The organism is Streptomyces sp. 11x1 (assembly GCF_032598905.1).
Classification (GTDB): domain Bacteria; phylum Actinomycetota; class Actinomycetes; order Streptomycetales; family Streptomycetaceae; genus Streptomyces.
This window is the reverse complement of the sequence record NZ_CP122458.1, coordinates 2,688,587-2,803,929: the sequence shown is the minus strand read 5'-3', so window position 1 is coordinate 2,803,929 and position 115,343 is coordinate 2,688,587. Positions and strand designations below refer to the sequence as shown.

At 71.1% G+C, this 115,343-nt stretch carries 89 protein-coding genes, 4 pseudogenes and 1 riboswitch (2 of these 94 running past the window's edge); of the genes and pseudogenes, 62 read left to right on the top strand and 31 right to left on the bottom strand.

The features are described from left to right. The 10 genes from P8T65_RS12200 to P8T65_RS12155 all read left to right on the top strand — a co-directional run. On the top strand, positions 1-2,497 hold the end of the coding sequence (locus tag P8T65_RS12200) for a HAMP domain-containing protein (RefSeq protein ID WP_316725417.1). Its footprint begins 2,900 nt before the window's first position; only the last 2,497 of its 5,397 coding nucleotides appear in the window; its start codon lies beyond the left edge, outside the window; the stop codon is at positions 2,495-2,497. A 297-nt stretch (positions 2,498-2,794) separates the two neighbouring features. Further along, positions 2,795-3,478 (top strand): two-component system response regulator, encoded by a 684-nt coding sequence (locus P8T65_RS12195; RefSeq protein ID WP_033525098.1) that lies wholly within the window; start codon positions 2,795-2,797, stop codon positions 3,476-3,478. 235 nt (positions 3,479-3,713) lie between these two features. Further along, positions 3,714-6,449, top strand: coding sequence for a DNA translocase FtsK (locus P8T65_RS12190; protein WP_316725416.1), 2,736 nt, complete (start codon positions 3,714-3,716; stop codon positions 6,447-6,449). A 324-nt stretch (positions 6,450-6,773) separates the two neighbouring features. Next, complete coding sequence (locus P8T65_RS12185; protein ID WP_316725415.1) at positions 6,774-7,640, top strand: RodZ domain-containing protein; 867 nt, start codon at positions 6,774-6,776, stop codon at positions 7,638-7,640. 122 nt (positions 7,641-7,762) lie between these two features. Then, a complete protein-coding gene (gene rimO / locus P8T65_RS12180; protein ID WP_316725414.1) occupies positions 7,763-9,244 on the top strand; it encodes a 30S ribosomal protein S12 methylthiotransferase RimO in 1,482 nt (493 codons plus the stop codon). Next, complete coding sequence (gene pgsA / locus P8T65_RS12175) at positions 9,241-9,987, top strand: CDP-diacylglycerol--glycerol-3-phosphate 3-phosphatidyltransferase (protein ID WP_316725413.1); 747 nt, start codon at positions 9,241-9,243, stop codon at positions 9,985-9,987. Before rimO ends, pgsA begins: the two co-directional genes overlap by 4 nt. Continuing rightward, positions 9,984-10,529, top strand: coding sequence for a CinA family protein (locus P8T65_RS12170; protein ID WP_316725412.1), 546 nt, complete (start codon positions 9,984-9,986; stop codon positions 10,527-10,529). The genes pgsA and P8T65_RS12170 overlap by 4 nt, the downstream gene beginning before the upstream one ends. A 109-nt stretch (positions 10,530-10,638) precedes the next feature. Further along, positions 10,639-11,016 (top strand): helix-turn-helix domain-containing protein, encoded by a 378-nt coding sequence (locus P8T65_RS12165; RefSeq protein ID WP_086752029.1) that lies wholly within the window; start codon positions 10,639-10,641, stop codon positions 11,014-11,016. Between the two features lie 200 nt (positions 11,017-11,216). Further along, a complete protein-coding gene (locus P8T65_RS12160) occupies positions 11,217-11,687 on the top strand; it encodes a DNA starvation/stationary phase protection protein (protein WP_316725411.1) in 471 nt (156 codons plus the stop codon). Between the two features lie 187 nt (positions 11,688-11,874). After that, positions 11,875-12,168, top strand: a complete 294-nt coding sequence (locus P8T65_RS12155; RefSeq protein WP_316725410.1) for a hypothetical protein — start codon at positions 11,875-11,877, stop codon at positions 12,166-12,168. Here the strand turns inward: P8T65_RS12155 and P8T65_RS12150 are convergent. The 3 genes from P8T65_RS12150 to P8T65_RS12140 form a co-directional block, all read right to left on the bottom strand. Then, the gene (locus P8T65_RS12150) at positions 12,116-12,880 is read right to left on the bottom strand and encodes an SDR family NAD(P)-dependent oxidoreductase (RefSeq protein ID WP_230212706.1); all 765 of its coding nucleotides are present in this window, start codon (positions 12,878-12,880) and stop codon (positions 12,116-12,118) included. The two genes, P8T65_RS12155 and P8T65_RS12150, sit on opposite strands and share 53 nt — an antisense overlap. Before the next feature lie 65 nt (positions 12,881-12,945). Then, positions 12,946-13,809 carry a DNA-formamidopyrimidine glycosylase family protein gene (locus P8T65_RS12145; protein ID WP_316725409.1) on the bottom strand — a complete coding sequence of 288 codons (864 nt, stop codon included), beginning with the start codon at positions 13,807-13,809 and terminating at the stop codon, positions 12,946-12,948. Positions 13,810-13,932: 123 nt separating this feature from the next. Further along, positions 13,933-18,852 (bottom strand): ATP-dependent helicase, encoded by a 4,920-nt coding sequence (locus P8T65_RS12140; protein ID WP_316725408.1) that lies wholly within the window; start codon positions 18,850-18,852, stop codon positions 13,933-13,935. A gap of 200 nt (positions 18,853-19,052) precedes the next feature. Between P8T65_RS12140 and P8T65_RS12135 the strand changes: the two genes are divergently transcribed. Genes P8T65_RS12135 through P8T65_RS12125 form a run of 3 tightly spaced genes read left to right on the top strand, consistent with a single transcriptional unit; the run spans position 19,053 to position 21,135 of the window. Continuing rightward, positions 19,053-19,961: an AraC family transcriptional regulator gene (locus P8T65_RS12135; RefSeq protein WP_316725407.1), complete on the top strand. Its 909-nt coding sequence runs from the start codon at positions 19,053-19,055 to the stop codon at positions 19,959-19,961. Between the two features lie 29 nt (positions 19,962-19,990). Next, positions 19,991-20,830: an AzlC family ABC transporter permease gene (locus tag P8T65_RS12130; RefSeq protein ID WP_316731560.1), complete on the top strand. Its 840-nt coding sequence runs from the start codon at positions 19,991-19,993 to the stop codon at positions 20,828-20,830. Further along, positions 20,827-21,135 carry an AzlD domain-containing protein gene (locus tag P8T65_RS12125; RefSeq protein ID WP_316725406.1) on the top strand — a complete coding sequence of 103 codons (309 nt, stop codon included), beginning with the start codon at positions 20,827-20,829 and terminating at the stop codon, positions 21,133-21,135. The genes P8T65_RS12130 and P8T65_RS12125 overlap by 4 nt, the downstream gene beginning before the upstream one ends. Positions 21,136-21,195: 60 nt before the next feature. Here the strand turns inward: P8T65_RS12125 and P8T65_RS12120 are convergent, their stop codons facing one another. Next, positions 21,196-22,140 carry a hypothetical protein gene (locus tag P8T65_RS12120; RefSeq protein ID WP_184900057.1) on the bottom strand — a complete coding sequence of 315 codons (945 nt, stop codon included), beginning with the start codon at positions 22,138-22,140 and terminating at the stop codon, positions 21,196-21,198. Positions 22,141-22,219: 79 nt separating this feature from the next. On the opposite strand from P8T65_RS12120, the gene P8T65_RS12115 reads away from it, so the two are divergent. The 4 genes from P8T65_RS12115 (at position 22,220) to recX (ending at position 26,155) form a co-directional block, all read left to right on the top strand. Then, on the top strand, positions 22,220-22,414 hold the full coding sequence (locus P8T65_RS12115) for a DUF3046 domain-containing protein (protein WP_184900059.1): 195 nt from the start codon (positions 22,220-22,222) through the stop codon (positions 22,412-22,414). 94 nt (positions 22,415-22,508) lie between these two features. After that, positions 22,509-23,861, top strand: coding sequence for an AI-2E family transporter (locus P8T65_RS12110; protein WP_316725405.1), 1,353 nt, complete (start codon positions 22,509-22,511; stop codon positions 23,859-23,861). Between the two features lie 281 nt (positions 23,862-24,142). After that, positions 24,143-25,273 (top strand): recombinase RecA, encoded by a 1,131-nt coding sequence (gene recA, locus P8T65_RS12105; RefSeq protein ID WP_316725404.1) that lies wholly within the window; start codon positions 24,143-24,145, stop codon positions 25,271-25,273. A 3-nt stretch (positions 25,274-25,276) separates the two neighbouring features. Next, entirely contained in the window at positions 25,277-26,155 is an 879-nt protein-coding gene (gene recX, locus P8T65_RS12100) for a recombination regulator RecX (protein ID WP_316725403.1), read from the top strand. 67 nt (positions 26,156-26,222) lie between these two features. Here recX and P8T65_RS12095 read toward each other — a convergent pair whose 3' ends face one another. The 7 genes from P8T65_RS12095 to P8T65_RS12065 form a co-directional block, all read right to left on the bottom strand. Continuing rightward, positions 26,223-26,762: a cysteine dioxygenase gene (locus P8T65_RS12095; protein ID WP_316725402.1), complete on the bottom strand. Its 540-nt coding sequence runs from the start codon at positions 26,760-26,762 to the stop codon at positions 26,223-26,225. An 80-nt stretch (positions 26,763-26,842) separates the two neighbouring features. After that, positions 26,843-26,929, bottom strand: a complete 87-nt coding sequence (locus P8T65_RS12090; protein ID WP_316731559.1) for a putative leader peptide — start codon at positions 26,927-26,929, stop codon at positions 26,843-26,845. Between the two features lie 103 nt (positions 26,930-27,032). Then, complete coding sequence (locus P8T65_RS12085) at positions 27,033-28,724, bottom strand: FAD-dependent monooxygenase (RefSeq protein WP_316725401.1); 1,692 nt, start codon at positions 28,722-28,724, stop codon at positions 27,033-27,035. 198 nt (positions 28,725-28,922) lie between these two features. Further along, the gene (locus P8T65_RS12080) at positions 28,923-29,846 is read right to left on the bottom strand and encodes an amino acid ABC transporter permease (protein WP_316725400.1); all 924 of its coding nucleotides are present in this window, start codon (positions 29,844-29,846) and stop codon (positions 28,923-28,925) included. After that, complete coding sequence (locus P8T65_RS12075; protein WP_184900073.1) at positions 29,843-30,520, bottom strand: amino acid ABC transporter permease; 678 nt, start codon at positions 30,518-30,520, stop codon at positions 29,843-29,845. The genes P8T65_RS12080 and P8T65_RS12075 overlap by 4 nt, the downstream gene beginning before the upstream one ends. Before the next feature lie 123 nt (positions 30,521-30,643). Further along, positions 30,644-31,495, bottom strand: a complete 852-nt coding sequence (locus P8T65_RS12070; RefSeq protein ID WP_316725399.1) for a glutamate ABC transporter substrate-binding protein — start codon at positions 31,493-31,495, stop codon at positions 30,644-30,646. Positions 31,496-31,577: 82 nt separating this feature from the next. Next, on the bottom strand, positions 31,578-32,354 hold the full coding sequence (locus P8T65_RS12065) for an amino acid ABC transporter ATP-binding protein (protein WP_316725398.1): 777 nt from the start codon (positions 32,352-32,354) through the stop codon (positions 31,578-31,580). A gap of 318 nt (positions 32,355-32,672) precedes the next feature. On the opposite strand from P8T65_RS12065, the gene P8T65_RS12060 reads away from it, so the two are divergent. Beyond that, complete coding sequence (locus P8T65_RS12060; RefSeq protein ID WP_184900077.1) at positions 32,673-33,359, top strand: response regulator transcription factor; 687 nt, start codon at positions 32,673-32,675, stop codon at positions 33,357-33,359. A 9-nt stretch (positions 33,360-33,368) separates the two neighbouring features. Next, the gene (locus P8T65_RS12055; RefSeq protein ID WP_316725397.1) at positions 33,369-34,781 is read left to right on the top strand and encodes a HAMP domain-containing sensor histidine kinase; all 1,413 of its coding nucleotides are present in this window, start codon (positions 33,369-33,371) and stop codon (positions 34,779-34,781) included. A gap of 45 nt (positions 34,782-34,826) precedes the next feature. Here P8T65_RS12055 and P8T65_RS12050 read toward each other — a convergent pair whose 3' ends face one another. Further along, complete coding sequence (locus P8T65_RS12050; RefSeq protein WP_316725396.1) at positions 34,827-35,825, bottom strand: TAXI family TRAP transporter solute-binding subunit; 999 nt, start codon at positions 35,823-35,825, stop codon at positions 34,827-34,829. Positions 35,826-35,989: 164 nt separating this feature from the next. Beyond that, positions 35,990-37,141: a peptidoglycan recognition family protein gene (locus P8T65_RS12045; protein ID WP_316725395.1), complete on the bottom strand. Its 1,152-nt coding sequence runs from the start codon at positions 37,139-37,141 to the stop codon at positions 35,990-35,992. Between the two features lie 193 nt (positions 37,142-37,334). Here P8T65_RS12045 and P8T65_RS12040 point away from each other — a divergent pair, with 193 nt between their 5' ends. Further along, on the top strand, positions 37,335-37,730 hold the full coding sequence (locus P8T65_RS12040) for a MazG nucleotide pyrophosphohydrolase domain-containing protein (RefSeq protein ID WP_230212736.1): 396 nt from the start codon (positions 37,335-37,337) through the stop codon (positions 37,728-37,730). A gap of 110 nt (positions 37,731-37,840) precedes the next feature. Here the strand turns inward: P8T65_RS12040 and P8T65_RS12035 are convergent. Then, positions 37,841-38,062 (bottom strand): annotated as a pseudogene (locus tag P8T65_RS12035) (hypothetical protein); the annotation flags it as partial. A 57-nt stretch (positions 38,063-38,119) separates the two neighbouring features. Between P8T65_RS12035 and P8T65_RS47240 the strand changes: the two are divergent. From P8T65_RS47240 to P8T65_RS12020, 4 genes and pseudogenes are all read left to right on the top strand, one after another. After that, a pseudogene (locus P8T65_RS47240) lies at positions 38,120-38,563 on the top strand (FtsK/SpoIIIE domain-containing protein); the annotation flags it as partial. A 94-nt stretch (positions 38,564-38,657) separates the two neighbouring features. Further along, a complete protein-coding gene (locus P8T65_RS12030) occupies positions 38,658-39,143 on the top strand; it encodes a hypothetical protein (RefSeq protein ID WP_316725394.1) in 486 nt (161 codons plus the stop codon). Positions 39,144-39,182: 39 nt separating this feature from the next. Further along, the gene (miaB, locus tag P8T65_RS12025; protein ID WP_316731558.1) at positions 39,183-40,679 is read left to right on the top strand and encodes a tRNA (N6-isopentenyl adenosine(37)-C2)-methylthiotransferase MiaB; all 1,497 of its coding nucleotides are present in this window, start codon (positions 39,183-39,185) and stop codon (positions 40,677-40,679) included. Between the two features lie 74 nt (positions 40,680-40,753). Further along, the gene (locus P8T65_RS12020) at positions 40,754-41,461 is read left to right on the top strand and encodes a class III extradiol dioxygenase subunit B-like domain-containing protein (protein ID WP_316725393.1); all 708 of its coding nucleotides are present in this window, start codon (positions 40,754-40,756) and stop codon (positions 41,459-41,461) included. A gap of 61 nt (positions 41,462-41,522) precedes the next feature. On the opposite strand, the gene P8T65_RS12015 is transcribed toward P8T65_RS12020, so the two are convergent. After that, positions 41,523-41,819 carry an antitoxin gene (locus P8T65_RS12015; protein WP_316725392.1) on the bottom strand — a complete coding sequence of 99 codons (297 nt, stop codon included), beginning with the start codon at positions 41,817-41,819 and terminating at the stop codon, positions 41,523-41,525. 23 nt (positions 41,820-41,842) lie between these two features. Further along, entirely contained in the window at positions 41,843-42,067 is a 225-nt protein-coding gene (locus tag P8T65_RS12010; RefSeq protein WP_316725391.1) for a hypothetical protein, read from the bottom strand. Between the two features lie 235 nt (positions 42,068-42,302). Here P8T65_RS12010 and miaA point away from each other — a divergent pair, with 235 nt between their 5' ends. The 6 genes from miaA (at position 42,303) to hflX (ending at position 50,636) form a co-directional block, all read left to right on the top strand. After that, on the top strand, positions 42,303-43,241 hold the full coding sequence (gene miaA, locus P8T65_RS12005) for a tRNA (adenosine(37)-N6)-dimethylallyltransferase MiaA (protein ID WP_316725390.1): 939 nt from the start codon (positions 42,303-42,305) through the stop codon (positions 43,239-43,241). Positions 43,242-43,349: 108 nt separating this feature from the next. Next, on the top strand, positions 43,350-43,874 hold the full coding sequence (locus tag P8T65_RS12000; RefSeq protein WP_316731557.1) for a hypothetical protein: 525 nt from the start codon (positions 43,350-43,352) through the stop codon (positions 43,872-43,874). Between the two features lie 122 nt (positions 43,875-43,996). Next, a complete protein-coding gene (gene dapF / locus P8T65_RS11995; protein WP_316725389.1) occupies positions 43,997-44,866 on the top strand; it encodes a diaminopimelate epimerase in 870 nt (289 codons plus the stop codon). 297 nt (positions 44,867-45,163) lie between these two features. Next, entirely contained in the window at positions 45,164-47,323 is a 2,160-nt protein-coding gene (locus tag P8T65_RS11990; RefSeq protein WP_316725388.1) for an HD domain-containing protein, read from the top strand. Between the two features lie 109 nt (positions 47,324-47,432). Then, positions 47,433-48,914 carry a M1 family metallopeptidase gene (locus P8T65_RS11985; RefSeq protein WP_316725387.1) on the top strand — a complete coding sequence of 494 codons (1,482 nt, stop codon included), beginning with the start codon at positions 47,433-47,435 and terminating at the stop codon, positions 48,912-48,914. 222 nt (positions 48,915-49,136) lie between these two features. Beyond that, entirely contained in the window at positions 49,137-50,636 is a 1,500-nt protein-coding gene (gene hflX / locus P8T65_RS11980; protein ID WP_184900107.1) for a GTPase HflX, read from the top strand. Between the two features lie 527 nt (positions 50,637-51,163). Here hflX and P8T65_RS11975 read toward each other — a convergent pair. Continuing rightward, a pseudogene (locus tag P8T65_RS11975) lies at positions 51,164-52,346 on the bottom strand (trypsin-like serine peptidase). Between the two features lie 232 nt (positions 52,347-52,578). Continuing rightward, complete coding sequence (locus P8T65_RS11970) at positions 52,579-53,811, bottom strand: hypothetical protein (RefSeq protein ID WP_316725386.1); 1,233 nt, start codon at positions 53,809-53,811, stop codon at positions 52,579-52,581. Between the two features lie 403 nt (positions 53,812-54,214). Here P8T65_RS11970 and P8T65_RS11965 point away from each other — a divergent pair. The 5 genes and pseudogenes from P8T65_RS11965 (at position 54,215) to P8T65_RS11945 (ending at position 62,427) form a co-directional block, all read left to right on the top strand. Next, positions 54,215-55,033: pseudogene (locus P8T65_RS11965) on the top strand (SAM-dependent methyltransferase). A gap of 246 nt (positions 55,034-55,279) precedes the next feature. After that, positions 55,280-56,782, top strand: coding sequence for a diaminobutyrate--2-oxoglutarate transaminase family protein (locus P8T65_RS11960; protein WP_399098770.1), 1,503 nt, complete (start codon positions 55,280-55,282; stop codon positions 56,780-56,782). Positions 56,783-57,328: 546 nt separating this feature from the next. Then, on the top strand, positions 57,329-59,287 hold the full coding sequence (locus P8T65_RS11955) for an IucA/IucC family protein (protein WP_399098768.1): 1,959 nt from the start codon (positions 57,329-57,331) through the stop codon (positions 59,285-59,287). Positions 59,288-59,395: 108 nt separating this feature from the next. Continuing rightward, positions 59,396-60,190, top strand: a complete 795-nt coding sequence (locus P8T65_RS11950; RefSeq protein ID WP_316725385.1) for a GNAT family N-acetyltransferase — start codon at positions 59,396-59,398, stop codon at positions 60,188-60,190. A gap of 227 nt (positions 60,191-60,417) precedes the next feature. Beyond that, positions 60,418-62,427 (top strand): ATP-dependent DNA helicase, encoded by a 2,010-nt coding sequence (locus P8T65_RS11945; RefSeq protein WP_316725384.1) that lies wholly within the window; start codon positions 60,418-60,420, stop codon positions 62,425-62,427. Positions 62,428-62,612: 185 nt separating this feature from the next. Here P8T65_RS11945 and lexA read toward each other — a convergent pair whose 3' ends face one another. Then, on the bottom strand, positions 62,613-63,389 hold the full coding sequence (gene lexA / locus P8T65_RS11940) for a transcriptional repressor LexA (protein WP_316725383.1): 777 nt from the start codon (positions 63,387-63,389) through the stop codon (positions 62,613-62,615). A 538-nt stretch (positions 63,390-63,927) separates the two neighbouring features. Here lexA and nrdR point away from each other — a divergent pair. Continuing rightward, positions 63,928-64,491, top strand: coding sequence for a transcriptional regulator NrdR (gene nrdR, locus P8T65_RS11935; RefSeq protein WP_230212771.1), 564 nt, complete (start codon positions 63,928-63,930; stop codon positions 64,489-64,491). 162 nt (positions 64,492-64,653) lie between these two features. Next, positions 64,654-67,548, top strand: a complete 2,895-nt coding sequence (locus P8T65_RS11930; RefSeq protein WP_316725382.1) for a vitamin B12-dependent ribonucleotide reductase — start codon at positions 64,654-64,656, stop codon at positions 67,546-67,548. A gap of 129 nt (positions 67,549-67,677) precedes the next feature. Here P8T65_RS11930 and P8T65_RS11925 read toward each other — a convergent pair whose 3' ends face one another. After that, on the bottom strand, positions 67,678-68,286 hold the full coding sequence (locus tag P8T65_RS11925) for a TerD family protein (RefSeq protein ID WP_316725381.1): 609 nt from the start codon (positions 68,284-68,286) through the stop codon (positions 67,678-67,680). A 77-nt stretch (positions 68,287-68,363) separates the two neighbouring features. Between P8T65_RS11925 and P8T65_RS11920 the strand changes: the two genes are divergently transcribed. The 4 genes from P8T65_RS11920 (at position 68,364) to P8T65_RS11905 (ending at position 72,635) form a co-directional block, all read left to right on the top strand. Further along, positions 68,364-68,969 carry a YdbC family protein gene (locus P8T65_RS11920; protein ID WP_184900127.1) on the top strand — a complete coding sequence of 202 codons (606 nt, stop codon included), beginning with the start codon at positions 68,364-68,366 and terminating at the stop codon, positions 68,967-68,969. 124 nt (positions 68,970-69,093) lie between these two features. Then, positions 69,094-69,753: a histidine phosphatase family protein gene (locus P8T65_RS11915; RefSeq protein ID WP_184900129.1), complete on the top strand. Its 660-nt coding sequence runs from the start codon at positions 69,094-69,096 to the stop codon at positions 69,751-69,753. Between the two features lie 12 nt (positions 69,754-69,765). Then, positions 69,766-70,668, top strand: a complete 903-nt coding sequence (locus tag P8T65_RS11910) for an ADP-ribosylglycohydrolase family protein (protein WP_316725380.1) — start codon at positions 69,766-69,768, stop codon at positions 70,666-70,668. A gap of 494 nt (positions 70,669-71,162) precedes the next feature. Then, a complete protein-coding gene (locus P8T65_RS11905; RefSeq protein WP_316731554.1) occupies positions 71,163-72,635 on the top strand; it encodes a DUF4173 domain-containing protein in 1,473 nt (490 codons plus the stop codon). A 183-nt stretch (positions 72,636-72,818) separates the two neighbouring features. On the opposite strand, the gene P8T65_RS11900 is transcribed toward P8T65_RS11905, so the two are convergent. Then, on the bottom strand, positions 72,819-74,369 hold the full coding sequence (locus P8T65_RS11900) for an MFS transporter (protein ID WP_316725379.1): 1,551 nt from the start codon (positions 74,367-74,369) through the stop codon (positions 72,819-72,821). 171 nt (positions 74,370-74,540) lie between these two features. Between P8T65_RS11900 and P8T65_RS11895 the strand changes: the two genes are divergently transcribed. The 3 genes from P8T65_RS11895 (at position 74,541) to P8T65_RS11885 (ending at position 76,622) form a co-directional block, all read left to right on the top strand. Then, the gene (locus tag P8T65_RS11895) at positions 74,541-75,155 is read left to right on the top strand and encodes a TetR/AcrR family transcriptional regulator (RefSeq protein ID WP_316725378.1); all 615 of its coding nucleotides are present in this window, start codon (positions 74,541-74,543) and stop codon (positions 75,153-75,155) included. Between the two features lie 91 nt (positions 75,156-75,246). Next, positions 75,247-75,948, top strand: a complete 702-nt coding sequence (locus P8T65_RS11890; RefSeq protein ID WP_184900137.1) for a ribonuclease HII — start codon at positions 75,247-75,249, stop codon at positions 75,946-75,948. A 68-nt stretch (positions 75,949-76,016) separates the two neighbouring features. Continuing rightward, positions 76,017-76,622 carry a hypothetical protein gene (locus P8T65_RS11885; protein WP_184900140.1) on the top strand — a complete coding sequence of 202 codons (606 nt, stop codon included), beginning with the start codon at positions 76,017-76,019 and terminating at the stop codon, positions 76,620-76,622. Positions 76,623-76,968: 346 nt separating this feature from the next. Here the strand turns inward: P8T65_RS11885 and P8T65_RS11880 are convergent, their stop codons facing one another. Further along, on the bottom strand, positions 76,969-77,595 hold the full coding sequence (locus P8T65_RS11880) for a hypothetical protein (RefSeq protein ID WP_316725377.1): 627 nt from the start codon (positions 77,593-77,595) through the stop codon (positions 76,969-76,971). 257 nt (positions 77,596-77,852) lie between these two features. Further along, complete coding sequence (locus P8T65_RS11875) at positions 77,853-80,033, bottom strand: RecQ family ATP-dependent DNA helicase (protein ID WP_316725376.1); 2,181 nt, start codon at positions 80,031-80,033, stop codon at positions 77,853-77,855. A gap of 133 nt (positions 80,034-80,166) precedes the next feature. On the opposite strand from P8T65_RS11875, the gene P8T65_RS11870 reads away from it, so the two are divergent. From P8T65_RS11870 to P8T65_RS11840, 7 genes are all read left to right on the top strand, one after another. Continuing rightward, positions 80,167-81,777, top strand: a complete 1,611-nt coding sequence (locus P8T65_RS11870) for a DUF4192 domain-containing protein (protein ID WP_316725375.1) — start codon at positions 80,167-80,169, stop codon at positions 81,775-81,777. A gap of 476 nt (positions 81,778-82,253) precedes the next feature. After that, positions 82,254-84,266, top strand: coding sequence for a glycogen debranching N-terminal domain-containing protein (locus tag P8T65_RS11865; protein WP_399103050.1), 2,013 nt, complete (start codon positions 82,254-82,256; stop codon positions 84,264-84,266). 152 nt (positions 84,267-84,418) lie between these two features. Beyond that, the gene (locus P8T65_RS11860; RefSeq protein ID WP_005481548.1) at positions 84,419-85,177 is read left to right on the top strand and encodes an NUDIX domain-containing protein; all 759 of its coding nucleotides are present in this window, start codon (positions 84,419-84,421) and stop codon (positions 85,175-85,177) included. Between the two features lie 105 nt (positions 85,178-85,282). After that, positions 85,283-87,409: an ABC transporter ATP-binding protein gene (locus P8T65_RS11855; protein WP_316725374.1), complete on the top strand. Its 2,127-nt coding sequence runs from the start codon at positions 85,283-85,285 to the stop codon at positions 87,407-87,409. Positions 87,410-87,591: 182 nt separating this feature from the next. Next, positions 87,592-88,479 (top strand): FCD domain-containing protein, encoded by an 888-nt coding sequence (locus P8T65_RS11850; RefSeq protein WP_316725372.1) that lies wholly within the window; start codon positions 87,592-87,594, stop codon positions 88,477-88,479. Positions 88,480-89,069: 590 nt separating this feature from the next. Next, on the top strand, positions 89,070-90,620 hold the full coding sequence (locus P8T65_RS11845) for an RNA polymerase sigma factor (protein WP_221523669.1): 1,551 nt from the start codon (positions 89,070-89,072) through the stop codon (positions 90,618-90,620). A gap of 140 nt (positions 90,621-90,760) precedes the next feature. After that, on the top strand, positions 90,761-91,576 hold the full coding sequence (locus P8T65_RS11840; protein ID WP_316725371.1) for a serine protease: 816 nt from the start codon (positions 90,761-90,763) through the stop codon (positions 91,574-91,576). A 138-nt stretch (positions 91,577-91,714) separates the two neighbouring features. Here the strand turns inward: P8T65_RS11840 and P8T65_RS11835 are convergent, their stop codons facing one another. Next, on the bottom strand, positions 91,715-91,945 hold the full coding sequence (locus P8T65_RS11835) for a hypothetical protein (protein ID WP_184900160.1): 231 nt from the start codon (positions 91,943-91,945) through the stop codon (positions 91,715-91,717). Positions 91,946-92,423: 478 nt separating this feature from the next. Between P8T65_RS11835 and P8T65_RS11830 the strand changes: the two genes are divergently transcribed. From P8T65_RS11830 to P8T65_RS11820, 3 genes are all read left to right on the top strand, one after another. Next, a complete protein-coding gene (locus P8T65_RS11830; protein WP_316725370.1) occupies positions 92,424-94,547 on the top strand; it encodes a DNA topoisomerase IV subunit B in 2,124 nt (707 codons plus the stop codon). A gap of 191 nt (positions 94,548-94,738) precedes the next feature. Continuing rightward, positions 94,739-95,278, top strand: a complete 540-nt coding sequence (locus P8T65_RS11825; protein ID WP_316725369.1) for a DUF485 domain-containing protein — start codon at positions 94,739-94,741, stop codon at positions 95,276-95,278. Next, positions 95,275-96,867 carry a cation acetate symporter gene (locus P8T65_RS11820; RefSeq protein WP_316725368.1) on the top strand — a complete coding sequence of 531 codons (1,593 nt, stop codon included), beginning with the start codon at positions 95,275-95,277 and terminating at the stop codon, positions 96,865-96,867. Before P8T65_RS11825 ends, P8T65_RS11820 begins: the two co-directional genes overlap by 4 nt. A gap of 48 nt (positions 96,868-96,915) precedes the next feature. Here P8T65_RS11820 and P8T65_RS11815 read toward each other — a convergent pair whose 3' ends face one another. The 5 genes from P8T65_RS11815 to P8T65_RS11795 form a co-directional block, all read right to left on the bottom strand. Beyond that, entirely contained in the window at positions 96,916-97,596 is a 681-nt protein-coding gene (locus tag P8T65_RS11815; protein ID WP_316725367.1) for a response regulator, read from the bottom strand. Beyond that, complete coding sequence (locus tag P8T65_RS11810) at positions 97,593-99,260, bottom strand: sensor histidine kinase (protein ID WP_316725366.1); 1,668 nt, start codon at positions 99,258-99,260, stop codon at positions 97,593-97,595. The genes P8T65_RS11815 and P8T65_RS11810 overlap by 4 nt, the downstream gene beginning before the upstream one ends. A 169-nt stretch (positions 99,261-99,429) precedes the next feature. Continuing rightward, the gene (locus P8T65_RS11805) at positions 99,430-100,368 is read right to left on the bottom strand and encodes a sucrase ferredoxin (protein ID WP_316725365.1); all 939 of its coding nucleotides are present in this window, start codon (positions 100,366-100,368) and stop codon (positions 99,430-99,432) included. Between the two features lie 138 nt (positions 100,369-100,506). Continuing rightward, positions 100,507-100,743 (bottom strand): hypothetical protein, encoded by a 237-nt coding sequence (locus tag P8T65_RS11800; protein WP_033525166.1) that lies wholly within the window; start codon positions 100,741-100,743, stop codon positions 100,507-100,509. A 152-nt stretch (positions 100,744-100,895) separates the two neighbouring features. Then, on the bottom strand, positions 100,896-101,444 hold the full coding sequence (locus tag P8T65_RS11795) for a DUF6082 family protein (RefSeq protein WP_316725364.1): 549 nt from the start codon (positions 101,442-101,444) through the stop codon (positions 100,896-100,898). Between the two features lie 362 nt (positions 101,445-101,806). Between P8T65_RS11795 and P8T65_RS11790 the strand changes: the two genes are divergently transcribed. Continuing rightward, positions 101,807-102,952, top strand: coding sequence for a GTP-binding protein (locus P8T65_RS11790; protein WP_316725363.1), 1,146 nt, complete (start codon positions 101,807-101,809; stop codon positions 102,950-102,952). A gap of 10 nt (positions 102,953-102,962) precedes the next feature. Here P8T65_RS11790 and P8T65_RS11785 read toward each other — a convergent pair whose 3' ends face one another. Continuing rightward, entirely contained in the window at positions 102,963-105,419 is a 2,457-nt protein-coding gene (locus P8T65_RS11785; RefSeq protein WP_316725362.1) for a DNA topoisomerase IV subunit A, read from the bottom strand. Positions 105,420-105,800: 381 nt separating this feature from the next. Between P8T65_RS11785 and P8T65_RS11780 the strand changes: the two genes are divergently transcribed. From P8T65_RS11780 to P8T65_RS11765, 4 genes are all read left to right on the top strand, one after another. Further along, positions 105,801-107,177 carry a pitrilysin family protein gene (locus P8T65_RS11780; protein WP_184900182.1) on the top strand — a complete coding sequence of 459 codons (1,377 nt, stop codon included), beginning with the start codon at positions 105,801-105,803 and terminating at the stop codon, positions 107,175-107,177. After that, positions 107,174-108,562 (top strand): pitrilysin family protein, encoded by a 1,389-nt coding sequence (locus P8T65_RS11775; RefSeq protein ID WP_316725361.1) that lies wholly within the window; start codon positions 107,174-107,176, stop codon positions 108,560-108,562. Before P8T65_RS11780 ends, P8T65_RS11775 begins: the two co-directional genes overlap by 4 nt. Positions 108,563-108,765: 203 nt before the next feature. Further along, a riboswitch (cyclic di-AMP (ydaO/yuaA leader) is annotated at positions 108,766-108,939 on the top strand. 13 nt (positions 108,940-108,952) lie between these two features. Further along, on the top strand, positions 108,953-109,741 hold the full coding sequence (locus P8T65_RS11770) for a M23 family metallopeptidase (RefSeq protein WP_316725360.1): 789 nt from the start codon (positions 108,953-108,955) through the stop codon (positions 109,739-109,741). A gap of 205 nt (positions 109,742-109,946) precedes the next feature. Then, positions 109,947-110,651 carry a GntR family transcriptional regulator gene (locus P8T65_RS11765; protein WP_316725359.1) on the top strand — a complete coding sequence of 235 codons (705 nt, stop codon included), beginning with the start codon at positions 109,947-109,949 and terminating at the stop codon, positions 110,649-110,651. A gap of 168 nt (positions 110,652-110,819) precedes the next feature. On the opposite strand, the gene P8T65_RS11760 is transcribed toward P8T65_RS11765, so the two are convergent. Beyond that, positions 110,820-111,101, bottom strand: coding sequence for an HPr family phosphocarrier protein (locus tag P8T65_RS11760; protein ID WP_037700813.1), 282 nt, complete (start codon positions 111,099-111,101; stop codon positions 110,820-110,822). A 201-nt stretch (positions 111,102-111,302) separates the two neighbouring features. Here P8T65_RS11760 and P8T65_RS11755 point away from each other — a divergent pair, with 201 nt between their 5' ends. From P8T65_RS11755 to P8T65_RS11745, 3 genes are all read left to right on the top strand, one after another. Beyond that, entirely contained in the window at positions 111,303-114,593 is a 3,291-nt protein-coding gene (locus P8T65_RS11755) for a GNAT family N-acetyltransferase (protein ID WP_316725358.1), read from the top strand. Positions 114,594-114,690: 97 nt separating this feature from the next. Continuing rightward, on the top strand, positions 114,691-115,278 hold the full coding sequence (locus tag P8T65_RS11750; RefSeq protein ID WP_184900191.1) for a DUF5998 family protein: 588 nt from the start codon (positions 114,691-114,693) through the stop codon (positions 115,276-115,278). Beyond that, a protein-coding gene (locus tag P8T65_RS11745; protein ID WP_316725357.1) for an alkaline phosphatase family protein crosses the window boundary here: on the top strand, positions 115,278-115,343 show its 5' end (the start). The gene runs 1,122 nt beyond the window's last position; only the first 66 of its 1,188 coding nucleotides appear in the window; the start codon lies at positions 115,278-115,280; its stop codon lies off the right edge, out of view. Before P8T65_RS11750 ends, P8T65_RS11745 begins: the two co-directional genes overlap by 1 nt.

The following is a 115,343-nucleotide window of genomic DNA, read 5'->3' as shown; positions in this document are numbered from 1 at the left end:
GACCACCATCAACACGATGGTCGACCAGCTGTCGTCGTTCGCGGAGGAGGTGACCCGGGTGGCCCGCGAGGTGGGCACCGAGGGGCAGCTGGGCGGTCTCGCGCGGGTGCGGGACGTCGACGGCACCTGGCGGGACCTCACCGAGTCGGTGAACGAGATGGCCGGGAACCTGACCCGGCAGGTCCGTGCCATCGCGCGCGTGGCCACCGCGGTGACCCGGGGTGACCTGAACCTCAAGATCGACGTCGATGCGTCCGGCGAGATCAAGGAGCTGCAGGACTACATCAACAAGATGATCGCCAACCTGCGCGACACCACGATCGCCAACCAGGAGCAGGACTGGCTCAAGGGCAACCTCGCCCGGATCTCCGCCCTGATGCAGGGCCGGCGGGACCTCGACGACGTGGCTTCGCTGATCATGAGCGAACTGACGCCGGTGGTGTCCGCGCAGCACGGTGCCTTCTTCCTCGCGCTGCCGTTCCTCGACGGCAAGGACCTGGCCCCGGACAACGACGACCAGTACGAGCTGCGCATGCTCGGCTCGTACGGCTATTCGATGGGCTCCATGCCGACGTCGTTCCGGCCCGGGGAGGCGCTGGTCGGGACGGCGGCCAAGGAGAAGCGCACGATCCTGGTGGAGAACGCGCCGAGCGGTTACCTGAAGATCTCCTCCGGGCTCGGCGAGGCGCCCCCGGCACAGGTCATCGTGTTGCCGGTGCTCTTCGAGGGAACCGTGCTCGGGGTGATCGAGCTGGCGTCGTTCACGCCGTTCACCCAGATCCAGAAGGACTTCCTGAGCCAGATCGCGGAGATGATCGCGACGAGCGTCAACACCATCTCCGTCAACACCAAGACCGAGGTGCTGCTGAAGCAGTCGCAGGAGCTGACCGAGCAACTGCGCGAGCGGTCGGACGAGTTGGAGAACCGGCAGAAGGCGCTCCAGGCGTCCAACGCCGAACTGGAGGAGAAGGCCGAGCTGCTGGCCCGACAGAACCGCGACATCGAGGTGAAGAACACCGAGATCGAGGAGGCGCGGCAGGTTCTGGAGGAGCGGGCCGAGCAGCTCGCGGTGTCCATGCGCTACAAGAGCGAGTTCCTCGCGAACATGTCGCACGAGCTGCGCACGCCGCTGAACTCGCTGCTGATCCTCGCCAAGCTGCTCGCCGACAACGCCGAGTCGAACCTGACTCCCAAGCAGGTCGAGTTCGCCGAGACGATCCACGGGGCGGGTTCCGACCTGCTGCAGCTCATCAACGACATCCTGGACCTGTCGAAGGTCGAGGCGGGCAAGATGGACGTCTCCCCGACCCGGATCGCCCTCGTCCAGCTCGTCGACTACGTGGAGGCCACCTTCCGGCCACTGACCGCGGAGAAGGGGCTCGACTTCTCCGTACGGGTCTCGCCGGAGCTGCCCGCCACCCTGCACACGGACGAACAGCGCCTGCTGCAGGTGCTGCGGAACCTGCTGTCGAACGCGGTGAAGTTCACCGACTCCGGGGCCGTGGAGCTGGTCATCCGGCCGGCGGGCGCGGACGTGCCGGTGGCCATCCGGGAGCAGCTGCTGGAGGCGGGTTCGCTGCGGGACGCGGACGCCGACATGATCGCCTTCTCGGTGACGGACACGGGCATCGGTATCGCGGCCAGCAAGATGCGGGTCATCTTCGAGGCGTTCAAGCAGGCGGACGGCACCACAAGCCGTAAGTACGGCGGTACGGGTCTGGGGTTGTCCATCTCGCGGGAGATCGCCCGGCTGCTGGGCGGCGAAATCCACGCGCAGAGCGAGCCCGGACGCGGTTCCACCTTCACCCTGTACCTGCCGCTGCACCCCAGCGAACTGCCCCCGCAGGGCTACGCGCACAACGCGCCTGCGGCGCTGGAGGCGGGCGAGCTGCTGGCCTCCGAGGAGGAGCTGGCCCAGCGCGCCGAGACGCCGGCCGAGGTGAAGTCGTACCGCGAGACCCAGAACGGGGCCGCCGCGCTCTTCAGGCGGCGCCGCAGGTCCGTGTCGGCCGGCTCCCCGTCCTCCGCGCACGCGCAGGGCAACGGGCAGGCTCAGGAGCACTGGGCGCAGCAGGCGGCTCAGGAGGCGGCGTCGCGGGCGCGCCGGACGGCGGCCCGGTTCTACGGCGAGAAGGTGCTCATCGTCGACGACGACATCCGTAATGTCTTCGCGCTCACCAGCGTCCTGGAGCAGCACGGCCTGTCCGTGCTGTACGCCGAGAACGGCCGCGAGGGCATCGAGGTCCTGGAGCAGCACGACGACGTGACGGTCGTGCTGATGGACATCATGATGCCCGAGATGGACGGGTACGCGACGACCACGGCGATCCGCCGGATGCCGCAGTTCGCCGGGTTGCCGATCATCGCGCTGACGGCGAAGGCGATGAAGGGCGACCGGGAGAAGGCGATCGACTCGGGTGCCTCCGACTATGTGACGAAGCCGGTCGATCCGGATCATCTGCTGGCGGTGATGGAGCAGTGGATGCGGAGTGAGTGACAGGCGGTACGGCCCGTGGTCACAACCCGTCGGGGGGCGCACGGAGTTGCTGACGGAGTGTGCCCGAGGCCGTGTAGAAACGCGGGATTCGGGGAACCTTCTGGTCTCCGCTTGCGTTTCTGCTACGAGCACAGTGACATCACGGTGACAGGGTGTGGCGACGGGCGGGGTGCGGCTACGATGACCGGCACAAGGACGGGTGGCGCGAGGGAGTCGTCCCCTGGGGTGACGCCGAGCGGTGTCACGTCGAGTCCTGCGGACAGGGGAGGCCCCAAGCCGGGGCGAGGAGGGCGGGCCATGGTGCAGAAGGCCAAGATCCTCCTGGTCGATGACCGGCCGGAGAATCTGTTGGCGCTGGAGGCCATCCTCTCCGCGCTCGATCAGACACTGGTGCGGGCATCGTCCGGGGAGGAAGCGCTCAAGGCGCTGCTGACGGACGACTTCGCGGTCATTCTGCTGGACGTCCAGATGCCGGGCATGGACGGTTTCGAGACGGCCGCGCACATCAAGCGGCGTGAACGGACCCGGGACATCCCGATCATTTTCCTCACCGCCATCAACCACGGACCGCACCACACGTTCCGTGGGTACGCGGCGGGTGCGGTCGACTACATCTCGAAGCCGTTCGACCCCTGGGTGCTGCGCGCCAAGGTCTCCGTCTTCGTCGAGCTGTACATGAAGAACTGCCAGCTCAGGGAGCAGGCGGCGCTGCTGCGGCTCCAGTTGGAGGGCGGTGGCAAGGGTGCGGCGGGCGGTTCCAAGGAGCCCTCCGGAGGCATTCTCGCCGAGCTCTCCGCGCGGCTCGCGGCCGTCGAGGAGCAGGCGGAGGCGCTCTCCAAACAGCTCGACGACGACTCCGCGGACGCCGCGGCGGTGGCCACCGCGGCCCATCTCGAACGCAAACTCACCGGTCTGCGCAGGGCGCTGGACGCGTTGGAGCCGGGCACGGGCGGACCCTCGCCCATGCCGTCACAGAACTGAGCGCACATCAGGGCGCGGGCCCGGTCACGCAAGTGGCCCGGGCCCGCGCCTCGTTGTGGCCGGGCGCCATCTGCCGGGCCCGGGGCCGGTAGGCCGGTGACGCCGATACTGGTGCGCCCTCGCGGTTGACGGCCGGTCAGGCCGCGTCAGCTTCGGGCCGACGCACGCGCGACACGAACGGGTGAAGCAGTAGGCACACGTGTCGGCTGTGGCCTCCACCGGTAACCTCACACCCATGGCCTCACGTCAGTCCGCAGCGAAGAAGCCGCCCGCGAAGAAGGCGGCCGCTCCGACGAAGGCTCCGGCGAAGAAGGCCCCCGCGAAGAAAGCCGCCGCCAAGAAGGCACCCGCCAAGAAGGCGACGGCGAAGAAGGCGGCCCCTCCGAAGCCGGCGCCCAATCCGACCGGAGGCGTGTACCGACTGGTACGCGCCATCTGGCTCGGTGCCGCGCACGCCGTCGGCGCCGTCTTCCGCGGCATAGGGCAGGGCGCGCGGAATCTCGACCCGGCGCACCGCAAGGACGGCGTCGCGCTGCTGCTGCTCGCGCTCGCCCTGATCGTCGCCGCCGGCACCTGGTCGAACCTGCGCGGCCCGGTCGGTGATCTCGTAGAGATGCTGGTCACCGGCGCCTTCGGCCGACTCGACCTGCTGGTGCCGATACTGCTCGCGGTCATCGCCGTGCGGTTCATCCGGCACCCCGAGAAGCCCGAGGCCAACGGCCGGATCGTCATCGGCCTGTCCGCGCTCGTCATCGGCATCCTCGGCCAGGTCCACATCGCCTGCGGCTCGCCCGCCCGCAGCGTCGGCATGCAGGCGATAAGGGACGCCGGAGGCCTCATCGGCTGGGGCACGGCCACCCCGCTGACGTACACCATGGGCGAGGCCCTCGCCGTGGCGATGCTCGTGCTGCTCACGGTCTTCGGCCTGCTCGTCGTCACCGCCACGCCGGTCAACGCGATCCCGCAGCGACTTCGGCTGCTCGGCCAGAAGCTGGGCATCATCGCCGACGACGAGGACGACGACGAGTACGGCGAGGACGACGCGCGCTACGAGGAACAGTGGCGCGACAGCCTGCCCGCGCGCTCCCGTCGGCGCGGCTCCGCCCCCGGGCCGTACGACCCCGACGGCGCCGAGCAGGAGGCCCTCACCCGGCGCCGCCCGAGGCGCTCCGCCGTGCGGCAGCCCGATCCGGACCGGCCGATGGACGCCGTGGACGTGGCCGCGGCGGCCGCCGCCGCGCTCGACGGGGCGGTGCTGCACGGCATGCCGCCCTCGCCGGTGGTCGCCGACCTCACCCAGGGCGTCACCGTGGGGGACCGGGAGGAGACCACGCCCGTTCCGGCCGCGCGCAGCAAGCCGCCCCAGCAGGAGCCCCCGGCCGCCAAGCCGCCCAAGGGTGCCCGGCAGGACGCCCTGGTGCCGGACCTGACCAAGAAGGCACCGGACGAGCCCCGCGAGCTGCCGGCGCGAGCCGAGCAGCTCCAGCTCTCCGGCGACATCACCTACGCGCTGCCCTCGCTCGACCTCCTGGAGCGGGGCGGCCCTGGCAAGGCGCGCAGCGCCGCGAACGACGCCATAGTGGCCTCCCTGTCGAACGTGTTCTCCGAGTTCAAGGTCGATGCCTCGGTCACCGGCTTCACCCGCGGGCCGACGGTCACGCGCTACGAGGTCGAGCTGGGGCCGGCGGTCAAGGTCGAGCGGATCACCGCGCTCACCAAGAACATCGCCTACGCCGTCGCCAGCCCGGACGTACGGATCATCAGCCCGATTCCCGGCAAGTCGGCCGTCGGCATCGAGATCCCCAACACCGACCGCGAGATGGTCAACCTCGGCGACGTCCTGCGCCTCGCGGACGCGGCCGAGGACGACCACCCGATGCTGGTCGCGCTCGGCAAGGACGTCGAGGGCGGCTATGTGATGGCCAATCTGGCGAAGATGCCGCATGTGCTCGTCGCGGGTGCGACCGGCTCCGGTAAATCGTCGTGCATCAACTGCCTGATCACGTCGATCATGGTCCGTGCGACGCCCGAGGACGTCCGCATGGTCCTCGTCGACCCCAAGCGCGTCGAGCTGACGGCCTACGAGGGCATCCCGCACCTCATCACGCCGATCATCACCAACCCCAAGCGGGCCGCCGAGGCGCTCCAGTGGGTCGTGCGCGAGATGGACCTGCGCTACGACGACCTGGCCGCGTTCGGCTACCGGCACATCGACGACTTCAACGAGGCCATCAGGAACGGCAAGGTGAAGCTGCCCGAGGGCAGTGAGCGAGAGCTCCAGCCGTACCCGTATCTGCTGGTCATCGTGGACGAGCTGGCCGACCTGATGATGGTGGCGCCGAGGGACGTCGAGGACGCGATCGTCCGTATCACCCAGCTGGCGCGCGCGGCCGGCATCCATCTGGTGCTCGCCACCCAGCGGCCGTCCGTGGACGTCGTCACCGGTCTCATCAAGGCGAACGTGCCCTCCCGGCTCGCCTTCGCCACATCCTCGCTCGCCGACTCCCGCGTCATCCTCGACCAGCCGGGGGCCGAGAAGCTGATCGGCAAGGGCGACGGGCTGTTCCTGCCGATGGGGGCGAACAAACCGACCCGTATGCAGGGCGCGTTCGTGACCGAGGACGAGGTCGCGGCCGTCGTCCAGCACTGCAAGGACCAGATGGCGCCCGTCTTCCGGGACGACGTCACCGTGGGCACCAAGCAGAAGAAGGAGATCGACGAGGAGATCGGCGACGACCTCGACCTGCTGTGCCAGGCGGCCGAGCTGGTCGTCTCCACGCAGTTCGGCTCGACCTCCATGCTCCAGCGCAAGCTGCGCGTCGGCTTCGCCAAGGCCGGGCGGCTGATGGACCTGATGGAATCCCGGGGCGTCGTCGGACCGAGCGAAGGCTCCAAGGCACGTGACGTTCTTGTGAAACCCGATGAGCTGGACGGCGTGCTCGCCGTGATCCGGGGGGAGACTGAGGCGTAAGGGCCGCAGCGGTATCGCGGAGGGGCGCGACAGGCGCGCACGGCAGGAGAAAACCGGTTGTCCGGCGGGCAGAACACGGATGGGACTACAGCATCCGGGTATTCGAACGTGACTCACCCGTAAGGAAATGGTGAGCAACCGTTTCCCTCCGTCGCACGTCAAGTTGGACGAGGGGACAGCCCCGTGCCCGCACCCTCACCACCAGCAGGATGTCCGGCCATTCTGATGGCGTACAAAGTCCCACCGCCCGGTTGCCCCACCCTTTCGTACCCCCCCTAGACTGAACCCCCAGCACAGGTGGCTACACGCTCGAAAGGCGCCCCCGTGTCCATCGGCAACTCCCCTGACGGCAACTTCCCCGAAGACGAGCGTCCGTTCGAAGACGACCGTGACGAACGCTCGGCGGAACGCCCCTCGATCGGCCGTGCCCTCCAGCAGGCACGCATCGCGGCCGGGCTGACCGTCGACGACGTCAGCAACGCCACCCGGGTCCGCATCGCCATCGTGCACGCGATCGAGCAGGACGACTTCGCCCCCTGCGGTGGCGACGTCTACGCGCGCGGTCACATCCGCACCCTCGCGCGCGCGGTGCGCATCGACCCCGCGCCACTCCTCGAACAGTTCGCGGAGGCGCACGGCGGGCGGCCCGCGCCGACCCCGGCGGCCCCGCTGTTCGAGGCGGAGCGGATCCGTCCCGAACGGCGCGGCCCCAACTGGACCGCCGCCATGGTCGCCGCGATCGTCGCGGTGATCGGCTTCGTCGGCTTCACCGCGTTCAACGGCGGAGACGACGACGGCTCCACCACCCAGGTCGCCGAGGGCTCCACCCCGACCACCGGAAAGTCCCCCTCGCCGACGCCCAAGGCCGACAAGCCCGACGCCGACCCGAAGCCCGACCCGACCGACAGCGCCATCGCGGCCGCGCCCCGCGACAAGGTGACCGTGCAGGTCAGCGCCTCCGACGGGCGCAGCTGGATCTCCGCCAAGGACCACAACGGGCGGTTCCTGTGGGACGGCCTGCTCAAGCAGGGGCAGTCCAAGACCTTCCAGGACAGCTCCCGGATCGACCTCGTCCTCGGTGACGCCGGGGCCGTCCAGCTCTACGTCAACGGCAAGAAGATCAAGGACGACTTCCAGCCCGGCCAGGTCGAACGTCTGACGTACACGAAGGGCGACCCGGAGGTCGGCTGAGCCCGCTGGGCGTCCGGAGCGGACGTACGGACGGCGCACAGGGAAACGCGGGTACGGGGTTGGCCAAGATCGGCCAACCCCGTCGACGTGGGCTGTCACTGGGACGAAGTAGTCTTGAGCCCATGCCTGAACGCCGTACCGTCGCACTCGTCACTCTTGGCTGCGCCCGTAACGAGGTGGACTCGGAGGAGCTCGCAGGCCGCTTGGAGGCGGACGGCTGGGAGCTCGTCGAGGACGCCGAGGAAGCGGACGTCGCGGTCGTCAACACCTGTGGCTTCGTCGAGGCCGCCAAGAAGGACTCCGTCGACGCCCTCCTGGAGGCCAACGACCTCAAGGGACACGGCAGAACCCAGGCCGTCGTGGCGGTCGGCTGCATGGCGGAGCGGTACGGCAAGGAACTGGCCGAGGCGCTGCCCGAGGCCGACGGCGTGCTCGGCTTCGACGACTACGCCGACATCTCCGACCGTCTCCAGACCATTCTGAACGGCGGCATCCACGCCTCGCACACCCCGCGCGACCGGCGCAAGCTGCTGCCGATCAGCCCGGCCCAGCGGCAGGAGTCCGCGGCCGAGGTCGCGCTTCCCGGGCACGCCCCCGTCGATCTTCCGGAAGGCCTCGCTCCGGCTTCGGGGCCCCGGTCCCCGCTGCGCCGCCGTCTGGACGGCTCGCCCGTCGCCTCCGTGAAGCTCGCCTCCGGCTGCGACCGCCGCTGCTCCTTCTGCGCCATCCCCTCCTTCCGCGGCTCCTTCATCTCGCGCCGCCCCTCGGACGTGCTGAACGAGACGCGCTGGCTCGCCGAGCAGGGCGTCAAGGAGGTCATGCTGGTCTCCGAGAACAACACTTCGTACGGCAAGGACCTCGGCGACATCCGGCTGCTGGAGTCCCTGCTGCCCGAGCTCGCCGAGGTCGACGGCATCGAGCGGGTGCGCGTCAGCTACCTTCAGCCCGCCGAGATGCGGCCCGGCCTCATCGACGTGCTCACCTCCACGCCCAAGGTCGCGCCCTACTTCGACCTCTCCTTCCAGCACTCCGCCCCCGCGGTGCTGCGCTCGATGCGCCGCTTCGGCGACACCGACCGGTTCCTGGAGCTGCTGGACACCATCCGTGGCAAGGCCCCCGAGGCCGGCGTCCGGTCCAACTTCATCGTGGGCTTCCCCGGTGAGACCGAGGCGGACCTCGCGGAGCTGGAGCGGTTCCTGAACGGCGCGAGACTGGACGCCATCGGTGTCTTCGGGTACTCCGACGAGGAGGGCACCGAAGCGGCGACGTACGACAACAAGCTGGCCGAGGACGTCGTCGCCGAGCGTCTCGCGCGGGTCTCGCGACTGGGCGAGGAACTGGTCTCGCAGCGTGCCGAGGAGCGTGTCGGACAGACCGTGCGTGTCTTGGTCGAGTCGGTCGACGGAGACGAGGGCGCCTACGGCCGCGGCGCGCACCAGGCGCCCGAGACGGACGGCCAGGTGCTGTTCACGAACGGCGAGGACCTGAGCGTCGGCCTTATGGTCGAGGCGAAGGTGGTCGGCACGGAAGGCGTCGACCTGGTGGCCGAGGTGCTTCCGGGCTCGCTCGCCTCTCCCGCGTGTACTGAGGAGGCGGCCAGATGACGGGAGTCCCGGCATCCGCGGCGGGCGGCACCTCCGGCGCCAAGAGCGCAGCGAGCGCCTCAGGCGTTCCCGGCGCCCCGAGCGCCGCCGCCCCCAGCGCTGCCGGGGAGGCGCGACCCGTCCGTGGCGGGAAGCTGGGAGCTGCCGCCGTCAACCAGGCCAGCCTCTGGAACATCGCGAACATCCTGACCATGGTCCGCCTGGTTCTCGTGCCGGGCTTCGTCGTCCTGATGCTCATGGACGGCGGATACGACCCGGTCTGGCGGGCCTGGGCGTGGGCCGCCTTCGCCGTCGCCATGATCACCGACGTCTTCGACGGCCATCTGGCCCGGACGTACGACCTCGTCACCGACTTCGGGAAGATCGCCGACCCCATCGCCGACAAGGCGATCATGGGCGCCGCCCTGATCTGTCTGTCCTATCTCGGTGATCTGCCGTGGTGGGTGACCGGCGTCATCCTCGGCCGGGAGCTGGGCATCACCCTCCTGCGGTTCGTCGTCATCCGGTACGGCGTCATTCCCGCGAGCCGGGGCGGCAAGCTGAAGACCCTGACCCAGGGCATCGCCGTCGGGATGTACGTGCTGGTGCTGGAGGGGCCCCTGGCGACCATGAGGTGGTGGGTGATGGCCGCGGCGGTCGTCCTGACCGTGGTCACCGGGCTCGACTATGTGAGACAGGCCATTGTGCTGCGCCGACGCGGAACAGCCGAGCGCGAGGCCGCGGCGGAGGGAGCGGAACGTTGACTTCCACGGCCGCCGAAGTGCTGCGACTACTGACAGTGAGGGGAGAGACGCTCGCCGTCGCGGAGTCGCTGACCGGTGGTCTGGTCGCGGCCGCCCTCACCGCGGTCCCCGGTTCCTCGAAGGCCTTCCGGGGCTCGGTCACCGCGTACTCCACCGAGCTGAAGCACCGGTTGCTGGATGTCGACACCACCCTCCTGGATCAGCGGGGAGCGGTGGATCCGCAGGTCGCGGTGGAGATGGCGCGGGGCGTCCGCACGGCGCTCGGTGCCGACTGGGGGATTTCGACCACCGGTGTGGCGGGCCCGGAACCCCAGGACGGCCGGCCCGTCGGCACGGTCTATGTGGCCGTCGCCGGACCGTCCACAGCCGAATCCGGCGTATCAGGTGGCGGGAAAGTGTCGTCGTTGCGGTTGAACGGCGGCCGGACGGAAATCCGTATGGAGAGTGTACGGAGCGTACTCGCACTGCTCCTTCAGGAGCTTGCGGGCGAACAGACCGGGAATGAGCGGGCACAGGATACGGAACAGAACGGGGGGACTTGATGTTTGCAGCCCTGAGTGAACACAACAGCGCTCCCCGCACGGCCGCAGCGCAAGGCGGTACGGTGGGGCGTGAAGGATGCGGCTACGCGGTCCGAGGAGGGAGCCACCGATGATTCTGCTCCGTCGCCTGCTGGGTGACGTGCTGCGTCGGCAGCGCCAGCGCCAGGGCCGTACTCTGCGCGAAGTCTCCTCGTCCGCCCGAGTCTCACTCGGCTATCTCTCCGAGGTGGAGCGGGGGCAGAAGGAGGCTTCCTCCGAGCTGCTCTCCGCCATTTGCGACGCGCTGGACGTACGGATGTCCGAGCTCATGCGGGAAGTGAGCGACGAGCTCGCCCTTGCCGAGCTGGCCCAGTCCGCAGCGGTCACCGAGCCGGTGCCAGCACCAGTGCGCCGACCCATGCTCAACTCCGTCTCGGTGGCCGGTGTGCCGCCGGAGCGGGTCACGATCAAGGCGCCCGCCGAAGCGGTGGACGTCGTCGCGGCGTGACCTGCCGCGACCTGGGTGCATGACACCGGCACGCGCCGGTGAAGCGGTAGAAGCGAAGCGGGAGCCCCGGTCGGGGGCCTCCAGGGAGACCTGGGGGGTGTCGGCCGGGGCTTTTGTGTTGCCTGGGGCTCCCGTTTGCCGGGGTGGGGGTGTGCCGTCATGGTGGTCGTACGGTCGTCTCAAGAATCCGGAGCGTGCTGATGAACGTGGTGAAGAGCCCGCTGTCCGAGGCCGATCTCAAGACCGTCTCCGAGGCGCTGCAAGGTGCCCTGGTCGATCTTGTCGAACTATCTCTGGTGGCCAAACAGATCCACTGGAACGTCGTCGGGCCGCGTTTCCGCTCCGTCCATCTCCAGCTCGACGAGGTCGTGGACACCGCACGGCTGCACTCCGACACGGTCGCCGAACGTGCCTCCACCCTCGGTGTCCCGCCGGACGGGCGGGCCGGGACGGTCGCCGGGAGCAGCGGTATCGGCAGGGTGCCGGACGGCTGGGTCAAGGACGCGGACGCGGTGGGGATCCTGGTGGACGCGCTCGGCGCGGTGATCACTCGGATGCGGACGCGGGTGGAGAGCACCGCGGAGCCGGATCCGGTGAGCCAGGACATCTTCATCCAGATCACGGCGGATCTCGAGAAGCACCACTGGATGTTCCAGGCGGAGAACGGGTAACGCGGCGCGGGTGGCCGGTGAGGGCGTGAGGACGGCGGTGAGTGGCTGCGGGGCGCACCGGGCGCACCGGGGGCGCGGTCCGTATGAGGGGGCCGTGCGTCCCTGTGCCGGTGGTGCGCCCTCTCCGGCCGTGACGAGGGCCGTCTAGCGTCGTTCTGGGGGCCCGAAGGCCTTGGAGGTGGCGGCCATGCGAATAGCTCGCTGGGGGGCGGCTCTGGGGCTCGGTGCGCTGTGGTGGTGGGGTGTGCTGCGACTCGCGCTGGTGCCGGACGCCGGCGCGGTGGAGGGGGCGGTCGCGGCCGGGGGGTGGGGGCTGAGTCTCCTGCCTGTCCACTGCGTGCCGAAGGGGCGGGCTCGCGAACGGTCGGGGGGCGCGTCAGGGGGCGCGGGGGGTGGTCCTGTTCTGGGGGGCGCGGTGGGGGCCGTGGTCACCAGGGCATGGCCACCCCGCCGTTCGGGCGGAGGATCTGACCCGTCGTGAACGCCGAGGCGTCGGAGGCGAGGTGCAGCACGGCGTGGGCGATGTCGTCGGGTTCGCCGACCCGGCTCAGCGGTGACAGCCGGGCCATGCGGGACTCGGTCCGCGCCTGTGCTTCGCTGTCGTGGCGGTCGGTCATGGGTGTGCGGATCCAGCCCGGGGCCACGGCGTTGACGCGGATGCCGTGCGGGCCGACCTCGGTCGCCAGGGTCCTCGTCAGCTGGACCACCGCCGCCTTGGTCACGCCGTAGCAGAGGAGTCCCGGACCGCCGGTGTCGACGGCGCCGGAGGCCATGGTGACGATGCTGCCCCGAGTCCCGTCGGTGATCATTCGGCGGGCCGCTTCCTGGCAGGCGTGCAGCACTCCCTTGAAGTTGACGCTCCACACCCGCTCCAGGTCCTCGTCGCGGGTCTCCAGTACCGGGCTGCTGTGCATGATCCCGGCGATCGCCGCCATCACATGGAGACGCTCGCAGGCGGCCACCGCCCGCGCGAGCTGGGCGCGGTCGGTGACGTCGAGGTGGTGGACATGGGCGGTGCCGCTCCTGGCCTTGATCAGGGTCGCCGTCTCGTGCAGGCCCTGCGCGTCACGGTCCGCGCAGTGCACCGATGCGCCCGCCTCGGCGAGCAGTACCGCCGAGGCACGGCCGATACCGCTGCCGGCGCCGGTGACGAACGCGGTGCGGCCGGTGAGGTCGTACGCCGGGATGGGCATGAGGCGACGGTACGAGTGTTTCTGACGGTCCGTCAATTAGTGGTGGCGCCTCGGGCGTTACGGGCCTACGGGTACGACCTCGGGTTCGACGTGCGGCCACGGGGGCTCGGGCGGGGCGTTCTGGCAGTACCGGGGGCCGGGGCCGGCCCCGACTGGCAGGTGGGGCACCAGTACGTGGGACGTTCCCGGGAGCCGTCGCCCTGGTCGGTCGCGCGGACGGGGGTCTGGCAGCGCAGGCATGGGCGGGGGGCACGGCCGTAGACGAACAGGTCGTGGCGGCGGTGGCCGGTGGTGCTGCGGATCGGGCGTTCGCGGTTGGCTTCGAGGAGCTTCTTGGCGACGCCGGGCAACCGGGCGGCGAGCTCCTCCGGGAGGGCGCCGACCGGGAGCCAGGGGGTGACCCGGAGCAGGAAGCAGAGCTCGCTCTTGTAGACGTTGCCGATGCCGGCGAGATTGCGCTGGTCCAGTAGCGCCTCGCCGAGGGGGCGCGCGGGATCGCTCAGGAGGTTGGTGAGGGCGCGGTCGGGGTCCCAGTCAGGGCCGAGCAGGTCGGGGCCGAGGTGGCCCACGACGCGCTGCTCGTCGGCGGTGCGCATCAGCTCCAGCACGGGGAGGCGGTAGCCGACGGCCGTGCGGTCGACGGTGCCCAGGATGGCGCGGATCTGGTGCGCCGGGCCGCCGCGCCAGCGCTCGTCGTTGGCGTACACCTTCCAGGAGCCGTCCATCCGCAGGTGGGAGTGGAGGGTCAGGTCCCCTTCGATACGGGTGAGGAGGTGCTTGCCCCGGGGGGTGACGTCCAGGATGGTGCGGCCGGTGAGGTCGGCCGTGGCGAACCTCGGGACCCTCAGGTCGGAGCGGGACAGGACCTTGCCGACGAGGGCGGTGTGGAGTCGTCTCGCCGTCTGCCAGACGGTGTCACCTTCGGGCATGGGTCAAGGGTGGCATGTCGGTGGGATCGCGTGCGTGGTGGCGGATGGGATCGGGTGTCCGGTGGGGCATGCCGCCGCGTGTGGCGAGACGGTCCCGCCTCCCTGAGGGCGGGGTCGTGCGGTTCACGCGCGGATGCGCAGGCCGCGGGGGGTCGCGATGAAGCCTGCTCCTTCCAGGAGGGGGCCGTGGGGGGAGGTGAGGGCGGAGGTGCCGTTCACGCGTTCCACCGTGACCGTGCCCAGGGAGCCCGCGCGGGCCGCCGCGGAGAGGGCCTCGGCGGCCGGGCGCAGCCGGGGGTCGTCGAGCGGTCTGGCGTCGGGATCGGCGGGCCAGGCCAGGAGGGTCTTGCCGCCGCGCTCCATGTAGAGGGTCAGCTCGCCGTCGACCAGGACGACCAGGGAACCCGCCTTGCGGCCCGGTTTGTGTCCGGCCTCGGTGGGCGGGTCGGGCCACGGGAGGGCGGCCCCGTAGGCGTTCGCGGGGTCGGCGGCGGCCAGGACGACGGCTCGCGGGGAAGGCGTGGGGCGGGTGCGGTGCGGGGGGCGGCCGGTGCGGGCGTACGGGCCGGCTTGGGCGGACGTGTGGTGGCCGTCGGGGATGCCGTCCGGGGCGTACGGGGAGTCGAGACCGGGGTCGAGGTCGGGAAGGTCGGCGCCAACGGCGGGGAAGGGGGTGCCGGAGGCGTCGGAGAAGGTGTCCCACGGGTCCTGGGCCTGGTCCCGGGGCTGTGTCGCGGGGTGGGCGTCGTCGGCGAAGGGGTACGGGGTCTGGCTCGGAACGGGCTCGTTGCGTTCGCGGGCGTTGGACACCGCGCGGAGGCGGTCCACGGCGCCGTCCATCGCGAACTGGGCGGCGCCCAGGCCCTCGACGACGTAGCCACGGCGGGCCTGGCCGCTCTCCTCGAAGACGGAGAGGACCCGGTAGACCGCGGAGAAGCCGCCCTCGACGCCCTCGGCGCCCACGGCTCCCCGGGTCACCACGCCGTGGCGGTCGAGGAGGGTGCGGGCCAATGCGTGGGCGCGGACGGTGGGGTCGGGTTCGTGGGCGGGGAGGAGGGACCACCGGCCGGCGACCGTGGGCGGGCCCGTACGGGACTGGGGGCGCGCGGCGGCGGTCAGCGAGCCGTATCGACCGCGGGGGACCATGCGCTTGGCGCGGTGGGCGGTGGAACCCGCCGTGCGGCCCGAGCCGAGGAGGGAGCGCATGGGGGTGAGGGTGTCGTTGGTCAGTCGGCCGGACCAGGCCAGGTCCCAGACGGCGTCGGCCAGTTGGGGATCGGTGCTGTCGGGGTGGGTGGTCGCGCGGACCTGGTCGGCGATCTGGCGGAAGAAGAGGCCGTAGCCGCCGGAGAGCGCGCTCAGGACCGACTCGTGGAGAGCGGTCAGCTCCAGGGGGTGCGGCGGTGGGAGGAGGAGCGGGGCCGCGTCCGCCACGTACAGCGAGACCCAGCCGTCCTTGCCGGGGAGGGCTCCGGCCCCGGCCCAGACGATCTCTCCGGACGCGGTGAGTTCGTCGAGCATCGCCGGGCTGTAGTTGGCCACCCGGGACGGCAGGACCAGCTTCTCGAGGGCGGAGGCGGGCACGGAGGCGCCCTGGAGCTGTTCGATCGCGCGGACCAGGCCGTCGACGCCGCGCAGTCCGTGGCCGCCGCCCACGTGCTGCCACTGGGGCAGGAACTGGGCGAGCGCGGCGGGCGGAACCGGCTCCAGCTCATGGCGCAGGGCCGCCAGCGAGCGGCGCCGCAGCCGGCGCAGCACGGCCGCGTCGCACCATTCCTGGCCGATGCCCGCCGGGTGGAACTCGCCCTGCACGACACGGCCGTTCGCCGCCAGGCGGTGCAGGGCGCCGTCCGTGACGGCCACGCCGAGGCCGAAGCGGGCGGCGGCCATGGCCGAGGTGAACGGGCCGTGGGTGCGCGCGAACCTGGCCAGCAGGTCGCCGAGGGGGTCCTTGACCGGCTCGGTGAAGGCCTCCGGCACGCCGACCGGCAGGGCGGTGCCGAGCGCGTCCCGCAGGCGGCCCGCGTCCTCGATCGCCGCCCAGTGGTCGGTGCCGGCGACGCGGGCCCGGATGGCGCGGCGGGACCCGGCGAGCTCCGGTGCCCACTGCGGTTCGGCGCCCCGCTCGGCCAACTCGGCGTCCGTGAGGGGGCCGAGGAGGCGGAGCAGGTCCGCGACGCCTTCGGCGTCCTTGACGCGGCGGTCCTCGGTGAGCCACTGGAGCTCCCGCTCCAGCTCGGTCAGCACCTCGGCGTCGAGCAGCTCCCGCAGCTCCGCCTGGCCCAACAGCTCGGCGAGCAGCCGGGAGTCCAGGGACAGGGCGGCCGCGCGGCGCTCGGCGAGCGGGGAGTCGCCCTCGTACAGGAACTGGGCGACGTAGCCGAAGAGGAGGGAGCGGGCGAAGGGGGAGGGCTCCGGGGTGGTGACCTCGACGAGGCGGACCTTGCGGGACTCGATGTCGCCCATCAGCTCGGTCAGTCCGGGGACGTCGAAGACGTCCTGGAGGCATTCGCGGACCGCCTCCAGGACGATCGGGAACGAACCGAACTCGCTGGCCACCTGCAGCAGCTGGGCCGCGCGCTGGCGCTGCTGCCACAACGGCGTGCGCTTGCCGGGATTGCGGCGGGGCAGCAGGAGCGCACGGGCGGCGCACTCGCGGAAGCGGGAGGCGAACAGGGCCGAGCCGCCCACCTGGTCGGTGACGATCTGGTCGACCTCGCCCTTGTCGAAGGCGACGTCCGCGGCGCCGAGCGGGGCCTGCTCGGCGTCGGCCGCCGTGTTCAAGGGTGTGCCCGCCTTCATGGGCTCCATGTCGAGCAGGTCCAGGCCCATCAGGTCGGCGTCGGGCAGACGCAGCACGATGCCGTCGTCGGCGTGCATCACCTGGGCGTCCATGCCGTACCGCTCGGAGAGCTTGGCGCCGAGGGCGAGGGCCCAGGGGGCGTGGACCTGGGCGCCGAAGGGCGAGTGGACGACGACCCGCCAGTCGCCCAGCTCGTCGCGGAAGCGTTCGACGACGATGGTGCGGTCGTCCGGCACATGGCCGCAGGCCTCGCGCTGCTCGGTCAGGTAGGAGAGCACGTTGTCCGCGGCCCAGGCGTCCAACCCCGCGGTCAGCAGACGCAGCCGGGCGTCCTCCTCGGACAGGGAGCCCACCTCGCGCAGGAACGCGCCGACGGCGCGGCCCAGTTCGAGCGGGCGGCCGAGCTGGTCCCCCTTCCAGAAAGGCAGCCGGCCCGGGACACCCGGGGCTGGGGAGACCAGCACCCGGTCCCGCGTGATGTCCTCGATGCGCCAGGAGCTGGTGCCGAGGGTGAACACGTCCCCGACCCGGGACTCGTACACCATCTCCTCGTCCAGCTCACCGACCCGGCCGCCGCCCTTCTTGGGGTCGGAGCCCGCGAGGAAGACTCCGAAGAGGCCCCGGTCCGGGATCGTGCCCCCGGAGGTGACGGCGAGCCGCTGGGCTCCCGGGCGGCCCGTGATCGTGCCGGCGACCCGGTCCCACACCACGCGCGGGCGCAACTCGGCGAAGGCGTCGGACGGGTAGCGGCCCGCGAGCATGTCGAGGACGGCGGTGAACGCGGACTCGGGCAGCGACGCGAAGGGGGCCGCGCGGCGGACCGTGGCGAGGAGGTCGTCGAACTGCCAGGTGTCCATCGAGGTCATGGCGACGACCTGCTGCGCCAGGACGTCCAGGGGGTTGCCCGGGATCCTCATGGACTCGATGGAGCCGCTGCGCATCCGCTCGGTGACCACGGCCGACTGGACCAGATCGCCTCGGTACTTGGGGAAGACCACACCCGTGGAGACCGCGCCCACCTGGTGTCCCGCGCGGCCCACGCGCTGCAGGCCCGAGGCGACCGACGGGGGCGACTCCACCTGCACGACGAGATCCACCGCGCCCATGTCGATGCCCAGTTCGAGGCTGGAGGTGGCGACCACGGCCGGCAGCCGACCCGCTTTCAGATCCTCCTCGACCAGGGCGCGCTGCTCCTTGGAGACCGAGCCGTGGTGGGCGCGGGCGAGGACCGGGGACGCTCCCTGAGCCGCGCCCGAGCCGCCCATCAGCTCCGCCGGGGCGTGGTGCTCGTCCAGCGGTTCGCCGGTGGCACGCTCGTACGCGATCTCGTTGAGCCGGTTGCACAGCCGCTCCGCGAGGCGGCGGGAGTTGGCGAAGACGATCGTGGAGCGGTGGGCCTGGACGAGGTCGGCGATCCGCTCCTCCACGTGCGGCCAGATCGACGGCCGTTCCGCGCCCTCGTTGGCATCCGCGACCGGCGAGCCGCCCAGCTCGCCCAGGTCCTCCACCGGAACGACCACCGACAGGTCGAACTCCTTGCCGGACGGCGGCTGGACGATCTCCACCCTGCGGCGCGGCGAGAGATAGCGCGCGACCTCGTCGACGGGACGCACGGTGGCCGACAGCCCGATGCGACGGGCCGGCCGGGGCAACAGCTCGTCGAGCCGCTCCAGGGACAGGGCCAGGTGGGCGCCGCGTTTGGTGCCCGCGACGGCGTGCACCTCGTCCAGGATCACGGTCTCCACGCCCGTGAGGGCGTCGCGCGTGGCCGACGTCAGCATCAGGAACAGCGACTCGGGGGTGGTGATCAGGATGTCCGGCGGACGGGTCGCCAGGGCCCGCCGCTCGGCGGCCGGTGTGTCCCCGGAGCGGATGCCGACCTTCACCTCGGGCTCGGGCAGCCCCAGGCGCACCGACTCCTGACGGATGCCGGTCAGCGGACTGCGCAGGTTCCGCTCGACGTCCACCGCGAGGGCCTTCAGCGGTGACACGTACAGCACCCGGCAGCGCTTCCGGGGGTCGGCCGGGGGCGGGCTGGACGTCAGCTGGTCCAGCGCGGCCAGGAACGCGGCCAGCGTCTTGCCGGAGCCGGTCGGGGCGACCACCAGCACGTCCGAGCCCTCGCCGATCGCCCGCCACGCCCCCGCCTGGGCCGCGGTGGGCGCGGAGAAGGCCCCCGTGAACCAGCCGCGGGTCGCGGGTGAGAAGCCGTCGAGGGCTCGATCTGCGGAGCTGACCATGCCCCCATCCTGCACCCGACCACTGACAACGGCTCGGACCTGGGCAAATGGTTCGGGGCGGGGCGGGGCGGGGCGGGGCGGGGCGGGGCGGGGTGAGGGGGCGGGGACGCGGGGACCGGGGCGGAGGACTGCGGTCGGGGGAGGGGCCGAGGGCCGGGGCCCGTGGGGTTCGTCGTTCGGCCCGGTCGCAGAATGGGGGTATGGCAGGTCGGGTGGAACAGGCGAGGCACTGGCGGTACGCGGAACTGCCCGGGGTCGACCTGCTGCGGGCGACCTACGTCGAGAAGAAATTCGTGCGGCACACCCACGAGAGCTTCGTGATCGCGGCCATCGCCGACGGCGTCGACGTGTTCCACCACGGCGGCGCCGACCGGTACGCGGGTCCGGGCAGCCTGGCCCTCGTCAACCCGGACACCCCGCACACCGGTCGCGCGGGTGTGCCCGAGGGCTGGCGGTACGGCGTGGTCTACCCGTCGGCGGACGTGGTGGCCGCGATCGCCGCCGATACCACCACGATCCGCGGCACCCCCGGTTTCGTCAGTCCGGTGCTCGACGACCCGTACGCCGCCGGTCTCGTCCACCAGGTGCTGCGGGCCGTCGACGAGGGCAACGCGCTGGCCGCGGACACCCTGCTGCGGGTCGCCGTGACGCGGTTGCTGCGCCTGAACGGCGGGCCGCTGCCCCGACGCCCCGTCCGCACGGCAGGCGCCTCCGTCGCGGCACGCGCGCGTGCCGTGCTGTCGGAGCGGATGGTCGACCCGCCGACCCTGGAACGGCTCGCCGCCGACCTCGGCACCAGTCCCTTCGCGTTGCTGCGCGCCTTTCGGGCGGCCTACGGCATGCCGCCGCACGCCTGGCTGACCGACGCCCGCGTCCGGCGGGCGCGGAGCCTGCTCGACGCGGGCACGGCTCCGGTCGATGCCGCCGTCGCCGTCGGCTTCACGGACCAGCCGCACCTCAACCGCCACTTCAGCCGGATCGTCGGCGTGCCTCCGGGGGCCTACCAGCGCGAACGCGTGGGCGGTCCCGGAGGCGGGCGTGAGGGGGCGGAGGACGCGCAAGGAGGCACGGGCGGCGCTCGGGGGCGCAAGAACGTACAAGACCGATAGCGCCGACGGCTCGTACCGTCCGGTGCGTGGTGAATGAACAGACACGTCTCGCCGAGACACAAGACGACGGTGGCGGTACGAAGTCCGACGGAGCGGTCGTCCGGGACTCGCTCGGAGTCGGGGTGGCCGTCGGCCTGTCCGGGTTCGCCTTCGGGGTGACCTCGGCCGGCAGCGGGCTCAGCCTGATCCAGACCTGCTCGCTGAGCCTCCTGGTGTTCACCGGGGCCTCCCAGTTCGCCCTGGTGGGCGCGCTCGCGGCCGGGGGCAGCCCCTTCACGGCTGCCGCCGGGGCCTTCTTCCTGGGCGTGCGCAACGCGTTCTACGGGCTGCGCCTGTCCCAGATGCTCGCCCTCCCGCGCGCGGTGCGGCCGTTCGCGGCCCAGTGGGTCATCGACGAGACCACGGCCGTCGCCCTTGCCCAGCCCACGCGCCGGGCCGGCCGTATCGGCTTCACCGTCACCGGTCTCACCCTGTACGTGCTGTGGAACCTCAGCACGCTGCTCGGCGCGCTCGGCGCCGAGGCCATCGGCGACACCGGCGCCTGGGGGCTAGACGCGGCGGGACCCGCCGTATTCCTGGCCCTCCTCGCGCCGATGCTGAAGACCGCCGGGGAGCGCGCCGTCGCGGGCATCGCCGTCGTCCTGGGGCTTGGGCTGCTGCCAGTCCTGCCGGCCGGAGTCCCGGTCCTGGTCGCCGCGACGGCAGCCCCGGTCGTGCTCTGGGCGGAGGGGCGTCGACGCGGGGCCGCCGGTGCGCGGGTGGCCCGCCGGAAGGGAGGCGGTCGGCCGGAGGACGGGCAGGACGACGGCGGGCCCGACCCGCAGGGCGAGGACGGCCTGCGCGGTGACAGGCAGGGGGACGCCCGGTGAACGTCTGGACCGCGGTCGTCGCCACCGCCGTCGGCTGCTACGCGGTCAAGCTGATCGGCCTGATGGTGCCCGAGGGCGTCCTGGAACGCCCCTCCGCGCGCCGCCTCGCCGCCCTGGTGCCCGTGGCCCTTCTCGCCGCACTCACGGCCCAGCAGACCTTCGCCGTCGGCCACGACCTGGTGGTGGACGCGAGGGCCGCGGGGCTCGCCGCGACCGCCCTGGCGCTCCTCTGGCGCGCGCCCTTCCTGATCGTCGTGGGCGCAGCCGTGCTCGTGACGGCGGGGGTGCGGGCGATCACGGGCTGACGCCCGCCACGACTGTCGTACGACCGCATGACGCACCGGGCGGCCCTGCGGCAGCGGGCCTCAGCCGATCGGACGTCCGTACGCGCGCAGCGTACGCAGTGCCTCGATCGTCACGATCGGGCGGCTCTCCATGGCCGTGCTCGGTGCCCACTGGCGCCAGCGGATCGGCCAGCCGCCGTCGTCCGTCTGCTCGCTCGCCAGGAAGTCGAGGGAACGGGACATCTCCTCGTCGGTGAACCACGCGCGCGCGAGGGACTCCGGGGTGGGCGCGAAGTCGTGCGGGTAGTGGTGCTCGCCAGGTGCGTAACCGGCCGACACCGGGAAGTCGCCGGGCCGCTCCGGATCCAGCGCGGCGAGCCGGTGCTCGCGGACCAGGCGGCCGAGCCGGTCGGCGGCGGCCCGCGCGCGCGGGCGGTCCGGCACCGATTCCAGGAACGCCACCGCGGCGTGCACCTCGTAGGGGTGCGACTTCTCCAGGGACTCGACCGCCTGCCAGCAGAAGTCGGTGGCCCGGAACAACCACGCGTGCCACACCTGGTTGCGGTGCAGCAGGCCGACCACGGGCCCGGTGGCCAGCAGATCACTGGGCGGGTCGTCGACGATCGGCACGAACGGGGCCGCCGGATAGCCGCGCTGGCTGGGGTGCACCGCGGGGAGCGCGCCGTCCGGCGTCGACACCGACGTCAGATAGCGGCACACGCGCTCCACCCGCTGTCCGCCGCAGCGCCCGATCGAGTCCAGGACGCGCAGCGCGTGCCCGGTGTGCAGCGGCTGGCTCACGGGGCCGCGCAGATCGGGTTCGAGCGCGTGCCCGTAGCCCTCGTCGGCGTTGCGGTAGGCGGCCAGCGCGGTCTCCACCGCGTCGGCGCTCCCCTCCAGGAAGTGGTAGGCGAAGCGGCGCTGCTCCAGCACGCGCGCGGTCAGCCAGATGAACTGCTCGGCGCGAGCCAGCGGGGTGTGCGCCGGGGACGACGAGGGGAGTGGGGATGCTCCGGTTTCGGCCATGGTTCCGACCGTAGAGCGGAAAGCGGTATCGGAAAGCCGTCCCGGGCAGGCCCACCCCCTGGGGCGGGATACTGGAGTCATGCGGTTGACGGTCTTCTGGCAGCGGATGGCGGAGCACTTCGGTGCGGGGTACGCCGACACCTTCGCGCGCGATCATGTGATGTCCGACCTCGGCGGACGCACGGTCCACGAGGCGCTGGACGCGGGCTGGGAGGCCAAGGAGGTGTGGCGCGTGGTGTGCGCGACCATGGGCGTTCCCGCCGAAAACCGCTGAAAAGCCCGGGACTTCACCACGCGGACGTCGGTCGTTGCACCGGAGGATCAGGGGGCGGCGACTGATTGTCGGTGGCGTGGGCGAAACTTGGTGCGTGGCTCCCACAGACGAGACCGCGAGGTCCCAGCAGCAGGCACCTCCGCCAGGTACGACACCTCCCGTCGGCACGCCGGCCGACCCGGGTCCCGGTGCCGTGCCCAGCGGCCGTATGCCGCGCTGGCTGCCGCGCGCGATGGTGCTCGCGCTCTCCCTCGTAGCCGTCTTCCAACTGGGCAGTTGGGCGTTCCACCAGCTGATCGGACTGCTGGTCAACATCCTCATCGCGTTCTTCCTGGCGCTCGCGATCGAGCCCGCCGTGAGCTGGATGGCCTCGAAGGGGCTGCGCAGGGGCTTCGCCACCTTCCTGGTCTTCCTGATCACCCTGATCGGGGCCGCGGGGTTCGTCACCCTGCTCGGCTCGATGCTGGCCGGCCAGATCATCAAGATGGTCGAGGACTTCCCGGCGTACCTCGACTCCGTCATCAGCTGGATCAACACCACCTTCCACACCGAGCTCAAGCGGGTCGACATCCAGGAGGGGCTGCTGCGCTCCGACTGGCTCCAGAAGTACGTGCAGAACAGCGCGACGGGCGTCCTCGACGTCTCGGCGCAGGTCCTGGGCGGTCTCTTCCAACTGCTGACGATCGCGCTGTTCTCGTTCTACTTCGCCGCCGACGGACCACGGCTGCGGCGTGCGCTGTGCTCCGTGCTGCCGCCCGCGAAGCAGGCCGAGGTGCTGCGCGCGTGGGAGATAGCCGTGGACAAGACCGGCGGCTATCTCTACTCACGCGGCTTGATGGCGCTGATCTCCGGCGCGGCGCACTACGTCCTGCTGGAGTACCTCGACGTGCCCTACGCGCCCGCGCTCGCGGTCTGGGTCGGCCTGGTCTCGCAGTTCATCCCGACCATCGGCACCTATCTCGCGGGCGCGCTGCCGATGCTGATCGCCTTCACGATCAACCCGTGGTACGCGCTGTGGGTCCTCGTCTTCGTGGTCATATACCAGCAGTTCGAGAACTATGTGCTGCAGCCCAAGCTGACCGCCAAGACCGTGGACATCCACCCGGCCGTCGCCTTCGGGTCGGTCATCGCGGGCACCGCCCTCCTCGGGGCGGTCGGCGCGCTCATCGCCATTCCCGCCATCGCCACCCTGCAGGCCTTCCTCGGGGCGTACGTGAAGCGGTACGACGTCACGGACGACCCCCGGGTGCACGGGCACCGCAGATCCGGCTCCCGCAACCTCCTCAGGCGACTGCGCAGATTCCTGGAGGAGAAGGCGAACCGGCTGCCCCCGACGAACCGCCCGACGGACGACCCCGAGGCCCAGGCCGGGTCCGAGCCCGACGCCGGGTCCGAGCCCGACGCCGGGGCCAAGGGCGGCGCCCAGCCGGAACGCAGCGCTCCGTAGGGTGTGGCCTCCGGGCGTCGCGGCCGCACAGGAAGGCCCGTCGAAGCGGTCCGAGGTTCTGTGGAAGTCCTCCGGACGGCCCGTGGTGTCGCTTGACACTAAATTCGAACATCCATTCTTATGGAGCCTCCGGCGTGGCTGTCGACGGGAGTTCGGCAGGGTTTTCGTGGAGAAGTGCCCGAGTTATCCACAGGCCGGGCGGGCGTCGGGGCCCATTGTCAGTGGCAGGCGTTAGCGTCTTTCACGTGAAGCGATCGACTCAAGCAAACCGGGTGGAACCCATGGCAGGAACCGACCGCGAGAAGGCGCTCGACGCCGCGCTCGCACAGATTGAACGACAATTCGGCAAGGGCGCGGTCATGCGCATGGGCGACCGGTCCAAGGAGCCCATCGAGGTCATCCCGACCGGTTCGACCGCACTCGACGTGGCCCTCGGCGTCGGCGGCCTGCCGCGTGGCCGAGTGGTGGAGGTGTACGGACCGGAGTCCTCCGGTAAGACGACCCTGACGCTGCACGCGGTGGCGAACGCCCAGAAGGCCGGCGGCCAGGTCGCCTTCGTGGACGCCGAGCACGCCCTCGACCCCGAGTACGCGAAGAAGCTCGGCGTCGACATCGACAACCTCATCCTGTCCCAGCCGGACAACGGCGAGCAGGCCCTGGAGATCGTGGACATGCTGGTCCGCTCCGGTGCCCTGGACCTCATCGTCATCGACTCCGTCGCAGCCCTCGTCCCGCGCGCGGAGATCGAGGGCGAGATGGGCGACAGCCACGTCGGTCTGCAGGCCCGGCTGATGAGCCAGGCCCTGCGGAAGATCACCAGCGCGCTCAACCAGTCCAAGACCACCGCCATCTTCATCAACCAGCTCCGCGAGAAGATCGGCGTGATGTTCGGCTCCCCGGAGACCACTACCGGTGGCCGGGCGCTGAAGTTCTATGCCTCGGTACGACTCGACATCCGCCGCATCGAGACCCTCAAGGACGGCACGGACGCGGTCGGCAACCGCACCCGCGTCAAGGTCGTCAAGAACAAGGTCGCGCCGCCCTTCAAGCAGGCCGAGTTCGACATCCTCTACGGCCAGGGCATCAGCCGTGAGGGCGGCCTGATCGACATGGGCGTGGAGCACGGCTTCGTCCGCAAGGCCGGCGCCTGGTACACGTACGAGGGCGACCAGCTCGGCCAGGGCAAGGAGAACGCCCGCAACTTCCTGAAGGACAACCCCGATCTCGCCAACGAGATCGAGAAGAAGATCAAGGAGAAGCTGGGCGTCGGCGTCCGGCCCGAGGAGCCCACCGGCGAACCGGGCACGGACGCGGCGGGCGCGGCCCCGGCCACCGCTGACGACGCCGCGAAGGCGGTGTCCGCTCCGGCTGCCAAGGCCACCAAGACCAAGGCCACGGCGGCGAAGAGCTAGTCCGTGACGCGCAGAACGGACTGGGGCGAGTACGCGTATCCCAGTGCTCCCGAGACCCGGGGGCGCGGGGGTACCGGCGGGGGTACCGGGGGATTCGGCGCGGACCGGCACGGGGACGAGGAGTTCCGACCGTACGACGACGGCGGTGACGGCGACGTCGTACGGCGGGAGGACGGCCCGCGCTCCGAGGGTCCGGCCGTCGGCAGCCGTCGGCGCGGAGGCGGCCCCTCGCGCGGTGCGGGCGGCGACGCGCGTGGCAGACGCGGCGGTCGGGGCGGTCGGCGGCGTGGCTTCAGGGAACAGGGGGACGGCCCGGACGACGGGGGGCCGCAGGACGAGGGCTCGTCTTTCTCGTCGAGGGCCGAGAAAGGCGAGTCCTCAGGGGACCCGGCTGAGCGGGCGCGCGCGATCTGTCTGCGCCTGCTCACCGGGACCCCACGCACTCGGAAACAACTGGCGGACGCCCTGCAGAAACGGGAGATCCCGGAGGACGTGGCGCAGGAGGTGCTGTCGAGGTTCGAGGAGGTCGGACTGATCAACGACAGCGCGTTCGCCGACGCCTGGGTCGAGTCCCGGCACCACGGTCGAGGCCTGGCACGCAGAGCCCTCGCCAGGGAGCTGCGCACCAAGGGCGTCGACTCGGCGCTGATCGACGAGGCCGTCTCCCAGCTCGACTCGGAGCAGGAGGAGACCACCGCGCGCGAACTGGTCGCCCGCAAACTGCGCTCCACCCGTGGCCTCGACCGCGACAAGCGCCTCCGCCGCCTCGCCGGCATGCTCGCCCGCAAGGGCTACGCCGAGGGCATGGCCCTGCGCGTGGTCCGGCAGGCGCTGGAGGAGGAGGGGGAGGAGACGGAGGGGCTGGAGGACGAGGGGTACTGAGGCGAGGGATGCCGCCTCCGCGTGCAGGGGAAGGGGGAACGAGCTGGGGCCGCTGGGGGCCCCGGACTCACTGCCAGTCGGACGGGCGCTCGACGTGTTCCAGGCGCAGCACCTGGCCCGTGCGGCTGAAGCGGCGGATGCGGGGGAGGGGCGGGTAGTAGGCGTGGACGGAGATCGCGTGCTCCTCGCGGGACTCGTTGAGCACCTCGTGGACGTGGTGACGTCCGAAGGAGCGCCCCTTGCCGGCGGACAACTGCCGCTCGCGGTCGACGCCTTCGGTGAGCTCGAGGGTCTTCCAGCCGTCGCTGGGCAGCCGGACGGCGAGCGAGTACTCCTTGAGTTCGCCCGCCGCGGCGACGAAGGCGCCCACCGAGTCGGCGTGGTCGTGCCAGCCGGTTCCCGTGCCGGGCGGCCAGCCGATGAGCCAGGCCTCGCTGCCGCCGGGGCCTTCGAGCCGTACCCAGGTACGGCCCTCGGGGTCGAGCGGAAGGGACGCGATCAGCTCGGCGTCGGCGGCGGTCCGGCGCGCGAAGCCGAGCAGTTCCGCCTGCGTGGGGGCGGAGACGGCGGAAGTGGAAGTGGGGGGAACAACGGGGGACACAGACACGGGTACCGTCCTGAGGTGCGTTCGCTCGCGAGCGCGCGGCCTCATATGACCGGCGCGCGCGAAAGAAGAGGGATGCGAAGTCAGCAGGACGGACGACACACGCAGCCCGCATAGCGGACGAGGTCCATATGGACCCTCCGCCACAGGCGCGTAGAGGTGTCGGTCACGGACCGGAGTAGACCATGACCGGGCGGGACGGTCAACTCACCGTCACTATGTGGACACAGGGTTACGGATGTCGGCGACGGGGCCGGGGCTCACGAGGGCGTCTCAACGTGCGCTCGTCGCCGCGTCGCTGGTCTGAGGCTGTTGCCTCGCCCCGCCCAGCGTCGCCTCCGCGGCCGCGTACAGGTCGGCCGGGCGCACGCCGCTCAGGGCGGTGACGAGGTAGCCGTCGGGGCGGACGAGGAGGACGGTGTGGGCGGCCGCGCCCGGGTAGGCCTCGGCGACCAGCAACTCGGCGGGCCGCGGCAGGGCGGAGACGGCGGCGGCGAGCCGGGGCATGATCCCGGCGCTCATCCAGTGCTTGCGCTCCCACACCCCGGTGCCGGGCGCGATCAGTACGACCAGCAGCGCCCCGCGTCCGAGCCGGTCCCGCAGCGGGACGAAGGTGCCGTCCTCCGCCGTCACCTCCACATCCACGACCTGGGTGCCCGGCAGCGTGTCGACCGGTGTCTCCCCGTCGGCGGGCGGAGGCATGAGCGGTGAATCGGAGTACGCCCCCGGCGCACCCAGTGCCCCGCGCCCCAGGTGGCCGTCGGCCAGCAGTGCGTCGTGGCCCCGGGCCGAGCCGGGGACGTACGACCGCAGCCCCTTGCCGCCGCGCAGCAGCGGCAGCACCTGGTCGGCGGCGCGCAGCCGGGCGGCGACGACCGCGCGCCGCTCCGTCTGGTAGCTGTCGAGCAGGGACTCGTGCGGGCCGTGGTGCCAGGCGAGGGCCAGTTTCCAGGCGAGGTTGTCGGCGTCCCGCAGTCCCTCGTCGAGACCCTGGGTGCCGAGGGCCCCGAGCAGGTGCGCGGCGTCGCCGGCGAGGAAGACCCGGCCCACCCGCCAGCGCCGGGCGAGCCGGTGGTGCACGGTGTGGACACCGGTGTCGAGCAGGTCGTACGGCGGTGTCGAGCCGCCCGTCCAGCCGGCGAGGGTCTCGCGGACGCGGGCCACGAGCAGTTCGGGCGTCACGAGCTCCTTGCCCGGTGGCAGGAGCCAGTCGAGGCGCCAGAGACCTTCGGCGAGGGGCCGCGCGGTGATCTCCCCGCCGGACGGGCCCGCCGTGCGCCAGGGCGGCATGCGGTGCAGCAACGCTTCGCCCGGCCAGGGGAGTTCCGCGCGCAGTGCCGCCACCGCGTGCCGTTCCACCGCCGTACGGCCGGGAAAACGGATGTCCTGGAGCTTGCGGACCGTCGAGCGGGGGCCGTCGCACCCCACCAGGTAACTGCCGCGCCACCAGGTGCTCTTGGGGCCACGGGTGTGGGCCGTGACGCCGGACTTCTCCTGTTCGAGCGCGTCGAGGCGGCTCTCCACGACGACCTTGACGAGCCGCTCACCGGCGATGGCCTCGCGCAGGGCCGCGGTCAGGACGTGCTGGGCGATGTGGAGCGGGGGGAGGTCGGCGGAACCCTCAACGACGGCGTCGTGGCCGCCGCGCCCAGCCTTCGCGACCTCACGGGGCGGGATGCCCGTCTCCTCGACGTCGGGCTCACCGAATCGGACCTGACGCATCACCTGCTTGCGCCGCATCGACCGCCATCCGGCCCAGCGGAAGCCGAGTCGGGAGAGGGGGGCGCCGGACAACCGTTCCAGCAGTGCGGCCGTGTCCTCGTTCAGGACCACCGTCCGTGCCGGCCGCTGCTCGTCCTTTCCCGGTCCCTCGTCGAGGACCACGGACGGCACGCCCTGGCGCGCCAGCGCGAGGGCGAGCGTGAGCCCCACGGGCCCCGCGCCGACGACGATCACCGGATCCACGGCGCGGCGCCCCCTGCCCGACGTGACGTCCCGGCGGACGTGGGTGAACAGGAAGTTGGAGCAGGGTGCACGATCACAGAACGTATGCAACCCATTGCCGGTGCTTGCGTCAAGTGACGGAGGGCAGTGGCGATCATGCCACTGCCCTCCGGGGAGCGAATCGGGGGACATCCTGGGCGGATGTCACCTGATCGATCGTCAGGTGTCCTTCTTCTCGACGTAGGTGCCGAGGCCGGGCAGACCGCCGCCCTCCCCACCGGTGGCCGTCGTGCCCCCGACAGCCGCGGCCGGGATGACCGCTCCGGTCGACTTCTTGCCCCGCCGCAGCCGCTGCTCCAGCCAGCTCGCGAAGCTGGTGATGATGAAGTTCAGGACGATGTAGATGATCGCGACGACGACGAAGCTGGGTACGACGTTGGCGTACACCGCCGCCAGCGTCGCGCGTCCGCTGAGCAGTTCGGTGAACCCGATCATCACGCCGCCGAGCGCGGTGTCCTTCACGATGACCACGAGCTGGCTGACGATGGCCGGCAGCATCACCGTGACGGCCTGCGGCAGCAGGATGGAGGACATCGTCTGGCCCTTGCGCAGGCCGATCGCCTGGGCGGCCTCCGTCTGGCCCTTGGGGAGGGCGAGGATACCGGCGCGCACGACCTCGGCGAGGACCGAGGCGTTGTACAGCACCAGACCGGTGACGACCGCCCAGAGCTGCCGTTGCTCGGTGGTGACGTTCATCGAGCGGGCGATGACCTCGTTGGCGAACAGCATCAGCAGCAGGACCGGGATGGCCCGGAAGAACTCGACCACCGCACCGGCCGGGATGCGGACCCACAGGTGGTCGGAGAGGCGCGCGATGCCGAAGAGCGCACCCAGTGGCAGGGCGATCACGATGGAGAGCGCCATGGCCTTGAGCGTGTTGACGAGACCGGGCAGCAGATACGTCGTCCAGGCCTCGGAGGTGAAGAACGGCTTCCAGAGCTTCCACTCCAGCTGGTTCCTGCTGTCTAGCGCTCCCCAGAGCCACCACGCGAGGAGGGCCAGCAGGACGACGAAGACCACCGTGAGGATCACGTTGCGCCGTTTGGCCCGGGGGCCGGGGGCGTCGTAGAGAACGGAACTCATCGCTTCACCGCCAGTCGCTTGCTCAGCCAGCCCAGGATCAGGCCGGTGGGAAGGGTCAGAACCACGAATCCGAAGGCGAAGATCGCGCCGATGAGCAGGGTCTGCGCCTCCTTCTCGATCATGCCCTTCATGAGGTAGGCGGCTTCCCACACACCGATCGCCGCGGCCACGGTCGTGTTCTTGGTCAGCGCGATCAGCACGTTGGCCAGCGGTCCGATGACGGCCCGGAACGCCTGCGGCAGCACGATGAGGCCGAGGACCTGGGTGAAGCTCAGTCCGATGGCGCGTGCCGCCTCGGCCTGACCGACGGGCACGGTGTTGATGCCGGAGCGCAGCGCCTCGCAGACGAATGCCGCGGTGTAGGCCACGAAACCGAGAACGGCGAGTCGGAACGCCGTGAGTTTGACGTCGTTGCCCGCGCCCATCGTCACCCGGAAGATGTCGGCGAGGCCGAGCGAGGTGAAGACGATGATGACGGTCAGCGGGATGTTCCGCACGACGTTCACATAGACGGTGCCGAAGCCGCGCATGAGGGGCACGGGGCTGACGCGCATGGCGGCCAGCAGGGTTCCCCAGATCAGGGAGCCGATGGCTGAGAAGACGGTGAGCTTGACCGTCATCCAGAACGCACCCAAGAAGGTTGGGTCGTTGTAAGTCGAAAGGAAGTCGAACACTGTCTCCCGCGCTTCCGGGTGTGTGGCATACGTGGCAGGCGCAGAGCGCCGCCGCCCTTACCGCGCCTTGCGGCGGGCGGCGGCGCGACAACGAGAACCGCGCTGGTGGCGGATATTCGCTGACTAGGCGATGACGCCGATCTTCGGGGCGGGCTCGTTCTTGTACTCGGCCGGGCCGAAGTTCTCCTTGACCGCGGTCTCCCAGGCGCCGTCGCTGACCATCTTCTCGAGGGCGGCGTTGATCTTGTCCACGGTCGCCGTGTCGCCCTTCTTGACGCCGATGCCGTAGTTCTCATTGCTGAGCTTCAGGCCCGCGAGCTTGAACTGGCCCTTGTAGTTCTCCTGCGCGGCGAAGCCCGCGAGGATCGAGTCGTCGGTGGTGACCGCGTCCACGGCGCCGCTCTGCAGGCCGGCGATGCACTCCGAGTAGCCGCCGTACTCCTTCAGCTGGGCCTTCGGAGCGATGTCCTTCTTGACGTTCTCCGCCGAGGTGGAACCAGTCACCGAGCAGAGGGTCTTGCCGTTGAGGTCCGTACCCTTGCTGATGTCCGAGTCGGCCTTGACCAGCAGGTCCTGGTGGGCCAGCAGGTACGGGCCGGCGAAGTCGACGAGCTTCTTGCGCTCGTCGTTGATCGAGTACGTGGCCGCGATGAACTTCACGTCGCCGCGGGCCAGCGCGTTCTCACGGTCGGCGCTCTTGGTCTCGACGAACTCGATCTGCTTGGCGTCGTAGCCGAGCTCCTTGGCCACGTACGTCGCCACGTCGACGTCGAAGCCGGAGAAGGAACCGTCGGGGTTCTTCAGACCGAGGCCCGGCTGGTCGTACTTGATGCCGATCTTGATCTTGCCGCCGCCGCTGGAACCGGAGTCGGAGCCGTTGTCGCTGCCGTTGCTGTCGTCGCCGCCGCAGGCCGTGGCCGTCAGGGCGAGGACGAGGGCGGTGGCTGCAGCGGCGGAGGCCTTGCGGAACTTCATGGTGAACATCCTTTTTGTGGTGAAGAGATGCGGACCGTCATGGTGCGGGTGCCGGGGGCCGGAAGGGGCGTCGGCTGGGCCGTCAGTGGTGCAGGATCTTCGACAGGAAGTCCTTGGCCCGGTCGCTGCGGGGGTTGCTGAAGAACTGGTCCGGCACGGCCTCTTCGACGATGCGGCCGTCCGCCATGAACACCACCCGGTTGGCGGCTGAACGGGCGAAGCCCATCTCGTGGGTGACCACGACCATCGTCATGCCGTCCCGGGCCAGCTGCTGCATGACCTCCAGGACCTCGTTGATCATCTCGGGGTCGAGCGCCGAGGTCGGCTCGTCGAAGAGCATGACCTTGGGGTCCATGGCAAGCGCCCGTGCGATCGCGACGCGCTGCTGCTGACCACCCGAGAGCTGCGCGGGGTACTTGTCGGCCTGGGTTCCCACGCCGACCCGGTCGAGCAGGTTCCGCGCCTTCTCCTCGGCCTGCTTCCTGTCGGCCTTGCGGACCTTGAGCTGTCCCAGCATCACGTTCTCGAGCACGGTCTTGTGCGCGAAGAGATTGAACGACTGGAACACCATGCCGACGTCCGCCCGAAGGCGGGCGAGCGCCTTGCCCTCCGCGGGCAGCGGCTTGCCGTCGATCGTGATGTCGCCGGAGTCGATCGACTCCAGCCGGTTGATGGTGCGGCACAGGGTGGACTTGCCGGACCCGGAGGGTCCGATCACCACGACGACCTCGCCCCTGGTGATCGTCAGATCGATGTCCTGGAGTACGTGCAACGCGCCGAAGTGCTTGTTGACGCTCTTCAGGACGACCAGGTCGTCGGCCGCGGGCACCGCGTCCTTGACCACCGAAACTTCGGTCATCGCTTTGGGCTCCGTCTTCCTCGGTTTCGGAGGACAGTAGTGACCGGCGACGACCAGCGTCATTACATCTGAGCGAGAATTGAGCATAACGATCTGGTAGCCGGACGGGCACTGCACGTGACGAGCCCGAGCGGGGCGTTTCGGCTGGATAACGGAACCCGCGCGGAACCCCTCCGGCCTTGACGGCGTCCTCACCCATCAGTGTGACTGCCAGGAAGCCGATACGCGCGTGCCCGGGATGCGCGTGCGCGTAATGTGTGCCAGCCGAGACGCACACATGACCGAAACGCATGACCACCGAACAGGAAAGGGGCCGGAATGAGGCTGCTCCTCGTCGAGGACGACAACCACGTCGCCGCCGCCCTGTCCGCGGTCCTGGCCCGGCACGGCTTCGACGTCACGCACGCCCGCAGCGGCGAGGAGGCGCTCCAGGCGCTCGTCCCCGAGGGCAACGGCTTCGGGGTCGTCCTGCTCGACCTCGGCCTGCCCGACCAGGACGGCTACGAGGTCTGCGGCAAGATCCGCAAGCGCACCAGCACGCCGGTGATCATGGTGACGGCCCGCTCCGACGTACGGTCCCGGATCCACGGCCTCAACCTCGGCGCCGACGACTACGTGGTCAAGCCGTACGACACCGGCGAACTGCTCGCCCGGATCCACGCCGTCGCCCGCCGCCGGGCCCCCGACGAGGCCGCGTCGTCCGGCGACAGCGGGCTGCGGCTCGGGTCCGTGCTCATCGAGCTGCCCACCCGGCAGGTCAGCGTGGACGGCTCGGTCGTGCAGCTGACCCGCAAGGAGTTCGATCTGCTCGCGCTGCTGGCCCAGCGGCCCGGGGTCGTCTTCCGCCGGGAACAGATCATCAGCGAGGTGTGGCGGACCAGTTGGGAAGGGACCGGCCGCACCCTCGAAGTGCATGTCGCCTCCCTGCGGTCCAAGCTGCGGATGCCTGCCCTCATCGAGACGGTGCGCGGGGTCGGCTACCGGCTGGTCGCCCCGACGCCGTAGCGTGCCCGCGTGCGCACTCGTCTTCTTCCGCTGCTCATCGTCCTGATGGCCGCCGTGCTGCTGGCCCTCGGCATTCCGCTGGCGGTGAGCCTCGCGGCGGCGCGGCAGCAGGAGGTGGTCGTCGACCGCATCGACGACACGGCGCGGTTCGCGGCCCTCGCCCAGTTCGTCACCGAGCGCCCGAGCGGATCCCGGGTGGACACCACGGACGGCCGCGGCGAGACCCTCCAGCGGGAGTTGGAGCAGTACTACCGCGTGTACGGCATCAAGGCCGGCGTCTTCTACCGGGAGAAGAGCCAGCCGGCCATGGCCAACGCCCCCGTGGAGTGGGGCCGGCCCACCGACGGGGAGGGGCTTGCCGCCTTCGAGGAGGCGCTGCTGGGGCGCCGCCCGCACGACCCGCAACAGGTGTGGCCCTGGCAGGAGGGTCGGCTCGTCGTCGCGTCCCCTGTCATCCACGACGGTGACGTCGTCGCGGCCGTCGTCACCGACTCGCCCACCGATCAGATGCGCTCCAAGATCCTGCGCGGCTGGCTGATCATCGGCGCGGGCGAGATCGCCGCGATGCTCCTCGCCGTCGGTGCCGCGCTGCGGCTGACGGGCTGGGTGCTCAAGCCCGTACGCGTCCTCGACGTCACCACCCACGCCATAGCCTCCGGGCGTCTCAAGTCACGGGTCGCGGTGGCCAGCGGTCCGCCCGAACTCCGGCGCCTGGCACGGTCGTTCAACGAGATGGCCGACAACGTCGAGGACGTGTTGGAGCAACAACGCGCCTTCGTCGCCGACGCCTCGCACCAACTCCGCAACCCGCTGGCCGCGTTGCTGCTCCGCATCGACCTGCTCGCGCTCGAACTGCCCGAGGGCAACGAGGAGGTCGCCTCCGTCCGCACCGAGGGCAAACGGCTCGCCTCGGTCCTCGACGATCTGCTCGACCTGGCGCTCGCCGAGCACGCGGATTCCGATCTGCGGCTCATCGACGTGGGTGAGCTGACCGCCGAGCGTGTCGCATCCTGGTCGCCGCTGGCCGACGACAAGGGGGTGTCGTTGATCGGCACCTGCCCGGCCACCACTGCCTGGGCCGATCCCATCGCCCTGTCCAGCGCCCTGGACGCGGTGATCGACAACGCGCTGAAGTTCACGCCCGCCGGGGAGCGGGTCGAGGTCCGGGTCGCCTCCAACGGCGAGACGTCCACGGTCGTGGTCACCGACGGCGGGCCCGGCCTCAGCGACGAGGAACTGGAACGCGTCGGCGACCGTTTCTGGCGCAGCACCGCGCACCAGAACATCAAGGGATCGGGCCTCGGGCTCTCCATCTCCCGGGCGCTGATCGCGGCGGGCGGTGGCTCCATCGCCTACGCCCACCACGAGCCGCACGGGCTGCGGGTCACGGTGACGGTGCCCCGGTCGCGCCCGCCGGCCTGAGAGACCGGGCAGGAACGGAGCCAGGCAGGTCGGACCCCCGGAGGGCTACGGCTTCACCGAGCGGTAGTACGCTCTCGCGCCCTGGTGCAGTCGTAGGGGGTCGGTGTAGATCGCGGTGCGCAGATCCACCACCTGGGCCGCGTGGACGTGCTGGCCGATGTTGTCCCGGCTCTTCAGGACGACGCGCGTCAGCCACTCGGTGAGCCGGGGGTCCATGTCGGCACGGGTGATGAGCAGGTTCGCCACCGTGAGGGTGGGCACCGCGTCCGGGAGGATGGTCGGGTAGGCGTCGGCGGGCATCACGGACGCCCGGTAGTGGCTGAAGACGCCGCCCTGGTCGTGCAGCTCGGTCACCAGGTCGCTGCGGATCGGGACGAACCGGAAGTCGTACTTCTCCTTCTCCACGAGGTCCGTCAGCCCCTTCGTGGGCAGGCCGCCCGACCAGAAGAACGCGTCGATCTTTCCGGTGCGCAGGGCTTCGGGGCTGGTGCCGATCGTGTCGCGCCGCGCGTCTATGTCCTTGTCGATGTCCAGCCCGTCCGCCTTCAGCAGACGTTCGGTGATCAGCCGTACGCCGGAGCCCTCGGGACCCACGGCGACCCGCTTGCCCTTCAGCTCCGACACGTTCTGGATGGTCGAGTCGGCCGGGACCACCAGCTGCACGTAGTCGTCGTACAGCCGTGCCACCCCGCGCAGCTTGTCGGCGCCGGGCTGGTCCTCGTCGATGTACGTCTGGACGGCGTCGGCCGCGGCGATGGCGAAGTCGGCCTGCCCGGTGGCGACCCGGCGGACGTTCGTCTGGGAGCCGTTGCTCGGCATGAGCTGGACCTGCAGCGCCGGCATGTCCCCGGCGATCGCGTTCCGCAGCCGACTGCCGTACTCCTGGTAGACGCCCCGCTCGGCTCCCGTGGTCACCGTGATCGTCCCGCTCGGGGGCTCCTCGCGCGGCCACAGCCACCACGCGAGCAGCCCGAGGACCACCAACGAAGCCACCGAGCCCAGCAGCGCGTGCCGCCTGCCGATGCGTGGGAGTACCTGGACCATGCGACGAGATCCTGCCAGGTCACCGGGCGGGCAGGCCAGGGTCGGACCCATCCGGTGCTAGCTCGTGACCTCGGCGCTGACCCTGTCTTCGGGCGCGGGCGCGTGGGGCTTCTCGCGCAGTTCCCCGCGCCCCTGAAAGCACAGGGGCTGCGCCCCCTGTGCTTTCATCGGCCTGTTGCCACCGCCGTGCGCAGGCGCTCCAGCTCTGCGTACATCACCTCGCCCGGGCACTCCGTCGCCATCCAGTCCCGGTGGCCGCTGATCTCCGCGACCTCCTTCTGGGTGCCGTTGACCGGGTTGGTGTAGGTCACGCGGGCCTGCGGGTCGACGCCGTGGTGGCGGACCAGGACCTTCACGAGGCGGGTCAGCGCGGCGCGGGCGGCCTCCTTGGGGCCCTGCTCGGTGAAGGTGCCCAGCAGGGCGATGCCGAGGTTGCCGGAGTTGAAGCCGCCGACGTGGAAGGCGGTCACCACCTTGCCGTCGGCGTCGTGCGCGGGCAGGCCGTCGTCGCCGGAGTAGCGGCCCTCGTAGATACGGCCCTCCTCGTCGATGAGGAAGTGGTAGCCGATGTCGCCCCAGTCGTTGGTGACGGCGTGCAGCTGGTAGATCGCGCGGACCGTGGCGGCGGGGTCCGGGTCGTCGTTGGCCATGGCCGTGTGGTGCACGGTGATCGTCTGGAACGGGTAGAACGCGGTGGGTGAGTTCTCCGTGCCGTCCGCCTTGAACCGCAGCGACTCGTCGGCGCCCCAGGCGGCCCGCGTGAGGTACTGCACGCCCCGGACGCGGGTGGGGTCGGACGGCACGGCGACCTTGCGGTCCGGGCCGTGCAGGGTGTCGAGCGCGAGCGAGCGCAGCCCCGTGGCACCGTTGGGGGCTCTCAGCTCGTATCCGGCGGCCTGGCCGGCCGCGATCAGCACACCGCCGCCGTTGGCGACCGAGCAGCCACCGTCGCCGAGCGAGCGCCACGCGCCCTGCCCGCCGTCGGCGTCCGTCAGCCGGATGCCGCCGCCGGTGGTCTCGTCGGTGCCGCCCCAGCGCACGCCCACGTATCCGATGGGAAAGGCCGCCTCGACGGGCGCCTCACCGGTGGCGGCCTCGCTGCGGGTCTTCGGGAAGGTCTCGGTCGTGGTGCCGGCCTTGGTGTCCTCCGCTCCGGTGTCCGCACCGGTGTCCGCGCCGTCGGAGTCGCCGGTCGTGGCCATCACGGTCGGCGTGATCACGGCGCCGGCCGCGACCGCGCCGACCGCGCCGATCACCGTACGGCGGGTCACCCGGGACCTGGCCCGGTGGCTGGAGGAAGTGGGGGGAACGCTCACGATGGGTCCTCAATCGCTCGGGGTGGTACGTGAAGACACAACGGAGGGTACGGAGTGGAGTCACCCGTTCCGCCACCGCCCCCCTGTGCTGACGTAACGTCAAAGGTCCATCACGCACAGGGACTTGGGCGTCATGGCCGTAGGAGTCGGACAGAACTGTCGGTGTGGGGCGGGCGGTCGGTAGGGTCGGCGGATGAGTTCCTCTCCCGCTCGACTGGTCCGTGAGTTCCACCGGGCCTTCGGTCTCGACGCCCGTACCGCCCCCGCCGAGGTCTCGCCCGAGCTGGCCGCCCACCGGGGGGAGTTGTTGGCCGAGGAGGCCGCCGAGGTCGCCGAGGTGGCGGTCGACGGGCCGCTCGACCGGCTGGCCCACGAACTGGCCGACGTGGTGTACGTGGCATACGGCACCGCCCTGGTCCACGGCATCGACCTGGACGAGGTGATCGCCGAGATCCACCGCTCGAACATGACCAAGCTGGGCCCCGACGGTCGGGTCGCCCGCCGGGCCGACGGCAAGGTGCTCAAGGGGGACCACTACCAGGCACCCGACGTGTCCTCGGTGCTGCGGAAGCAGGGCTGGGCCGGCTGAGCCCGCCGGCCGGACGCCCTCAGCCGGCGATGCTCGGACATGGCCGTCGGACGCTCGGACACGGCCGTCGGACGCTGGGAGACGGCTGTGCGGATGGCCAGAAGCGGCCTGACGCGGGTGGTTCTCGGCCCGGTGTGGCCGGCGTACTCGCCCACCAGGGCGGAGCGGTCCGCCTCGACCAGGTGGCCGCGCTCCAGCAGCCCGACGGCGGCGAGGGTCCGGCCGTACAGGCGGGCGACGGTGGTCCTGTCGGTGCCCGGGTTGCCGGTGCAGACGAGGTGGCGGCTGAGCGGTGGCGGGGCCAGGCCCATCACCTCGCGGCCGCGGACCATACCGTCACCCGGCCCGGAACCCCCGAGGGGCAGCAGGACACGGACCCGGCGGACCCGATGGCCGATGAAGCCCCCACCGACCTCAACGCCCTGGTGGAGGCCCTGTCCGAGGCGGCTCGGCTCGCCGACTGCGTGCCACAGCCCAGCCCCTGGCTGCCCGCGCTCGGCCGGCAGGTCCTGATCGACGACCTGCCCCAGCCGGACGAGCCCGGCGGCGCCCACCTGGCCCCGGTCTCCTGGGCCCTGTCGGACGTCCCCGAGGCTCAGGCGCAGCTGCCGGTCCGGCTGGACCTCGCCGAATTCGGACACCTGTACGTCGTCGGTGTCCCGCGCTTCGGCCGCTCCCAGGTGCTGCGCACCATGGCCGGTGCCCTGGCCCGCGCCCACTCCAGCGTCGGCGTCCACCTCTACGGCATCGACTTCGCCGGTGACGCCCTCACCGCGCTGGGCGTGCTCCCGAACACCGGATCCGTGGTCCCCCGTGGTGACATCGAGCGCCTGGAGCGGCTGTTCGCCAGGCTCGACACGGATCTGCAGTGCCGTCAGGAACTGCTCCGGCACCCGTTCGGTGATCCTCGCCCCGCGCGAGTCTCCCGTGCGCACGCTGGGCACACATCCCGGCGTACGGCTGATCACCGCGACCGAACCCACGGTCGAGGAGTTCACCGAGGCCCTGGAGGCCGGCGGCGGACCCCGGGTGGTCATGGTGGACGACGCCGACCTGTTCGTCCCACCGGACATCGACCAGAACCTGCGCTCCCTGGCGCAGTCCGGCCGGGACCACGGCATCGGCATCGTCGTCGCGGCCACCGCCGAGACCATGACCGGCGCGACGGGCTGGCTCAGCGCCCTGAAACGGCACCGCAAGGGCGTCCTCCTCGGGCCGCAGAGCATCCTGGAGGGCGACTTTGTCGGGGCCCGCCTCGCCCACGCCCACCTGCGCGGCCGCAAGCCCGGCCGGGTCCACCGTCGACCAGCGCGCCGGCGAACTGATCAACGTGCAGATCCCGGAGACCGTCCTCGACACGGAGCACTGAGTCCGCGGTGCCTGGGGACGAGGGCTCCCCGGGCGCTGCCTTAGGCTTACGGAGTGACCAACAGCAGCGACCGGAGTCAGGCAGTGGGCGTCAAGACATACGAAGTGCGTACTTATGGATGTCAGATGAACGTCCATGACTCCGAACGCCTGTCCGGTCTGCTGGAGGAGGCCGGATACGTCCGCGCGCCCGAGGACGCGGGGGAGGGCAACGCCGACGTCGTCGTCTTCAACACCTGCGCCGTCCGCGAGAACGCCGACAACCGCCTCTACGGCAACCTCGGCCGCCTCGCCCCGATGAAGACCGCCCGCCCCGGCATGCAGATCGCCGTCGGCGGCTGCCTGGCCCAGAAGGACCGGGACACCATCGTCAGGAAGGCGCCCTGGGTCGACGTCGTCTTCGGCACGCACAACATCGGCAAGCTGCCCGTCCTGCTGGAGCGCGCCCGCGTCCAGGACGAGGCCCAGGTCGAGATCGCCGAGTCCCTGGAGGCCTTCCCCTCCACGCTGCCGACCCGCCGCGAGAGCGCCTACGCCGCCTGGGTCTCGATCTCCGTCGGCTGCAACAACACCTGCACGTTCTGTATCGTCCCGGCCCTGCGCGGCAAGGAGAAGGACCGCCGCACCGGCGACATCCTCGCCGAGATCGAGGCCCTGGTCGGCGAGGGCGTCTCCGAGATCACCCTGCTCGGCCAGAACGTGAACGCGTACGGCTCCGACATCGGCGACCGCGAGGCGTTCAGCAAGCTGCTGCGGGCCTGCGGGCGGGTCGAGGGCCTGGAGCGCGTCCGCTTCACCTCCCCGCATCCCCGCGACTTCACCGACGACGTCATCGCGGCCATGGCCGAGACGCCGAACGTGATGCCGCAGCTGCACATGCCGCTCCAGTCCGGCTCGGACACGGTCCTCAAGGCCATGCGCCGCTCGTACCGCCAGGAGCGCTACCTCGGGATCATCGAGAAGGTCCGCGCGTCCATCCCGCACGCGGCCATCACCACCGACATCATCGTGGGCTTCCCCGGCGAGACCGAGGAGGACTTCGAGCAGACCATGCACGTGGTCCGCGAGGCCCGCTTCACCCAGGCGTTCACCTTCCAGTACTCCAAGCGCCCCGGCACCCCGGCCGCCACCATGGAGGGCCAGATCCCCAAGGAGGTCGTCCAGAAGCGCTACGAGCGCCTCGTCGCCCTCCAGGAGGAGATCTCCTGGGAGGAGAACAAGAAGCAGGTCGGCCGCACCCTGGAGCTGATGGTCGCCGAGGGCGAGGGCCGCAAGGACGGCGCCACGCACCGGCTCTCCGGCCGCGCCCCCGACAACCGCCTGGTCCACTTCACCAAGCCGGACCAGGAGGTCCGCCCCGGCGACGTGGTGACCGTCGAGATCACGTACGCCGCGCCTCACCACCTGCTGGCCGAGGGCGCGGTCCTGGACGTACGGCGGACCCGGTCGGGCGACGCCTGGGAGAAGCGTCAGGCCCTTCCGGCGGAGAAGCCGGGCGGGGTGCTGCTGGGGCTACCGAAGATCGGGGCTCCGGAGCCGCTGTCGGCGGCTACCACCGGTGGGTGCGGGGTTCCCCAGTAGCAGGGTTGTTCGCGACGCAGTTCCCGCGCCCCTGAAGGGGCCGCCCCTGGGCTGCGGAAGTTACCCTGCGTCTCATGCTTGTCGCCGCCGCCGTCTGCCCCTGTCCGCCTCTGCTCGTGCCCGAGGTGGCCGCCGGGGCCGCGCCCGAGCTGGACGCGGCGCGGGACGCGTGCGCGGACGCGCTCGGAGTGCTCGCTGCCGCCCGCCCGGACCGGCTGGTGGTCGTGGGCCCCGCCGGGCGCGACGCGTCGTATCCGGAAGGCTCGGGCGGCTCGTTCCGGGGCTTCGGCGTGGACCTCGACGTCCGCCTCGGGCGCGGGGGGAACGGCGACACGACGGCCCGGCTGCCCGCCTCGCTCGCCGTCGCCGCCTGGCTGCTCGACCGCACCGGCTGGGCCGACGCCCCGCTGGAAGGGCTCGGGGTGGCGGAACCGACCGCCGTCGAGCGGTGTACCCAGGTAGGAAGACAGGTCGCCGGGGCGGCCGAGCGGGTGGCTCTGCTGGTGATGGGCGACGCCAGCGCGTGCCGCACGCTCAAGGCCCCCGGGTACCTGGACGAGCGCGCGGCCGGCTTCGACGCGGGGGTCGCGCGCGCGCTCGCCGACGCCGACGTCGAGGGGCTGAAGACGCTGGACACCGGGGTGGCCCGCGAGCTGAGGGCCTCCGGGCGGGCCCCCTGGCAGATCCTCGCGGGCGCCGCCGAGGGCGCGGGCCTGGCCGGCAGCCTGCTCTACGACGAGGCGCCGTACGGCGTGGGTTACCTGGTCGCCGCCTGGTCGTAGAACCGGACACGGCGGACGGCCGGGAGTGCGAGGCTCCGCGGCCGTCCGACGAGATGCGTGTTCAGGAAGCCGGAGGCGGGGGAGTGGCGCCGCCGCCCGGAGGCGGAGGTGTGGCGCCGCCGCCCGGAGGCGGGGGCGTGTGACCGCCCTCGTGGTGCGCGAGTCGGTCCATGGCGTGCTTGGCCCTGCCCGTGCCCGACTGGATCTTGTTGCTGTACTTGCCCTTGGTCTTCCTGTCGACCGTGTGAGCGGCCCTGTCGAGACCGTGGTGGATCTTGCCCTCGTGCTTCTGGGCGAGGTGCGAGACCTTGTCCTTGGCCGGGGAGAGTTTGGTTTTCAAATTATCCAGCAGGCCCATGATTCACCTTCCCGCGCGGGCGGTCACTTGCGGGCGTTCTCACTGGACTCGTTGTCCGCCGCCTGATCGGCCGTCTGCTGCTTGGGGATCTCCACGTCGTCCGCCGCGTCGACGGCCTCCGCCGCCGGCTCGGCCGCGTCGCCCTTCGGCTCGGCCGCGGTCGTGCTCCCGGCCTCCGGCCGAGCGGCCTCGGTGGCTCCCTTCGCCTCCTCCGCCTCCGTCTCGGCGTCCGGCTCGGGCGCCGTCACGGCGGCCTCTTCCGCGTCCTTTGCCTTACGACGGAACAGTGAAAAAACGCCCATATCAACCTCAATGCTAATCATGCGGGTTAATTCCCGCTCTCTCCCGGAGCGTCCGATTGCGTCATCCGGGTCGCCGGCACTCGAAACCGGCGCTGCGAACACGCAACACGCAACGACTCCGGCTCCCCCGCGTCACGTAGCTCGTTCGAGAACGGGCCCCGACATTTGCGAGACTGGGTCGGTGAGCAACGCAGTTCCCTCCCCACGGGTCATCGCCGTCGTCGGACCGACCGCGGCCGGCAAGTCCGATCTGGGCGTCTATCTGGCCCAGCGCCTCGGCGGCGAGGTCGTCAACGCCGATTCCATGCAGCTCTACCGGGGGATGGACATCGGCACCGCCAAGCTGACCCCCGAGGAGCGCGACGGAGTCCCGCACCACCTCCTGGACATCTGGGAGGTGACGGCCGCCGCCAGCGTCGCCGAGTACCAGCGGCTCGCCCGCGCCCGGATCGACGCCCTGCTCGCCGACGGCCGCTGGCCGATCCTGGTGGGCGGCTCCGGGCTGTACGTCCGGGGAGCCGTCGACAACCTGGAGTTCCCCGGCACCGACCCCAAGGTCCGGGCCCGCCTGGAGGAGGAGCTGACGTTGCGCGGCTCCGGCGCGCTGCACGCCCGGCTCGCCGCCGCCGACCCCGAGGCCGCCGAGGCGATCCTGCCCAGCAACGGCCGCCGCATCGTCCGCGCCCTCGAAGTGATCGAGATCACCGGAAAGCCGTTCACGGCGAACCTGCCGGGCCATGACGCGGTCTATGACACCGTCCAGATCGGCGTCGACGTGGCGCGGCCCGAACTCGACGAGCGCATCGCCCGCCGGGTCGACCGCATGTGGGACGCCGGACTGGTCGAAGAAGTGAGCGCACTGGAGGCGCAGGGGTTGCGCGAGGGGCGTACGGCGTCGCGTGCGCTCGGCTACCAGCAGGTCCTCGCGGCACTCGCCGGGCAGTGCACCCTGGACGAGGCGCGCGCGGAGACCGTACGGGCCACCAAGCGCTTCGCGCGCCGCCAGGATTCATGGTTCAGGCGCGACCCGCGGGTGCATTGGCTCAAGGGGGGGCTCGCCGACCTGACGGAACTCCCGCAGCTCGCACTGGCGTTGGTCGAACGACCGGTCACAGCCTGATCACGTCATGGCATCGGGTCGCCCCGGCGGTCATCCCGGCCTCCGGGGGCGTGCCATCATCGAGCTTCGATCGACCAAGTGGAGTCCGAGTTGGGAGGGCGCGTGGCGATGGAGGCCGGCCCTCGCGACACCGCACAAAGCACGGAGCAGGGCACCGCGCAGGAAGCGGACCAGCTGGTTACCGAGGGGTACGCACTGGATTCCGAAGGTGATCCGCTGAGCCCCGACGGTCCGGAGGACCAGACCCCCGACGGCGTCAGCGACGACGGACCGGAACCGGACGAGATGTCCGGTCCGGAGGTGGAGGTCGAGCTGCGCCCCCAGCGCAGGCTGCGCCTCTGGCAGCTTGCCCCGATCGTGGGCCTCGCCGCGGTGGGCTCCCTGATGTTCGCCTTCCCCCTCGCCTTCGAGTTCGGGGACGGCGGCGCCGTGGTCGCCATGCTCGGCCTGCTGATCTGCGCCACCGCGGCCGGCTGGGGCATGATGGCCGCCCGCCGGGTCGGTTACACGTGGCCCGGCCTGCCCGCCCGAGGCTCCGGCCGTCGCCCGGACTGGCGCATCGTCCTCGCCTACGCCCTGGTCGTGGCCGCGGTGGCCTTCCTGGCCGTCTGGCGAGTGGCCCGGCTCCGTTAGAGAGCGCCCCGTAAGGGGCGCGGGGAACTGCGCGACCAGCCACGATCGACCCCGCGCGAGACCCTCGAACGGCAAGCCCTCCAGTCGGCCCACCCGGCGGAGCGCTCCCGTACGATCGAGGAATGAGCACGCGGATCGCCTTCCTCAAGGGTCACGGGACCGAGAACGACTTCGTGATCGTCCCGGACCCCGAGAACGCCATCGATCTCCCCCCGGCCGCAGTCGCCGCCCTGTGCGACCGCCGCGCGGGCATCGGTGGTGACGGCGTGCTGCACGTCGTCCGCTCCGCCGCGCACCCCGAGGCGAAGGAACTGGCCGCCGAGGCGGAGTGGTTCATGGACTACCGCAACGGCGACGGGTCGATCGCCGAGATGTGCGGAAACGGCGTCCGCGTCTTCGCGCGCTATCTCCTGCACGCCGGGCACGTCACCGAGGGCGACCTCACCGTCGCCACGCGCGGGGGCGTGAAGGAGGTCCACATCGACAAGGACGGTGACGTCACCGTCGGCATGGGTCGCGCCCGCCTCCCCGAGGGGGACGTGACCGTGAGCGTCGGCGAGCACAGCTGGCCCGCGCGCAACGTCAACATGGGCAACCCGCACGCCGTGGCGTTCGTCGGCGACCTCGCGGACGCCGGCGACCTGCACGCCCCGCCGCCCTTCAGCCCCGCCTCCGCCTACCCGGACGGCGTGAACGTCGAGTTCGTCGTCGACCGCGGCCCTGGGCACGTGGCGATGCGGGTGCACGAGCGCGGCTCCGGCGAGACCCGCTCCTGCGGCACCGGCGCGTGCGCCGTCGCCGTGGCCACCGCCCGGCGCGACGGCGCCGACCCGGCGGTCACGGGCACCCCGGCGACCTACACCGTCGACGTGCCCGGCGGCACCCTGGTGATCACCGAACGGCCCGACGGCGAGATCGAGATGACCGGCCCCGCCGTGATCGTGGCCGAGGGTGAGATCTATGCCAACTGGCTGGAAAACGCGGCACGTTGAAGTGTGGTAGGGCTTGGTATGACGGTGCTCGCGGCGCAAACACCGTAAAGATCCAAGCCCGTCACGTGTTCAGGGGTACGAATCCATGGCCCACTCCGGTGGGGTGGCCCGAAAACGCAAACCTCGGAACCATCGCTCGAATGGGTGATCCGTTTCACGCTCGGCGACAGGCGGTCGGACGGGCGTGATGGGCTCGGTAGCATCAAGCACCGGCACGGACGGGGGAACGACACGATCCCCTGAGCCGCCGCACGCCCTGGGGCACCCGTCCGCCGGTCCACGCAGCCGGAGGTGCCCATGAGCGCGGAGGCCACGAACCCCGCCGTATCGCCCGCCCCTGCGCCGCCACCAGCGCACCGCAGGAAGGGCCGACCTCGTATCGACCTGCGCCGTCTGGGCCGCGCCGCACTCCTGGGCCCGACGACCCGCGACCGGTTGCCCGACGCGATCAGCCATGTCGCCGAGGCGCACCGCGCCCACCATCCCGACGCCGACCTGGAACCGTTGCGCCGGGCGTACGTCCTCGCCGAGTCCTCGCACCGCGGTCAGATGCGCAAGAGCGGTGAGCCGTACATCACCCACCCGCTCGCCGTGACGCTGATCCTCGCCGAACTCGGCGCGGAGACCACGACCCTGACGGCCTCTCTGCTCCACGACACCGTCGAGGACACCGATGTGACCCTCGATCAGGTGCGCGAGGAGTTCGGCGCCGAGGTGTGCTTCATCGTCGACGGCGTCACCAAGCTGGAGAAGGTCGACTACGGCGCCGCCGCCGAACCCGAGACCTTCCGTAAGATGCTCGTCGCCACCGGCAACGACGTCCGCGTGATGTCGATCAAACTCGCCGATCGGCTGCACAACATGCGCACCCTCGGCGTGATGCGCCCCGAGAAGCAGGAACGCATCGCCAAGGTCACCCGGGACGTCCTGATCCCCCTCGCCGAACGACTCGGCGTGCAGGCGCTCAAGACGGAGCTGGAGGACCTCGTCTTCGCGATCCTCCACCCCGAGGAGTACGCCCACACCCGCGGCCTCATCGCGGACAACGCCGCACAGGAGGGCGACCCGCTCGCCGAGATCGCCGACGAGGTACGCGGCGTGCTGCGCGAGGCGGGCATCCAGGCCGAAGTCCTCATCAGGCCCCGCCACTTCGTCTCCCTGCACCGCGTCTCCCGAAAACGCGGACGGCTGCGCGGCACCGACTTCGGCCGGATCCTGGTCCTCGTCGGCGAGGACGCCGACTGCTACGCCGTCCTCGGGGAGCTGCACACCTGCCTCACGCCCGTGGTCTCGGAGTTCAAGGACTTCATCGCCGTACCGAAGTTCAACCTGTACCAGTCGCTGCACACCGCCGTCGCGCGCGGCGACGGCCAGGTCGCCGAAGTCCTCATCCGCACCCACCAGATGCACAAGGCCGCCGAGGCCGGCGTCGTGGCGCTCGGCAACCCGTACGCCGCCCCCACCGAGGAACAGCCCGACGGACGGCGTGCCGAGGGCGAGCGCGTCGACCCCACCCGCCCCGGCTGGCTCTCCCGGCTCCTCGACTGGCAGGAGGCGGCCCCGGACGCCGACATGTTCTGGTCGACCCTGCGCGAGGACCTCGCCCAGGACCGGGAGATCACTGTGTTCCGCCCCGACGGGGGCACATTGGGGCTTCCCGAGGGCGCCAGTTGTGTGGACGCGGCGTACGCGCAGTACGGTGAGGACGCCCACGCCTGTATCGGCGCCCGCGTCAACGGCCGTCTGGCGACGCTCAGCACGGTCCTGAAGGACGGCGACACCGTCCAGCTCCTCATGGGCCAGGACCCGGCCTCCGAGCCCTCCAGGGAGTGGCTGGAGCACGCCCACACACCCGCCGCACGCATCGCCATCCAGCGCTGGCTCGCCACCCACCCGTCACCCGCCACCGACGAGCGGGACGAGCGCGACGGCGACCGCAAGGGCGAGACCTCCGCCCGGCGCCCCGCCCTCGACGAGCCCGCCGCCACCTCCGACACCGTCGGCGCAGTGGTCGTCGTCGACAGGCCCGAGGCGACCGTCCGCCTCGCCCGCTGCTGCACGCCCGTACCACCCGACGAGGTCACCGGGTTCGCCGTGCGCGGGGGAGTGGTGACCGTGCACCGCGTCGAATGCGCCGCCGTGACACGCATGAAGGGGCTGGGGCGCCCCGAGATCGACGTGCGCTGGGGCGACACCACCGAGTTCCGGGTCACCCTCGTCGCCGAGTCCTTCCAGCGCCCCCATCTGCTGGCCGACCTCACCGAGGCCATCGCCCTCGAAGGCGTCGACATCGTCACAGCCACCGTCGAACCGCCGACCCAGCAGCGCGTCCGCCACACCTACACGCTGCAACTCCCGGACGCCGCCCACCTCCCGGCCCTGATGCGCGCCATGCGGAACGTACCGGGCGTGTACGACGTGGGCCGCGCCCAGCACCAGAAGGTGGCCGCGTACTGAGCGGACCGGGAGAGGCAGGGGCGGCTCGGCGGACGGCCGGGCCGCTCGTTCGGGTGGGACCGCTGCGCGTCGGCGGCGCGGAGCGGGAGCGCGCTGGTAGCGGTGGTCCATGCCGCTCACCTCACGCCTCAGGAGCCGCCGCGTCCAGGCCGCGCTGCTCGCCTCCGCCGTCTCCATCTGCCTGATCGCCGCGAGCGCTCCGTCACCCGCCGCCCCGCTCGGCGTCGGCGACCGGCTCTTCCCGCACCTCGGCAACCCCGGATACGACGTGCGGTCGTACGACCTCGACTTCACCTACCCCGGCAGCAACCGCGAGCCGCTCACCGCCGTCACCACCATCGACGCTCGGACGACCTCCCGGCTGGAGCGGATCAATCTCGACTTCACCCACGGCAAGGTCGACTCCGTCGAGGTCGACGGGGTGCCCGCCGCCTTCACCAGCGCGGGCGAGGACCTGGTGGTCACACCCGAGGCGCCGCTCACCGAGGGCAGCCGGACCCGGATCACCGTGCGTCACACCAGCGACCCGGTGTACACGGGCGACGTGGAGGGCGGCTGGGTACGGACCGCCGACGGACTCGCGATGGCCAACCAGGCGGACGCGGCGCACGTCGTCTTCCCCTGCAACGACCACCCGTCCGACAAGGCCATGTTCACCGTCCGCGTCACCGTCCCCGACGGCTACACGGCCGTCTCCAACGGCCTCGCCACCGGCACGGACCGGGCCCCCGGCACCACCACCTGGACCTACCGCACCGAGCACCCCATGGCCACCGAACTGGCCCAGATCTCCATCGGCCGCTCCGCCGTCCTGCACCGCACCGGACCGCACCGCCTGCCGGTACGCGACGTGGTCCCCGCCAAGGACCGCGAGAAGCTCGAACCGTGGCTCGCGAAGACCCCCGGCCAGATCGAGTGGATGGAGGACAAGGTCGGCCGCTACCCCTTCGAGACGTACGGGGTGCTGATCGCGGAGGCGCAGACCGGGTTCGAGCTGGAGACCCAGACGCTCTCGCTCTTCGAGAGGGCGCTGTTCGTCCGGCCCGAGTACCCCAAGTGGTACGTCGAGTCGATCATGGTCCATGAGCTGGCCCACCAGTGGTTCGGCAACAGCGTCAGCCCCCGCACCTGGTCCGACCTGTGGCTGAACGAGGGCCACGCCACCTGGTACGAGGCCCTGTACGCCGAGGAGACCGCCGGCCGGTCGGTGGCGGCCCGCATGAAGGCCGCGTACGGCGCGTCCGACCGCTGGCGCGCCGCGGGAGGCCCGCCGGCGGCGCCCAAGAAGCCCAAGGACGGCCAGAAGATCGGCATCTTCCGGGCCAACGTCTACGACGGCGCCGCGCTCTTCCTCTACGCCCTGCGCCAGGAGATCGGCGCCCCCGCCTTCGCCCTGCTGCAGCGGGCCTGGGTCACCGTCCACCGGGACGGCGTCGCGTCCACCGCCGACTTCCGGGAGCTCGCCTCCAAGATCGCCGGACGGGACCTGGGAGACTTCTTCCACGCCTGGCTGTACGAGGTGCGGACACCCCCCATGCCGGGGCACCCCGACTGGACTTCGGCACCGGTGGAGGCCTCCGCTCGGCGGTGAGTGGGATCGACCGGGTTCCGCGCGGGTGTGACCCCCGCGCGGACGGGAAATAACCCGAGTGACGAGACGGGGCGTGCCGTGCGACCATCTTCGGGTCGACGACGGGACGCCCCGGGAATCCCCGGGACACCCCGGACGTTGTGACCAGTGAGGGGTCGGCATCCGTGAAGATCCGTCGCCCTTCGGTATCCCTATCGACATCCCCATCGACGTAAGGACCCAATGACCTCCTCTTCTTCCCCTTCCCAGGCCGCGCAGCGCGCCTTCGCGCAGAACAACCCCGAAGGTCTTCGGGCCGATGCCCTGATGGAAGAGGACGTCGCCTGGAGCTTCGAGATCGACGGTGAGCGGGACGGCGACCAGTTCGACCGCTCCGACCGCGCGGCCCTGCGCCGTGTAGCGGGCCTCTCCACCGAGCTCGAGGACGTCACCGAGGTCGAGTACCGACAGCTCCGCCTGGAGCGCGTCGTACTCGTCGGTGTCTGGACCACGGGAACCTCGCGGGACGCGGAGAACTCCCTGGCCGAGCTGGCCGCCCTCGCGGAGACCGCGGGCGCGCTCGTGCTCGACGGAGTGATCCAGCGCCGCGACAAGCCGGACGCGGCCACCTACATCGGCTCCGGCAAGGCCAACGAGCTGCGGGACATCGTCCTCGACTCGGGCGCCGACACGGTCATCTGCGACGGTGAGCTGAGCCCGGGGCAGCTCATCCACCTCGAAGACGTCGTCAAGGTCAAGGTCATCGACCGTACGGCCCTGATCCTCGACATCTTCGCTCAGCACGCCAAGTCCCGTGAGGGCAAGGCGCAGGTCGCGCTCGCGCAGATGCAGTACATGCTGCCGAGGCTGCGAGGCTGGGGTCAGTCGCTGTCCCGCCAGATGGGCGGCGGCAAGGGCGGCGGCCTCGCCACCCGTGGTCCCGGTGAGACCAAGATCGAGACGGACCGGCGTCGGATCCGCGAGAAGATGGCGAAGATGCGCCGGGAGATCGCGGAGATGAAGACCGGCCGCGAGATCAAGCGCCAGGAGCGCCGCAGGAACAAGGTGCCCTCGGTCGCCATCGCCGGCTACACCAACGCGGGCAAGTCCTCCCTGCTCAACCGGCTCACGGGCGCGGGCGTCCTGGTCGAGAACGCCCTGTTCGCGACCCTCGACCCGACCGTGCGCCGGGCCGAGACCCCGAGCGGGCGGCTGTACACGCTGGCCGACACCGTCGGCTTCGTGCGCCACCTGCCGCACCACCTGGTCGAGGCGTTCCGCTCCACGATGGAGGAGGTCGGCGACTCCGACCTGATCCTGCACGTGGTCGACGGTTCGCACCCCGACCCGGAGGAGCAGCTGGCCGCCGTGCGCGAGGTCATCCGTGACGTGGGCGCGACGAACGTCCCCGAGATCGTGGTGATCAACAAGGCGGACGCGGCCGACCCGCTGACGCTCCAGCGGCTGCTGCGGATCGAGAAGCGCTCCATCGCGGTCTCGGCCCGCTCCGGCCAGGGCATCGAGGAACTGCTCGCTCTCATCGACGACGAACTGCCGCGCCCCTCGGTCGAGATCGAGGCGCTCGTGCCGTACACCCACGGCAAGCTCGTCGCCCGCGCCCACACCGAGGGCGAGGTGATCTCCGAGGAGCACACCCCGGAGGGCACCCTGCTCAAGGCCCGGGTGCACGAGGAACTGGCGTCCGACCTGGCGCCGTACGTCCCGTCGGCCACGACTGCCTGACCGTCCGGCAGCGCTCGCCCGTCCAGGCATGCCCGAAGGCCCGCCCCCCTCCGCCGAGGGGCGGGCCTTCGGTATGCGGCGGAGGCGATACGTCCGCAGCCGACCACCGGGACACGCCCTGGCTCTGTCGTACCTGCCCGACTCGACGCCACTGCACGAGGTACCCGGGGCAACCGTCCGTGCTGCCCTCGCCGCCGAACTCCGCGTCCCCGTCGAGGCCTGCTACCGCCCTCTCGACTCCTCACCCGCCTATCTGCAGCACAGCAAACCTCGGCACCGCCTCTCCCCGGAGTACTGGCAGGCCCTCGACCCCCGCCGGGCCCGACTGCCGCACTGCGCCCGCCTCCACGAGACCTCCGTGGTCATCCCGCACACGGCGATGCTCCGCCCCGGCGTCGAGGAACACCTGTCCCTGGCGCTCGACCGGCTCGCCCGCCACGCGGGTCGACTGCGTGGCTGGGCCGCCGGACCGACCACGACGGCGGCCTGTCAGCCCTCCCGGACCGCAATCACCGCCCGGCCCGCGCTCACCGGCCGCCGTACGTGTCACTCATCTCGTCGTACAACGTCCGTGACCCCTCGCCCAGTTGAGGTCCCGCGAGCCAGGTGTTGTCGGACGGACCGATCGACGTGTTCGACACGAGCCGGGGCTCGCCACCGACCATCCGGAACCAGCCGCCGCCGGACGAACCCCCGGTCATGGTGCAGCCGATCCGGTACATCGTCGGCAGCGACGGATCCAGGGACAACCGTCCAGGCCTGTCGACGCACCGGAACATGGTCAGACCGTTGTACGGCGGTGCGGCCGGGTAGCCCCAGGCGCCCACTGTCGCGGCCTCGGACGCGGACGGCGCGGAGAAGTCCACATCCAGGGCCGCCCCGACCGTCTCCTCCAAGGACGTGCCGCCCGCCTCCGGCCGCACATGCAGCACCGCGTAGTCGTACGGGGCACCGGCACCCCCTTCCTCGGACCCGCCCGCGATCCACTCGTCCGAGGTCGCGGCCCAGTCCGCCCACCACTGTCCGAACGGGGTGATCTCCTCGGCGGCCGCGCCCCCGGCCAGCTCCTCCTCGGACCTGCCGAGGTCGATGTAGGCCGGGACGAAGACGATGTTCCGGTACCAGCCGCCCCCGCTCCCGGCGTGGACACAGTGACCGGCGGTCCACACGAGGTTGGATTTGCCGGGATGGTTCACATCCGAGACGACCGTCCCCGAACAGACCATCGCGCCCTCGGGGGAGTCGAAGAAGATCTTCCCGACCGGACCGGCGTGCTCGTGGTACGGCGTCTTCTCCGCCCTGGCCTCGACGGGCGCCGGGACCGGATCGCTGACGCCCTCTTTCGGCGGAGGCGTCCCGCGCCGCGACGGTCTTCCCCGGATCCCCGGCCTCGCGCATCCGCTCCGCGTCCCAGAGGTCCTCGATCACGGGATTGAGGAAGTCCTGTGCCTCACCGAGCCACTTGTCCCGGCCCCAGTCCTTCCAGCCCCCGCCCTTCCAGCCGTCGACATCCACACCGTGCTCCGCGAGCTTGTCGGCGAGGACGTCGGGGACACCGTCACCGTCCCTGTCGGCGGTGCGGGACGCGGCGGCGCCGGGTTTGTCGTCCGCGCCGCCCTCGCCCGACCCACAGGCGGTCGAGGCCAGCGCCAGAGCCGCGACGAGACCGGTGGCGGCGAGCAGGTGGTACCGCCCAGATGAGAAACGCATGGTTCTCGACCCCCGTCGGAACTATCCGTGTGTCACGCCCACTGTGCGGGGGCGCTGGGGGACGGGCGGAGGGCGCGCGAGCGAGATTCCCGCGCGCCGCCCCACTTCTGCCCCTCCTCGGGGCGGCGCCACCTGGTCAGCCCGGCCTCTTGATGCGGCGGCCAGTGCGCCGAGCACCACCTGGTCGGCCGGTCTCCTCAGGCCAGCCGGGTGTCATATGGACGGCCCGGTGTCACTGCGAAGCGAACTTGCCGCTCACCGCCTTGTACACGCCCTCGGCCTCCTTGCCCAACCGCGGCCCCGCCAGCCAGCCGGCGCTCACCGGACCGATGGAGGTGTTGGACACCAGCGCGGGCTCACCGTCCGAACCAGTCGCCACCCAGCCCCCACCGGACGAGCCGCCGGTCATCGAGCAGCCGATGCGGTACATCGTCGGGTCGGCCTCGACGAGCGAGAGCCGCCCCGGCTTGTCCGTGCACTGGTACATCGTCTCGCCGTCGTACGGAGCCCCCGCCGGGTAGCCGGTCGCGGTGATGCTCTGCACCTGCGGCACGGCAGGCGCGTCGAAGTCCACCGGCAGCGCCGAACCGACCATCTCCTCCAGCGACTTGCCCCCGCTGCCCTCCTCCGGCGTCACATGGATCACCGCGAAGTCGTACGGCGCCCCGTCACCGCCCGTCTGACCGCCCTGCTCGATCCACTGGTCCGAGGTCTGCGCCCAGTCGCCCCACCAGACGCCGAACGGAGCGACCTCCTCCTTCGTCGCGGTCTTCAGTTCCGAGGCCGCCATGGCACTGTCGTTGTACGAGGGAACGAAGGCGATGTTCCGGTACCAGCCGCCCGCCTTACCGGCGTGCACACAGTGACCGGCCGTCCACACGAGGTTGGACTTGCCCGGGTTGGCCGGGTCCTGCACCACCGTCGCCGAGCAGACCATCGTGCCCTCGGGCGCGTCGAAGAAGACCTTGCCCGCCTCGGGCACGTTCGCGTGGTACTGAGCCGCCACCGCCTTCGCGTCGACGGACTCCGGCGTCGGGTCGGTCACACCCTGGTCACCGGTGATGTCGCCCTCGTCGACCTCCTTCTCCGGCTCCTCGGCGTCCCGCATCCGGTCCGGGTCCCACAGGTCCTTGATGATCGGGTTGACGTAGTCCTCGGCCTCGCGCAGCCAGTCGTCCTTGTCCCAGTTCTTCCACGCCCCGCCCCGCCACTTGTCGAGGTCGATCCCGTGTTCCTTCAGCTTGTCCTTGATGTCGTCCGGGATCCGGATCTTGCCGTCGCCCCCGCTTCCGCTGTCCTGCGCGGAGGCCGACGCCTCGGCGTTCGCCGTGGTGTCCCCCGAGCCGCATGCGGTGGCCGTCAACGACATAACCGTGGCGAGGCCGACCACGGCCAGAACGGGGGAGGTTCTGCGGCGCGTGCTCCTCCCACGACGGGCGGCGAAGAGCGGTCGTATGGGTCGCATGGTCTGAACTCCCCCTGGGGCGTTGAGAATCTGTGGTGCCGAGACGGACAGCGCACGACTCCTCCGCGCGCCGGCCGCCTTCTTGTACGTGGCCGACACGACATTTCGCGCGGCTCCGCACACTTGTTTCTTCGTACCTACTACGTACGTAGTCCTCGTCCGCGTGGCTCGGTGAGATCCACCGACCCGCGTCCTTCGGAACGGCACCACACACTATGCGGTCGGTGTGGGGGACATCCGATGGAACGGCAACGGTTTGGCTACGAGCCCCCCGACCAGGCGATCAACCAGGCGCAGTCGACCAACCGCCCTGACCAAATGCCTCTTCCCTTGCGGTAGTTGAGCGAGTGAATCTAGGTCGGGGAAGAACTCGCCGCTCATGTTCCGAAGGAGCCCGCACCGTATGTCCGACCACTCCCACAGCAACGCGGGTGTCGCGCGCGTCAACCAGCTCCGGACGAACGTCTCTCACTCCGCGCGGATCTGGAACTACTGGTTGGGCGGCAAGGACCACTACGAGGTCGACGAGCAGGTCGGCGACCAGATCCTCGGTTTCGTACCCGAGCTTCCCCGCTCCGCCGTCGCCGACCGCCGCTTCCTGGCCCGCACCGTCCGCTATCTGACCGAGGAAGCCGGTGTCCGGCAGTTCCTGGACATCGGCACCGGCCTGCCCACCGCGGACAACACCCACGAGGTGGCCCAGCGCGTCAACCCCTCCTGCAAGATCGTCTACGTCGACAACGACCCCATCGTCCTCGCGCACGCCCACGCACTGCTCAACAGCACCGCCGAGGGTGCCACCGACTACATAGACGCCGACGTCCACGATCCCGACACGATCCTGAGGGGCGCCGCGGGCACCCTGGACTTCCGGCAGCCGATCGCGATCACCATGCTGGGCGTCCTGAACTTCGGCATGGACACCGACGAAGCGGCCGCTGTGGTACGGCGGTTGGTGGCTGCCGTACCGCCCGGCAGCCACCTCGTGATCTCCCATCCCACCACCGAGGTCGACGGCGAAGCGATGACGCAGGCCGTGGAGTACTGAAACGGACAGGCTTCGGCGGCGATGACGCTGCGCAGCCATGCCGACCTCGTACGCCTCTTCGGCGACGTCGAACTCCTTCCCCCGGGCATCGTCTCCTGTTCCCGCTGGCGCCCCGGAGCCGACGACGAGGACATCGACGTCACCCACTTCGGCGGCGTCGGACTGAAGCGGTAACCCACCACCGGAATCCGGCCGCACCGCTCCGGCCGTCCGGGCCCGACCGTAGGGACACGGGCCGAAGGTCCGGTCGGCGGCACCCGAGCGGACCGGACCGAACCGGCCAAGCATCCGCCGCGGCACATATTTTCGTCCGACCCGCTTCCCCGTACCGGTCTCGTCGTTGGTACGTGCGGGGGACCCGCCGGTGTTCGGTGACCCCTGCCGACTCGCCTCTGATGAACCGTGGGAGGAAGTGCAGCAGTGGCGGTGACCGAGTCCGCGGTGGCGCCGGTGGGACGTGACCCCGAGCGAGCGGGTCCGAGACCCGCGGGCGAACCGGCCCGCCCACGACGGGAGCACGACGGGGCACGTGCCGTGCGGTCGGGGCACGGAAGGATTCCGTGGCCGCAGGCCGCCCGAGACTCGGCGGCGCGCACCTACGCGCGCTCCCTGCCCGTCGTTCCCGTACGCGCGCGCGGGCTGACCGTCGAGGACGCCGACGGTCGCCGCTACCTCGACTGTCTGTCCGGCGCCGGAACCCTCGCCCTCGGCCACAACCACCCGGTCGTCCTCGAAGCCATCCGCAAGGCGGTCGCCTCGGGTGCTCAGCTGCACGTCCTCGACCTGGCCACCCCCGCCAAGGACGCCTTCACCACCGAACTGCTCCGCACCCTGCCACCAGAGCTCGCGGACCGTGCCCGCGTCCGGTTCTGCGGCCCCTCCGGCACGGACGCGGTCGAGGTCGCCTGCAGACTGGTCCGGGCCGCCACCGGACGCTCCGGCCTGCTCGCCTTCACCGGTGCCCACGCCGACCTGAACACCGGGGCCCTCGAAGCACCCGCGACCGCCCGCGACATCCGGGCGCCACGCCTGCCCTACCCGCAGGACTACCGCTGCCCGTTCGGTATCGGCGGCGAACGCGGCGCCGAACTCGCCGCCCGCTGGACCGAGTCCGTCCTCGACGACGCCGATCCCGGAGCACCGCTGCCCGCCGGCATGCTCCTCGAACCCGTCCAGGGCGAGGGAGGAGTCCTCCCCGCCCCGGACGGCTGGCTGCGCCGCATGCGGGAGATCACCGCCGCCCGCTCGATCCCGCTGATCGCCGACGAGGTCCGGACGGGTGTGGGCCGCACCGGCCGCTTCTGGGCCGTCGAGCACAGCGGCGTCGTCCCCGACGTCATGGTCCTCTCCCAGGCCATCGGCGGCAGCCTGCCGCTGGCCGTCGTGGTCCACCGCGACGACCTCGACGTCTGGCGGCCCGGCACCCATGCCACCCCCTTCCGCGGCAACCAGCTCGCCATGGCCGCGGGCGCCGCCACCCTCGCTCACGTCCGCGAGAACGGCCTCGCTGAACGCGCCGCCACCCTGGGCGCCCGCATCCTCGCTCAACTCCGCCCCCTCACCGAGCGGTTCGCCTGTGTCGGTGACGTACGAGGACGGGGGCTGATGATCGGCATCGAGATGGTCACCCCGGACGCGCCCCCTGGACCCGACGAGACCGGTCCGCGCCCACCCGCCCCTTCCCTCGCCACCGCCGTACAGCGTGAGTGCCTCCGCCGTGGGCTGATCGTCGATCTCGGCGGCCGCCATGCCGGCGTCGTCCGCCTCCTGCCGCCCCTCACGATCACCGACGATCAGACGAACGCAGTGCTCGACCGGCTGACGGACGCGATCGCCTCGGTGGCGGCCACCGCAGCGACACGATTCCCGGTGCACCCGGCCCTCGTGCGAGCCGGAGTCCCCGCCCGCACGCCGGGCGGCTGAACACCACCCCCACGACCGCCCACCCCGCCACGCCCCAACCAGCCACCCACCCACGGCACGGCCCCACCACCGCTCCCCACGCCTGCTCCCCTCCAACACCCGCCTCACCTCCGCTCGCCGGTACGAACCCGCGACTGCCCTCCCGCACGAGCAACCCCAGGAACCGCCGTGAACCCGCCGCCCGCCCCCGGGGCCCGCACCCACCACCGCTCCCCGGAAGCCCACGTCCCTCAGCCCTCCGGCCCCTTGAGCGCTGAACCACCGCTGCCAGGCCGCTCCGAACCATCGCCCGGCCAGACCGAGCCGGGACAGCGGCGACCCGCGCACGTCGAGCCGAGTGAGCCCGGGCCCACCCAGGCCGAGCCGAGGCAGCACGGGCCCAGCCAGGTCGAGCCGGGTGAACTTGGGCCCAGTCAAGTCGAGCGGGACAGCTGCCTGACGGAACCGGGGGCCAGCCTGCTGGACCCACCGCGGCACCAAGCTGGCCCCCACCCCGGCGTGCCCGCGCAGGTACCGTGCCCCGCCCAGCCAGTCCCTCGCCGACCCGTGCTTCCCGACCACCCGACGGGGCCGAGCCACGAGCGCGGCTGCCCGGCCCCACGCCAGGACACGGACAGCGGCCGGGCCCTTACGACCTCGCCCGACCCCGACCTCGGCACCGACGCCGACCTCCTGCACCACCCCGACCCGCACACCGCCGCACAGGCGGCAGCGGCCGAGAACCTCTTGCGCTGCTGGGTACGCGAACACGACCTCACCCCTCCCCAAGACCACGGCGGCGTCCTCCACATCCCTCTCCCCGCCACCGGCACGACCCTCCTCGCGCCGGTGCGCTACTGGTCTCCCACCGGCTGGCACCGCTTCGGCCGCCCCCACCTCGCCGGCGCCCCCGACACCGCACCCCCTGTCGACGCGGTCACGCTCGCGGTCCTGCTGACCCGCGAGGCGACCGCAGGAGGCACGCGGGGAACAACCCCCCGGCCCCGACCCCGACCCAGGGCCGCGCCCACCCCGCACATCCAGCCCACCCCGCACATCGAGCGCGACCCACTGGACCTGGTGGGGAGTGTCGCCGACTCCGCCCGCCAGGTCGCTCTGTTCATCACCGAGCGCCGTGCTCAACCCGCCGACGACCCCGCCCGGTTCCTGGCCGCCGAGCAGGCCCTCCTCCTCGGCCATCCCCTCCACCCCACCCCGAAGAGCAGGGAAGGGCTTTCCGAGGCCGAAGCGCGCCTGTACTCACCTGAACTGCGTGGCTCCTTCCCCCTGCACTGGATGGCGGTCGCACCCTCCGTCCTGTCGACCGACTCGGCGTGGACCGAGCGCGGCCGTGTCGTCCCCGCCGGCCGTCTGACCGCGCGGCTGGCCGGGCCGGACCTGCCACTCCCCGACGGCTTCACCGCCCTACCCCTGCACCCCTGGCAGCTCCGCGAGGTCCGCCACCGCCCGGCCGTCGCCGCGCTGCTCGACGCCGGCCTGCTGCGCGACCTGGGCCCGCACGGCGCTCCCTGGCACCCCACCTCCTCCGTCCGCACCGTTCACCGCACCGGTGCCCCCGCGATGCTGAAGCTCTCTCTGGGCCTGCGCATCACCAACTCCCGCCGTGAGAACCTCCGCAAGGAACTCCATCGCGGTGTCGAGGTGCACCGCTTGCTGCGCACCGGCCTGGCCGAGCGGTGGCAGGCGGCCCATCCCGGGTTCGACATCGTCCGCGACCCGGCCTGGCTGGCGGGCACCGCACCGGACGGCGACCCCCTGGTGGGCCTGGACGTGGTCATCCGGCACAACCCGTTCGGCCCGGCGGACGACGCGTCCTGCGTCGCGGGCCTCGTGGCACCCCGGCCGTACCCCGATGGCGAAGGCCACCCCGACGAGCGCCTCCTCATGCGGTCGCGGCTTGAGGAGGTCGTCAACCGTCTCGCCGGGCGGACCGGGCGTTCCCGGGGAGCCGTAGCCGTCGAGTGGTTCCTGCGCTACCTGGAACACGTCGTGCGGCCCGTGCTGTGGCTCGACAGTGAGGCCGGGATCGCCCTCGAAGCGCACCAGCAGAACACGCTCGTCCTACTGGACCCCGACGGCTGGCCCATCGGCGGAAGGTTCCGCGACAACCAGGGCTACTACTTCCGTGAGTCCCGCCGTGCGGACCTCCGATCCCGGCTGCCCGGCATCGGCGAGCGCAGCGACACGTTCGTCTCCGACGAGGTCACCGACGAACGATTCGCCTACTACCTCGGCATCAACAACGTGTTCGGTCTCATCGGTGCTTTCGGCTCCCAGCGCCTCGGCGACGAGCGGCTCCTGCTCGCCGCCTTCCGCCGCTTCCTCGCGGATGTGGCCACCGGTCCCGCCCGGCTGAACACCACCCTGCCCGCCCGACTGCTCGACTCACCCGTCCTGCGCTGCAAGGCCAACCTGCTGACCCGCCTCCACGGCCTCGATGAACTCGTCGGTCCTGTCGACACCCAGTCCGTCTACGTCACTCTCACCAACCCCCTCCTTCCATGACCGGCCGCTCCTCCTCCGTACTGCGGTCCAGCCCACTCGTCCGTGTAGTCCGACTCCCTTCAGTTCCGAGGAACATGACCCACCCGATCTCCTGAGAGGAGCGTCGCCGTGCCTCCCACCGACGCGAGCACCCACGCGACCACCGACACCGACACCGACACCGGCACCGCCTCGGCCCCCGGGAACGAGGACACCCTCGAACTGCGCCTGACCGACGACTTCCTCGCGCTCCTGTCCGAGGACACCGGATCCGAGGACACCTTCGACTCCGAGGACACCGACCCGTGCGACGGCGGTACCGACGCGGGGCAGAGGGGACGCCCGGCCGACGGCGAGTTGCTCGACCACCTCGCGGACTGGGGGCCGGTCGCCACCCCGGCAGGCACGCTGCACCTCGTCCCCGTGCGCCTCGGACGGGACGTCCCGCTGATCTCCCGCTGGATGAACGACTCGGCCGTGGACTCCTACTGGAAGCTCGGCGGAGCCGAGGACGTGACCGCGAACCACCTACGTGCCCAGCTCGACGGGGACGGCCGCAGCATGCCCTGTCTCGGACTGCTGAACGGAGCCCCGGTGAGCTATTGGGAGATCTACCGGGCGGATCTCGACCCCCTCGCCCGCCATTACCCCGCCCGTCCCCACGACACCGGGATCCATCTGCTCATCGGACCAGTGGCCCAGCGTGGGCGCGGTCTCGGCTCCACCCTGCTCCGCGCCGTCGCCGATCTCGTCCTCGACAGAAGACCTTCCTGTGCCCGCGTCGTCGCGGAACCCGACCTGCGCAACTTCCCCTCCGTCTCCGCTTTCCTCAGCGCGGGCTTCCGGTACGCCACCGAGGTCGACCTGCCCGACAAGCGGGCCGCCCTCATGTGCAGGGACCGGCTGCTGCGCGATCTGATGTAGATCCGATGTGGATCTGCTGTGACGCCGTCATTTCTGGTACACCGCACGAGCCGCTCCGGTTCCCGGTCCGATCGCCCTGCCCCGCCCAGACTCGTCTCGACTCGATGTCCGGGCTCCGAGACCGTCCCGTCCAGTCGAAGAGAAGACGCCTTGATCCCGCCTCCCAGGCCCCACGCGTCCGCCGCGATCACCCGTTTGTCAGTGGTGGCCCGTAGGGTGGTCGCGCTATGACGAAGCCCTCACTCCACGAACTCCTGCACGCAGCCGTCACCGCTGTCGGCGGCACGGAGCGCCCCGGCCAGGTGACCATGGCCGAAGCCGTCGCGGAGGCGATCGACGACGGCTCCCATCTGCTGGTCCAAGCAGGCACCGGCACCGGCAAGTCCCTCGGGTATCTGGTGCCCGCGCTCGCCCAGGGAGAGCGTGTCGTCGTCGCCACGGCGACCCTCGCCCTCCAGCGGCAGCTCGTGGAGCGGGACCTGCCGAGAACGGTCGACGCGCTGCACCCCCTCCTGCGCCGCCGCCCGGAGTTCGCGATGCTCAAGGGCCGGTCGAACTATCTGTGCCTGCACCGGCTGAACGAAGGCGTACCGCAGGACGAGGAGGAGGGCCTCTTCGACCAGTTCGAGGCGGCCGCCCCCAGCAGCAAGCTGGGCCAGGACCTGCTGAGGCTGCGGGACTGGTCGCAGGAGACCGAGACCGGCGACCGGGACGACCTCACCCCAGGAGTGTCCGACCGCGCCTGGGCACAGATCTCGGTGTCGTCCAGAGAATGCCTGGGCGCCACGAAGTGCGCGTACGGCGCCGAGTGCTTCGCCGAGATGGCCCGGGAGCGGGCCAAGCTCTCCGAGGTCGTCGTCACCAACCACGCGCTGCTCGCGATCGACGCCATCGAGGGTGCTCCGGTTCTCCCGCAGCACGAGGTGTTGATCGTGGACGAGGCGCACGAACTCGTCTCCCGGGTGACCGGCGTGGCGACCGGCGAACTCACTCCGGGCCAGGTCAACCGCGCCGTGAAACGGGCGGCGAAGCTCGTGAACGAGAAGGTCGCGGACCAGCTCCAGACCGCCGCCGAGGGGTTCGAGCGGATCATGGAGCTTGCTCTTCCGGGCCGGCTGGAAGAGATCCCAGAGGATCTGGCGTACGTCCTGATGGCGCTGCGCGATGCCGCTCGCGCGGTGATCTCGGCAATCGGCAGCACCCGCGACAAGTCCGTCCAGGACGAGGACGCCGTCCGCAAGCAGGCTCTGGCAGCCGTGGAGAGCGTGCACGACGTGGCGGAGCGGATCAGCAACGGCTCGGAGTGGGACGTCGTCTGGTACGAACGCCATGACCGTTTCGGCGCGTCCCTGCGCGTCGCCCCGATGTCCGTCTCGGGTCTGCTCCGGGAGAAGCTCTTCGCGGACCGCTCCGTCACCCTGACCTCCGCCACACTCAAGCTGGGCGGCGATTTCAACGGGGTCGGGGCTTCGCTGGGACTGGCCCCCGAGGGCGCCCAGGGCGACGCCCTTCCACAGTGGAAGGGCGTGGACGTCGGATCGCCGTTCGACTACCCGAGGCAGGGCATCCTCTACGTCGCCAAGCATCTTTCACGTCCCGCGCGGGACGGCGACCGGGCGGACATGCTGGACGAGCTCATGGAACTGATCCAGGCGGCCGGCGGCCGGACGCTCGGACTGTTCTCGTCGATGCGGGCCGCCCAGCTGGCGGCGGAGGAGCTGCGCGTCCGCATCCCCGAGTACCCGATCCTGCTGCAGGGGGAGGAGACGCTCGGGGAGCTGATCAAGGGCTTCGCGGCCGACCCGAAGACCTGTCTCTTCGGCACCCTCTCGCTCTGGCAGGGCGTGGACGTGCCTGGTCCCAGCTGCCAGCTGGTCGTGATGGACAAGATCCCGTTCCCTCGCCCCGACGACCCGCTGATGAGCGCTCGCCAGAAGGCCGTCGAGGAGGCGGGCGGCAACGGCTTCATGGCGGTCGCCGCCACACACGCGGCTCTGCTGATGGCGCAAGGCGCCGGCCGTCTCGTAAGGGCGCAGGGGGACCGTGGTGTGGTCGCTGTACTGGACCAACGGCTCGCGACCGCGCGGTACGGCAGCTATCTGAAGGCCTCACTGCCCGACTTCTGGTACACGACGGACCGTAACCAGGTCCGCAGGTCGCTCGCCGCGATCGACACCGCCGCGAAGGACCGGGAAGAGGCGGAGCAGCGGGAAGAAGCGGTGAAGGCGGAGGCATGACGAACGGCCGGTGACCTGTCCCCATGGCGAAGGGACAGGTCACCGGCCGTCGCGCGCGGGCCAAGCCTCGGGCCGTGGCGTCCGGGTGGGCCCTGGACAGCCCAGGGCCCCGGAACCGGCGCAGTGGATTCCGGGGCCCGGATCAGGGGCGGGGACGGGCACGGGCAACCGTCCGCCGCTGGGTGTCAGACGCGGCGCAGAACGGCCACCACCTTGCCGAGGATGGTCGCGTCGTCACCCGGGATGGGCTCGTAGGCGGCGTTGTGCGGGAGCAGCCAGACATGGCCGTCCTCGCGCTTGAAGCGCTTGACGGTGGCCTCGCCGTCCAGCATGGCGGCCACGATGTCCCCGTTCTCCGCGACGGGCTGGCGGCGGACCGTCACCCAGTCGCCGTCGCAGATCGCCGCCTCGATCATGGAGTCGCCGACGACCTTCAGGACGAAGAGCTCGCCGTCGCCCACCAGCTGGCGGGGAAGGGGGAACACGTCCTCGACGGACTCCTCGGCGAGGATCGGGCCACCGGCGGCGATGCGGCCGACGAGCGGCACGTACGAAGCGGCCGGCTTGCCTGCCGTGTCCGTCGGCTGCGCCGAGGCCTGGTCGGAGCCCCGGACCTCGTACGCACGCGGACGGTGCGGGTCCCGGCGCAGGAAGCCCTTGCGCTCCAGTGCCATCAGCTGGTGCGCCACGGAGGACGTGCTGGACAGGCCGACCGCCTGGCCGATCTCCCGCATCGACGGCGGGTATCCGCGCCGCTGCACCGAGTCCCTGATCACCTCGATGACCCGGCGCTGCCGGTCGGTGAGCCCGGAGCTGTCCGCCCTGATGCCTGGAGGTCGGCCGGGCAGGGCGCGCTTGGGCCCTTCATGATTCGTGGCTTCGTTCATCGCATGCACCGGCTCGAATCGGCTCTGGGAGCGGTCCTGGGCAGTGATGGTGGCACTGTCAGCGGTGGTGGTCACGTCGGCCCCTCTCGATGGTCTCCCGTGCAGCACAACGGTAGTTGCTTTCGAAAGGTTGCGCCAAACACACGTTCGAGTGAAAAACCGTGAATTACCTGACGTGACCATGTGTCCGGGTGTAGAGCGGGCGGCTCCGACGGACAAAAGCGTTGATTGCTGTACTCTTCACCGCCGGGGCGAGGGGCCTTGTGGGCCGCTGTCGCCGCACGGCCCAGTCTGCCATCCGGTACTCCGTCGACCGGGTACCGACCCCTTTCTCATGGCGCCCCGCCCTGCCCGCGTCCGCTCCGCGACGGCGCGGACGCGCTCCGCGACGGACTGCTCGTCCGGCACATGCCCATACGTGCGCGACACGCGCGCCGTGGGGGGATTTACATGCCAAGCCCTACATCTAGTGCTTGGATTTCTGCAACGGCCCAGAAGTTGTGGTCCCCCGGGTCCTCGGGCTCATGGTCATCCCCTATGCTTGGGGCTGCTTCCGCGGGGCCCAAGTGGCTCGTGGGGCTTATTGAGTCGTGCTGTGAGGAGGGTTGGAGTTATGCACTGTCCCTTCTGCAGGCACCCCGACAGCCGCGTCGTCGACAGTCGTACGACGGACGACGGCACGTCGATCCGCAGGCGCCGCCAGTGTCCCGACTGCTCCCGTCGTTTCACGACGGTGGAGACGTGCTCGCTGATGGTGGTCAAGAGGTCCGGCGTGACCGAGCCCTTCAGCCGTACCAAGGTCATCAATGGCGTCCGCAAGGCGTGCCAGGGCAGGCCTGTCACCGAGGACGCGCTCGCCCAGCTCGGCCAGCGGGTCGAGGAGGCGGTGCGTGCGACCGGAAGCGCCGAGCTGACCACCCATGACGTGGGGCTGGCCATACTCGGCCCGTTGCAGGAACTCGACCTCGTCGCCTACCTGCGGTTCGCGAGCGTCTACCGGGCGTTCGACTCGCTGGAGGACTTCGAGGCCGCGATCGCGGAACTCAGGGAAGAGCAGGGGAAGCGCCCCGACGCGCACGACGAGGACGTCGAGAGCGCGGCCGGGGGACGGGTGGAGAGCGACCGCGGGTCCGGAGGGACTGTTCAGGTCCCGGTGCCCGCCAACGCCGCCGACTGACGGCGGGCCGCACCGCCGGACCAGTGGGTGGTCCGGACGACCGGCGGCGATCCAGGCCTGTCGCGAACGGCTGTGTCAGTCGGGTCGCGACACAAGACAGAACACCGTGTCACGGGAACAGCGTGGCACTTCAGGGCGTTTTCGCCCGTACAGGGAGGCGGCATGACAGAGACGGCGAGCGGTCCGGCACGGAGTTCCCGCGCCAAGGGCACCAAGGCGAGCAAGGGCCTGCGTATCGAGCGCATCCACACCACCCCCGGCGTGCACCCGTACGACGAGGTGGTCTGGGAGCGGCGTGACGTCGTCATGACCAACTGGCGCGACGGCTCGGTCAACTTCGAGCAGCGCGGCGTCGAGTTCCCCGACTTCTGGTCGGTGAACGCGGTCAACATCGTCACCAGCAAGTACTTCCGCGGTGCCGTGGGTACCCCGCAGCGCGAGACCGGCCTGAAGCAGCTGATCGACCGCATCGTGAAGACGTACACGAAGGCCGGTGAGGAGAACAAGTACTTCGCCTCGCCCGCCGACGCCGAGATCTTCGAGCACGAACTGGCGTACGCCCTCCTGCACCAGATCTTCAGCTTCAACAGCCCCGTGTGGTTCAACGTGGGCACGCCGCAGCCCCAGCAGGTCTCCGCCTGTTTCATCCTGGCCGTCGACGACTCCATGGAGTCGATCCTCGACTGGTACAAGGAAGAGGGCATGATCTTCAAGGGCGGCTCCGGCGCCGGCCTGAACCTCTCCCGCATCCGTTCCTCCAAGGAGCTGCTCTCCTCCGGCGGCAACGCCTCCGGTCCGGTCTCCTTCATGCGCGGTGCCGACGCCTCCGCAGGAACGATCAAGTCGGGCGGTGCCACCCGTCGCGCCGCCAAGATGGTCGTCCTGGACGTGGACCACCCGGACGTCGAGGACTTCATCGCCACCAAGGTGAAGGAGGAGGAGAAGATCCGCGCCCTGCGCGACGCGGGCTTCGACATGGACCTGGGCGGCGACGACATCACGTCCGTCCAGTACCAGAACGCCAACAACTCGGTCCGCGTGAACGACGAGTTCATGACGGCCGTGGAGAACGGCACCGAGTTCGGCCTCCGCGCCCGTATGACCGGCGAGGTCATCGAGAAGGTCGACGCCAAGGCGCTGTTCCGCAAGCTCGCCGAGGCCGCGTGGGCATGCGCCGACCCGGGCATCCAGTACGACGGTGTGATCAACAACTGGCACACCTGCCCGGAGTCCGGCCGCATCACCGCCTCCAACCCGTGCAGCGAGTACATGCACCTGGACAACACGTCCTGCAACCTCGCCTCGCTGAACCTGATGAAGTTCCTCAAGGACGACGGCCTCGGTCACCAGTCCTTCGAGGTCGAGCGCTTCACCAAGGTCGTCGAGCTGGTCATCACGGCGATGGACATCTCCATCTGCTTCGCCGACTTCCCGACCCAGAAGATCGGCGAGAACACCCGCGCCTTCCGCCAGCTCGGCATCGGCTACGCCAACCTCGGCGCCCTGCTGATGGCGACCGGTCACGCGTACGACTCCGACGGCGGCCGCGCCCTCGCCGGCGCCATCACCTCGCTGATGACCGGCACGGCGTACAAGCGCTCCGCCGAACTGGCCGCGGTCGTCGGCCCGTACGACGGCTACGCCCGCAACGCGGACGCCCACAACCGCGTGATGAAGCAGCACTCCGACGCCAATGGCACGGCCGTCCGCATGGACGATCTGGACACCCCGGTGTGGGCCGCCGCCACCGAGGCATGGCAGGACGTGATCCGCCTCGGCGAGAAGAACGGCTTCCGCAACTCGCAGGCGTCCGTGCTCGCGCCGACCGGCACCATCGGCCTCGCCATGTCCTGCGACACCACCGGTGTCGAGCCCGACCTGGCGCTGGTCAAGTTCAAGAAGCTGGTCGGCGGCGGCTCGATGCAGATCGTCAACGGAACGGTCCCACAGGCCCTGCGCCGCCTGGGCTACCAGGAGGAGCAGATCGAGGCGATCGTCGCCCACATCGCCGACCACGGCAATGTGATCGATGCCCCGGGTCTCAAGCAGGAGCACTACGAGGTCTTCGACTGCGCCATGGGCGAGCGTGCCATCTCCCCGATGGGGCACGTCCGCATGATGGCCGCGATTCAGCCGTGGATCTCCGGCGCCATCTCCAAGACGGTCAACATGCCGGAGACGGCGACCGTCGAGGAGGTCGAGGAGATCTACTTCGAGGCCTGGAAGCTGGGCGTCAAAGCCCTGGCGATCTACCGCGACAACTGCAAGGTCGGCCAGCCGCTCTCCGCGAAGACCAAGGAGACGGAGAAGGCGGAGATCACCGAGAAGGCCGAGGAGACGATCCGTACCGCGGTCGAGAAGGTCGTCGAGTACCGCCCGGTCCGCAAGCGCCTCCCGAAGGGCCGTCCCGGCATCACGACCTCCTTCACGGTCGGCGGCGCCGAGGGCTACATGACCGCCAACTCCTACCCTGACGACGGTCTCGGCGAGGTCTTCCTGAAGATGTCGAAGCAGGGGTCGACCCTCGCGGGCATGATGGACGCCTTCTCCATCGCGGTCTCCGTCGGCCTCCAGTACGGCGTTCCGCTGGAGACGTACGTCTCGAAGTTCACCAATATGCGCTTCGAGCCGGCCGGCATGACGGACGACCCGGACGTGCGGATGGCGCAGTCGATCGTCGACTACATCTTCCGCCGCCTGGCGCTCGATTTCCTGCCCTTCGAGACGCGCTCCGCGCTCGGCATCCACTCCGCCGAGGAGCGCCAGCGCCACCTGGAGACCGGCTCGTACGAGCCCACCGAGGAGGACGTCGACGTCGAGGGCCTGGCGCAGTCGGCCCCGCGGCAGACGGACCTGAAGGCCGTCGCCACCCCGAAGGCCGGAGCCGAGGTGGCCGTGCCCGCCCCGAAGCAGGCCCACACCAGCGCCGAACTGGTGGAGATGCAGCTGGGCATCCATGCGGACGCCCCGCTGTGCTTCTCCTGCGGTACGAAGATGCAGCGGGCCGGCTCCTGCTACATCTGCGAGGGCTGCGGTTCGACGAGCGGCTGCAGCTGAACGTGAGCGCCTTCCGGGCGTGAAGTGACTGCCGGAAGGGGGGAGTCGGCGACAGGCCGGCTCCCCCCCTTCCGCTGCCGTGGCGATCAAGCTGACATGTCGCCCCCGGTGCCCGAGTGGGAGTGAGGGTCAGGCCTCTCGCGGGCCGCCCATGACGCGGGCGAAGGTCGCCGGGTCCTCGTCGAAGCCGGTGATGCCCGGGTGGAAGGTCCATTCGCCGGTGGTGTCGCGGACGAACTCGGCGACGGTCGCGGCGGTCGAGCCGAGGACGCCGCCGAAGTCGTCCTCCGCCAGGACGGTGTAGTCCTCACGGATGCGCAGAGCGGGCCTGGTGACCTCGGCGAAGGTCCTCGGGCCCGATCCCTGCTGTATGGCGACGCCGATCACGACCCGGCCGTACCGGCTGTCGAGGCGGTTCAGTTCGACCGTCATGACCTCGTCCCAGCCGAAGCCCTGGCCGGTCTTGCTGTCACGGTTGAGGGTGATGGTGCCGTCGGGTGAGCGGCTGTCGAAGTGCACGACGTAGGCGGGGCTGCCGGTCGGATCGGTCGCCAGATAGGGGGCCGCGACGATGTCGAGATCCGTCGGCGGCTGTCCGGCAGGACTCGGGTCCCACTTGAGCGACACTTCTACCTTGCGGATGCCCTTGTTGAGGCCGTTCAACAGAACTCCCTCCCCCTCTTCTGTGCGTGCGGGCCGAACTGCCTGGCGGTCCAGGCCAGTTGTCCATCCTCGCATGCGCGCCGGGGCGCTCGCCCGGGTGCAACCGGCCGGAGAGTGACCGCCGCCACGTTCCGTGGCCTTACCATGGCGCGGTGCTGGTCAAGTGGATTCGCTGCACCGTGGTGGACCGCCGCGGTTTCGAACGGGGGCAGCGAAAGTGGGCGGGGCTACTGGGGGAGCCGGGATTCCGTGGACAGGGCGGGGGTTGGAGCCGGGGGCGGGCCGGTGTGGCGCACATCTTCTCCTTCTGGGAGAGCCGTGCCTTCTACGACTCCTTCATGGCGCGCTCCCACGACCGGCTCGCCGCGTCGCAGTCGGGCACCTTCAAGGACATGCAGGCGAAGCTCTTCGACCACCGGTTCGACGTGAAGACCGGATTCGAGCCGCGCTTCACGGATGCCGATCTGGTGCGGGTGGCGCACTGCCGTGTCCACGAGGAGCGGGCCGAGCACTTCGCGCTGATGCAGGAGAAGGTCTGGAACCCCGCGATGGCCGGCTCCCCGGGCATGGTGCGCGGCCTCTTCGGTGAGGCCCCCGCTCACGAGTTCATGATCCTCTCCATGTGGCAGTCGGCGGCCGAGCACGGCAAGTACCGCGTCGAACGCATCGAGCGCCTCGCCCTTCGGGCGCAGATCGAGGCCGATGTCGCCGCCATGACCGGTGACATTGTGGAGCTGGAGCCGAGCTGGACGGTTTGAGATTCCAACTCCGGCGAGTTTGATCTTCAAACCTTGAAGGTCGGCGGGCGGGAGCCGTGTGACCTACGCCGTATGGCACCCGGACGAGTGCTCGATCCGCCCTCGTCCCCCTTAGGGTCTTGGCATGGCACGACCACGGCGCATCATCCTTGTCCGACACGGCGAGTCAACGGGCAATGTTGATGACACCGTGTACGAGCGCGAGCCCGACCACGCCCTCGCGCTCACCGACCTCGGCTGGCAGCAGGCGGAGGAGACCGGCAAGCACATCCGCGACGTCGTCGGCCGCGAGCGCGTCAGCGTCTACGTCTCCCCTTATCGCCGAACGCACGAGACGTTCCAGGCGTTTCACCTGAACCCCGAGCAGGTGCGGGTGCGCGAGGAGCCACGGCTGCGCGAGCAGGACTGGGGGAACTGGCAGGACCCGGACGACGTCCGCCTCCAGAAGGCCTACCGGGACGCCTACGGCCACTTCTTCTACCGCTTCGCGCAGGGGGAGTCCGGCGCCGACGTCTACGACCGGGTCGGTGGCTTCCTGGAGAGCCTCTTCCGCAGTTTCGAGGACCCCGACCACCCGCCGAACGTCCTGCTGGTCACCCATGGGCTCGCCATGCGTCTCTTCTGCATGCGCTGGTTCCACTGGACGGTCGCGGAGTTCGAGTCGCTGTCGAACCCCGGGAACGCGGAGATGCGGATGCTCGTTCTCGGGGAGGACGGCAAGTACGCGCTCGACCGGCCGTTCGACCGCTGGCGGGACCCGGAGTCGTACGGGGCCACCAGTTAGAGTGGCAGGGCGATGACCGCTGACTCCTCTCCTCACGGCCCCCTCGAACGGGCCCTCTCCAGCCTGCGTGGACTCGCGGTGGGGGACGCGCTGGGCTCGCAGTACTTCGTGCCCGTGAACTACCCGCTGCTCAAGCACCGCGAGACCCCGCCCGGCCCCTGGCAGTGGACCGACGACACCGAGATGGCCTGCTCCGTGGTGGCTGTCCTCGCGGCCCACCACCGGATCGACCAGGACGAACTCGCCCGCTCCTTCGCCGTGCACCATGACTTCGACCGGGGCTACGGGCCCGCGGTCAACCGCCTGCTGCGGCTGGTCCGCGAAGGCGGCGACTGGCGTGAGCTGGCCTCCGCGCTCTTCAACGGGCAGGGATCCTGGGGCAACGGCGCGGCCATGCGGATCGCTCCGCTGGGCGCCTGGTACGCCAACGACCCCGAGCAGGCCACCCACCAGGCGGAGATCTCTGCCTACCCCACGCACCAGCACCGTGAGGCCGTCGTCGGTGCCATGGCCGTCGCCGCTGCCGCGGCCCTCGCGGCCGATCCCGCCGGACCGCCGAGCCCCGGCGATCTGCTGGACGGGGTCATCGCCCTCGTCCCGAAGAGCGCCGTCGGCGCGGGCCTGCGGCGCGCGCGGGACATGCTCGACTACGCCGACGCGGGCACCGTCGCCGCCGTCCTGGGCTGCGGACGGCGTACGACGGCGCACGACACCGTGCCGTTCGCGCTCTGGTCGGCGGCACGCGCCCTCGGTGACTACGAGCGGGGCTTCTGGACGACGGCCCAGGTGGGCGGTGACGTCGACACGACCTGTGCCATCGTCGGCGGAGTGGTCGCCTCCGGGAAGGCCGGGGCACCCCCCGAGGCCTGGACGCGGCGGACGGAGGCGTTCCCGGACTGGCTCCAGGTGGGATGACCGACCGGGGGCGACAGGGGCCGACCGCGGCCTGAGAGGCGTCGGGAGGCAGCGGATGCGCTGCCCCGGTCTCTTCGATCCCAAGCACCTCGACTGTCACAGGAGTGACACAGTGCGCTCCCGGGCCGACCCCGTGAGCTCACCTGCGGCATACCCTGTCCGCCACGCTGCCTGTTGATCATGACGAGACGCGGCGACGAGGTACCGGTCACGAGCCCTCTGCCGCAGCCGCGCGCTGCGTACGGTGGCGACGCGGGCCGGTCGGGGGAGGGGGTCCCATGTCCGAGACACCGTCAGCACCAGCCACGCCAGAACCCGAAGGCCCGCCGCCGAGGGCCCGCGCGGGGACCGGGAAGGACAGCGGCCGGCCGACTGCCTCCGCGGACGCCACACCGGAGGGCAAGGCGGACAGGCCCGAACCCATACCGGGCGGACCAGCGCGCACACCGTCCCGACCAGCGCCCTCACCGCCCGGACCACCGCCCTCATCGCCACTGATCGACTTCGGCCCCGGTGATCCCGCGCCGATCAGGACCGCGACCCTGTGGGCGGCCCTGGCGACCGGCCTGCTCAGCATGGTGCTGCTGGGCGACGGGCTGGCGATCAACCTGCTCTTCGTCGCCGTGCCCGCCGCGCTCGCCGTGTACGCCGCGGGCCGTCGCGCGGGGCGACGTCCGCGTCCCTGGGCCCTCGTCTGGGGCGCCGGAGGACTCGCGCTGCTGGCCGTGCCCGCACTGCGCGCCGCGGAGTGGCCCTCGTTCCTCGCCGTCGTCACCGCGTTCGCGGCGGGCTCACTGGCCCTGCACGGCGGCCGCACCTGGCCGGCCGTCCTGCTCGGACCCGTCGGAGTGTTCACCTCGCTGGTCACCGGACCGGCCTGGGCCTGGCAGGGTCTGCGCGAGCGGATGGGCGGCAATCGCGGCCGCCTGGCGCCTCTGCTGAGGGCGTTCGTCGTCGCCGCGATCCTCCTCTTCGTCTTCGGTGCGCTGTTCGCCGGTGCCGACGCGGCCTTCGCCGATCTGCTCGGCGCCCTGGTGCCCGACGTCTCCGTGACCGACGGCCCCTGGAGGTTCCTGCTTCTCGCGCTGGGCCTGTTCGGCACCCTCGCGGCGGCCCGTACGGCGGCCGCACCCGCCCGATGGGACCGCCTCCAGGTGCCGGTCGGCCGCGCCCGCGGCCGTGTCGAGTGGGCGCTGCCCCTGGTCGGACTGATCGGGCTCTTCGCCGTCTTCAACGCCGTTCAGCTCGCCGTGCTCTTCGGCGGCTACGACGCCGTCCTGAAGGAGACCGGCCAGACCTACGCGCAGTACGCGCGCCAGGGCTTCTGGCAGCTGCTCATGGCCACGCTGCTCACCCTGCTGGTCATCGTGATCGCCCTGCGCTGGGCCCCGCGCACCCGCCCGAGCGACCGGACGCTCGTGCGCGGGGTCCTGGGAACGCTGTGCGCCCTGGCCCTCGTCGTCGTGGCCTCCGCGGTGCGGCGCATGGACATGTACGTGGAGGCGTATGGGCTGACGCGACTGAGGATCTCGGTGCTGACCATGGAACTCTGGCTCGGCCTGGTCATCGTGCTCATCATGGCCGCCGGTGTGTGGGGCGCCCGATGGCTGCCGCGCGCCGTCGCGGCCAGTGCGGTCGCGGTGGTGCTCGCGTTCGGGCTGGTGTCGCCGGACGGGCTGATCGCCGAGCGCAACGTCGAGCGGTACGAGACCACGGGTCGCTTCGACCTCCCCTACGCCAAAGGCCTGTCCGCCGACGCGGTGCCCGCCCTGGACCGGCTGGAGGAGCCCATGAGGTCGTGCTCGCTGTGGAGCATCAAGGAGGAACTGGACGAGCGGCGCCACGTTCCCTGGTACGCCACGAGCTGGGGCGAGGCCGAGGCCAGGCGCATCCTGGAGGAGCGTCCGCCGACGGGGGGCGCGAGCGGACCGGCGTGCGATGAGCTGGGACCGGAGTACTACCGCTGACAGTCGTCGCGGGCCCGCACACGGCTGGACCACGCCCGGGTCTACGGTTCCCCGGGCGTGGTCCGGCTGGTGAGCTTCCGGGGATACGGTCCCTCGGGCGGCGTGGTCCGGCTGGCGCGCGGTCGGCTCCACGCTCTCCCGTGCGTATCCGGCTGGTGTGCGGCCGCTTCCTTGACCGTCCCGTCAGCCTCCGGCGGTGGGTCCGGCCGCGCCGGAGAGGGCTTCCAGGTCGCTCTTGCGGACCCTGATCACCACGAGGGCGGTGGCCAGGGCGAGGACGGCCATCGCGACAGCGGGTATGAAAGCCGTCGAGATGCCCTGCGAGAGCACCTCGTGGCTCCAGGGAGCCGGCAGCTGCTGGGTCTTGGCGAACTCGGCCTTCTGCGCGTCCGTTGCCTGGGACATGAAGAGCTGGACCTGCTTCTCCGCCTCGTCGCGGCTGGCCGTACCGAAGACCGTCGTGAGGATGGACAGGCCGAGCGAACCGCCCACCTGCTGCGTGACGTTGAGCAGCCCGGACGCCGCGCCCGCCTCGTGAGGGGCCACCCCCGAGACCGCGGTCAGGGTGAGGGTCACGAAGTTCAGGCCCATGCCGAAGCCGAACACCACCATCGGACCGAGCACGCCACTGACGTAGGAACTGTCGGGGCTGATGAAAGTCTGCCAGGTCAGACCGAGCACCACGAGCGTGGAGCCGACCACCATGAACGGCTTGGGGCCGAGCACCGGCAGGAACCGCTGGGACAGACCGGCACCGGTGACGATCGCGACGGTCACCGGGAGGAAGGCCAGACCGGCCTCGATCGGGGTGTAGCGCAGCACGTTCTGCACGAACAGCACGATGAAGAAGAACATCCCGAACATCGCCGCCGCGAGGCTCAGCATGATCACGTACGTGCCCGAGCGATTGCGGTCGGTGAACATACGCAGCGGGGTGATGGGCTCCTTGGCGCGCCTCTCGATCAGGCCGAACAGCAGCAGGAGGACCACCGCGGCCGTGAAGGAACCGATGGTCAGGCCGTCGCGCCAACCGTCCTCCGCCGCGCGGATGAATCCGTAGACCAGCGAGGCCATACCTGCGGTGGAGGTGAGCGCGCCCGCGATGTCGAACCGTCCCGGGTGCCGCTCGGACTCGCTGATGTACATCGGGGTGAGGACGGCGATCAGCACACCGATGGGCACGTTGACGAACAGTACCCACCTCCAGTCGAGCCACTCGGTGAGCATGCCGCCCGCGAGCAGGCCGATGGCGCCGCCACCGGCGGAGACCGCTGCGAAGACGCCGAACGCCCGGTTCCGCTCGGGCCCTTCGGGGAAGGTCGTCGTGATGAGCGCCAACGAGGTGGGCGAGGCGATCGCCCCGCCGACGCCCTGCAGCGCGCGGGCCGCGAGCAGCTGCCAGGGTTCCTGGGCGAGGCCGCCGAGCAGCGAGGCGAGGGTGAAGACGAGGATTCCGGTCATGAACACCCGGCGGCGGCCGAGGATGTCACCGGCCCGGCCGCCCAGGAGGAGCAGACCGCCGAAGGTCAGCGTGTAGGCGCTGACCACCCATGTCAGGTCGGTGGTGCTGAACTTGAGCGCGTCTTGAATGTGCGGGAGCGCGATGTTCACAATCGTCGCGTCGAGTACCACCATGAGTTGGCAGGCCGCGATGACGGTGAGTGCGATGCCGGGACGCCCCTCCCGGCGGGCGGCTCCCGGCTTCTGATCCTGAATCAACGGAGAGGTTGTCACTATGGGTCCCCCACAAGTGCCTTAGTGAACGCTCGCGTTCACTGACGCGTCCACGGTAGTGAGTCCCCCTTAGTGAACGCAAGCGTTCATTGAAGTCGCCGCCGTGGTGCGCGTCGTCCGTCCGCTTCCGCTTTCGGCACCCCCGCCCCCTGGCTCAACGGAGAAACACAGATGGTCACTTCGCGCTGGACGGCCGCTCCTGCCCCGACGGTCTCCCCGCGCCGGCGCGGCGCCGTGCTCGAGCGCGCCATCCTCGACGCGGCGCTGGAGCAGCTCAGCACGGTCGGCTGGAGCGGCCTCACCATGGAGGGGGTCGCCGCGGGCGCACAGACGGGCAAGGCGGCGGTCTATCGCCGCTGGCCCTCCAAGGAGGACCTCGTCGCCGATGCCCTGCAGGCGGGGCTGCCGCGTTTCGAGGAGGCGCCCGACCTCGGGAACGTGCGCGAGGATCTGTTGGCGCTGTGCCGTCAGGCCCGTGAGGCGATGTTCTCGCGTCCCGGGTTCGCTCTGCGTTCGGTGATTCACGAATGCGACACCATCCAGGCCGAACGCTTCCACGGTGTGATCATTGAGGGTGTTGTGGAGCCGACGGTCAAGCTGCTGCGCGAGGTCGTGGAGCGTGGAATCAGGCGGGGTGAGGTGCGCCCCGACGCGGTCAACGGCTATGTCTTCGACGTGATTCCGGCCATGATGATGTATCGCTCGAAGATGTGCGGGAGCGAATGGAGTGAGCGGGACATCGAGGAGATGATCGACCAGTTGATGGTTCCGCTGCTCTGCCGGTGAGGCGCCCGGGCGGGCACGGCGAAGGGGCTCAGGTTGCCCCGGGAAACCTGGGTGTCGCGCGGGGACGAGGGCGGCGTAGGCTAAGGGTGCCATGCCGTACGAACCACCAACCCACACCGTCGAGCGCTCTCTGCGTGCCACGACCGGAGCGAAGGTCATCGCCGGTGTCGACGAGGTGGGGCGCGGAGCCTGGGCCGGTCCCGTCACCGTCTGCGCGGCGGTCACCGGACTGCGTCGACCGCCCGAGGGCCTCACCGACTCCAAGCTCCTGACGATCAAGCGACGCGAGTCGCTCGCCGAGGAACTGCTGAAGTGGGTCACCTCGCACGCCCTCGGTCACGCCTCTCCGGAGGAGATCGACGACCTGGGTATGACGGCCGCGCTGCGGCTGGCCGCCGTGCGGGCCCTGGAGGCCCTTCCGGTGCGGCCCGACGCGGTCATCCTCGACGGCAAGCACGACTACCTGGGGTCACCCTGGCGGGTTCGGACGGTGATCAAGGGCGATCAGTCCTGTGTCGCCGTCGCGGCCGCCTCGGTGATCGCCAAGGTTCAGCGCGACAAAATGATGGCCGAACTGGGTGTCGACCATGCAGACTTCGGTTTCGCGGCCAACGCCGGGTATCCGTCGCCTGTCCACAAGGCCGCGCTGGCGGAGCGGGGCCCCACCCCGTACCACCGGTTGTCGTGGGCGTATCTTGATGCGCTGCCCCAGTGGCGGCACCTCAAGAAGGCCCGCACCTGGGCGGACGGAAGCGTTCCGGAGATCGAGGGTCAGCTCGGCTTCGATTTCTGACGGATCCGTTCGCACTCATGTGCCACCCGCCGACGCGAGTCGCACCAGCGTTTGATAAAAATCAGCTCATGCCTCTCATTCCCGAGGAGCCTCAGATTCACGAGAGTGCCCAGGGCCCGCGTGCCACTCCGGCCAGCGGCCGGGTCGCGCCGACCCCCCGTCCCGTACCCGGTCCCCGTCCCGCGGCTCCACCGCGTCCTGGTCGTCCGGGGCCTGCCCGGCCGGTGCCGGCTCAGCGCGCGGCTCACGCCGCGGCCAAGCCCGGGCCGTCCGCCCCTGCCGCAACCCCGCAGATCCAGCTGATCCCGGCCTCGGCCGAGGGCGCGCTGGACGCCGCCGAAGAAGCCGTCGACCTGCTGTTGGAGTCGGGCCGTGCCCCCGGTGACGTGCTGGTGATCACCACCGGCGAGTCGCACCCGTGGGCCGACCACGAGCTCTCCTTCGGCGAGGCCGCCTACTGGGCGCAGCACGACGCGGGCGACGACGTCTTCTACGCCGATGCCTCGGCCACCGACCGGGCCGCGCCGCGTCCCGTCGTCGTGGTCGCCGTCAACGGCGGAACCGATGCCGTCACCGCCCAGGCGCTCCCCAAGGCCCTCGGCCGGGCCCGGGCCCTGTTGATCGTGTGCGGCGACCCGCAGACGATCAACTCGGTGCTGGGCGCCGGAGTCTGAGCGACTGCGGACCTGGCCCCGGTCGGCCCGCGAGGGCCCGCCGGGGAGCCGTGTCTGCCCGCGAACGATCCGGGCGACACTGCGGCCACACCCCGTGACGGGGCGCTTCGGCGTGCCTGCGGGGTGTTTCGGCGTGTCCGGGGGCGCTGCGTCGGACGTCGGCGGCCGGTTCCGCCGCGCTGCCGCTCCCGCGCTGCCGCGGCTCTGCTTATCGGTGCGGTGCGGTGCGGTGCGGTGCCGCGAGGCGAGGGCGGTGCTGCCTCACCCCCCGTGGCTTCGCGGAGGGTGAGGGCGGGCGTTCGCGGTGTTCGGGCCGGGCGTGCCGAAGCGGTCCAGGGGCTGCGGCTCAGCGCGCCGCGGCTCGGCGCAGTACCTCCGACGCGACGCCACCGGTGCGGGGTATGGGCGGCGGCGCGACGGCCGTGGCGAAGGGCTCGGCCGGTGAGTCTGCGTGCGGCCGACGGCCACCCCGGCCCTCGCCGATGACCTGCCAGCCGTCACGTGTCAGCGTGATGTACGCCCCGCAGCGCAGCCCGTGCAGGGTGCAGGCGTCCCGCAGCCCCCACATCCACGCCCCGTCCTCCTCCGTCCAACGCGCGTCGCCGTCACGGCAGTAGAGCAGCACGGCCGTACGCACCGGGGTGCGCCGGCGCAGATCATGCGGAATGACCCTGCGCAGCTGCGCGAGGAGGGCGTTGCGGAACATCCACCCGTCGGCTGGGGTCGGGCGCCGGACGAACGAGGCGCTCGCCATCAGCCGCTCGTCCGGATCCAGGACGGCGACGACCGCCGTCGTGGGCCGGGGCTGATGCCGCGCGTGCAGCCCGCTGACGACCTCCCGGGGATTGCGCAGCAGCGGAATCCCGGCGGCGGCCCATTCCGCGGGCTCGAGCAACCGGTTGGCGGAAGTGGCGGAGAGGTCGGCAGAGGTCGACACGGAGGCCGCCGAGGACGGAGCGAATCCGAAGGTCACGATCCTCCCTTCGGCTACGCGCCCACACAGCGGGGCGGGGGTCGGACTTGGGGAGCGCACGCCGCAGCAGAAGCCCTACCGATGAACGAGTGGGCCGTGCGGGGAGCGGACTCCAATTCTTCCTGGCGAAGTTGGTTGCGGCAACGAGCAATTGGGGCCACTGACAGTTTTGTGGTGATCCACCGCTTATATCCCTGCGCATGGGACGCGTTCGCAACGCCCAAGCGGCACGGGGCTCACGCGCGGTTGACGGTCGGTCACCCCCGGACGGCGAGAACGAGCGGGAGCACCCCCTGCGCGCCCGCGCGCCGGAGCACGCGCGTGGCGACCGCGAGCGTCCAGCCGGTCTCCGTGGCGTCGTCGACCAGCAGCACGGGCCCGTCCGCCTCCGCGAGAGCGGCGGCCAGTTCAGGGGGCACGGTCAGTGCCCCGTCGAGCGCCTTGAGGCGTTGTGCGCTGTTGCTCCGGGTGACCTGGGAGACCGCGCCGGTGTACGCCACCGAGCCCAGCAGGGGCATTCGGCCGATCTCGGCGATCCGCGCGCCGAGGGAACCGATCAACTGCGGCCGTGTACGGGACGCCATGGTGACGACACCCACCGGACGGGGCGGTGCGTCGGCCTGGCCGGAGGCCCAGCCGCCGGGGCCCTTCGCCCAGTCGGCCAGTACGGCCACCACCGCCTTCGCCACATCGTCCGGCACCGGCCCGTCCGGGGCCTGGGGGGCGAGCATCGGCCGCAGTCGGTTGCCCCAGCCGATGTCAGACAGTCGCCCCAACGCTCGTCCTGGAGCGGCCTGTTCACCGGCCGGGATGCGTCCCTTCAGATTGACGCCGACCGCCGGCAGCCCGGTCGGCCACATCTTGCGGGGCTCCACCTCGACCCCGGCCCGCCCCAACTCGCCGCGCGCCGCGTCCAGCGCGGCCGAGGAGACGGTCTCCGCGAACCGGGGCTTCGCGCAGGTGTCGCAGCGCCCGCACGGCGCGGCCTCCTCGTCGTCCAACTGCCGCCGCAGGAACTCCATCCGGCAGCCCGTCGTCGTCACGTAGTCACGCATCGCCTGCTGCTCGGCCGCGCGCTGCTTGGCGACCCACGCGTAGCGCTCGGTGTCGTAGGTCCAGGGGACGCCGGTTGCGACCCAGCCGCCCTGGACGCGGCGGACCGCGCCGTCCACGTCGAGGACCTTCAGCATCGTCTCCAACCGGGAGCGGCGCAGTTCCACCAGAGGCTCGAGAGCGGGCAGGGAGAGAGGTCGCTCCGCGTGTGCCAGGACGTCCAGGGTCCGCCGCACCTGCTCCTCCGGAGGGAAGGTGACCGAGGCGAAGTACTCCCAGATCGCCTGGTCCTCCTTGCCGGGAAGCAGCAGCACCTCGGCGTGCTCGACGCCCCGGCCCGCGCGGCCCACCTGCTGGTAGTAGGCGATGGGGGAGGACGGTGAACCGAGGTGCACCACGAAGCCGAGGTCGGGCTTGTCGAAGCCCATCCCCAGTGCGGAGGTGGCGACCAGCGCCTTGACCCGGTTGGCGAGCAGGTCCTCCTCGGCCTGCTGCCGGTCGGCGTTCTCCGTCTTGCCGGTGTACGACGTCACGGTGTGCCCACACTGGCGGAGGAATGCGGTGACCTCCTCGGCGGCGGCCACGGTGAGCGTGTAGATGATCCCGGAGCCCGGCAACTCGTCCAGGTGGTCGGCGAGCCAGGCCATCCGGTGGGCGGCGTCCGGTAGTTCGAGCACGCCGAGGCTCAGGCTCTCGCGGTCCAGCGGCCCACGCAGGACCAGGGCGTCCGTGCCGCCGCCCGTGCCCAGTTGCTCCGCCACGTCGGCCGTCACGCGCGCGTTGGCCGTCGCGGTCGTGGCCAGCACGGGGACACCTGGCGGCAGATCGGCCAGCATGGTGCGCAGTCGGCGGTAGTCGGGGCGGAAGTCATGACCCCAGTCCGAGATGCAGTGCGCCTCGTCGACCACGAGCAACCCGGTCGCGGCGGCCAGCTCGGGCAGGACCTGGTCACGGAAGTCCGGGTTGTTGAGCCGCTCCGGGCTGACCAGGAGCACGTCCACCGCGCCCGCCGTGACCTCCTGGCGGATGGTGTCCCACTCCTCCGTGTTCGACGAGTTGATGGTCCGGGCGTGGATGCCGGCGCGGGCGGCCGCCTCCACCTGGTTGCGCATGAGGGCGAGGAGCGGGGAGACGATGACGGTGGGGCCCGCGCCCCGCTGGCGCAGGAGCGCGGTCGCGACGAAGTAGACCGCGGACTTGCCCCAGCCCGTGCGCTGCACCACCAGGGCTCTGCGCTGCTCGGCGACGAGCGCCGCGATGGCATGCCACTGGTCCTCGCGCAGCCGCGCGGAGCCCGCGGGGGTGCCGACGAGGCGGGCGAGCACGGTGTCGGCGGCCGTGCGCAGATCTTGGCGGTCCGTTGAGGGCAGGTCTTCGTCGCTCATGGCCCCATGCAACCCGATGCCTCGGACATCGCGCGAACGAGCGGGGCGAACTGTGGACAGCTTCTGACGTGATCATGGTCGGACTTATCCACAGGGCAAAGCGGAATCTCAAGATCCGCGAGATGGTCACCGCATGACGAATCACAGCGAAGCGGCCGGGACCTCCGGCAACAGTGGCATCGGTGGGCAGAACGGATGCGGGCGCAGGAGCGAGCCCTCGTCCTACCTGGGACACGGCACGGCCAAGGGACCCACCGACGGACAGCAGGTCACCCTCCGCACCCCGGCCGAACTCGCCGACGCCCTGCCCTACCTCCTCGGATATCGACCGGAAGACAGCATCGTCCTCGTCGCTCTGCACGACCGGGACGCACGGGGACGCTTCGGCGGACGCGCACGGCTGGGCATCCCGGCCCAGACCGACGACTGGCCGTCCGTGGCCCAGCAGCTGGCCCATGGACTGGTGACCGGAAGTGAGCGTCGAGGAGCCAGGCCGGAGAGCATGGTCGCCTTCCTCTGCCAGGACCCGGCGAGCGGTGAGTCGCCACGCGACGTCATGGAACGCCTGCGGCCCCTCGCCCAACTGCTGCGCAGGGCCTGCGGCGCCCTGGACGTCCCGGTGGTCGAGGCCCTGTGCATCTCGGACGGCCGCTTCTGGTCCTACTGCTGCCCCGGCAACGGATGCTGTTCTTCCGACGGAGAGTCGATGGGGCTGCCGGGTACCTCCGTGCTGGCCGCCGCCGCGACCTACGCGGGCCTCCAGGTGCGCGGCACGCTGAAGGAGATGCGGGCCAGGCTGCTGCCCTGGGAGACCGCTGCCGCGCTGCAGCAGGAGGCCGCCCTCGACGCCGCGCAGTCCGCGCTCGTCCCTCGCATTCTGCACGCGGAGAGCCGCGCGGACGTGGCCGAGGAGACCCTCGCCGTGGCACAGCGCGCCATCGGGCGGCTGGCCGCCGCTCCGGCCGTGCCCGGCACGCTGGACGCGGACCTGCACGACGACGAACTCGTCGGCCACGAGGACGCGGCCACGCTGATCCTCGGACTCCAGGACCGTGCCACCCGCGACCGCGCCGCCGAATGGATGGAAGGCGACGAAGCCGGCCCTGCTCTCCGGCTCTGGCGGGCCCTCGCCCGCCGCTGCGTCGGTCGCTACGGCGAGCACGCCGCTGCCCCGCTCACGCTCGCGGGCTGGGTCGCATGGTCCTCGGGGGACGAACTGGAGGCACGCGAGGCCTTGGCCATGGCCCTCGCCGCAGACCCCGACTACCTCTTCGCCCGTCTCCTGCACCAGGCCTGCAACGAAGGCCTCGATCCCGAATCCATTCGCCGCTGCCTGCGTGCCGAACGCAGGGGACGCGACCTGACACCGGACCGTGCCAGTGCCAGTGCCGGTGCCGGTGCTGGTGCTGGTGCTGGTGCTGGTGCTGGTGGCCACGGCGAGGAGGGCCCTTCCGAGCAGCGTCCGGCCCCGCAGTCGGCCTCGGCCGAACCCTGCATCGCGACCGGCCCCCGACGCCGACGCAGGTCGCACCCGGCAGGGAACGCAGACGGCCGCACCGTTCGGCGATCACTCGGCGCCGCTCCACGCCCCGGAGGGGCCGGCGCCGCTCCAACCCGTCGGTCGCGCTCCGCCACCAGCAACGCACCCGCAGGCCGTCGACCGGGCAGCACGGCCGACGGAGCGAGCGCTCGGGCGCGGGCCCGCCGCGGTGGTGGTGGGCAGCCCACGGAGGGGGAAACGTGAGCACGCCGATGTGGCACTGGGCGCGGAGCGTGGCGCTGTTCTGGTTCGGAGTGTGCCTGAGCGCGCTGCTGCCCTTCAGGTACGTCGCGGTCATGTCGCCGCCCCGCTGGTCGCTCGGCTTCCCGGGCCAGGGGCGTGACCCGGAGCGGAGCCGCTCCGTTCACCTGAGTGGCGGTACCCGTGGCCTGGCCCCGCGGCCGTCGCCCCCCGTCCCTCTCCGGCTCCCCACTTGGTGCCGAGCGCACCCCACGCGCGCCGAAGACAGAAGAAGCCACCCCATGCCCTTGCCCTCCATGTCCGATGCCGACGACGTCCCGTCCTTCCTCATGCCGGCCCAGCCCTCCGCCCGGGCCCGCGGCGAGAGAACGGGCGTTTCTTCGGACATTCGCAGTCCGCTGCCCCGCGTCCCAGGTTCGCGTCCTGCGGTCCGGAGCGGCCCGGTGCCCGCCGTGCCCGGGGCGGGCGTCTCGACCGGGCTGCCGCACCCCGCCACCGGAAGCCCGTCGCCCCCGCAGACGCCGCACCCCGGTCCCCGCCGTCCCGCGGAGCTGCCACCGGCCCACACGACCCTGATCTGTGTCGCCCTGCCGGGCCTCGCGATCTCGTCGGAGCAGGGCCAGTTGAACGGCCGAGGACTGGAGGGCTTCTTCCGTGCCGGACGGCGCATGCTCTCCCGCTGCCAGGTGAGGGTGGCCGGACGGGAACCGCTCGCCGTGCAGGCGCGGATGCTCTCCGCCGACCGAGCCCGGTTCATGGCGACACTGCGCATGTCGACCGAAGCCGGACCGGACCCGGACGTCATGGTCGAGCGCACGCGTCATGCGGACGGCACCGAGCGGATCACCCTGCACAGCACGGCCCGCCGCCGACTGCGCCTGCCCGTCGAGGTGTCGCTGGGAACGGATCTCGCTGAACTGGGCGCCGTCGCCTCCGGCAGAGTCGGCCCGGAACTGCCGGCGAGTGTGTACGACTCCGGCCTCCGCTGGTCGAGCGCGCACGGGCACTCCACGGTGACCGCGCATCCGCCGCCGGCCGACGCCCTGGCCTCCGCCGGTCTGCTGCGCTGGGAGCTGGAACTGCCGCCCGGCGGCACACGGAGCGTGGAGCTGCGAGTGCGCCCGGACGGCGCGGGCCCCATCAGGCCGGTGGGGCGCGGGGCCACGAGCCCTCTTTCCCAGGCCGGTGCGGCGGGCGACGACCCGACGGCGCAGCCCTTGCTGCACACCTGCCTGGAGGACCTCGAAGCCCTGCTGCTGCGCGACCCGAAGAATCCCTCGGACACACACCTGGCGGCGGGCGCGCCCTGGCGCTGCGGCATGGCCCCGGCCGACGCGCTGGTCGCGGCCCGGATGACCCTGCCGCTCGGGACCCGCCTCGCCGCGGGCACACTGCGTACCCTCGCCCGCACCCAACTCGTGGGCCGGGAGGCACAGTCCGGCATGATCCCGGGCCCGCGGCGGGACGCGGGCCCGCATCTGCCGCCGGGCTGCACCGGCACCGAGGCGACCCTCCTGTTCCCCGTGCTCCTCGCGGAGGCCAGGAGATGGGGACTCCCCGAGCAGGAGACGGAGGAACTGCTGCCGGCGGCCGAGCGCTGCCTGCGGTGGCTGCGGGGCGCCGTCGGAAGCGGTGTCTGTCTGCCCGACCCGCGCCCCGGGGGACCGCTGCGTTGCGAGACCCAGGCGCACGCCCACCGCGCCGCGCTGCTGGGCGCCGACCTCCTCGACGCCTACGGCCGACCGGGCGGGACCGAGCTGCGGGACTGGGCCGCAGACCTGCGGGCCCGGTTCGCGGCGGATTTCTGGGTCGAGGACCGGGGCGGCGGAAGACCCGCGGCCGCCCGCACCCCGGACGGGCGGGTCGTGCCGCACCTGGGAGCCGGTGCCGCCCACCTCCTCGACACCGGCCTGCTCGGTGCCGGGGAGCAGGCCCCGGGACTTCTCGACAAGGTGCGGACCGAACAGCTCGCGCGGCTGCTCGGAGGGCCCGCCATGGACTCGGGGTGGGGACTGCGGAGCCTGGGGGCGAAGGAAGCGGGGTACAACCCCTTCGGCCATCGCAGCGGTGCCGTGCGCGTACAGGAGACGGCGATCGCGGTCGCGGGGCTCGCGGCCGCCGGGTACGAGAAGGAGGCGAGCGCGCTTCTGCGGGGGGTGCTGGCGGCGGCGGAGAGCTTCGGCCGTCGGCTGCCCGAGATGTACGCGGGGGAGCAGCGGACGGCGGGGAGTGCCCCGCTGCCTCACCCCGCCGCCTGCAGACCGGCCGCGACGGCGGCGGCCGCGGGCGTGCTGCTGCTCACCACCCTCGTCGGCATCCGGCCCGACGCTCCCGCTGGGACGGTGACCCTGCGGCCGGTGCGCAGTGCGCCGCTGGGAGAGATCTGCATGACGGGACTGCGCGTCGCGGGCGCATCCTTCGCCGTACGTGTCAGCAGGCTGGGCCTCGCGATGGTCGAGGAGGCGGCGGACGGGCTGCAGTTGGGAGTGTGACCTCCTGTGGCGAGCTGGGAACGGCCGGCGGAGCGCCGTGCACGGCGTCGGCGGCCGATCAACGAAGACCGGTGACGGACAGAAGTGGATCAAGTGGGGAAGTGACCAGTGAAGGGAGTGTTTATCGTCAGGCAGACGACTATGATCGCGGCATGCCCTACGACCCGTCGGACTACCCGCCCTTCGCCGTCACCGTGGACCTGGTCGTGCTGACCGTCCGTCGCCATGCGCTCTGCGCGCTGACGGTACGGCGGGGCGAACAGCCGTTCCAGGGGCGGTGGGCGTTGCCCGGTGGCTTCGTCCGGCCGGACGAGGATCTGTCACAGGCGGCGGCGAGGGAACTCGCGGAGGAGACCGGGCTGACCGCCCACGAACCGTCCGAGCCCGCGCAGGACAATGGCGCGCACCTGGAGCAGTTGGCGACCTACGGTGACCCGAAGCGCGACCCGAGGATGAGGGTCGTCAGCGTCGCCCATCTCGCCCTCGCCCCGGACCTGCCCGCCCCCCGGCCGGGTGGGGACGCCAACAGTGCGCGCTGGGCACCCGTGGAGGAGCTGTTGGAGCAGGGCGGTTACGGACGTGACGGCGAGCCGGTGGCGCCCTTGGCCTTCGATCACGCGCAGATCCTCGCGGACGGGGTGGAGCGCGCTCGCTCCAAGATCGAGTACTCCTCGCTGGCCACGGCCTTCTGCCCGCCGGAGTTCACGGTCGGTGAGCTGCGGCGTGTCTACGAGGCGGTGTGGGGAGTGGCCCTCGATCCGCGCAACTTCCATCGCAAGGTGACGGGTACGCCGGGGTTCCTCGTGCCCACCGGCGGTACCACCACGCGGCAGGGTGGCCGTCCCGCCCAGCTCTTCCGGGCCGGCGGTGCCACCCTCCTCAACCCGCCGATGCTGCGCCCCGAGGTCTGAGCACGCGCGTGACCGGAGTCCTCTCCGCCGCGTTCGGCTGTCTTGGCCGTGCGGTGAGCCTCAAGGTGCCCGAAAAAACGGACATACCGCGCTATCTTGCCTAGGGTGATCCAGGCCATCGGATTGACCAGCAATCCTCGCAAGGAGCTTCCGCCCGCCATCGACGATGTGTCCTTCGAGGCGCACTCCGGTCGCGTCACCGCACTCCTCGGGGCTCCCGGAGCGGGCAAGTCGACAGCGCTGAGACTCATGCTCGAACTCCAACAGGGTCGTGGCATCGCCTACTTCAGGGGGCGCCCCCTGCACCGCATCGCCCACCCCTCGCGTGAGGTGGGAGTGCTCCTCGGCGATGTACCGGGCCACCCGGCCCGCACGGTCCGAGGGTATCTGCGCATGCTGTGCGCGGCCGCGGGGCTGCCCACGCGGCGGGCCGACGAGGTCCTGGAGGTCGTGGGCCTGGTCAGTCTGTGCGAGGCGCGGCTCGGCACCCTCTCGCGGGGCATGGACCGCCGCCTCGGTCTGGCCTGCGCGTTGCTGTCCGACCCGCACACTCTCGTGCTGGACGAGCCGGCCGACGGGCTGGCCGTCCGTGAAGGCCGGTGGCTGCACGGGATCATGCGGGCGCACGCGGAGCAGGGCGGCACGGTCCTGTTCAGTACCGGCGACCCCAAGGAGGCCGCACGGACCGCCGACCGGGTCCTCACTCTCGAACAGGGGAGGCTCATCGCCGACCAGGAGGTCGCCGACTTCTCCCGGACCCGGCTGCGGCCCAGGGTCGCCGTCCGCACCCCGTACGCCGCCCGCCTCGAGGCTCTGCTCACCAAGGAGGCCCGCACCGCACGGCGTTCCGTGGAGATCGTGTCGGAGGGAGGCAACCGGCTGTCGGTGTACGGCAGTACGTGCGCGGAGGTCGGTGAGGCCGCGTTTCGGCACGGCATCCTCGTGCACCAACTCGCGGACGAGGTAGGGGACATGGGCCCTGTGCCGACGATGCCACCGATGGCGGTCGAGGACGATCAGGAGTGGGCCGACGGCGCTGACCCGGAGGAGGTCCGGTGGTTCGAGGCGCACCGGACGGCTGCCGAGGTGCCTCGAACGAGCGCGTTCGCGGCCCCGACCGTGACCGAGCCGCGAGCCCCGGCGTTCGTCCACGGCTCGGCGGAGGGTGACGCCGAGCCCGGAGCCGTCCGTACCACCCTCGCGACCGATGCCGATGCCGATCCCTCCGACCCCGCGCCACTGCCCTCGGCGCCGCCGTCCGAGGCCCACTCGTCCGAGGTCGACTCGGCGCCGCTCTCCCCGGTCCACTCGTCCGACGCCGACTCGGCGCCGTCCCCCCCTGCCCACCCGTCCGAGGTCGATGCCGACCCGGCGTCGCTCTCCCCCGACCGCGCGTCCGGGACGGGCCCGACGTCGCCGCCCCTGCCGGCGCTTCCGCCGCCCATCACCGTGCGGTCGGCGCCGAGCCCGCTGCGTCCGCTGCGGTACGAGCTGCGGCGGGCGGGCGGCGTCGGCACCACTTACGTCACCGCCGCGGCCGTGCTCGTCACCTCCGCCCTCATGGCGGTGATCCTCGCCAGGATCGGGCACACCCCGCAGCCACGACTGCTGGCCGCTTGGCCGCGGGAACTGCCGCTGCCGCCCGCCGCCCTCGGCGCGGGGCTGCTCGGGGCCATCGCCTTCGGTGACGAGTTCCGCCACCCCGCCCTGGCCGCGGACCGTGGCACCGTGCCCCGCCGCCTCGGACTGCTGGTCGCGAAACTCCTCGTGGCGGCGGCCACCGCACTGCTCCTGGCGGTCCTCGCCGTGGGCTGCGACCTCGAAGTGCTCTACCTCGTCTACGGGCCGGAGCTCATCTCCGTCCCCGCAGACTGGCTGCCGCTCGGCGCGAGTTGGGTCGGGCTCGTCGTGGGATGCGCCTGGGCGGGGGTGCTCGCGGCGGGGGTCTTCCGGTCCACGTCGGCGGGGCTCGCCGCCGTGGTCGCCGTGCCCCTCCTCGTCGTACCCCTGGTGCAGAAGGTGCTGGAGGGGTCGTCCGTGCGCAGTGCGATCGGGTTTCCGATGCGGCTGCGCGAGCTCGTGATGGTGCAGTGGCCGTTCGGGGGTGAGCGCTATCTGGAGGCGGTGGCGCGGGCCGTCGTCCAACCCGTGGGTGGGGCGCTGCTGTTGTCGCTGACCGCGTTGCTGGGTGCCTACGTCCTCACGAACCTGCGTGCGCGGGTGCGCGGATGATCGTCGTCATCCTTTCGTGCTCACCGTCCGTGCTCTTATGCCGACGCAATGCATGCAACTCCTCGCAGAACGCCCATTTCTTTCCGATAAGGCGTCAATTGCGACGGGGTGAGCGATCACCCTTTCGTGTGCTTTTCACCAAAGACCTCAAGGGAGTTGAGAACGCAGCCGACAAAGGATGCGTGAGTACCCTTGCGCACACCATGATGACCGCCGCCCGCTCCGCCGACTCCGGCCTCGCCGGACCGGGCGAACTCGACCGCTACCCCTACGCCGAGCGCCCCGGTGTCGACCGCGTGGGCCTCCCCGCCTGGGACGGCGCAGACCCCGAGCTGGGACGCGTGGGCCGACGCGCCGCCGGGAGTCGCGGCCGCGGACTGCACGGCCAACTCGTCCAGCAGCTCGGCCAGATGATCGTCTCCGGGGACCTGGGCGCGGATCGCCCGCTCGTGCCCGAGGAGATCGGCCAGCGATTCGAGGTCTCCCGCACCGTCGTCCGTGAATCCCTGCGCGTCCTGGAGGCCAAGGGTCTGGTCAGCGCCCGGCCGAACGTCGGCACGCGCGTCCGCCCCGTCAGCGACTGGAATCTGCTCGACCCGGACATCATCGAGTGGCGGGCCTTCGGTCCGCAGCGTGACGACCAGCGGCGCGAGCTCAGTGAACTGCGCTGGACGATCGAGCCGCTCGCCGCGCGCCTCGCCGCCGGGCACGGTCGCGACGACGTCCAGCAGCGCCTCGGGGACATGGTCGAGCTCATGGGTCATGCCATGGCTCAGGGCGACCCGCTGACCTTCTCGCGCGCGGACGCCGAGTTCCACTCGCTGCTCATCCAGGTCGCGAGCAACCGCATGCTGGAGCACCTCTCCGGGATCGTCTCCGCTGCCCTCCAGGTCTCCGGCGGGCCGGCCACCGGATGCGACCGGCCGACCGAGTCGACGCTGGCGCACCACGGTCGCATCGTCGACGCGCTCGCCGCGGGCGACGGAGGGGCGGCCGAGGCGGCCATGCGGCAACTGCTCACCGTCCATCCCGAGGTGGAGCGTGTGGTGCCCGCGCCGCGCGAGCACTGACGGCGCCCGGAGCGGGGCAAGGGCGCCGCGGCCGGGGCGTAGTTCCCCTCCGTGGCGTCGTTCCACCGGCGGACCGTGCCGCCGGGCCCCATCGGATCCCCCTGGGATTCGGCAGGGTCCGGCGGCGCGACGCCGGAGCCATGAGGCGGCCCGTCGTGCCGGGACGCCTCGTCTCGTCGCGGCCGGGCGGTGGGTCGGCCGGGAGCGGTGCGGCCAGGTGTGACGGGTGTTCCCGTAGGGGCCCCGGATCCCGCCGAGGACGGTGATCCACATTGAGGAGTTCATTCGGGAATCGTTCGGGTACCTGTCTGAACAGAACCGATTGTGGCCTTGATCGACTACCTCTGGCGGTGTCTGACCGCTTTTGAGTGCTTACGGGGTGTGACTCGGGCCACGCAGATTGGGCGTAACGCTCGTGGGAACAGCGCGATGACCTAAGAGGTGACAGCCGCGGAGGGAATACGGACGCCGTTCACGGCGCTGTGCCTCTTCCCGGCTCCCGCCCGCACCGTCGGCCCACTCCCAAGCCGGTGGTCGGCTCCTGTCCGTAGTGGACGGGGCCGGAAGCCGTTTTCCAACGTTCCGAGAGGTTGTTCGTGTCGGCCAGCACATCCCGTACGCTCCCGCCGGAGATCGCCGAGTCCGTCTCTGTCATGGCGCTCATTGAGCGGGGAAAGGCTGAGGGGCAGATCGCCGGCGACGATGTGCGTCGGGCCTTCGAAGCTGACCAGATTCCGGCCACTCAGTGGAAGAACGTACTGCGCAGCCTCAACCAGATCCTCGAGGAAGAGGGTGTGACGCTGATGGTCAGTGCCGCAGAGCCCAAGCGCACCCGAAAGAGCGTCGCAGCGAAGAGTCCGGCCAAGCGCACCGCCACCAAGACGGTCGCGGCGAAGACGGTGACCACCAAGAAGGCCACCGCGACAGCCGCCCCCGCGGTGCCTGCGGCCGATGCCTCCGCCGAGGACGCCGCACCCGCCAAGAAGGCCGCCGCCAAGAAGGCGGTCGCCAAGAAGGCGGCCCCCGCCAAGAAGACCGTCGCCGCCAAGAAGACGGCGGCCAAGAAGACCACCGCAAAGAAGGACGACGTCGAGCTGATCGACGAAGAGGTCCTGGAGGAGACCCCGGGCGGCAAGCCGGGCGAGGAGCCCGAGGGCACCGAGAGCGCCGGCTTCGTCCTGTCCGACGAGGACGAGGACGACGCGCCCGCCCAGCAGGTCGCGGCCGCCGGTGCCACCGCCGACCCGGTCAAGGACTACCTCAAGCAGATCGGCAAGGTCCCGCTGCTCAACGCTGAGCAGGAGGTCGAGCTCGCCAAGCGCATCGAGGCCGGTCTGTTCGCCGAGGACAAGCTGGCCAACGCCGACAAGCTCGCCCCCAAGCTCAAGCGCGAGCTGGAGATCATCGCCGAGGACGGCCGCCGCGCCAAGAACCACCTCCTGGAGGCCAACCTCCGTCTGGTGGTCTCCCTGGCCAAGCGCTACACCGGCCGCGGCATGCTGTTCCTGGACCTGATCCAGGAAGGCAACCTCGGTCTGATCCGCGCGGTCGAGAAGTTCGACTACACCAAGGGCTACAAGTTCTCCACGTACGCCACCTGGTGGATCCGTCAGGCGATCACCCGCGCCATGGCCGACCAGGCCCGCACCATCCGTATCCCGGTGCACATGGTCGAGGTCATCAACAAGCTGGCGCGTGTGCAGCGCCAGATGCTCCAGGACCTGGGCCGCGAGCCCACCCCGGAGGAGCTGGCCAAGGAACTCGACATGACCCCCGAGAAGGTCATCGAGGTCCAGAAGTACGGCCGCGAGCCCATTTCCCTGCACACCCCGCTGGGCGAGGACGGCGACAGCGAGTTCGGTGACCTCATCGAGGACTCCGAGGCCGTCGTCCCGGCCGATGCGGTCAGCTTCACGCTTCTGCAGGAGCAGCTCCACTCGGTGCTGGACACCCTGTCCGAGCGCGAGGCAGGCGTCGTCTCCATGCGCTTCGGCCTCACCGACGGTCAGCCGAAGACCCTCGACGAGATCGGCAAGGTCTACGGCGTGACGCGTGAGCGGATCCGCCAGATCGAGTCCAAGACGATGTCGAAGCTGCGCCACCCGTCCCGCTCGCAGGTGCTGCGCGACTACCTCGACTAGGCGCGTGCCACCGGCTCGCGCGGTCCGAAGGCCCGGTTCCCTCGAAGGGGCCGGGCCTTCGGCGTGTGTGCGGCATGCGAAAGCCGGTCCTGTGGATCACTCTGGGTGTGCCACCCAAAGACCCGGAGTGAGGAGCGCGCATGCGTCGATCGTTCGCCCGACTGCTGGCCGTCGCGGCCACCACGGCCGTCATACCGCTGGTGTCACCGCCACCGGCGATGGCCGAGGTGGTCATCGGCGGTCATCCGGTCGAGATCTCCCAGGCGCCCTGGACGGTGGCGCTCTCCAGCCGTGACCGGTTCGGAGGTACGCGGGCCGGACAGTTCTGCGGCGGTGTCGTGGTCGGTCCCACGACGGTGCTGACGGCCGCGCACTGCCTCAGCGAGGGCGTCCTGGGGGGACCGCCGGAACGCGTCCCCGACCTGCGGGTCATCTCCGGTCGCGCCGAGCTGCAGTCGGCCGAGGGCGAGGAGATCCCGGTGAGCGGCGCCTGGGTCAACCCCGAGTACGACCCCTATACGAACGCGGGGGACTTCGCGGTGGTCACCCTCGCCGCGCCGCTGCCCGAGAGCTCCGTCATCGCACTGGCGGGCGTAGGGGACGCGGCGTACGCGCCGGGCACGCCGACGGCGGTCTACGGCTGGGGGGACACCACGGGCGCCGGGGACTACACACAGGGTCTGCGGGCCGCCTCGGTGCAGGTACTGGCCGACGCCGTCTGCGAGCGGGCCTATCCCGGCAGCGCCGAGGGCCGGTACCAGTCCGACTCCATGGTGTGTGCCGGGGAGCAGAACGGCGGCCGGGACGCCTGCCAGGGGGACAGCGGAGGGCCGCTGGTCGCCCGGGGGAAGCTGATCGGCCTCGTGTCGTGGGGCAGCGGCTGTGGGCTCGCCGGAAATCCCGGCGTCTACACCAGGGGCTCGTACGTGGCCCGGGTGCTGGCGGAAAGCCGCTGAGACGGCGCTGAGGTGCCGTACGCGGTCACACGCCCCCGCAGGGGCGGGACGAGAGCGGGCGGCCACCCCGTGGGTACGGGAGTGGCCGCCCGGTCACCGGCCTCGAGCCGGTGGCGGCTCGTCGTCAGGTGCGAAGCGTCAGCGCTCGTCCTCTTCTGCGGTCGCGGGAACGGCCGTGAGCCGCTCCGTCTCGTCCTGTATCTCCGCGGCGATCTTCTTGAGCTCCGGCTCGAACTTGCGGCCGTGGTGGGCGCAGAACAGCAGCTCTCCACCGCTCAGCAGGACGACGCGCAGATAGGCCTGGGCGCCGCAGCGGTCGCATCGGTCAGCGGCCGTCAGCGGGGTCGCGGGGGTCAGAACAGTAGTCACGTCGCCTCTTCTCTAGCTCGACGAGCTGTCGTACCAGGGTCAACATCCAACCAGGCCGAAAACGTTCCCGCTCGCGGCTTTAACTCGAAAAAATCTTTCCGGGCCGGCTGTCTGCTGCCGGTTGGCGGCGAATGGGCCGTAGTGCGTGTCTTCGTGTCGTACGGGTTCGCGCTGTCTGTCAGTCGTTCTTCGGTGGTTCTGGCGGTTGTTCTTTCGGTTGTACGGTCCTCCCGGCTGGGTTGCCGGTTGTTCATGAGGACGTGCCCGGAGCCTAAATGGTTCATGCCTGGAAGGGAACGTGATATGTACTTCACCCCATCGAGGGATCGAACGCGTATGCGACTCTGGACTACTCTGAGTTTCGGACGAGGGTTGCGTTACAACGGCTCTACCAGGCCTCGGTACCCTCGGAGCGGCAACAGAGCCCGGCCCCTTACCCAAAAGGGCCTCACCTGAAATTCAGCGAGGAGCGAACCGCGTGACCGCCGATACGTCCGTGCCGTCCACAGCGCTGCTGACCGGAGCAGACCGGGACGGTTCCAACTACACCGCGCGGCACCTGCTCGTCCTCGAGGGGCTCGAGGCCGTGCGGAAGCGCCCAGGCATGTACATCGGCTCGACCGACAGTCGAGGCCTGATGCACTGCCTGTGGGAAATCATCGACAACTCCGTGGACGAGGCCCTCGGGGGCTACTGCGACCACATCGAGGTGATCCTCCACGACGACGCCTCCGTGGAGGTGCGGGACAACGGCCGTGGCATCCCGGTCGACGTCGAGCCCAAGACCGGCCTGTCCGGTGTCGAGGTCGTCATGACCAAGCTGCATGCCGGCGGCAAGTTCGGCGGCGGCTCGTACGCGGCCTCGGGTGGTCTGCACGGCGTGGGCGCCTCCGTGGTGAACGCGCTCTCCGCCCGCCTGGACGTCGAGGTCGACCGCAACGGCGGCACCCACGCCATCAGCTTCCGGCGCGGCGTCCCCGGCGCCTTCGCGGGCAACGGACCGGACGCCAAGTTCGAGGCGACCGGAGGTCTGCGCAAGGGCAAGCGGATCCCGAAGACGCGCACCGGCACGCGCGTGCGCTACTGGGCCGACCGCCAGATCTTCCTCAAGGACGCCAAGCTCTCCCTGGAGAACCTCCACCAGCGCGCCCGCCAGACCGCCTTTCTCGTGCCCGGTCTGACGATCGTCGTCCGTGACGAGTTCGGCCTCGGCGAGGGCGGCAGCAAGGGCGAGGAGTCGTTCCGCTTCGACGGCGGCATCAGCGAGTTCTGCGAGTACCTGGCCTCCGACAAGCCGGTCTGCGACGTCCTCCGCTTCTCCGGGCAGGGCACCTTCAGGGAGACCGTGCCCGTCCTGGACGAGCACGGTCAGATGACGCCCACACAGGTCACCCGCGAACTCGGCGTCGATGTCGCCATGCGCTGGGGCACCGGCTACGACACGACCCTCAAGTCGTTCGTGAACATCATCGCCACCCCCAAGGGCGGCACCCACGTCGCGGGCTTCGAGCAGGCCGTGGCCGCCACGATGAACGAGGTGCTGCGCGCCAAGAAGATGCTGCGCGTGGCCGAGGACGACATCGTCAAGGACGACGCCCTCGAAGGCCTCACCGCCGTCGTCACCGTGCGGCTCGCCGAGCCGCAGTTCGAGGGCCAGACCAAGGAGGTCCTCGGTACCTCGGCGGCCCGGCGCATCGTGACGCAGGTGGTCGCCAAGGAGCTCAAGGCGTTCCTGACCTCCGCCAAGCGGGACGCCGCCGCCCAGGCGCGGGTCGTCATGGAGAAGGCCGTCGCCGCAGCTCGGACGCGCATCGCCGCACGTCAGCACAAGGACGCGCAGCGTCGGAAGACCGCGCTGGAGTCGTCCTCGCTGCCGGCCAAGCTGGCCGACTGCCGCAGCGACGACGTGGCGCGCAGCGAGCTGTTCATCGTCGAGGGTGACTCGGCGCTCGGTACGGCCAAGCTCGCCCGGAACTCCGAGTTCCAGGCGCTGCTGCCGATCCGGGGCAAGATCCTCAACGTCCAGAAGTCGTCCGTGACCGACATGCTCAAGAACGCCGAGTGCGGCGCGATCATCCAGGTCATAGGGGCGGGCTCGGGGCGGACCTTCGACATCGACGCCGCCCGCTACGGCAAGATCATCATGATGACCGACGCCGATGTCGACGGTTCGCACATCCGGTGTCTGCTGTTGACGCTCTTCCAGCGGTACATGCGGCCGATGGTCGAGGCGGGACGCGTCTTCGCGGCGGTGCCCCCGCTGCACCGGATCGAGCTGGTCCAGCCCAAGAAGGGCCAGGACAAGTACGTCTACACGTACTCGGACCGTGAGCTGCGCGACAAGCTGCTGGAGTTCCAGAGCAAGGGCGTCCGGTACAAGGACTCGATCCAGCGCTACAAGGGTCTCGGCGAGATGGACGCGGACCAGCTGGCGGAGACCACGATGGACCCGCGGCACCGCACGCTGCGGCGGATCAACCTGTCCGACCTGGAGGCGGCGGAGCAGGTCTTCGACCTGCTGATGGGCAACGACGTCGCACCGCGCAAGGAGTTCATCTCCAGCTCCGCGGCGACGCTGGACCGGTCGCGCATCGACGCGTAACCGCCGCGCCGGACCCGGGGCACCTGTTCCGACCCGGCGGGCGCGTCGGGGGCGCGCTTCCTCGGCCCGTACGTGAACCCGGTGGGCCTCCTGCGTCGCAAGTGCGGGAGGCCCGCCGGGGTTTCACCTGATGGGGTGAACAATCGGGAAGAGGTACGTCAGGGGTCTTTCCGTTCTGTCCATGCTTGGGCATGCAGTCAAGCACCGGCCGTCCCCGTCGACGCGGGGGCGGTTCTGAGAGCCCGGTTGAGCAGCACGAGGGGCACGGCCTCGCCAGCGCGGACGTGCGGTTCGACGATCCCTGGTACGACGCGCTGGCCTCCGGCTGGGGGGAGTTGGACGGCACCGGCGGACCGGCCCCGGTCACGGCCGACGCGCGGGAGAGCCGCGGCGAGGGCGCGGCGGACGTCTATCTGGAGGTCCAGCGGAGCGCGGCCTTCCAGGAGGTCCGCAGCCGCTACCGCAGGTTCGTGATCCCGGGTGTCGCCCTCTTCTTCACCTGGTACGTGGCCTACGTCGTGGCGGCGACCACCGCCCCGGAGCTGATGGCACGGCCGGTGGCGGGCGCGGTGAACGTGGCGATGCTGGCGGGGCTCGGGCAGTTCCTCACGACGTTCCTGTTCACCTGGGCCTACGCACGCCACGCGAGGCTGCGCCGGGACCGGGCGGCGCTCGATCTGCGCTGGGACACCCAGGAGTTGACGCGCGGTGTCAGAGGGGGTGCGCGGTGACTGCCGATCATCAGACGCTTGCGCTGGTGCTGTTCAGCGCGTTCGTGGCGGTCACGTTGGGGATCACCACGTGGGTGAGCCGCCATCGGCATGGCTCCGCCGAGGAGTTCTACGCAGGCGGGCGGCTCTTCTCGCCCATGGAGAATGGTTTTGCCATCGCGGGCGACTACATGTCCGCCGCCTCCTTCCTCGGCATTTCCGGGCTCATCGCGCTCTTCGGGTACGACGGGCTGCTCTACTCCGTCGGCTTCCTGGTGGCCTGGCTCGTGGTGCTGTTCCTGGTGGCCGAACTGGTGCGCAACTGCGGGCGGTTCACACTCGCCGACGTCGTCGCGGCGCGGATGAACGAGCGGCCGGTGCGGATCGCCGCGGGAACCTCCTCGGTGGCCGTGTCCGTTCTGTACCTGGTGGCGCAGATGGTAGGCGCGGGCACCCTTGTCGCACTGCTGCTGGGAGGAGAGGGCGAGGCGGCGCAGACCTGGACGGTGATCGGGGTCGGCGCGCTCATGGTCGTCTATGTGTCGCTGGGAGGGATGCGGGCGACCACCTGGATCCAGATCGTGAAAGCGGTCCTGCTGATGGGCGGGGCGATCGCTCTGACCGTGCTCGTACTGGTGCGGTTCCACGGCGACTTCGACCAGTTGCTGCGGACAGCGGCCGAGCGCAGCGGACACGGCGACGCGTTCCTCGCACCCGGGCTGCGGTACGGCGGGGACTGGACCGCGCGGTTCGACTTCATCAGCCTCGGGCTCGCCCTGGTGCTGGGCACCGCCGGGCTGCCGCACATCCTGTCCCGCTTCTACACGGTGCCCACGGCGCGAGCCGCACGCCGCTCGGTCGTCTGGTCGATCGGTCTCATCGGCGGCTTCTACCTGATGACGATCGTGCTGGGCTTCGGCGCGGCCGCCATCGTCGGCCCGGAGGCCGTGCGGGGCTCCAACGCCGCCGGGAACACCGCGGTTCCGCTGCTGGCCCTGGACCTGGGCGGAGGTGCCGACTCCACCGGTGGAACAGTTCTGTTCGCGATCGTCGCGGCCATCGCCTTCGCCACGATCCTCGCGGTCGTCGCCGGGATCACGCTCGCGTCGTCGGCGTCCGTCGCCCATGACCTGTACGCGTCGCTGCGGCGCAGGCGTTCGAAGCCGCGCAGTGAGGTCGCGGTGGCACGGACGGCCGCCGTCGGTATCGGCGTGGTCGCGATCGGGCTGGGGCTGCTGGCCAAGGATCTCAACGTGGCCTTCCTCGTCGGCCTGGCCTTCGCGGTCGCCGCCTCTGCCAACCTGCCCGTCCTGCTGTACTCGCTGTTCTGGCGGGGGTTCACCACACGGGGGGCGGTGTGGTCCGTCTACGGCGGACTGATCCCCTCCGTGGTCCTCGTGCTGCTGTCGCCGGTGGTCTCCGGGAGCGCCGACTCGCTGTTCCCCGCTCTCGACTTCCAGTACTTCCCCCTGCAGAACCCCGGGATCGTCTCCATCCCGCTGGGCTTCCTCGCCGGCTGGTTCGGCACGGTCACCTCCGCCGAGCCGCCCGACGCGGCGAAGCACGCGGAGACGGAGGTGCGGTCGCTCACGGGCGCGGGTGCGGTGTGAGCGCTCCGGAGGGTCCTCGGAGGCATATGCTCGTTTTGAGCATGTGCCTCAGGCGCGCGTCGCCCACTCGTAGCGGTGTTCCGGGCGGCCGGCGTCGCCGTACTTGAGGGTCAGCCGGGCCCGGCCCGTGCGTTCCAGGAGCTTCAGATAGCGCTGGGCGGTCTGCCGGCTCAGGCCCGTCCGCTCGGCGATCTCCTGGGCGGACAGCGCGCCCTCGGCGGTCATCAGGGCACGGCGCACGAGCTCGGTGGTGGTGGGGGAATGCCCTTTGGGCAGGTCCGGTTCGCCGCTCGCCGAGAGTGCGCCGAAGATCCGGTCGACCTCGGCCTGTTCGGCCTCCCCGCCGCCGTCCAGGGTGCGCCGCAGCTCCGCGTAGGCCTCCAGCTTCGCCCGCAGCCCGGCGAACGCGAACGGTTTCACCAGGTACTGCAGCGCGCCCTGGCGCATCGCGGCCTGGACGGTCGAGACGTCACGGGCCGCCGTCACCATGATCACGTCGGTCTCGTGGCCCCGACGGCGCATCTCCTGCACGACCACGAGGCCCGTGCCGTCCGGCAGATAGTGGTCCAGGAGGACCAGGTCCACGTGCGGCGACGTCTCCAGCAGGTGCAATGCCTCCGCCGCGCTGTGGGCCACACCGGAGACGTGGAAACCGGCGACCTTCTCCACGTAGGCGGCGTTGACGCGGGCGACCCTGACGTCGTCGTCCACGATCAGGACCTCGATCATCGCGACTCCTTGTCGGCGACAGTGACGGCGGCTTCGGTTTCCTGCTGCGGGCCCGGCTCGGCGAGTGCGTCCGGCAGGACGACGGTGAACTCGGCGCCCCCGCCCTCCGCCTCGCCGACCCGGGCGCTGCCCCCCTGCCGCTCGGCGAGCCGGCGGACCAGGGAGAGCCCGATGCCGCGTTCGCGATGGGCCGGCCGCGTCTTGGTGGACCAGCCGTCCGCGAAGATCAACTCCCGTTGGTCGGGCGGGACCCCGGGGCCCGTGTCCCGTACCCGGAGGATCGCCGTGCGGCCCTCGGCGCGCAGATCGACCTCCACGCGCGCGTGCGGTGTGCCCGCGACGGCGTCCAGGGCGTTGTCGACGAGGTTGCCGACGACGGTGACCAGCCCTCGGGGGTCGACCAGCCGGTCCGGAAGCATCGTGCCGCCCGCGACCGACAGGGCCACCCCGCGCTCGGCCGCGACGGTCGCCTTGCCGACCAGCACCGCGGCCAGCAGCGGATCGTGGATCCTCTCGGTGACCTGCTCGGCGGTCGCACGGTGGTCGCCGACCACCTCGCCGACGAACTCCACCGCCTCGTCGTACATCTCCAGTTCGAGCAGGCCGAGCAGCGTGTGCATCCGGTTGGCGTGTTCGTGGTCCTGGGCACGCAGGGCGTCCGTCAGTCCGCGCGTGGAGTCGAGTTCGCGGCCCAGCTGCTCCAACTCGGTGCGGTCGCGCAGGGTGGCGACGGCGCCCCCGTCGTCCGTGGGCATGCGGTTGGCGACCAGCACGCGGTGGCCGCGCACGGTCAGCAGATCGGTGCCCGTGACCCGGCCCGCCAGCACATCGGTCGTACGGCCGGGGCCGAGCGCGTCGTCGAGCGACCTGCCGACCGCCTCGTCACCGATCCCGAGCAGCCGCCGAGCCTCGTCGTTGAGGAGGCGCACGCGCCCGGCGCGGTCCAGCGCGACCACGCCCTCCCGGATGCCGTGCAGCATGGCCTCGCGCTCCGCCAGCAGCCCCGCGATGTCGGAGAAGGCCAGGTCCCGGGTCTGGCGGTGAACTCGCCGGGAGATCAGATACGCGGCCAGCGCTCCGACCGCCATGGCCCCGCCGGCGTACGCCAGGAGCCCGGGGATCGCGTGGATCAGGCGGGCGCGCACACTGCCGTACTCGATCCCCACCGAGACGGCGCCGACGATCGTCCCGTCGGTGTCGCGCAGCGGCACCTTGCCCCGGGCCGAGCGCCCGAGGGTCCCCGAGTCGATCTCCATGACCTCGTTCCCGGCCAGGGCCCGGCGCGGGTCGGTGGAGACGAGCCCGCCGATCTCCGCCGGGTCGGGGTGGGACCAGCGCACCCCGTCCCGGTCCATCACGACCACGTACTCGGCCCCGCTCGCCTTCCGGATCCGCTCCGCCTCGACCTGCACGGGACCGTTCACGGACGGTTTCGTGGAGACCAGGTCCTCCGCGATCTGCGGCTGGGCCGCCGTGGTCTGGGCTATGGCGAGGGCCCGGCGCATCGCCTGGTCGTCCAGCTGGTCGCTGAGCGGTGCGAGGAACAGCCCGGTCGCGAGGACGGCGACACCGGCGGCGATCGCCACCTGCATCAGCAGGACCTGCGAGAACACCCGCCGCGGCATACCGAGACGCAGACGACGTGCGGGTGGAGTGGGGCTCATACCCATGACGGTACGTGGACGGGGTGGGCCGGACGTAGTGGGGTGTGGCGCGGATCTCACCCGCCCGGTGTTTGCACGACGACGTGACCTGGAGCGGTTCGCCAAGGGAGGGGCCAGGTGCTGCGGATGGACCCTGCCGCGGGCTGTGGCGGGACCGTGCGCCGGTCGGCTAGCGGAGGGCGCCCGCCGGTGTCAGCTCGCTCACGGTCAGGACGTCCATGCGCGCCGGGGAGCCCAGCGCGGAACCGCAGCTCTCCTGGCGGGGCGGCTCGGCGGTGCCTCGGGCGACGGTCACGGTCCAGCGGCGGCCGTCGGTGTGGGCGACGACGACGTCCCAGCGGGGAGCCGCGCCGTCCGTGCGCACGACGGTCAGGGCGCCGGCGGTCTGCTCGCCGACCTCCGTGCGCACCGCGAGCTCGGCGGCCTGCCCGGGGCGTTCCCAGGCGGAACTGCCGCGGCACCCCTCGGTGACGACGCGGCCTTCCCGTACGCCTTGGAGGACCTCCTTGACGTGATGGGCCTCGGCGCGGCCGTACACGTATCCGAAAGGCAGTACGAGCAGGGTCGGGGAGAAGCGGTGACCACCCAGATGAGTGACTTCCCAGGTGCCCTCGACCCCGGACGCGGCCAGTTCGGCGGCGAGCGGTCGGCCGAGGACCGCGCAGCATCGGTCGCGCTTGCCGTTGGTGCAGACGAGTGCGAGAGGGTCGCCCGTGTGGGGCCGGCCGCGCAGAACCGTCCCGACGGTGTGGTGGTCCCCCCGGCCGAGTGCGGCGAGATCGAGGTCGAGCAGCCGCTCGGGGACGGACGTCGTGGCGCTGTGCAGCCAGACGTTTCCGGGTGCGGTGTGGGCCACGAACACCTGGCGCTCACGGACCTCGCGGCAGTCCGCGTGGCGGCCGGGGCGCCGGATGAGCGCCACGCGTACGCCGGTGCCCTCCGCCGCGGCTTCGAGGGCGCGGCCGAGCACGGGGTCGAGGTGGCTGGAGGTGAGCGCCTTGACGCCCCAGGGACCAGGCTGTTCCAGCAGCAGCCATGTCCTCGCCGTGGCGGCGGTCCCCGCGAGAGGCTCGTCGAGGTGTCGGGACGCGGATGTGCACGTACTCACAGAGGTGAGCCTAACCTGACTTGCCCGCGGCCGAACTCCGGCTGGGCCGAAGGGGGAATGCGTGGCGTCCGCAAGGGTTCGCGAGCGGCGGCGGCCCGAGGGGCCCGCGCTGTAGTGCAGGCGAGCCCCTGTTCAGGATCAGGCGTCGGGGATGTCCGACTTTGCCCGGATGAGAGTCTCGCGGCTGATGACCACGATCCTCTCGTAGTCAGCGCGCGAGGCGTCGGCAGGAAGCTCGGGGTCGAGTTTCTCTGTCCGATCTGTCCCGATTACTGCGAAGTTACCGTCCTGCAGTTCGAAGATGTCTGGGCACGTCTGCCCCGCGGCACTGCCCCTCTCGCGGGGCGACGCACCGATGCGGCGCACGATTTTCAACGGGTCGATCCTTGGGTCGTTAGTAGTGATACGAGCGGGGCTAACTCTGCCCCAAGAACCCGGTTGTTGCGCATGCATCGAAGGCGCGATGGAGTGAAGTCAGGGGTGGGGGTCGCGCTGTGTGACGCGAGCGCCGTGCGAGGTGAAGTGCCCTACTCGGCGGGAGGTTCACCCACGACCCACCACTCGTCCGTGCTCGCTTCCTCCAGGTCGTTGATCAGCGTGTCGACCATCCTGCCGATCTCCGACTCCTCCGAGCCCTCCTTCAGGCTCGACCGGTGGTGGCGCGTGGCGGCCCAGTAGTCGCGCATCAGTGTGCTCTGGAAGATGCCACGGAGGTGCCCGTACAGCTCGGCCCGGCTGAAGACGCCCACCCGGTAGCCCTGGAGGACGTGGGTGTACAGGAGGTTGGCGAAGAGGTACTGCCGTTGCCGGTCCGTGGACAGCTCCTCCTCGTAGGCGTTCAGGACGGGTAACAGGGTCGGGTCCGCGGCCGCCTTCATGACCAGGTCGAAGTTGTGCCGCTGGTAGGCGATCAGTGCCGCGCGCTGTTCCGTCTCGCGTTCCAGCCGTTCCAGGCGCCGAAGCAGGGGGCCGATGCGCCGCTCCACGACGAACGCGCTCAGCGCTCCCGCCGCGAAGGCGAGACCCGCTGCCGCGGCGGGGCCGAGTCCCCGTGCCCCATGATTCTGTGTGGTCATGTCAATCCCCGATTCAGGCGGCCGTCCGCCGGTCGTCGGGTGTGGGTCGACAGGTTGGGGACCGGCGAGCGGTGGGCGGCGCTTGCCGTCTCCCAGTGTCGCCGAGAGGTGCTCGTCCACCGGGAGGCGGAGAGGAGGCGCACGGAAGGATGCGTGGGTCGCGCGACCCGGCGCCATGCCCATCGTGTGCCCCACGGGCGCCGCTGACAATCGCTCACTCGGCGAGGTGCGCGGGCCCCCTCGTATCCTGGTGCGGCATTCGATCGACCCCTGAGGGCAACGGTGTGGGAGAGGGCGTGCGTTGAGCCAGTCGTCGAGCCGGGAGGGCGTGTGCTGAGTCCGTCGTCGAGCCGGGAGGGCGCGTGTTGAGTCCGTCGTCGAGCCGGGTTCAGGCGCCGAGGTCACAGCCGCCGCCGCAGATCCCCGTAGTCGTCCTCGCCGGGTTCCTCGGTTCCGGTAAGACCACCCTGCTCAACCACCTCCTTCACCGCAGCGGAGGCAGCCGTATCGGCGCCGTGGTCAACGACTTCGGCGCGATCGAGATCGACGCGATGGCCGTGGCCGGGGCGCTCGGGGACTCCACCGTGTCCCTGGGCAACGGGTGTCTGTGCTGTGTCGTCGACGTCAGTGAGCTGGACGTGTATCTGGAGCGGCTCGCGCATCCCTCCGCCGGGATCGACGTCATCGTCATCGAGGCGAGCGGGCTCGCCGAGCCGCAGGAACTCGTGCGGATGGTGCTGGCCAGCGAGAACCCCCGAGTGGTGTACGGCGGGCTCGTCGAGGTCGTCGACGCGGCCGAGTTCACGCGGACGCGGCAGCGGCATCCGGAGATCGACCGCCATCTCGCCATCGCCGACCTCGTCGTCGTCAACAAGCTCGACCGGGCCGAGGACGGGGAGGGGACCCTGGCGCTCGTCCGCTCGCTCAGCGAGCGTGCGGCGGTCGTGCCTGCCACCTACGGGCGCGTCGATCCCGAGTTCCTGTTCGACTGCAGGCCCTCCGAGGAGCGCATCGGCCAGCTCTCCTTCGACGACCTGCACCGGCACGACCACGACGGGCAGCACCAGGACGGGGCCGACCGCACCGGGCATCTGCACACCGGCTACGACAGCGTCTCCTTCGTCTCCGGCGTGCCGCTCGACCCCCGGCGGCTCATGGAGTTCCTGGACGGGCGGGCCGACGGGCTCTACCGCATCAAGGGGTACGTCGACTTCGGGCCGTACGACCCGCGCAACCGCTACGCCGTGCACGCCGTCGGGCGGTTTCTGCGGTTCTATCCCGAGCCGTGGGCGAGCGGTGAGCGGAGCCGTCTCAGCCAGCTCGTGCTCATCGGCGCCGGAATCGACACCTCGGCCCTGACCAAGGAGTTGGAGGCGTGCAGAGGCGAGAAGGACGCCCCGCACGCCGACGAGCACGGCATGTGGGGCGTCCTTCGCTACGTCCGGGAGGCAGAGGCCGACGAACCCGAAGCCTCCTACGAACCCGACGCGTCCTACGACGGCGTCTGAGGCATCGGCCTCACACCGGCCCCGCCACCGAGGCCACTGTCTTGCCCAGGGAGACACCCGAGCCGTCTCGGCGCGGGTCCATCTCCGGGAGGTCCGCCGGGGTGCCGTTCTTCTGCGCGGCACGGGCCGGGGCCGGGCCCGCCCAGGCGACGGACAGGCAGTCCTCGCCCTTGAGGAACCGCTGGCAGCGGACACCGCCCGTGGCGCGTCCCTTGCGGGGGTACTGGTCGAACGGAGTCAGCTTGGCCGTGGTCTGGACGGAGTCGTCCAGGGTGCCCCGGGAACCGGCGACGGTGAACACCACCGCGTCCACGGCCGGGTCGACGGCCGTGAAGGAGATGACCTTCGCACCCTCGGTGAGCTTGATGCCCGCCATACCGCCGGCCGGGCGGCCCTGCGGGCGGACCTGGGCGGCCTGGTAGCGCAGCAACTGGGCGTCGTCCGTGATGAAGACCAGGTCCTCCTCGCCGGTGCGCAGTTCGATCGCGCCGACGATCCGGTCGCCCTCCTTGAGGGTGATGACCTCCAGCTCCTCCTTGTTGGACGGGTAGTCGGGGACCACGCGCTTGACGACACCCTGCTCGGTGCCGATGGCCAGCCCGGGCGAGGACTCGTCGAGCGTCATCAGACAGATGACCGTCTCGCCGTCCTGGAGGGAGAGGAACTCCGCGAGCGGCGCGCCGCCCGAGAGGTTGGGGGCCGCCGCCGTGTCCGGCAGCTGCGGCAGGTCCACCACGTTCAGGCGCAGCAGGCGGCCGGTGGAGGTCACCGCGCCCACCTCGCCCCGGGCCGTCGCGGGGACCGCGGAGACGATGACGTCGTGCTTGACGCGCTTGCCGTCCGCGTCCGCCGCGAAGGGCTCACCGCTGGCCGTACGGGCCAGCAGCCCCGTCGACGACAGCAGCACCCGGCACGGGTCGTCCGCGACCTGGAGCGGAACCGCGGCCACCGGGGTGCTGGCGGACTCCAGCAGGACCGTACGGCGCTCGGTGCCGAACTTCTTCGCCACCGCGGCCAGTTCGCCGGAGACCAGCTTGCGCAGCTCGGCGTCCGACTCCAGGATCCGGGTCAGCTCGGCGATCTCGTTGTTGAGCTTGTCCTTCTCGGACTCCAGCTCGATGCGGTCGAAGCGGGTGAGGCGGCGCAGCGGTGTGTCGAGGATGTACTGCGTCTGGATGTCCGACAGGGAGAAGCGCTCCATCAGGCGCTCCTTGGCCTGCGCGGAGTTGTCGCTGGAGCGGATCAGCCGGATGACCTCGTCGATGTCCAGCAGTGCGGTGAGCAGGCCCTCGACCAGGTGGAGCCGGTCGCGCTTCTTGCCGCGACGGAACTCCGAGCGGCGCCGGACGACCTCGAAACGGTGGTCGAGGTAGACCTCCAGCAGCTCCTTCAGTCCCAGGGTGAGGGGCTGGCCGTCGACCAGGGCCACGTTGTTGATGCCGAAGGACTCCTCCATCGGCGTGAGCTTGTACAGCTGCTCCAGGACGGCCTCCGGCACGAAGCCGTTCTTGATCTCGATGACGAGACGCAGACCGTGGGCGCGGTCGGTGAGGTCCTTGACATCGGCGATGCCCTGCAGCTTCTTCGCGCCGACCAGATCCTTGATCTTGGCGATCACCTTCTCCGGGCCGACGGTGAACGGCAGTTCGGTGACGATCAGGCCCTTGCGGCGTGCCGTGACGTTGTCCACCGTCACCGTGGCACGGATCTTGAAGGTGCCGCGGCCCGTCGCGTACGCGTCCTTGATGCCGGAGAGGCCGACGATCCGGCCGCCGGTGGGCAGGTCCGGGCCCGGGACGTGCTTCATCAGCGTGTCCAGGTCGGCGTTCGGGTACCGGATGAGGTGGCGGGCGGCCGCGATGACCTCGCCCAGGTTGTGCGGCGGCATGTTGGTGGCCATACCGACGGCGATCCCGGACGCGCCGTTGACCAGCAGGTTCGGGAAGGCGGCCGGCAGCGCCACCGGCTCCTGCTCCTGGCCGTCGTAGTTGGGCGCGAAGTCGACCGTGTTCTCCTCGATCGACTCCGTCATCAGGCTCGTCGCGTCGGCCATCCGGCACTCGGTGTACCGCATGGCGGCCGGCGGGTCGTCGTTGCCCAGGGAGCCGAAGTTCCCGTGGCCGTCGACCAGGGGGAGCCGCATGGAGAAGGGCTGGGCGAGGCGCACCAGGGCGTCGTAGATCGAGGAGTCGCCGTGCGGGTGCAACTTACCCATGACCTCGCCGACGACGCGGGCGCACTTCACATAGCCGCGGTCGGGGCGCAGGCCCATCTCGTTCATCTGGTAGACGATCCGGCGGTGCACCGGCTTCAGGCCGTCGCGGGCGTCGGGCAGGGCTCGGGAGTAGATGACCGAGTACGCGTACTCCAGGAAGGAGCCCTGCATCTCGTCGACGACGTCGATGTCGAGGATCCGCTCCTCGAACGCGTCGTCGGGCGGCGGGGTCTTCGTGCTGCGGCGGGCCATCGCTGCCGGCTCCTCTTTTTCTGGTCGCTCACCTACGGGGCGCTCACGTCTCCAGCTCACTCTCACCGAGAGGTGAACGGGATCTGACGCGCACCATTGTGGACTGCCGCACTGACAAGCCCGACACGACCCGGCGCCGACCGCCGGGCACGCCCTCCCGAGCCGCCGCGTCAACAGCGTGCGCCGACTTTAACCAGTGACCGTCGTCCGCAACCCCCGTCTCGCTCTCGGCGTACCGGCCCCGGGAACTTCTCCAGGCGTCCGCGCGCTTGCATACAGTGGCAGGACCGGCAGGAAAACAGCGGATTCCGCGACGATTCCACGACGGACAGACCACGGATTCCGCGACCACAGCACAGCGATCGAAGGGACGTACCGCCCATGGGTCACACGGCCACAGCCGAGGCCGGCTCCGAAGGCCTGACAGTGAGGGAGCACCGCCTGGACAACGGCCTGCGTGTGGTGCTCTCCGAGGACCACCTGACCCCGGTCGCCGCGGTGTGCCTCTGGTACGACGTCGGATCGCGCCACGAGGTCGCGGGCCGCACGGGCCTCGCCCACCTCTTCGAGCACCTGATGTTCCAGGGCTCCGGCCAGGTCAAGGACAACGGCCACTTCGAGCTGGTCCAGGGCGCGGGCGGTTCGCTGAACGGCACCACCAGCTGGGAGCGCACCAACTACTTCGAGACCATGCCCACCCACCAGCTGGAGCTCGCGCTGTGGCTGGAGGCCGACCGCATGGGCAGCCTGCTGCTCGCGCTCGACCAGAAGAACCTGGACAACCAGCGGGCCGTCGTCAAGAACGAGCGCCGCCAGCGGTACGACAACGTGCCCTACGGCACCGCCTTCGAGAAGATCTTCCGCCTGGCCTACCCCGAGGGCCACCCCTACCGGCACACGCCGATCGGTTCGATGGAGGACCTGGAGGCGGCCAGCCTGGAGGACGCCCAGCAGTTCTTCCGGACCTACTACGCGCCCAACAACGCGGTCCTGTCGGTCGTCGGCGACATCGACCCCGAGCAGACGCTCGCGTGGATCGAGAAGTACTTCGGCTCCATCCCGTCCTACGACGGCAAGCCCGCGCCCCGTGACGGCGCGCTGCCCGACGTCATGGGCGAGCAGCAGCGCGAGGTGGTCGAGGAGAACGTGCCCGCGCGCGCGTTGATGGCCGCCTACCGGCTGCCGGAGGACGGCACGCGCGCGTGCGACGCGGCAGACCTGGCCCTCACCATCCTCGGCGGCGGAGAGTCCTCCCGCCTCTACAACCGGCTCGTACGCCGTGACCGTACGGCCGTGACGGCGGGCTTCGGGCTGCTGCGGCTGGCCGGAGCGCCCTCCATGGCGTGGATGGACGTGAAGACCTCCGGCGACGTCGAGGTGCCCGTCATCGAGGCGGCCGTCGATGAGGAGCTCGCCCGGTTCGCGGCCGAGGGCCCCACGGCCGAGGAGATGGAGCGCGCCCAGGCCCAGTTGGAGCGCGAGTGGCTGGACCGGCTCGGCACGGTCGCGGGCCGCGCCGACGAACTGTGCCGCTACGCGGTCCTGTTCGGCGACCCGAAGCTCGCCCTGACGGCCGTCGACCGGGTCCTGGAGGTGACGGCCGACGAGGTCCAGGAGATCGCCAAGGCCCGCCTGAGGCCCGACAACCGCGCGGTGCTCGTCTACGAGCCCGTCGCGGGCGACGAGGGAGCCGAAGAGGAGACCGCCGCGGCCGAGGCCGCCGAAACCACCGACGAGACCGAGGAGTCGGCGAAGTGACCGAGCTCGCGACCATGGACTTCCACCCGCAGCCCCAGGCCGGCGAGGCCAGGCCCTGGGCGTTCCCGGCGCCCGAACGCGGCACACTGGACAACGGCATGACCGTGCTGCGCTGCCACCGCCCCGGCCAGCAGGTCGTCGCCGTGGAGGTGCTCCTCGACGCTCCCCTGGACGCCGAGCCCGCCGGCATCGAGGGCGTCGCCACCATCATGACCAGGGCCTTCTCCGAGGGCACCGACAAGCACACGGCCGAGGAGTTCGCCGCCGAGCTGGAGCGGTGCGGCGCCACTCTGGACTCGCACGCCGACCACCCCGGTGTACGGCTGTCCCTCGAAGTGCCGGTGTCGCGGCTGGAGAAGGCCCTCGGCCTGCTCGCCGACGCCCTGCGGGCCCCCGCGTTCGAGGACGCCGAGATCGAGCGGCTGGTGGCCAACCGGCTCGACGAGATCCCGCACGAGACGGCCAACCCGGGCCGGCGGGCCGCCAAGGAGCTCTCCAAGCAGCTGTTCCCGGCCACCTCCCGGATGTCACGGCCCCGCCAGGGCACCGAGGAGACCGTCGAGGGCATCGACTCCGCGGCCGTACGCGCCTTCTACGAGCGCCACGTGCGCCCCGCGACGGCCACCGCCGTGGTCGTCGGCGACCTCACGGGCGTCGACCTCGACGCTCTGTTCGCCGACACCCTGGGCGCCTGGACCGGCTCCCCGGGTGCGCCGCGACCCGTGCCGTCGGTGACCGCCGACGACACCGGGCGCGTGATCATCGTGGACCGCCCCGGTTCCGTGCAGACCCAGTTGCTCATCGGCCGCGTGGGCGCCGACCGGCACGACCGCGTGTGGCCGGCGCAGGTGCTCGGCACCTACTGCCTCGGCGGCACCCTCACCTCCCGCCTGGACCGCGTCCTGCGCGAGGAGAAGGGCTACACCTACGGCGTGCGGGCGTTCGGCCAGGTGCTGCGGGCCGCGCCCGACGGTTCGGGCATCGCGATGCTCGCCATCAGCGGCTCCGTCGACACCCCCAACACCGGTCCGGCGCTCGACGACCTGTGGACGGTGCTGCGCACCCTCGCCGCCGAGGGCCTGACCGACGCCGAGCGCGACGTCGCCGTGCAGAACCTCGTCGGGGTGGCCCCCCTCAAGTTCGAGACGGCCGCGGCCGTGGCGAGCACGCTGGCCGACCAGGTCGAGCAGTACCTGCCGGACGACTACCAGTCGACGCTGTACCGCCAACTCGCCGCCACCGGCACCGTGGAGGCCACCGCGGCGGCCGTGAGCGCCTTCCCGGTGGACCGTCTGGTGACCGTCCTCGTCGGGGACGCCGCGCAGATCGAGGAGCCCGTCAGGGCCCTCGGAATCGGCGAAGTCACCGTCGTCCCGGCCGAGTAGAGGGCGACCGGACGGACGCGTGTCAGTGGGGCCCTGGTGACGGAAGAGTCACCAGGGCCCCTGTTTGTCCGTATTGATGGCGGAGGTTGTGTGTCTGCCCTGTGGCGTAGTTAACAAATCCTGTGATCCGTTTGTTATTTCGAAGACGGCCCACTTAGCGTCGGTCCGGCTGTTCGTCAGAAGTTCGCCGCAGCCGCGGCACCGGACAGTCATCGCCGAGTCCCCGCGTGGCGCGAGCCAGGGGAGCCGGGGACCCATCACAGTCCCTGGGGTGAATCGGGTGCCCTTCGCGGAGCGACGCGAAACGAGGGGTGGCCGTAGGAGACCTTCCTGCTCCGAACCCGTCAGCTAACCCGGTAGGCGAGAAGGAAGGAAAGGACCAGCTACTTCATGGCGTTCACCCGCGCCCCCGGGAAGCACCGCCGTCCCAGCCGTGTGCAGCGCACGACCACGAGGAACGTGGGCGTGGCCGCTCTCACCACCACCGGCGTCTTCGGCACCCTGGCCGGCCCCGCGCTCGCCGCGGAGGAGCCCGCCGTCGAACAGACCGGCCTGAACCAGATCATCACCCTCGGCGACACGGTCGCCGACCAGGTCGACGCGCAGGCGGCTGCCCAGGAGCAGGCCGCCGAGGTGGCCGCGGTCAAGAAGAAGGCGCAGGAGGAGGCCAGGAAGGCCGCCGCCGAGAAGGCCGAGCAGGAGCGTGCCGCCGCCAAGGAGCGCGAGGAGATCAAGGCCCGTGCCGCCCGCGCGGCCGAGCGTGAGCGCCTCAACCGCTACGTCGCGCCCATCAGCGGCTCCTACATCTCCACCGGCTACAAGACCGGCGGTGCCGTCTGGTCCTCCGGCAGCCACACCGGTGTCGACTTCCATGCCGCGTCCGGTACGGCCGTCCTCGCGGTCGGCTCCGGCACCGTCGTCGAGGCGGGCTGGGGCGGTGCTTACGGCAACAACATCGTCATCAAGATGAACGACGGCACCTACACCCAGTACGGCCACCTGTCGTCCATCGGCGTCTCCGTCGGCCAGACGGTCACCCCCGGCCAGCAGATAGGCCTCTCCGGGGCGACCGGCAACGTCACCGGGGCGCATCTGCACTTCGAGGCCCGGACGACGGCCGAGTACGGCTCGGACATGGACCCCGCCGCGTACCTGCGTTCGCACGGTGTGAACGTCTGACGCGTCCCCGACGCTTCCCTGGAGGCCCCGGCTCATCGAGCCGGGGCTTTCCTCGTTCATGCATACCCGCTGTGTGACGTAGCTCCTGTCCAAAAAATATCCTTGGATTCCGGTCCGCCATCGGAAATTCCCGCTCGCTGCAATAGAGTCGCTGGAACACACGTCAATCATCGACGTTTCACGGGGATTAAGGCGGAGGTCGGTCATGCGTATTCCGGCGCACTCGGTATGCACGGCGATCCGTGATGACATCGTCGCGGGTGTCTACGAGCGCGGCAGCCGGCTCACCGAGGAACTGCTCGCCCGCCGGTACGGCGTCAGCCGGGTGCCCGTGCGCGAGGCCCTGCGCACGCTGGAGGCCGAGGGGTTCGTGGTGACCCGTCGGCACGCGGGCGCGTGCGTCGCCGAGCCGACCGAGCAGGAGGCGGCCGACCTGCTGGAGATGCGCATGCTGCTGGAGCCCCTGGGGGCCGCCCGCGCAGCGCAGCGCCGTACGGAGGCGCACCTCAAGGTGTTGCGCGGCCTGGTCAGGCTGGGCCAGGAGCGGGCCAGGAGGGGCAACAGCGAGGATCTGCGCTCCCTGGGCGGCTGGTTCCACGAGACGCTCGCACAGGCGTCCGGCAGCCCCGCCCTGACCTCGACACTCGCCCAGCTGCGGCACAAGATCGCCTGGATGTACGCGGTCGAGGCGCCGTCCGACCCCGTGGAGTCCTGGGCGGAGCACGGCGGCATCGTGGACGCGGTCGCGCGCGGCGACAGCGACCGGGCCCGGACGATCACGTCCCTGCACACCGAGCGGGCCACCGCCGCGCACCGGCTCCGATTTCCGGCCGGGGCCGGCGGGACGGAGCGCCCGGAGCGTGTGAGGACTTCGCAACACCCCGTAAACACGCCGAGCCTGCGGCATTAACACGCACGCCGTATACAAAGAGGGAAGAATTCCGAGGGGCATTATTTCTGCTGCCCGCGGTCCGGAAAGAAGAGGTAAATACGAAGGGCCCGCCCGATAGATCGGACGAGCCCTTCGATGTGTGCGGGAGCGGCCTTTCAGGCCTTTCCGCTTCGGTTGCCCGGTCGCTCAGACCGTCTCGGGGAGTTCTTCGAGCCCCTCGGCGACGAGCTTGGCCAGACGGTCGAGCGCGACGTCCGCGCCCTCGGCGTCGGAGGCGAGCACGATCTCCTCGCCGCCCTGGGCGCCGAGGCCCAGGACCGCGAGCATGGAGGCCGCGTTGACGGGGTTGCCGTCGGCCTTGGCGATCGTCACGGGGATACCGGAGGCCGTGGTGGCCCGGACGAAGATGGATGCGGGTCGGGCGTGGAGGCCCTCGGCCCAGCCGACGTTGACGCGGCGCTCAGCCATGTGATGCTGCCCTTCAGGTGTCTCGGGTGCTGCAGAGAGGTCTAGACCGGGTTGTCTAGACCAGTTTCCCATATGGGGCGACGTACCGGAACGGGCCCACGGCCTGACCACGAACCGGCTGTCGCGCTTGTGTTGTTCTTCTGTCGTGCCACCCCAGACTGCCTCGCGCCGTTGTCGGACGCGAGCCGTACTCTGGGGCCCATGCAGACCTCGTCGGACCGGCACGAGTACCCCGCCCACTGGGAGGCCGACGTGGTGCTGCGCGACGGCGGCACCGCACGCATCAGGCCCATCACCGTTGATGACGCCGAGCGTCTCGTCAGCTTCTACGAGCAGGTCTCGGACGAGTCGAAGTACTACCGCTTCTTCGCGCCGTACCCTCGCCTGTCCGCCAAGGACGTCCACCGCTTCACGCACCACGACTTCGTGGACCGGGTGGGGCTCGCCGCCACCGTCGGCGGCGAGTTCATCGCCACCGTACGCTACGACCGCATCGGCGCCGATGGCATGCCCGCGTCCGCACCCGCCGACGAGGCCGAGGTCGCCTTCCTCGTGCAGGACGCCCACCAGGGCCGCGGCGTCGCCTCCGCCCTGCTCGAACACATCGCCGCCGTGGCCCGCGAGCGGGGCATCAGACGCTTCGCCGCCGAGGTGCTGCCGGCCAACAGCAAGATGATCAAGGTGTTCACCGACGCCGGGTACCAGCAGCAGCGCAGCTTCGAGGACGGCGTCGTCCGGCTGGAGTTCGACCTGGAACCCACCGACCGCTCGGTGGCCGTCCAGCGCGCCCGGGAGCAGCGCGCCGAGGCCCGGTCCGTCCAGCGGCTGCTCGCCCCCGGCTCGGTCGCCGTCGTCGGCGCCGGGCGCACACCGGGCGGAGTGGGCCGCAGCGTGCTCGCCAATCTCCGGGAGGCGGGGTTCACCGGGCGGCTGTACGCGGTGAACAAGGCGCTCGGGGAGGACGAGAAGGAACTCGCGGGGGTCCCCGCGCACCGGTCCGTCACCGACATCGAGGGGCCCGTCGACCTCGCGGTCGTCGCCGTCCCCGCCGCCCACGTCCCCCAGGTCGTCGCCGAGTGCGGGGAGCACGGGGTGCAGGGCCTCGTGGTCGTCTCCGCCGGATACGCCGAGAGCGGGCCTGAAGGGCGCGAACGCCAGCGCGAACTGGTGCGCCAGGCCCGCACGTACGGCATGCGCATCATCGGGCCGAACGCGTTCGGGATCATCAACACCGCCCCCGACGTCCGGCTCAACGCCTCGCTCGCCCCCCAGACCCCGCGCTCCGGGCGCATCGGTCTGTTCGCCCAGTCCGGCGCCATCGGGATCGCGTTGCTCTCCCGGCTGCACCGGCGCGGGGGAGGGGTCACCGGGGTCACGGGCGTCTCCACGTTCGTCTCGTCCGGCAACCGCGCGGACGTCTCCGGGAACGACGTCCTGCAGTACTGGTACGAGGACCCGGACACCGATGTCGTCCTGATGTATCTGGAGTCCATCGGCAACCCGCGCAAGTTCACCCGACTCGCCCGGCGCACGGCCGCGGTCAAGCCGCTCGTGGTGGTGCAGGGGGCGCGCCACGGCTCCGCGCCCCTGGGGCACGCCGTGCGCGCCACCCAGCTGCCGCACACCACCGTGTCCGCGCTGCTGCGCCAGGCCGGGGTGATCCGGGTCGACACGATCACGGAACTGGTCGACGCGGGGTTGCTGCTGGCCCGGCAACCGCTGCCGGCGGGGCCGCGGGTGGCGATCCTCGGGAACTCCGAGTCGCTCGGGATGCTCACGTACGACGCGTGCCTCTCCGAAGGGCTGCGGCCGTTGCCGCCGCTGGACCTGACGACCGGGGCCTCGGCACAGGACTTCCACGCGGCGCTGTCGCGGGCCCTCGCCGACGACTCGTGCGACGCGGTGGTGGTGACGGCGATTCCCGCGCTGGGGGAGACCTCGCCGGGGGACGCGGCCCTGGCGGAGGCCCTGCGGTCGGCCGCCGCCGCGAACCCGTCGAAGCCGGTGCTGGTCGTCCACGTGGAGCTGGGCGGCCTCGCGGAAGCACTGTCGGCCGCGGCCAGCACGGCCCCCCAGTCCATCGACAAGCCCGCCGGCGCCACAGCGACAGCCCCGCTCCACGGATCGCCCACCGATGAGGCCGCGGGGGCGACGCGGAGGGAAACGGCCGTGAGGCCGGAGAGAACCGGTGAGGCGACCGGGACGGCGAGCCCGCCGGGAGCCGCAGCGACGGACGGGGCCCAGCGCCCGGTGACGACGCGGCAGACGCCAGGAGCGGGCGCAGCCACGCCCGCGCCCGGTGGCGCCGCACACCCCGCCGCCTCCAGCCCAGCAGGGCCGGGCGTGACAGGCCCGGGCGCGGGCGGCCCGGGCCCGGCAGGTTCCGGCGAGGCCGGTCCTCGCGCGGCTGGCTCGGATGTGCCCGACCCCGGCCCCGGCACGAGCGACCGCGGCCCGGCCGACCCGGGTGGGCCACACCCGGACCAGCCGGGTCCTGGCGCCGCTCGCTCCGGCGTGACAGGAGGTCCAGGCGTCGCGGCCCAAGGCCCGGCAGGCGTCCCGGGCGGGCCGGCGTCGGCCGTTGCGGGTGTGGAGCCCGGGGCGGTGACGTCCGCGGAGTCGGGCGGGGCTCGGCTCATCCCCGCCTATCCCGCCGCCGAGCGGGCCGTGCGGGCGTTGTCCGAAGCCGTGAACTACGCCCAGTGGCGACGGGAGGCGGCGGAGCCCGGGCGGGTGCCCGAATACGAGGACATCGACGAGAAGGGCGCGGCCGAACAGATCGACGCGCTGCTCGCCAGGGGCGAGGGACTCACCCTCGGCGAGGACGAGACGGGCGCGCTGCTCGCGCGGTACGGCATCCGCCTGCGGCAGGCGCGCCCCGCGCCGACGCCCGACGAGGCCGCGAGGGCGGCGCGGCTCATCGGCTACCCCGTCGCGCTCAAGACGACCGCCCCCCACCTGCGGCACCGCGCCGACCTCGGCGGCGTACGGCTCGACCTGGCGGACGAGGAGCAACTGCGCCGGGCGTACGCGGAGTTGACGGAGCTCTTCGGAGGCCCCGACGAGCTGCGCCCGGTCGTGCAGGGCATGGCTCCGCGCGGCGTCGACACGATCGTGCGGACGGTGGTGGACCCGGCGGCCGGAGCGGTGCTCTCGTTCGGTCTCGCCGGTCCCGCGTCGCAGCTGCTCGGCGACATGGCGCACCGCCTGATCCCGGCCACCGAACGGGACGCGGCCGCACTGGTCCGCTCGATCCGGACCGCACCCCTCCTCTTCGGCTGGAGGGGCTCGGCCCCCGTGGACACCGAGGCCCTGGAAGAGCTGCTGCTGCGGGTGTCGCGGCTGGTCGACGACCACCCCGAGGTCGTGGCGGTCTCCCTGGAACCCGTCGTCGTCGCCCCGCAGGGCCTCAGCGTGCTGGGCGCCACCGTCCGGCTCGCGCGCCCGCCCGTCCGCGACGACCTCGGCCCGAGGACCCTGCCGGTGTACTGAGAGCGCGTCGCGCCGCCCCCGCATTGATCCGTCCACGACAGAACCGAGACGGCAGAGCGGTCCCTCGCAGTCAGTGCGCCACCGTAGGATGGACGTCATGGCCAAGACCAGTACGACGACCCAGGGGCTGCGTGCGGCGATCGAGCGCAGCGGCTACTACCCGGCCCTCGTGGCCGAGGCGGTGGAGGCCGCTGTCGGCGGAGAGGCCATCAAGTCGTACCTGGTCCATCAGGAGACGACGTTCGACGCGAACGAGGTGCGGCGCCACGTCACCGTCCTCGTCCTCACGGGCAACCGCTTCATCGTGAGCCACACCGACGAGCAGGCCGCGGACAGCACGTCACCGACGCCGTACGCCACGACGTCGACCGAGTCGGTGAAGATCGGCCGGATCTCGTCGGTCGTGCTCAGCCGGGTCGTCGCCAACCCCGAGTCGTACACACCGGGCACCCTGCCCCGCGAGGTCGTCCTCACCATCGGCTGGGGCGCCGTCTCCCGCATCGACCTGGAGCCCGCCGCCTGCGGCGACCCCAACTGCGAGGCGGACCACGGGTACACGGGCAGCTCGACGGCGGACGACCTCAGCCTGCGCGTCAGCGAGGCCGGGGACGGCCCGGAGACCGTGCGCCAGGCCCTCGCCTTCGCGCAGTCCCTCTCCGAGGCCACCGCGGACACCGCCCGCTGATGGCGCTGCCCACCTGGGACCACCCGGAACCCCTTGCCCTCGGCTCCGCCCCCGTCCCCGAGTAC

Coding starts and splice junctions, on each gene's coding strand:
- P8T65_RS12135 (WP_316725407.1), top strand. CDS start 19,053: ATGGCAGGTCGGGTGGAACAGGCGAGGCACTGGCGGTACGCGGAACTG.
- P8T65_RS12120 (WP_184900057.1), bottom strand. CDS start 22,140: ATGGCCGAAACCGGAGCATCCCCACTCCCCTCGTCGTCCCCGGCGCAC.
- P8T65_RS11765 (WP_316725359.1), top strand. CDS start 109,947: ATGCGTATTCCGGCGCACTCGGTATGCACGGCGATCCGTGATGACATC.
- P8T65_RS11795 (WP_316725364.1), bottom strand. CDS start 101,444: ATGACCACACAGAATCATGGGGCACGGGGACTCGGCCCCGCCGCGGCA.
- P8T65_RS11815 (WP_316725367.1), bottom strand. CDS start 97,596: ATGATCGAGGTCCTGATCGTGGACGACGACGTCAGGGTCGCCCGCGTC.
- P8T65_RS11840 (WP_316725371.1), top strand. CDS start 90,761: ATGCGTCGATCGTTCGCCCGACTGCTGGCCGTCGCGGCCACCACGGCC.
- P8T65_RS12150 (WP_230212706.1), bottom strand. CDS start 12,880: ATGCCCATCCCGGCGTACGACCTCACCGGCCGCACCGCGTTCGTCACC.
- P8T65_RS11870 (WP_316725375.1), top strand. CDS start 80,167: ATGACGAATCACAGCGAAGCGGCCGGGACCTCCGGCAACAGTGGCATC.
- P8T65_RS11770 (WP_316725360.1), top strand. CDS start 108,953: ATGGCGTTCACCCGCGCCCCCGGGAAGCACCGCCGTCCCAGCCGTGTG.
- P8T65_RS12195 (WP_033525098.1), top strand. CDS start 2,795: ATGGTGCAGAAGGCCAAGATCCTCCTGGTCGATGACCGGCCGGAGAAT.
- P8T65_RS12080 (WP_316725400.1), bottom strand. CDS start 29,846: ATGAGTTCCGTTCTCTACGACGCCCCCGGCCCCCGGGCCAAACGGCGC.
- rimO (WP_316725414.1), top strand. CDS start 7,763: ATGCCTGAACGCCGTACCGTCGCACTCGTCACTCTTGGCTGCGCCCGT.
- P8T65_RS12065 (WP_316725398.1), bottom strand. CDS start 32,354: ATGACCGAAGTTTCGGTGGTCAAGGACGCGGTGCCCGCGGCCGACGAC.
- P8T65_RS11860 (WP_005481548.1), top strand. CDS start 84,419: ATGCCCTACGACCCGTCGGACTACCCGCCCTTCGCCGTCACCGTGGAC.
- P8T65_RS12020 (WP_316725393.1), top strand. CDS start 40,754: ATGCTTGTCGCCGCCGCCGTCTGCCCCTGTCCGCCTCTGCTCGTGCCC.
- P8T65_RS12050 (WP_316725396.1), bottom strand. CDS start 35,825: ATGGTCCAGGTACTCCCACGCATCGGCAGGCGGCACGCGCTGCTGGGC.
- P8T65_RS12155 (WP_316725410.1), top strand. CDS start 11,875: ATGCGAATAGCTCGCTGGGGGGCGGCTCTGGGGCTCGGTGCGCTGTGG.
- P8T65_RS11875 (WP_316725376.1), bottom strand. CDS start 80,033: ATGAGCGACGAAGACCTGCCCTCAACGGACCGCCAAGATCTGCGCACG.
- P8T65_RS12000 (WP_316731557.1), top strand. CDS start 43,350: ATGGAGGCCGGCCCTCGCGACACCGCACAAAGCACGGAGCAGGGCACC.
- P8T65_RS11810 (WP_316725366.1), bottom strand. CDS start 99,260: ATGAGCCCCACTCCACCCGCACGTCGTCTGCGTCTCGGTATGCCGCGG.
- P8T65_RS11985 (WP_316725387.1), top strand. CDS start 47,433: ATGCCGCTCACCTCACGCCTCAGGAGCCGCCGCGTCCAGGCCGCGCTG.
- P8T65_RS12015 (WP_316725392.1), bottom strand. CDS start 41,819: ATGGGCCTGCTGGATAATTTGAAAACCAAACTCTCCCCGGCCAAGGAC.
- P8T65_RS12115 (WP_184900059.1), top strand. CDS start 22,220: ATGCGGTTGACGGTCTTCTGGCAGCGGATGGCGGAGCACTTCGGTGCG.
- dapF (WP_316725389.1), top strand. CDS start 43,997: ATGAGCACGCGGATCGCCTTCCTCAAGGGTCACGGGACCGAGAACGAC.
- P8T65_RS11990 (WP_316725388.1), top strand. CDS start 45,164: ATGAGCGCGGAGGCCACGAACCCCGCCGTATCGCCCGCCCCTGCGCCG.
- P8T65_RS11890 (WP_184900137.1), top strand. CDS start 75,247: ATGCCGTACGAACCACCAACCCACACCGTCGAGCGCTCTCTGCGTGCC.
- recA (WP_316725404.1), top strand. CDS start 24,143: ATGGCAGGAACCGACCGCGAGAAGGCGCTCGACGCCGCGCTCGCACAG.
- P8T65_RS11915 (WP_184900129.1), top strand. CDS start 69,094: ATGGCACGACCACGGCGCATCATCCTTGTCCGACACGGCGAGTCAACG.
- P8T65_RS11785 (WP_316725362.1), bottom strand. CDS start 105,419: ATGGCCCGCCGCAGCACGAAGACCCCGCCGCCCGACGACGCGTTCGAG.
- P8T65_RS12190 (WP_316725416.1), top strand. CDS start 3,714: ATGGCCTCACGTCAGTCCGCAGCGAAGAAGCCGCCCGCGAAGAAGGCG.
- nrdR (WP_230212771.1), top strand. CDS start 63,928: ATGCACTGTCCCTTCTGCAGGCACCCCGACAGCCGCGTCGTCGACAGT.
- P8T65_RS12060 (WP_184900077.1), top strand. CDS start 32,673: ATGAGGCTGCTCCTCGTCGAGGACGACAACCACGTCGCCGCCGCCCTG.
- P8T65_RS11750 (WP_184900191.1), top strand. CDS start 114,691: ATGGCCAAGACCAGTACGACGACCCAGGGGCTGCGTGCGGCGATCGAG.
- P8T65_RS12165 (WP_086752029.1), top strand. CDS start 10,639: ATGATTCTGCTCCGTCGCCTGCTGGGTGACGTGCTGCGTCGGCAGCGC.
- P8T65_RS12140 (WP_316725408.1), bottom strand. CDS start 18,852: ATGGTCAGCTCCGCAGATCGAGCCCTCGACGGCTTCTCACCCGCGACC.
- P8T65_RS11925 (WP_316725381.1), bottom strand. CDS start 68,286: ATGCGAGGATGGACAACTGGCCTGGACCGCCAGGCAGTTCGGCCCGCA.
- P8T65_RS11885 (WP_184900140.1), top strand. CDS start 76,017: ATGCCTCTCATTCCCGAGGAGCCTCAGATTCACGAGAGTGCCCAGGGC.
- P8T65_RS11780 (WP_184900182.1), top strand. CDS start 105,801: ATGGGTCACACGGCCACAGCCGAGGCCGGCTCCGAAGGCCTGACAGTG.
- P8T65_RS11755 (WP_316725358.1), top strand. CDS start 111,303: ATGCAGACCTCGTCGGACCGGCACGAGTACCCCGCCCACTGGGAGGCC.
- P8T65_RS11760 (WP_037700813.1), bottom strand. CDS start 111,101: ATGGCTGAGCGCCGCGTCAACGTCGGCTGGGCCGAGGGCCTCCACGCC.
- P8T65_RS12070 (WP_316725399.1), bottom strand. CDS start 31,495: ATGAAGTTCCGCAAGGCCTCCGCCGCTGCAGCCACCGCCCTCGTCCTC.
- P8T65_RS11910 (WP_316725380.1), top strand. CDS start 69,766: ATGACCGCTGACTCCTCTCCTCACGGCCCCCTCGAACGGGCCCTCTCC.
- P8T65_RS11945 (WP_316725384.1), top strand. CDS start 60,418: ATGACGAAGCCCTCACTCCACGAACTCCTGCACGCAGCCGTCACCGCT.
- P8T65_RS11930 (WP_316725382.1), top strand. CDS start 64,654: ATGACAGAGACGGCGAGCGGTCCGGCACGGAGTTCCCGCGCCAAGGGC.
- hflX (WP_184900107.1), top strand. CDS start 49,137: ATGACCTCCTCTTCTTCCCCTTCCCAGGCCGCGCAGCGCGCCTTCGCG.
- pgsA (WP_316725413.1), top strand. CDS start 9,241: ATGACGGGAGTCCCGGCATCCGCGGCGGGCGGCACCTCCGGCGCCAAG.
- P8T65_RS12160 (WP_316725411.1), top strand. CDS start 11,217: ATGAACGTGGTGAAGAGCCCGCTGTCCGAGGCCGATCTCAAGACCGTC.
- P8T65_RS12040 (WP_230212736.1), top strand. CDS start 37,335: ATGAGTTCCTCTCCCGCTCGACTGGTCCGTGAGTTCCACCGGGCCTTC.
- P8T65_RS11895 (WP_316725378.1), top strand. CDS start 74,541: ATGGTCACTTCGCGCTGGACGGCCGCTCCTGCCCCGACGGTCTCCCCG.
- P8T65_RS12145 (WP_316725409.1), bottom strand. CDS start 13,809: ATGCCCGAAGGTGACACCGTCTGGCAGACGGCGAGACGACTCCACACC.
- P8T65_RS11825 (WP_316725369.1), top strand. CDS start 94,739: ATGCAGTCAAGCACCGGCCGTCCCCGTCGACGCGGGGGCGGTTCTGAG.
- P8T65_RS11970 (WP_316725386.1), bottom strand. CDS start 53,811: ATGCGACCCATACGACCGCTCTTCGCCGCCCGTCGTGGGAGGAGCACG.